The organism is Kineococcus sp. R86509 (assembly GCF_042466365.1).
Taxonomy (GTDB): Bacteria; Actinomycetota; Actinomycetes; order Actinomycetales; family Kineococcaceae; genus Kineococcus.
The window spans coordinates 1148660-1261709 of sequence record NZ_JAXHCE010000001.1 but is presented as its reverse complement, the minus strand read 5'-3'; the positions used below and the strand labels follow the sequence as shown (position 1 = coordinate 1261709).

Sequence of the window (113050 nt, the reverse complement as noted above, 5' to 3'; positions counted from 1 at the left end):
TGTAGAGCTCGACGCCCGGGATCCTGGCCAGGAGCCGGCCGCTGAGGCTCGGTCCGTGGGTGCGGGTCGCGCTCTCGATGTAGTAGGTCTTCGTCCCGTGCAGGCGGGCCTGCGGCAGGACGGAGACGGCGAGGCTGGAGCCGGTGCTGACGACGGCGGAGATGCGTCCGCGGCGGAACAGCGACGAGGCGAGGACCGCGTTGTGCAGCGCGGCCCGCAGGTCGCGGGTCGGCCCGGGTTTCACCCACAGCACGTCCTCGCCCTCCAGGAGGGACAGGGACTGCGGGGTGGGGACCGTGACCCAGCGGAAGGCGTCAGCGATGGGCAGCCGCTTGGCGAGCGACTTGAGCTGAGCCAGGTGTCCGCCGTCATTGGCTACGAGAAGTGCAGTCATGGGCGTCCTCGGGATCGCGGTCGCCCGGACGGGCGAACCTGTGACGAACCGCACCCTAGCGAGTGCTGAGCGTGACCGCTAGGAGGCGATCGTCACACTTCCGCCGTACCACGCGCACTCGAAGAGCCGATCGTCGTTGCCTGATCGTGATCGGATCCTCGAGAAGCGCAGGTCAGGTGCCCTGCCGCAACCGTTCGGCGAAGCGGCCGGTCAGATCCAGCTCGGCAGCCACATCCGCCGGCTCCAGGACTCGTAGGGGATGACCTGCGCCGTGTAGACCGGCCAGAAGAAGGCGAAGCAGGCGACGGCGAGCACCACGACCGCACCCGCCACCGCGGCGCCCCCGCGCCGCCGCCACAACGCCGCCTCGACGGCGACGCCGCGGCGCAGCACGGCGGTGCTGGGGTCGGGGCCGAGGACCAGGCCCAGCACGTGGACCACCGCCAGCACCACGAACGGGACGAAGACGACGGCGTAGAACGTGAAGATCGTCCGGTGCTGGTACTGGAACCACGGCAGGTAGGCGCCGGCGTACCCCGCGAGGATCGCCCCCGCCCGCCAGTCGCGGCGGAAGAACCAGCAGAAGAGGAGGACGAGCAGTGCGAGGAGCCCCGCCCACCAGATCACGGGGTTGCCCAGCGAGGTGATGGCCTTCGAGCAGTTGTCGACCGAGCAGCCCTCCACGCCCGACGTCTTGGCCTCGTAGAAGAAGGACGTCGGGCGTCCCTGCACGAGCCACGACCACGGGTTGGCGGAGTAGGGGTGGGGGGAGTCGAGGCCGACGTGGAAGGCGTAGGCCTGCTGGTGGTAGTGCCACAGGCTCCGCAGGGCGTCCGGGACGATCCCGCCGGCCCCCCGGGAGGGGTGCACCTCGCCCCACTGCCGGTCCCAGCCGGCGTCGCTGCGGAACCAGCCCACCCACGAGGCCAGGTAGGTGGCGACCGCGATCGGGACCATCAGGACGAACGCGCCGATCCCGTCCCGCCAGAGCGCGGCGGGCAACCAGGGCCGCACCCCCACGGCCCGCCGGGCGCCGGCGTCCCAGAAGACGGTCATGACCCCGAAGACCGCGAGCACGTAGACGCCCGACCACTTCACCCCGCAGGAGAGCCCCAGGCTCATCCCGGCGGCCAGCCGCCAGCCGCGGAAGCCGATCCGCGGGCCGAGCCCGTCCACCCCGTGCACGGCGACGGCCCGGGCGAGGCGCTCGCGCGCGTGGTCCCGGTCGATCAGCAGCAGGGCGAAGGCGACGAGCACCCACCACATGAGGAAGACGTCGAGGAGGCTGGTGCGGCTCTCGACGAAGTGCTCACCGTCCACGGCCAGCAGGACGGAGGCCGTGACCCCGAGCAGCGTGGAGCGGAACATGCGCCGTGCGATCCGGCCGATCAGCAGGATCGACAGCGTCCCGATGAGCGCCGCGGAGAAGCGCCAGCCGAAGGAGGAGTCGATGCCGAACAGCCACTCCCCGAACGCGATCATCCACTTCCCGACCGGCGGGTGGACGACGAAGTCGCCCTCGGTGCCGAAGACGTTCGGGGCGCCGTGGGTGAAGAGCTCGTCCGGCTTCGCGATGCTCGAGTCGTTGCGCAGCTCCACCCCGTGCAGCAGCAGCGAGTACGCCTGCTTCACGTAGTACGTCTCGTCGAAGACGAGCTGGTGGGGGCGGCCGAGCTGGAAGAAGCGGAGGAAGCCGCCGATCGCGGTGACCAGCAGCAGCGGCAGCCAGGCCCGACGCCAGGACTCCCCGGTGATCTCCGAGGAGGTTCCCAGCAGCCGTTCGCGGGCATCACCCGGACCCGGTGTGCGGGGCGTGGCGACGGTGTCCACCGCGCTCACGCGGGACCTGCCTGCTGCTTCGCGATCACCGATCCATCGTAGGCACGCAGGTCAGCGCCTGCGGGGACGGCACGATGGCGGCCCGACCGTGCGGCACGATGGCAGGCCGACCGTGCGGCACGATGGCAGGCCGACAGTGCGGCACGATGGTGCCGTGAGCGGGGACAGCGGTACGGGACGACTGGTGCTCGCGGGGACCCCGATCGGCAACGCCGGGGACGCGACCCGGCGGCTGGTCGACCTGCTGGAGACCGCCGACGTGATCGCCGCGGAGGACACCCGCCGGCTGCACCGCCTGGCCGGGGCGCTGGAGATCACCCCGCGCGGTCGCATCCTGAGCTACCACGAGCACAACGAGACCGAGCGGACCCCGGAGCTCGTCGACGCCGTGCGCCAGGGCTCGGTCGTCGCGCTGGTGACCGACGCCGGCATGCCCTCGGTGTCCGACCCGGGCTACCGGCTGGTGCGCGGGTGCGTGGACGCGGGACTCCCGGTGACGGTCGTCCCGGGACCGTCGGCCGTGCTGACGGCCCTCGCGGTGTCGGGTCTGCCCAGCGACCGGTTCGCCTTCGAGGGCTTCGCCCCGCGCAAGCCGGGGGAGCGGGCGCGGGTCTTCGCCGAGCTCGCCCAGGACCCGCGGACCCTGCTCTTCTTCGAGTCCCCGCACCGCACCGGGGCCACGCTCGCCGCGATGGCCGAGGCGTTCGGGGCGGACCGTCCGGCCGCGGTGTGCCGGGAACTGACCAAGACCTACGAGGAGGTCGTGCGCGGGACGCTGGCCGAACTCGCGGTCTGGGCCCAGGGCGAGGTCCGCGGTGAGGTGTGCCTGGTGGTCGCGGGTTCCACCGGCCCGCAACGGGTTCCCGAGGTGGGCGAACTGGTGGAGGAGGTGTCGGAACTCGTGCGGTCCGGGTACCGGATGAAGGACGCCGTGAAGGTCACCGCCGGTCGCCACGGAGTTTCCGGGCGTGAGTTGTACGACGCGGTCACCCTGCAGCGCCGGGCAGGGACTCCGACGACCCCGAACTGACCACGGAGAGTAGTGTCACCGCCGTTCACCCGATCGCCGCACCGGAGTGGACGACCCAGTTGACACCGGGGCCGACCGAAGCATTGAGGACACACCCGTTCTCGATACCTGGAGGCTCCCGTGACCCCCCCACGCGCCCTCGCAACTCCCCAGCCCCACGACTCCGTCCGCAACCACTCCCGTGTCGCCCGTGTCGCCCGTGTGCTCTCCGGGGTCGCCGCGGCGGCCGCCCTCGTGGTCGGCGGGGTTTCCGCCGCCGTCCCCGCGCAGGCCGTCGTGAACCCCTACATGACCTACGAGGGAACCTCGGTCAACAGCGCGAACGTCCCCGCCACCACCGTCGACATCTCGACGCTGACCGGCGTGAAGTTCGACCGCGGGACCTACTACGTCAACGACGTCGTCCAGGAGGGTTCGATCGGCGGCGTCGGGCTCGCCGGGAACTACTACACCGGTGACGGCGAGGTCGACCTCACGGGTCTCTACGGTTCGGTCAAGGTCGTCGCGAAGTTGTACAGCGGCAAGTACATGGTGCAGTCGGTCACCAAGTACCTGCGCGCCGTCCCCATCGTCACGAACACCATCCCCGCGGGTTTCCCGACGGCGGCCACCACCGGGGTGCCGGACGGCGTCGCGCTGACCCCCTCGACCGCGCTCGACGTGTGGACCCCGGGCGCGGTGCTCGACGGTCTCGACGTCCAGGGGTGCCTCTCCGTCCACGTCCCCGACGTCACCGTCCGGAACTCCCGCATCACCTGCACCGACGAGACGCTGCGCGCCGTCAGCCTCACCGACGCCCCCGGGTTCGTCATGGAGGACTCCGAGATCGTCTCCGACGGCAGCGCGCAGGTCGCGATCGGCTGGGGCGGGTACACCCTGCGCAGGGTCGAGATCCGCGGCACCCAGGACGGTCCGCGGCTCGGGGACAACGTCTCGATCAGCGACAGCTACGTCCACGACCTCGTGCGTCACGACGGCGTCCACACCGACGCCGTGCAGTCGACCTCGGGTTCCGGCATCGTGGTCAGGCACAACACGCTCGACCCGCGCCAGGCCGGGTCGGACGACTTCCTGAACTCCGCGGTCCAGCTCGGCACCGAGACCGGTCTCCAGCGCTTGGAGAACGCCCTCTTCGAGGGCAACTTCTTCAACGGCGGCTCCTACTCGGTCAACGTGTCCTGCTCGGCCAACGTCCGGAACGTGGTGTTCCAGGGCAACGCCTACGGGCACGGCAACCGCTACGGCGCGGCCATCGCGGTCCCGGGTGTGACGTTCACGCAGGACCGGTGGGTCGACACCGGCAACCTGATCAAGGTCGCCCCCGCCTGCTGATCCGGGGCCTTTTCCCGATCCGCTGGTCAAACGGCGGTTGAGGTGTCAACCTTCCTCGGTGGGTGGACACATCGGCCGGCGGTACCTCGCGGCGAGCGCTGCGCGGTACCGCCTCTGGACCGTGGAGCAGTTCGCGCGCGAGGTCCGCGGGATGACCGCCCGGACCGTCCCGGCCTCCGCCCTGACGACGTTCGGAGCCCGCTACCGCGTCACGGAAACCTCCCGTCACGTGAGGTTGTCGGTGCCGGGCCACCTGGACCCCCAGGACCGCTCGGCCCTCCGCCAGCGCGACGTCTCCTCCGTTCCCGAACAGTTCACGCTGGAATTGCCTCAGGCAACTCTTCAGGGACGTGAGGGTTGGGTCTTCCACCGTGGGCACCTGGTCGAGGACATCTGGCAGGAAGAGGGTTTCTCCGCCCGTTCCCTGAGGCCGCTGTGGCGCCAGGAGTCCACCGTTCGGCTGCCGGGAACCACCGTCTCCCTCCTGCAGCCGTGGTTGCCGAACTACTACCACTGGACGGTGCAGGTCGTCCCCCGGATCGTGCGCATCCTCGACCTCCTCGCCGAGCGGGGGGAGGAGGCCGACCGGTGGCTGATCCCCAGTGGCGCTCCGGGGTACATCAGGCAGTGGCTCGACCTCCTCGGCATCCCGGAGGAACGCCGGCTGGGCGTCGAGACCCGCGGGCAGGTCTTCGACGTCGAGCGTCTCCTCGTGGCGAGCGTGCCCGGACGCAACCGGTGGGTCCCGCCCTCGACGGTCGAGCAGGTCCGTGCCGCCGTCGCCCACGTCCCCCCCGGCGCCGGCGGTCGGCGGCTGCTGCTCCAACGGGAGGGAGAACGCCGCCGGGTCCTGCTCAACGCACCCGAGGTCGTGGACGCGCTCACCCGGCGGGGCTTCGAGGTCGTCGACCCCGGGGGGATGACCGTGGCCGAGGAGGCTTCGCTGTTCTCGGGGGCGGACCTCGTGGTCGGCGTTCACGGCGCCGGGCTGACGAACCTGGTGTTCTGCCGTCCCGGGGCGACGGTCGTGGAGTTGACCCCGCGCGGTCTTCTCTACCCGACGTTCGTCAAACTCGCGGCGGCAGCGGAGGTGGGCCACCACATGGTGGTCGGCACCGAACCTCGCCTGCCGTGGCCGTTGCGCTTCCCGGACGTCGATGCCGACCTCGTCGTGGACGTTCCCGAACTGTCGGCGGTGGTCGACCGCGTCCTGCGCGGGTCCACGCACGGGATCTCCAGCCCCTGACCCGCGGGGCGGCGTTCGGCGGTCCCCCTCCGACGCAGGAGCGCCTGTACCCGGTCTGCCGGTGACGAGCGGTCTCCGCCTGTGGTGGTGCCCGCCCCGGGCCCGTCGCGGCCGGCCTGGACGGACCTGCTGCGGGGTGCAGCCGTGCTGCCGGCCCTCGTGCACTCCGCGTCACTGCCTCCTCCCCGCCGCCCGCAGTCCTCCCCTGATGACGACGTGGGGTAACCCTTGACTGCGCAGAGTGAATCCTAGAAGGATGCCCGTGCGCGTCCCCGAGGCGGACGCGGATGCCCACGCTCTTCTCCGCCACGACCCGTCCGGATGCGCCGCGGGAACCCCGTCGTGCGCCGGTTCGTGGCCACCACCGCCGGAGGTCGACCCTTGAGCGATGCCCGACCGCCTTCCCCGACCGCCCACCCGGCCCGCATCGACGGACTGACGGTGCTGCGCGGTGTGGCCATCGGCCTCGTCGTCCTCCGCCACGCCGCCCCGGACGTCTTCGGCGGCGCCGGCATCGTCGGCGTGACGATCTTCTTCGCCCTCTCCGGCTGGCTGATCTCCGGGATCCTGCTGGGTGAGGTGGAACGCACCGGGCGCGTCGACTTCCGCCGCTTCTACCTCAACCGCGTGTTCCGCCTCTACCCCGCCCTCATCGCCTTCGTGGTGGTGCTCGCGCTGGTCGGCGTCCTCGCGAACCCGCTCGGCCAGGGGCCGACCTGGCGCTACGCGGTCCCGGTGGCGCTGACCTACGTCGCGGACCTCCCCCTGGGGGTGTGGGTGGGCAGTGCCTCCACCCACCTCTGGACGCTCTCGGTGGAGGAGCAGTTCTACCTGGTTTGGCCCCTCCTGATCGTGCTGGCCTCCCGGGGTCGTCACCTCCGCCGCACCCTGGGGATCGCGGTCCTCCTGTGCTGGCTCGCCGCGGTGCTCACCGTCGTCGTCGTCGGCGGGGACGGCCGGGGCACCGTCGCCGCCTACTCGCTGCCCACCTCCTGGTTCGTCGCGCTCGCGATCGGTGGCCTCGCCCGCGCGCTCGGCCGGGACCGGCTGACCGCACCGCTCGGAGGCCGCCTCGCGCTCGCGATCGCCGTCGTCGTGCTCGCCCTGCTCTGCGTCGGGCCCGAACTCAAGGGGAACCCCCTGACCTACCTCCTCGGTGGCCCGGTCATCGCCGTGGCCGCCGTCGTCCTCGTCCTCGCGGCACTCCGCGTCGACACCGTCCGCGTCGACACCGTCCGCGGCGTCCCCGGACGACTGCTCCTCGGCCTCGGCACGATCTCCTACGCGGTCTACCTCTGGAACTACGCGATCGTCGTCTGGGCCGAGGCGGTGTTCGCGGACCGCCCCACGCTCCTCGTGACGGTAGGCGCCACCGCGGTGAGCCTCGGCGTCGCGACCGCCAGCTGGTTCCTGGTCGAGCGGCCCGTCGTCCGGGCGCGCCGACGTCACCACGCCCGCTCGAGCGCCCGCGCCCTCGACCTGTCGCGCTCTACCTCCGGAGCTCCCAGCGCGGCACCACGACCCTGACGCCTCCCGGCCCCGCTCCACACCCCGACCAGGGAAGGTCGTCATGACCGGAACGCACGTCCCGTCCCGACGTCCCCGGCTGGAGTTCGCCTTCCTCGACGGGTTGCGCGGCCTCGCGGCGTTGTTCGTCGCCGTCCACCACACCTACCTCTTCACCGGGACGACGCAGGACCACGAGGCGTTGCCCGCGGTCTTCGAGCCCCTGCGCTACGGCCAGTACGCCGTGACCGTGTTCATCGTCCTGTCGGGTTTCGTCCTCGGACTCCCGCTCGCCCCGGACCGCCCCGCGTTGACCCGGGGGTGGGCGACGTTCCTGAAGCGCCGCGCGCGGCGGATCCTGCCGCCCTACTACGCGGCCCTCGCGTTCTTCCTGCTGCTGATCGCCCTCGTCCCGCAACTGCGCCAGGTCTCCGGAACCGCCTGGGACAGCAAGGTTCCCGTGACCGAGACGGGTGTCGTCTCGCACCTGCTCATGCTGCACAACCTCGGCGGCGACTGGAAGTGGCAGATCGACGGCCCGATGTGGTCGGTCGCGACCGAGTGGCAGCTGTACCTGGTGATGCCCCTCGTGCTCCTGCCCGTGTGGCGCAGGTTCGGGGCGGTCGCGATGGTCCTGCTGGCGGTCGCGGCGGGCTGGGGGATCCACGTCCTGTTCCCGCGCTTCGACGGCGCGCACTTCTGGTTCGTCGCGGACTTCGCCTTCGGCCTCGTCGCCGCCCGCCACGTCGCCCGGGCCCGTGCGGTTCCCCGCGCAGGGCTGCTCGCGGTGGTGGCGGTCGTCGTGGTCGCGGTCCTCTTCCTGCTCGTCCCCGGTCACGGTCTGCGCGACCTGTGGTTCACCGAGGTCGTCGTCGGTGCGGCGGTGGCCCTGGTCCTGCTGGCCCTGGCGCAGCAGTCCGTGGCCGGGACCCGGACCCCCGTGCACGCCGTCCTGCAGTGGCGCCCGCTGGTCTGGATCGGCTTCTGGTCCTACAGCCTCTACCTCCTGCACAGTCCGCTGCTCGGCCTCGGGAACCTGCTGACCCTCGACCGCCCCTGGGGGGTGGGCACCCGGTTCGCCGTGATGCTGCTGGTCGTCCTGCCGCTCGCCCTGGCCGTCAGCTACGGGTTCCACCGCCTCGTGGAACGTCGCTTCACGACCGCTCACCAGGCCCGCCTCCGTCAGGGCGCCCCGGCGGCCGCGGTGGACGTCTCGGAGACCAGGAGTTCCCTCCCGTCCTGACGGCTGCGAGAGTGGCCGGATGCCCGCACCGCACCGTGAACAGGTCTCCCGAGACGTCGCCGTCGTGGGAGGGACGCTGCTGCGGCTGACCCCGGACTGGCACGGCGAGCGCGAACCCGGCACGGTGCTCGTCCGCGACGGCCGGATCGTCGCCGTCGGCGCCCACGTGCCCGTCCCCGCGGACGTTCCCGTGCTCGACGCGACCGGCCGGTTCGTCCTGCCCGGCTTCGTCGACCCGCACACCCACCTCGGCGTCCACGCCGAGGGGGAGGGCTGGCACGGGGCCGACGTCAACGAGAAGGGTGAACCCCGCGGCGCCCGGCTGCGGTCCTGGGACGGGGTCGACCCCCGTGACCAGGGTTTCGCCGACGCCCTGAGCGCAGGGGTCACCACCGTGGCCGTCCTGCCGGGTTCCGCCAACGTGATCGGGGGACAGACCGGAGCCCTGAAGACCTGGGGGGCCACGGTCGAGCAGATGCTGCTGCGCGCGCCGATCGGGGTGAAGAGCGCGCTCGGCGAGAACCCCCGGAAGAACTCCGGAGGCCCCTCGACCCGCATGGGGATCGCGGCCGCCCTGCGCGACGCCTTCGCTGCGGCGCAACGGTTCAGCGCTCAGCGGACGCGCGCTGCCGAGAAGGGTGAACCCCTCGACCCGCCCACCGACCGGGACCGCGACGCCGAGGTCCTCGCTCGGGTCCTGGCCGGCGAACTCGTCTGGCAGCAGCACGCCCACCGCGCCGACGACATCGCGACCGCGGTCCGCCTCGCCGAGGAGTTCGGCTACCGGCTCGTCCTGAACCACGTCACCGAAGGCCACCGCGTCCTCGACCTGCTCGTCGAGAGGGGGCTGCCGGCCGTCGTCGGTCCGCTGCTCACCTCGCGCTCGAAGCCCGAACTGCGCCACCGCTCGCTGAGCGTGCCGGGGATCCTCGCCGGCGCGGGGCTGCGGATCGCGCTGACCACCGACCACCCCGTCGTCCCCATCCAGTTCCTCGCCCTCTCCGCGACCCTGGCCGTCAAGGAGGGCCTCGACCCCGGCGAGGCGCTGCGAGCCCTGACCCTCAACCCGGCCGTGATCCTGGGGATCGACGACCGCGTCGGGTCGCTGGCTCCCGGTCTCGACGGCGACGTCGCCGTCTGGTCCGGGGACCCGCTCGACGTGATGTCGCGCGCCGTGCACGTGGTCAGCGGCGGTCGCCCCGTCTACCGGTGGGACGGGGTCGGCGAGGTGCTCGAGGCGGACGGGACCTGGCGTCCGCTGTGAGGTCCGGGGCGTCCGGCACGAGTCGGCGTCCTGGTGCGTTGGGCAGGCGTGAGTGGGAACCAGTACCTGGCCGTCGTCAACGCGGGGGCGGGATCGGCGCGGACCGGCGCGGTCGACGCCGCCGTGCAGGAGCTGCGCCGCCACGGTGACGTGGAGCTGCGCCGCACGAGCTCCCTGGACGACCTGCGCGCCGCCCTGCTCGGGGCGGGCGGCCGCCGGGTCGTGCTGCTGGGCGGGGACGGCTCCCTGCACGCTGCGCTGCAACTGCTCTGGAACGCGGGAGCGACCCGCTCGGTGGGGCCGCTGGGCATCGTCCCGCTCGGCACCGGCAACGACCTGGCCCGCTCGCTGCGGTTGCCGCTGGACCCGGTCGCCGCGGCCCGCGTCGTCGCCCAGGGGAGCCCGAAGGGGCTGGAGCTCCTCGTCGACTCCCACGACCGGATCACCGTCAACACCGTCCACGCGGGCATCGGGGCGTCGGCGACGGCCAAGGCGCAGCGGCTCAAGCGCTTCCTCCGGGCCGGCGCCTACCCGGTCGGTGCGGCCTGGGCGGGGGTCAGCGCGGGCAAGGGGTTCCGGCTGCGCGTTGACGTCGACGGCACCACCGTGTCGCCGGGGGAGCGTCCCGTCCTGATGGTCGGCATCGGCATCGGCGGCACCATCGGCGGCGGCGCCCCCCTGGTTCCCGGCGCCGACCCGCACGACGGGCTGGCCGACGTCGTCGTCTCCGAGTCCACCGGCCCCCTCGCCCGCCTGGGCTTCGCCGCCGGACTGCGCAGCGGGGTCCACGTCGAGCGGCAGGACGTCGTCACCGCGACCGGGAAGGTCGTCGAGATCGACGCCGGGTCCGGGACGTTCCGGTTGAACTCCGACGGCGAGGTCACCGACCACCAGAGCTACGAACGGTTCGAGATGCACACCGACGTCTACGAGGTGGTCTGCCCCTGAACGGCGGAACCCCCGTCGCGATCACGACGGGGGTTCCGGGGAAGTTCTGGACTAGCGGCGCATGACGCCGCGGGCGATTCGGTTCCCGATGAGCTGACCAACCTGGACGATGACCACGATCGCGACGACGCTGACCACGATGATGCCGTTGTCGTAGCGCTGCGAGCCGTAGGTGATGGCGTACTCACCGAGACCGCCGCCGCCGACGAGGCTGGCCTGTGCGGACATGTCGACGATGCCGATGAAGATGAACGTGTACCCGAGCACCAACGGCCCGAGGCCCTCCGGGACGACGACCTTCAGCAGGATCGAGACCCGTCCCGCCCCGACGGCGCGTGCCGCCTCGACGACCCCCGGGTCGACGTTGACGAGGCTCTGCTCCACGATGCGTGCCACGGCGAAGGCGGCCGCGAGGGAGATCGCGAACGTGACCGCCGTGGTCCCGATCGTCGTCCCGACCACGACCCGCTGCAGCGGACTGATGGCGGCCAGGAAGATGACGAACGGGATCGGGCGCACCAGGTTCACGACGAACCCGATGATCCCGAACACCCACCGGCTGCCGAACAGGTTGCCCGGCCTGGTCGCGTAGAGAGCGATGCCCAACGCGAGCCCGAGGACGCCGGCGACGACCAGCGAGATGCCGGTCATGAACAACGTCTGCCAGATCGACTCGCGGAAGACGTCGACGCTGTCGAGGAAACCGTCGAAGAAGCCCTCCCCGGCCATCAGACCTCCTCTTCGGCGTGCACGCCGTCGGCGGCGAGCGCACGGAGCGTGCCGTCCACGTCGGGGCCGCTGAGTTCGTAGGTCAGTGAGCCGGTCCGGCGTTCGCGGATCTCCGAGACACCGCCGAAGACCAGTTCCGCGGTCGCGCCGGTGCTCCGGAACACCGAGTCGATGCGCTGCTGCAGACCGGGTTCGTCGGTGATGCGGACGCTCACGAGCCGGCCGGGGTGGTGGGTGCGCAGCCGGGCCAGGGTTTCGGCCGGGGGCCGGTCGTGGGTGGCGCTGCGCACGAAGCGCTGGGCCGCGGCGGTCTGCGGGTTCGAGAACACGTCGTAGACCTCGCCGACCTCGACGATCCGCCCCTCTTCCATGACCGCGACGCGGTCGGCGATCTGGCGCACGGCGTCCATCTCGTGGGTGATGACGATGATCGTCACCCCGAGTTCGGTGTTCACCCGCCGCAGCAGCGACAGGACCTCGGTCGTGGTCTCGGGGTCCAGCGCGCTGGTGGCCTCGTCGGCCAGCAGCAGCGGGGGGTTCGTGGCCAGCGCGCGGGCGATGCCGACGCGTTGCTTCTGCCCACCCGAGAGTTGTTCCGGGTAGGCGTGCGCCCGGTCGAGGAGACCGACGAAGTCCAGGAGTTCCGCGGTGCGGGCGTCGCGCTGCTTCGCGGGGACCTTCGCGACCCGCAGCGGGTAGGCGACGTTCCCGGCGACCGTCCGCGAGCGGAACAGGTTGAACTGCTGGAAGATCATCCCGATCTTCGACCGGGCCTTGCGCAGCTCGCCCTCCGACAGCTTCGTCAGGTCCTGCCCCCCGACCCTGACGCTGCCGGAGGTCGGCAGCTCGAGGGCGTTGACGAGGCGGACGAGCGTGGACTTGCCTGCGCCGGAGTAGCCGATGACGGCGAGGACCTCTCCCTCCTCGACGTCGAGGGAGACGTCGTCGACCGCCGCGACGGACTGGCCGTCGCGGCGGTCGAAGCGCTTGGAGACGTTCTCCAGCGTGACGAGGGCGCTCACTTGCCCTTCGCGGCCTTCGCGTCGGCCTCGACGGTGGCGAGGTCGGCCTGCAGGTCCGCGGCGCTGCGGTCGGAGACGACCGCGTTCGGGTAGTCCTTGGAGAACACCGTCTGCACGGCCGGGTCCTGGAAGAGGGCCGCCAGCTTCAGGTAGGTCTCGTTGTCCTTGTCCTTCGCCCGCGCGGCGAAGATGTTCACGTAGGGCGCGGCCGAGGGGTCGGACGGGTCGTCCTTGGCGATGACGTCGGTCTCCGGCAGCTTGGCGCTGGTCGCGTAGTTCACGTTGACGATCGCGGCGGCGACGGAACCGCTCTGCAGCGCGTTCGCGGTCTGTGAGGCGTCGATGGCGGTCACGTCGACCTTCTTGGTCTCGATGTCCTCGATCGAGGAGAAGGCGTTGCCCCCGTCCTTGAGGGTCAGCAGACCCGCCGACTGCAGCACCAGCAGACCGCGGGCCTGGTTGATGTCGTCGTTCGGGATGGCGACCTTCGCGCCCTCGGGGAGCTCCGACGGGCTCTTCGCCGTGGTCGAGTACAGCGGCAGCGGGTAGATGGCGGTGCCACCGATGGGCTGGATGTCGTCGTCGGCCGTGACGTCGTAGTTCGCCAGGTACTGGATGTGCTGGAACTGGTTCAGGTCGATCTCGCCCTGCGACAGCGCCGGGTTCGGCAGGCTGTAGTCGGAGAAGTTGACCAGGTCGACGGTCACGTTCAGCTTCGACTTCGCCAGGTCCACGTACGTCGTCCAGTAGTCCAGCGACTTGTCGGCCACGCCGATCTTCACGGTCTGGGCCGGGGCGGAACCGGCGGCGGTGGTCGTCGCGGTGTCGTCCTTGCGGGTCCCGAGGACGACGGCGACGATCACCACGACCACGACGACGACGGCGGCGACGATCCCGATGAGGAGGCCGCGGCGCTTCGGCTTGTCGGGCAGGGCGGGGGCGGGGCTGGACACGGTGGCACTCCGGTGGTCGAACGGCGGGCGCGCGGCTCGCAGCACGCCGTGATCGACGGCGTCCGTTGTTCCGCGCTTGCCGGACGGGGTCGTCCGGCCTGGTCTTCACCTGGGGCACCCCGCCGCGGGGGAGGGTTGCCGGACAGCGAGCCAGGGCTTGTCGCTGTCACTCATGACCGTGGGGGAACCGTAGGTTCCCGTCGTCGAACCCGTCAAATCGCCCCCGCGCCGGTGTTCAGCCGACCGTAGGACTGCCCGCGTCTCAGCGCAGGCGTTCGGTCACGCCGCACCGCCGTCACCGGGTCGGGCCAGGACGTGGGGGAGGACGACGGCCTGCGCGGCGACGGTGCGCCCGTCCGTCGTCGTCACCGACGGGCTGCCGTACAGGACGTAGCCCTCGGCCAGGGCCGCCGTGACCTTCTCGCAGAAGGAGCGGTCGTCGGGGCCGGTCAGCAGCCGGTACGCCAGCTTCTCGTCGCTCACGCGTCCGGACCGTTCGCGCTCAGAGCGTCGCGGGCGTCCTGCAGGCTCAGCAGGCCCAGGGCGGCGTCCGCCAGCGCGTCGCCGAGCTTCTTGTGGTTGGCCCGGGCCCAACGCTTCCCGTCGTAGTCGGTGGCCGTGCGGCGCAGTGCCTCGAGGCTCGCGCGCAGGTCACGGTCGAGGCGTTCGCGCAGTTCCCCGTCCGTGGGCGCCTCGGGGCGCAGCGCCTCGCCGTCGCCGTTGCGCAGCTGCAGGAGCGCCTCGTGGTCCAGGCCCTCCTCCCGGGCCCAGAACCGCACCGGCCGTTCGACCAGGTGGTTCCACACCGGGGCCTGCGCGGACCGGAAGAGGACCTGGACGGGGCTCTTCGCCAGTCCGGACGCGTTGAGCCAGAACTCACCGGCCTGCGGTCGGCTGAAGAGCGCGCACTCGTCCTCGGGGAGGTCGACGACGACGGCGACCCGGACGAACGTCGGGTCCTCGCTGTCCTGCTGCGGGCCGAGCAGGGCGCCGAAGACCCACGCCTCCTCGGCGCGGAAGAGGTTCAGGTCGGTGGGCAACGAGTTCGCGTGCTCGCACCCCTGGGCGACGTCGGCGAGCTTGCTGACGGCAGTGGTCCACTTCACGGCAGCATCTTCGCGGGTGTTGCGGGGCCGGCCCCACGGGGGCCTAAGCTCGCCCGGTGGATTCGACCGAACTGAGGGCCCTGCAGAAGCCGTTGAAGGACGCCTACCGCGAGGACCCGGCCCAGGCGCTGGTCCCCGCGAAGGCCGTGGCGGTGCTGGACGGGCAGTCCATCGGCGTGTCGGTCGACGGGTTCGCGGGCACCACCCGCGCCGGGCTGCACCCCGCCGCCGGGGGCGACGGGACCGAGGCGTGCTCCGCCGACATGCTCTGCGAGGCCGTCGCGGCCTGCGCCGGCGTGACCCTGCGCAGCGTGGCCACCGCCATGGGCGTGGAGCTGCGCAACGCGTCGGTGACCGCCGAAGCGCACTGGGACGCCCGCGGCACGCTCGGCGTCTCGCGCGAGGTGCCCGTCGGCATCACCGACGTCACCCTGACCTTCACGTTCACCTCCGACGCCGACGAGGCGACCGAGGCCAAGATGATCTCGCTGGCCGAGCGCTACTGCGTCATCGCCCAGACCCTGCAGACCCCGCCCAAGGTCTCCGTCCAGCGCGGCTGAGCCCCGCCGGGAGGGGGATCGTTGACTCCACGGTCCCACTCCGCGGGACCGTGGAGTCAACGATCCCCCCGGCGACGAGCGTCAGGCGCGTTCCTCCTGGAGGGCGACGGCGCGGCGCCCGCCGAGGAGGACGGCGACGAAGCCGAGGACGAAGGCGATGACCACGCCGAGGCCGGCGTAGGCCCAGTTGCTGTCCCAGTAGCCGTCCTCGCCACCGGTCGGCGGCACCCAGTGGGCCAGGTCGAGGGGGGCGAGGAGGTATCCCTGCCAGGACAGCCACGACACCGAGCTCGAGACCAGACCCCAGCCGACGAGGGTCGCGACGACCATGGTGATCACCGACAGGCCGCGCACCGAGCCGTAGCGCCCGCGGGAGTCGAGGAGTTCTGCCTCCGCGTAGTCACCGCGGCGCAGCGAGAGGTCGGCGAGGAAGATCCCCGCCCAGGCGGCGATCGGGACGCCGAGGGTGATCAGGAACCCCTGGAACGGCGTCAGGAAGTCCTGCGAGAAGAACGCGATGTAGACGGCCCCGGCGATCATCAGGCAGGCGTCGATCAGGACCGCCACGGGCCGGGGGACCCGGAGTCCGACGTTCAGCAGCGCCAGGCCGGAGGAGTAGATGTCCATGACCGCTCCGCCGACGAGGCCGAGGACGGCGACGACGACGAACGGGACGAGGAACCACGTCGGCAGGATGTCCGTGAGCGCCCCCACGGGGTCCGCCGCGATCCGGCCGCTGAGGTCCTTCGACGACCCGGCGACGAGCGCGCCGAAGACGAGGAGCACGCCCGGGCCGAGCGAGGAACCCAGCGTCGTCCAGAACACGACCCCGCCGCTGGAGGCCTCGCGCGGGAGGTAGCGGGAGTAGTCCGCCGCGGCGTTGGCCCACCCGAGACCGAAACCCGTCATCACGAGGATGAACGCCCCGACGACCGCCGCGGCGTCCCCGGCCGGGAGCGCGTTCACGGCGTCCAGGTCGATGGAGTCGGCCGCGAAGACGATGTAGAGGACCGTCAGCACCGCGGTGACGACCGTGATCCAGCGCTGCATCCGCATGATGACCCTGAACCCGAGGGTTCCGCCGAGCACGATCAGCCCGACGACGATCACGAGGGCGACGAGTTTCGTGCCCGTGCCCCCACCGGCTCCGAGGCGGTCCAGCACGGTCGCCGTCGCGAGCACGGCGACGGCCGCCAGCGACGTCTCCCAGCCCAGCGTCAGCAGCCAGGACACCAACGAGGGCAGGCGGTTCCCGTCGACCCCGAAGGCTGCGCGGGACAACGTCATCGTGGGCGCCGAACCGCGCTTCCCGGCGATCGCGACGAGGCCGACGATCACGTAGGACAGGAACACCCCGGCGATCGAGACGGCCGTGGCCTGCCAGAACGAGATCCCGAAACCCAGGACGAACGAGCCGTAGCTGACTCCCAGGACGGACACGTTGGCGGCGAACCACGGCCAGAACAGGTCGCGTGGCCTGCCGTGGCGTTCGGACTCGGCGACGGTGTTGATGCCGTTCAGTTCGACGTCGACACCGCCCACCCTCGTCTCGGGGGTGGCGGGGATCTCGCTCACGTCGACTCCTCGGGAGGATGGCGGTACCGGGCCGCGGGGTGGTCGGCGGGCAGCCTCGTGCGGCCCGGACCGAAGACCACCTCCCGCAGCGTACGGCCTGGGGCGTCGCGACCGGGTGGTGGCGCCAGCGTGCCCCGCCGGCGCAGTTCGGGGACGACCTGCTCGCAGAACTCCGCGTAGGAGCCCGGTACGACGAACGGGGTGAGGTTGAACCCGTCGATCCCCGTCTCCCGCACCAGCGCCTCCATGGCGTCGGCCACGTCGCCCGCCGTGCCGGTGAACACGAACTCCCGCATCCCGAAACGCAGGAAGTCGGCGCGCGCGTGGGCCACCGTCTCGTCCCGGTAGCGCTCCACCTGGGTCCGCCCGCCCTCGGTGCGGACGTCGGAGAAGTTCCCGCGGGGGTCCAGGGCGGCGAGGTCGACGCCGGTCATCGAGGCGTAGTAGGCGCGGGCGGCCTCCGGGTCGACCCAGGACAGGTACTCCTCGAGGCGGGAGCGGGCGTGGTCCCGGTCGCGCCCCAGCACGACCGTGAGTCCGACGAGGGTGCGCAGCGACCCCGGGCCGCGTCCGTGCCGGGCGGCCCGGGCGTGCAGGTCGAGGACCTGGCGGCGCAGCGTCCCGGCGTCGCGGCCCTGCAGGAACACCACCTCGGCGTGGGTGGCCGCGAACTCCCGACCGCGTTCGCTGGCGCCGGCCTGGAAGAGGACGGGGGTGCGCTGCGGGGAGGGCTCGACCTTGAAGTAGCCGTCGCAGTGGAAGTAGCGGCCGTGGTGGTGGACCTCGTGGACGCGACGCGCGTCGGCGTAGCGCCGCGTCGCCTTGTCGTGCAGGACGGCGGCGTCCTCCCAGCTGCCCTCGAACAACCGGTAGCTGAGGTCGAGGTGCTCGTCGGCGATGTCGTAGCGCTCGTCGTGGCGGGGCAGCGGTTCGCGTCCGTGCAGCGCGCTGACCACCCCCGCCGACGTCGTCACGACGTTCCAGCCGATGCGCCCGCGGGTGAGGTGGTCCAGCGTCGCGAACCGCCGGGCGTTCGGGTAGGGGCCCTCCAGACTCGTCGAGGACGTCACCGCGAACCCGAGCCGGCTCGTCACCGCGGCCATCGCCGGGACCAGCAGCAGGGGGTCGTTGGTCGGCATCTCGACCCCCTGCTCGAAGGTCACGGCCGGGGTGCGGCCCTCGAGCACGGGGTAGCCGGGGGAGTCGGCCAGGAACAGCAGGTCGAAACCCCCGTCCTCGAGGAGCCGGGCCAGCGACGTCCAGTGCGCGAGGTCGAGGTAGCGGTCGGTGTGCTGCTCGGGGTGGGCCCACAACCCCTGGCTGGTGAGGTTGGGGCCGTTGATCTCGAAGGCGCTCAGCAGCAGGTGGTGCGGTTCCCTCACGCGGGGACGCCCGCCGGGCTGCGCTCCAGCCAGTCGAGGAGACCCGCGCCGAGGCGGTGCCGGGTCGCCGGGCTCATGCCCTCGATCCGCAGACCGTGCCCGGCCAGGGCCGCGAGGTCGGTGTCGCTCAGCTTCCACACCTCGCGCGCCACGGCGTACTGGTGGCTGACGCCACGACCGAACCAGAGCTGGTCGTCGGCGTTGAGGGTGATCCCCACGCCCGCGGCGTGCAGGAGCGGGGCGGGGTGCGCGGCGAGCGTGGGGACGATGCCGAGCGCCACGTTGGAGACGGGGGCGACGTCGAGCACGATGCCCTCGTCGGCGAGGCGGCGCACGAAGGCCGGGTTCTCGACCGAGCGGACGCCGTGGGAGATGCGGGTGGCGCCCAGGACGTCGATCGCCTCCGCGACGCACTCCCAGCCGCCCGTCTGCCCGGCGTGCGCGACGACCGGCAGGCCCGCTGCCCGGGCCGTCGCGGCCGCCCCGGTGAAGCGCTGCAGGCCCGAGGGTTCCTCGAACCCGGCCGTCCCGAACGCGGTCACCCCGCGGCCGGCGAACTCGGCGGCGACCGCGGCGAGCTCGGCGGCGATCGGCTCGTCCTGGTCGGTGTTCAGCGTCAGGATCGAGCCGACCTCGACGCTGTGCTCCCGTCCGGCCTCGCCGAGGGCGTCGACGACGACCCGGGTCACCTCGCGCAGGCTCCCGAGCCGGGGGGCGTAGAGCTGGGGTTCGATCGCGGGTTCGAGGTAGACCACGCCCTCGGCCGCCTCCTGGGCGACGAGCGCGCGGCACAGGCCGGCCAGGTCGTCGAGGTCCGCCACCAGGGCGGGCACCCGGCCGTAGGCCTCGAAGAACGCCCAGACGTCGGACCAGCCCTCCCCGGTGGCGGCGGGACCGCCCCGCACGGGCAGCTCGAGCGGGACGCCACGGCGGCGGGCGAGGGCCAGCACGGCCTCGCGCGGGTAGGACCCGTCGAGGTGGGCGTGCACGTGCACCTTGGGCAGGGCGGTCAGGGAGCGCACCCTGCTCAACGTAGGCGCGAACGTGCCACGTGTCGCACAAGCGTTCCTTCTGAGAGCATCCATCCCGTGGATCAGCGTGGTGCAGGACGCAGCGGCGGCGAGCTCGACGTGCGCTCGTTGCGCTACCTGCTCGCCGTGTCCCGGGAGCGCAGCTTCACCGGAGCGGCTGTCTCGCTGCAGGTCTCCCAGCCCGCGCTGAGTCAGGCGATCGCGCGCACGGAGCAGCTCGTCGGGGGCCGGCTGGTGCTCCGCGACGCGCGGGGCGTGGCCCGCGAGGGGTCCGCGCTGACTCCCGCCGGGCAGGCGCTGGTCGCCGACGCGACGCGGATCACCGAACTCCTGGACCGGGCGCTGGTGCGCGCGCGGCGCATCGCGGAGGAGGGCGAACGCGAACGGCTGGCCGTCGGCATCGGCACCTCGACCCCGCGCTGGGTCTCGACCCGGCTGGTGCAGGCCTCCCAGGAGAGCCCGGACCTCGACGTCGTGCTGCGCCACGTCCCCTGGGGGCAGGAGGTCGCGAGCCTCGCCGACGGCCGGGTCGACGTGGTCTTCCTCAACGCCGGCCCGGACGAGGTGCTGGACGCGCGGGTGCGCGCGGTGCACGTCGCCGACACCCAGCGGGTGGCGGTGTTCGCGGCCGGGCACGAGCTGGCCGGCGAGACCTCGATCGACATCGCCGACCTCGACGACGAGCCCATCGTCGACGCGGGCTACGACCGGGAGGTGTGGCTCGTCGAGCCCCGCCCCTCCGGCGCGGTCCCCCGGGTCGTGGGTCCGCCCGCCCAGAACGTCGAGGAGATGCTCGCCCTCGTCGCCTCCGGACGGGCGATGGCCATCACCGCGGAGGTCGTCGCCGCCGGCCACCGCTCCGACGACATCGCCTTCGTGCCGTTGCGGGGGCTGGACCCGCTGCGCCTCGTGCTGCTGGCGCTCGCCGACGACGAACGACCGGCGGTGGCGGACCTGCTGGCCTCGTTCTAGGGGGCCATCGGTCCGCGACGGCGGTGCTCACACGGAGAAGGAGTACTCCGTGGTCGTCGTGAACTCCGCACCCGGGCGCAGCACGGAATCCCCGAGCAGCGGCTGGTTCACCGCGTCGGGCAGCAACTGCGTCTCCAGGCAGAGGGCGTCGCCCTGCCGCACGGGCCGGCCCTCGATCGTCCGCCACGCGCCGGTCAGGAAGTTCCCCGTGTAGAACTGCAGACCCGGCAGGTCGGTGCGGACCTCGAGCGAACGTCCGCTGCGCGGGCCGGAGACGGTGGCCACCGGCCGCAGGGAACCGGGGCCGTCCAGCACCATGCAGTGGTCGTAGCCGCCGGCGGTGAGGAGCTGCTCGTCCGCGTCGCGGAGGTGCTCGCCGATGCGGGTCGGGGTGGAGAAGTCGAACGGGGTGCCCTCGACGGGGGCGAGTTCACCGGTCGGGACGAGGTTCGCGTCGATCGGCAGGTAGCGCGACGCGGACAGCCGCACGACGTGGTCCTCGACGGGGCCTGCACCGTCGAGGGCGAAGTAGGCGTGGTTCGTGAGGTTCACCGGGGTGGCGGCGTCCGCGGTCGCGACGTAGTCCAGGCGCAACGTCACCGAACCGCCGTCCTCGCGCAGGGAGTAGGTGACGCAGGCGTCCAGCGCCCCCGGGAAACCCATGTCGCCGTCGTTGCTGCGCAACGACATCCGCACCCCGGCAACCCCGTCCACGGAGACCTCGGTGGCGGTCCACACGCGCTGGTCGAAACCCTCCGAACCCCCGTGCAGGGCGTTCGCGCCGTCGTTGGCGGGGACTGCGAAGGACACCCCGTCGACCCGGAAGCGTCCGCCGGCGATGCGGTTCGCGACGCGTCCGACGACGGCGCCGGGGTAGCCGTCGGCGGCCTCGTAGGCCGCGACGTCGGGCAGGGCGACGACGACGTCACCGATCCGGCCGGAGGCGTCGGGGACGCGGACCTGCTGCAGGGTCGCGCCGCGGGTCAGGACGGCGGCGCTCGCCCCGGAGGGCAGGCTCAGCTCCCACCGCTCGACGGGTTCCCCGCGTCGCGTCCGGCCGAAGGGGGTGCTGTGCAACGTCGCGGTCATGGCGCGATCCTGCCGCACGCCCCGGGGCTCAGGTCAGCCGCCAGTCGATCCCGTCGCCCCCCTCGGCCCGCAGGAGTTCGTCGACGCGGCTGAACGGAGCGGAACCGAAGAACCCCCGCGAGGCCGACAACGGGCTGGGGTGCACCCCGGTGACGACCGGCACCCCGCCCAGCAGGGGAGCGACCGTCTGCGCGTCGCGACCCCAGAGCAGGGCCACGAGCGGTCCGCCCCGCGCGGCCAGGGCGCGGACGGCCGCGTCGGTGACGGCCTGCCAGCCGAGCCTGCGGTGCGACCCGGACTCGCCCGCGCGCACCGTCAGCACCCGGTTCAGCAACAGGACCCCGGCCCGCGACCAGGAGGAGAGGTCGCCGTGCCCGGGCGCCTGCACGCCGGTGTCGGCGAGGAGCTCCTTGTGGATGTTGACCAGGCTGCGCGGCAGGGGCCGGACGTCCGGTTCGACGGCGAAGCTCAGCCCGATCGGGTGTCCGGGGGTGGGGTAGGGGTCCTGTCCGACCAGGAGCACCCGGACGCCGTCGAAGGGCTCCCGGAACGCCCGCAGCACGTTCTCGGGGGCGGGCAGCCACGGCGCGGGTTCGGCGGCCAGCGCGGTGGAGAGCCGCACCAGGTCGTCGCGGACCCCCGCCAGGGCGCGGGCCCAGCCCGGGTCGAGGTCGTCGAGGCCGAGTCCGGCCGGATCGTCGTCCGTGCGCGGGAAGCGAGGGGCGGGTGGGGGCGCTGCGGCGGGAGTCACGCACGGGACGGTACCGAGCCCGGACGCGCCCGCCGAGGTGAACGACACGGGTGTGATGCCCTCTTAGACTCCTGCCCGGCCCTCGGTTCCGGAGGCCGCGGTGAGAGGGGTCATGACGTGGAGCGGAACGACGCATCGGCGCGCAGCGAGCGAGACGTCCCGTCCCTCGAGGAGCAGCCCGGGGGGCTGCCCGACGGGCTGAGTCGCCGCGACGCCGAGATCCTGGCCTTCGAGCGGCAGTGGTGGAAGTACGCCGGCGCCAAGGAACAGGCCGTCCGCGAGCTCTTCGACCTCTCGCCCACGCGCTACTACCAGCTGCTCAACGCCCTCATCGACTCCCCGGCCGCCCTCGCCCACGACCCGATGCTGGTCAAGCGGCTGCGCCGGATGCGCACCAGCCGTCAGCGCGCCCGTTCCGCCCGCCGTCTCGGCGTGCAGCCCTGAGCGCTCGTCGCGGGCGCTCGCCCCACCTGCTCGCCCGACGCGGGGCCCACCGGACCCGTCGGGGACCGGTCGGTGTCGTCGTGCTCGTCCTGGTCTGGTTGCTGGTCGCGGCCCTCGTCGTCGGCGCTCTCGCGGTCGCGGTCCGGTCCGTAGCCGGTCCGCTGCTGGACGTCGCCGGCCGGGTGCTCTGAGCGACGCCTCTCGGGGGTCCGCCGCGGTGAGGGCGACGTGACCGTTTCGTGAAGACGAGGTTCCTCGAACCCTGTCCCACCAGCCCCTCCCCGCACTAACCTGAGCCCCGGTCGATCAGTTCGACGAACACGTCCTCTCGGGGGGCGCACGTCGGGCGTCGCCCTCGGCTCTCGTCGCCGCGGGCAGCGTGAGACCCGGCTCCGGTGCCCGCCGGCGCCGTTCTTCCGCTCGCTGCACCACCAGGAGAAGGCAATGGCTCAGGGCACCGTGAAGTGGTTCAACTCCGAGAAGGGCTTCGGCTTCATCACCGTCGACGACGGTGGGGCGGACGTGTTCGTGCACTACTCCGCGATCGTGGCCGACGGCTACCGCTCCCTCGAGGAGGGCCAGCGCGTCGAGTTCGAGGTCGGGCAGGGCCAGAAGGGTCCCCAGGCCGAGAGCGTCCGCGCCGTCTGACCCGGCGCGGCGTGACCGGCGTGTCCGGCGTGACCGTGCCCGGCCCCCGGTCCTCCCGGAGGCCGGGCACCAGCCCGCCCGCGCTCGCGCACCGTCCGAGGCCTCCGGGGGTTTGCACTCGGGGGGTGAGAGTGCCAACATTGGCGTTGGCACTCTCGAGTCGAGAGTGACAACTGCACTCGACCCGGGAGCGAAGCTCCCTGGCCGGTCCGGTGAGGTCGACAGGCGCTGGGGGACGTGACCCCGGTTCAGGTCGGCCGTCCGTCGCGGGCACCCGACCGACCGCCCACCGCCCGTCTTCTGGGAGGAACACCAGGCATGAGCAAGATCATCGCCTTCGACGAAGAGGCCCGTCGTGGTCTCGAGCGCGGGATGAACCAGCTCGCCGACGCGGTCAAGGTGACGCTCGGCCCCAAGGGCCGCAACGTCGTCCTTGAGAAGAAGTGGGGCGCCCCCACGATCACCAACGACGGTGTCAGCATCGCCAAGGAGATCGAGCTCGAGGACCCGTACGAGAAGATCGGCGCCGAGCTCGTCAAGGAAGTCGCCAAGAAGACGGACGACGTGGCCGGCGACGGCACCACGACGGCGACCGTCCTCGCCCAGGCGCTCGTCCGCGAGGGTCTGCGCAACGTGGCCGCGGGTGCGAACCCGATGGGCCTCAAGCGCGGCATCGAGAAGGCCGTCGAGGCTGTTACCGAGCAGCTCGTCGCCGCCGCCAAGGAAGTCACCACCAAGGAGCAGATCGCGGCCACGGCCGGGATCTCCGCCGGTGACGCCTCGATCGGCGAGCTCATCGCCGAGGCGCTCGACAAGGTCGGCAAGGAAGGCGTCATCACCGTCGAGGAGAGCAACACCTTCGGGCTCGAGCTCGAGCTCACCGAGGGCATGCGCTTCGACAAGGGCTACATCTCGCCCTACTTCGTCACCGACGCGGAGCGTCAGGAGACCGAGCTCGAGGACCCCTATATCCTCATCCTCAACTCCAAGATCTCCACCGTGAAGGACCTGCTCCCGCTGCTGGAGAAGGTCATGCAGTCGGGCAAGCCGCTCGTGATCGTGGCCGAGGACGTCGAGGGCGAAGCGCTCGCGACCCTGGTCGTGAACAAGATCCGCGGCACCTTCAAGTCCGTCGCCGTCAAGGCCCCGGGCTTCGGCGACCGCCGCAAGGCCATGCTCGGCGACATCGCCATCCTCACCGGTGGCCAGGTCATCTCCGAGGAGGTCGGCCTCAAGCTCGACACCGCTGACCTCGACCTGCTGGGCCGCGCCCGCAAGGTCGTCGTCACCAAGGACGAGACCACCATCGTCGAAGGTGCCGGCGACGCCGACGCCATCGCCGGTCGCGTGGGCCAGATCCGCGCCGAGATCGACCGCAGCGACTCCGACTACGACCGCGAGAAGCTCCAGGAGCGTCTCGCCAAGCTGGCCGGCGGCGTGGCCGTCATCAAGGCCGGCGCGGCGACCGAGGTCGAGCTCAAGGAACGCAAGCACCGCATCGAGGACGCCGTCCGCAACGCGAAGGCTGCCGTCGAAGAGGGCATCGTCGCCGGTGGTGGCGTCGCCCTCATCCAGGCCGGCGTGCTGGCCTTCGAGAAGCTCGAGCTCGTCGGTGACGAGGCGACCGGGGCGAACATCGTCAAGGTCGCGATCGAGGCTCCGCTGAAGCAGATCGCCATCAACGCCGGCCTCGAGGGCGGCGTCGTGGCGGAGAAGGTCCGCAACCTGCCCACCGGACACGGCCTCAACGCCGCGACCGGCGAGTACGTGGACCTGCTCGACGCGGGCATCAACGACCCGGTGAAGGTCACGCGCTCCGCGCTGCAGAACGCCGCCTCCATCGCGGCGCTCTTCCTCACCACCGAAGCCGTCATCGCCGACAAGCCGGAGAAGGCCTCTGCGGCCCCGGCCGGTGGCGACGGCGGCATGGGCGGCATGGACTTCTGAGTCCAGCCACTCCGTAGCACCTGCACCACCCGCGAGGGCGGTCTCCCGATCAGGGAGGCCGCCCTCGAGGCGTTGTGGGACCCGTCCGTCACCCGGGTCGGGCGGGATCAGACGCGGGGAAGGGTGAAGGAGCCGACGAGCTCGTTGAGCTCGACGGCGGCGCGCGAGACCTCCCCCGCGGTGGTGGCGGTGTGGGTCGCCCCCGCCGTGGTCTGGTCCGCCGCAGCGGCGATGCCGGAGATGTTCAACGCGATCTCCTGACTCCCCGAGGAGACCTCGGTGACGTTGCGGACCATCTCCGACGTCGTCGCCGACTGCTCCTCCACCGCCGCCGCGATGGTGGCCTGCAACCCGTCGATGCGGGCGATGACCTCACTGATGCCGCTGATGGCGAACGCGGCCTCGGTCGCGTCAGCCTGGGTGGCCGCCACCCGGGTGGTGATGGACTCGGTGGCCCGTGCGGTCTGCTGGGCCAGTTCCTTCACCTCTCCGGCGACGACGGCGAAGCCCTTGCCCATCTCCCCGGCGCGGGCGGCTTCGATGGTGGCGTTGAGGGCGAGGAGGTTGGTCTGCTCGGCGATGGAGGTGATGAGCTTGACGACGTCGCCGATCTCGCGGGAGGAGGCGGAGAGGCGGTCCAGGATCTCCGAGGCCTGCGACGCGCTGGACACGGCGTCGGCGGAGACCGAGGAGGCTTCAGCGGTGGAGGTGGCGATCTCGCGGATCGCGGCGGTCATCTCCTCCCCGGCGGCGGCGACGGTGGCGATGTTGGCGGAGATCTCCTCGGTGGCGGCGGAGACGACCTGGGTCTGGGTGGCGGATTCCTCGGCGCCGGAGGAGAGCTGGGTGGCGACGGTGGTGAGTTCCTCGCTGGAGGCGGCGAGGGTCGCGGCGTTGCCGGCGATGCGGCGCATCGTCTCGGTGAGCCGGTCCATGGTCACGTCGAGGGCCCCGGACAGTTGGCCGACCTCGTCCTTGGCGCTGTAGCCCACCCGCTGGTCCAGGCGGCCCTGCGCCAGGCCCCGCACGACGGTGAGGGCGCGGCCCAGGGGGCCGGCGATGGAGCGGGCCACGACGACGGCGACGACCGCGGCGAGGACGAGGGCGAGGACGCCCACGGCCACGAGGAGGACCACGGCGGTGCGGTAGCTCTGGGCTCCGCGCTGCGCGGTGGCCGTGGCGTTGTCCGTCTCCGCCTTCTGGATGCGGTCCAGGATGGTGTAGATCCCCCGCGCGAGGGGGACGCTCGCCGCGTCACGTTCGGCGATGAAGCCCGCCTGGTCGTTCGCCTTCGCCAGAGCGATGAGCTTCTCCCGTCCGGTGCGGTAGGTGGCGAGGTCGGCGGCGAAGGACTCCCGGTCGGCGACGGTCGAGACCGGGTCGGTGGCCAGGTAGACCTTCCACGCCGCGTCGAGCTGGGCGTCGTCGGCGCTGACCGCCTGCAGCGCGGCGGAGGTCGCCGACGCGTCGCTGGCCAGGGCGGAGGAGGCCAGGTCGGCGCGGGACTGGGCGAAGGCGTACTTGACCGTCCCGATGTTCTGGACTCCGGGGACGACCACGTCGGACATCGCCGTCACCGTGTCCTGCGAGGAGTGCAGGCGGGAGATGCCCAGGGCCGCCACGGCGGCCAGCAGCAGGCAGACGATGCCGAAGCCGACGAACAGCTTCGACGCGATGTTCAGATCGCGCAGCTTTCCCATGAGTGGTCCTCGTTCCCGTCGGAGCCGACGCCAGGAAGAGCCGACCGGGTGAACATCGGTCGTCGGCGGTCGCCGCTGTAGGGGAGCGGAGGAGCCGTGGGGGTCGATGACTTCCGGAGCTGCGTGCGGTCAGATGGGCAGAACCGCAGGACGCGACCCAGGAGAACCATGCGCACCCTCATCGTCACCGCCTTCACCTCCCTCGACGGCGTCGTGGAGGCCCCGGGCGGCGAGCCCGGCTACCGCAACGCCGGCTGGACGTTCCAGGACATCGCCTTCGACCCGGCGGCCTACGAGATCAAGGGTCGCGAGATGGGGGAGACCACCTCGCTGCTGCTGGGCCGCACCAGCTACGAGGCCTTCGCCCCGGTCTGGCCGACGATGGACGACTTCGCCGCCTACAACGCCATGCCGCGCTACGTCGTCTCGACGACGCTGGAGCACGACGACGCGCAGTGGCCCGCCACGATCCTGCGCTCGGTCGACGACGTCGCGGCGCTGAAGGAGACCGAGGGCGGGCCGATCGCCGTGCACGGCAGCGCCACCCTGGGGGCCTCCCTGGCCGACGCGGGCCTCGTCGACCGCTACCACCTGCTCGTCTTCCCCGTCCTGCTCGGCGCCGGGAAGCGGTGGTTCAGCACCACCGACAAGGACAGGCAGCTGCTCACCGTCCGCGAGTCGCAGACCTACCCCAACGGCATCACGAAGCTGGTCTACGACGTCGTCCGGTGACGCCCGGTGACGTGAGCAGCCGGGGTTCCATCGATTACCGTCTTCCCGTGAGCACCTCGACGACGACGTCGTCCACCACCGCCCCCGGGGTCAACTGGGCCCGCAACTACGCCTACAGCGCGGGCACCCTGCACCGCCCGACCTCCCTCGACGAACTGCGCGCCGTGGTCGCGTCGACCGGGCGCGTGCGGGCCGTGGGGACGCGGCACTGCTTCAACGACATCGCGGACTCCCCGGGCGACATGGTCACCCTGGAGGACCTCCCGACCGAGGTCGAGGTCGACTCCGTCGCGGGCAGCGCCCGGGTCAGCGCCGCCACCAGCTACGGCGTGCTCGCCCAACGGTTGCAGGACTCCGGGGTCGCGCTGGCGACGATGGCCTCGTTGCCGCACATCAGCGTCGCCGGGGGTGTCTCCACGGCGACGCACGGCTCGGGTGACGGCACGCAGAACCTCGCCGGCGCGGTCCGCGCCGTGGAGCTGGTGACCGCGGACGGCGACGTGCGACGGGTCGAACGCGGCGACGCGGAGTTCCCCGGCAGCGTCGTGGCGCTCGGCTCGCTGGGGATCGTGACCCACCTCGAGCTCGACGTGCTCCCGACCTACGCGGTCCGCCAGGACGTCTACTCGGGGCTGTCCTTCGAGGCGTTCACCGCGAACTTCGACGCGGTCACCTCCGCCGCCTACAGCGTCAGCGTCTACACGAACTGGATCGGCAGCGACACCACCCAGGTGTGGCTGAAGACCCGCGTCAGCGACAGCGCCGACGCCCCGACCGAACTCTTCGGCGCCCGCCGGGCGAGCGAACCCCTGCACCCGCTGCCCGAGGTCGACATCCGCAACGCCACCGAGCAGCTCGGGATCCCCGGCCCGTGGCACGAACGGCTGCCGCACTTCCGGTTCAGCTTCGCCCCGAGCAACGGGGAGGAACTGCAGGTCGAGTACCTCGTGGCCCGGGAGAACGCGCTAGGGGTGATCGCGGCCCTGCGCGACCTCGGCCCCTCGATCGCCCCCCTGCTGCACATGTGCGAGATCCGCACCGTCGCCGCCGACGACCTGTGGCTCTCCAGCGCCTACCAGCGCGACACCGTCGCGTTCCACTTCACCTACAAGCAGCGCCAGGCCGAGGTCATCGCGGCCGTCGCCGAGGTCGAGGCGGCCCTGGCGCCGTTCGACGTGCGCCCGCACTGGGGCAAGCTGTTCGCGGCCTCCGCAGACCGCCTCGCGAGCTTGTACCCGCGCTTCGACGACATGCGGGCCCTCGTCGCGAGCCACGACCCCGGCCGGAAGTTCGCCAACGCCTACACCGACCGCATCGGCCTGACCCACCCCTGACGCATCCCTGACCCGGAGGTACCGGTGGCGACCTACGACGACGTGCACCGCCTGGCCTCCGCCCTGCCCGAGGTGGAGGTGGGGCAGCGCTTCCGGCACCGGGCCTGGTCGGTGGCCGGGCAGGGCTTCAGCTGGGAGCGGCCGTTCACGAAGGCCGACGTCAAGCGGTTCGGCACGGACCCCGTCCCCACCGGCCCGATCCTGGCGATCGCCTGCGAGGACCTGGGGGAGAAGGACGCCGTGCTGGCGCAGGACCGGGCGGGGTTCTTCGACATCCCGCACTTCGCCGGCTACGCGGCCTACCTCGTCGCGCTCGACGCGGTGGACGACGCGGACCTGGAGGAGGCCCTGCAGGACGCCTGGGCGGCGAAGGCACCGTCCCGGCTGCTGCCGGAGGCGGATCGGTAGCGTCGCCGGGGTGACCGCGGGCCTCAGAGCGCGACGGGGTCGCGTCCGACGTCGTAGAACGCGATCTCCGCGTCGGCGAACCGGTTCTCCAGCGCGTCCAGGCCGTGGGCCAGCAGGTACTTCCGCTCCACCTCGTGGATCGGGACGGCCTGCAACCAGTAGACGTCGGTCCCCGGCTGGAGCTCGTCGGCCTCCAGCGTCCAGCGCTGCAACCGGGGGAAGTTCCCCGGGGCGGTGAACACCAGGTGCTCGGTCCGGCCGCCGAGGAGGTCGGCGACGATGCCGGGGAACACGACCCCGGGCGAGAGCGGCCAGGGTTCGCCCATCGCCGTGAACGACGACGCGACGAGCAGCCCCGTCGCCAGGCGCGGCTCCACACCTTCGAGGACGGTCACGAGCTCGACGCGGATGTCGTTGCCGTTCACCAGGTTCGGTGAACGGTGCAGCGAGATCGTCGACACCGAGGTGAACCCCGGCGACGGGCAGTCGTGCGCGGTCAGCACGTCGAGGGACTGCGTCTCCTCGCGGTTCAGGAACTCCTCGACCTGGGGTCGGCCGTCGGGGACGAGCTGGGCCCCGACGAACCGGGCCATCGCGACCTCGGCGTCGGTGGGGGGCGGGATCTCCAACGTCACGCGGCCAACCTTCCCACGGGTCTCGCCGACTCCACGGCGAGTCCGGTCTCCGGGTCCGCGAGCGCCGCGAGGCTCGGCAGGAGTTCCGGGGAGATCCAGCGCGTCCCGCCGGCGAGGGCGTCGAGGACGAACCGCGGGTGGGCGGTGAGCCGCTCGGCGAGGCGGAAACCCGCAGCCCGGGTGGTCTCGGCGAGGTCGTCGAGCTGCGGCCAGGGACGTTCGGGGTTCACGTGGTCGGGGGTCAGCGGGGACACCCCGCCCCAGTCGTCGACGCCGGCGGCGAGGAGCTGTTCGCGCTGGCCCGGGTCGGACAGGTTCGGCGGGGACTGCAGCGAGACGCCCGGCCCGAGCAGCAAGCGGGAGACGGCGATCGTGGCGAGGTACTCGCCGTGGCCGAGGTCGTCCTCCCCGCGCATCGCGGTGTCGTCCTTGGCGCGGAAGTTCTGGACGATGACCTCCTGGATCCCGTCGAACTCCGCGATGACGTCCCTGATCGCCAGGATCGAGTCGACGCGTTCGGCGAGGGTCTCGCCGATGCCGACGAGGATCCCCGTCGTGAACGGCACCCCCGCCCGGCCGGCGTCGCGCAGGACCCGCATCCGCAGGGCCGGGTCCTTGTCGGGGGAGCCGTAGTGCACCTGCCCCGGTTCGGTCCACAACCGGCTCGACGTCGTCTCGAGCATCATCCCCATCGAGGGGGCGAGCGGCTTGGCGGCGAGCAGGGTCTCGTAGGACATGACGCCGGGGTTGAGGTGCGGCAGTAGTCCCGTCTCGTCGAGGACGCGACGGGCCAGGTGCTGGACGTAGTCGAGCGTGGAGGAGAAACCCCGCTGGGTCAGCCACGCGCGGGCCGCGGGCCAGCGGTCCTCGGGGGCGTCCCCGAGGGTGAACAGCGCCTCCTTGCAGCCCATCGCCGCACCGTCGCGGGCGATCTCCAGCACGTCGTCCTCGGAGAGGAACAGCACGGGCAGCCGGCCGGGGACGGTGGCGAAGGTGCAGTAGTGGCAGCGGTCCCGGCACAACCGGGTGATGGGGACGAACACCTTGCGGGAGTAGGTGACCACCCCGGGGCGTCCGGCCCGGGCCATGGCCGCGTCGCGGACGGGCCCGGCGAGGTCGCACAGCGCCTGCAGGTTGTCACCGCGGGCGTGCAGCAGGACCTCGGCGTGTCCTGCGTCGAGCTCGCCGCGGGCGGCGAGCTCGAGGGCGTCCGTGATCTCGGCGGCCGTGGGGGCGGCGCTGACCGGCGCCGCGTGGCGGCGGCGCGGGGACGGCAGGGGGTTGCTCATGGTGCCTTTCCGGTGCTGCGGTTCAGGGCGGCGAGTTCAGGGAAGTGGGTTCAGGGCAGGGGGATCGCTGCGGAGGCGAGGACGGCGGCGGTGCGGGGGCCGACCCCCAGGGCGAGGGCCTCGGCCAGGTCGTCGACGGTGTCGACGTCGCGCCGCAGCGACGGGTAGGGCGCGGTCAGCGCGCGGGCGCCGGCCGCCCGGTGGGCCCGGGCCGAGTCCGGGCCGAAGCGGTGCGGGGGCGCGCCGTCCCGGTCGGCCAGCAGGACGCTGCCCCGCCCGTCGGCGTCGGTGACCAGGGCCGGGCCGGGGAGGGCGAGCGCCTCCGCCAGGGCGGCGGCGAGGTCCTCCGGTCGCAGGGCGGGCAGGTCGCCGAGCAGGACGGCGGTGGGGCCGCGGTCCAGGCAGGCGACACCGGCCTCGATCGCGGCCCCCAACCCGGGACGACCCGCGGAGACGGTGACCGCCCCCGTCGCGCGGGCGGCGGCGGTGACGTCGGGGTCGTCGCTGACGCAGACGACCAGGCCGACCCCGGGTGTCCCGAGGCAGGCGGCGAGGCAGTCCAGCGCCATCGCCAGCGCCAGGGACCGGCGTGCGGGACCGGGCAGGGCGAGGCGGGACTTCGCCTCACCTCCGCCCTTGACGGGGACGACGACCCGCCAACCGCTCACGTGCGTCACCGGGGGAGTCTCTCCCACGGTGCCGGGTCGCGAAACACCTACCCTCGTTCTCGTGAGCACCGCATCGACTCCTGGCGCGCGGCCCGACGCGTCGCGGCTGTCCGTCCCGGCCCGTCGGGTCGTGCGGACCGCCGTCAGCACCGAGCCCCTCGACGTCGACGAGCACGCCCGCCTCGTGGGGGACCGCGCCGCCGGGGCGGTCGTCACCTTCGCCGGCGTGGTCCGCGACCACGACCACGGTGCCCCGGTGCGCGAGCTCGAGTACGTCGGGCACCCCGGCGCCGCCGACGTGCTCGCCGCGGTGGTCGCCGAGGTCGTCGCCGACAGCCCCGTCGACGCCGTCGCGGTGAGTCACCGCCTCGGTCACCTCGCCATCGGTGACGTCGCCCTCGCCGTCGCGGTCTCCGCCGCGCACCGCGGGGAGGCGTTCGCGGTGTGCGCGCGTCTCGTCGACGAGGTCAAGGACCGGTTGCCGGTCTGGAAGCACCAGCACTTCACCGACGGGACCTCCGAGTGGGTCGCCTGTCCCTGAGGCCACCGGCGGCGGTTAGCCTCCTGCGGTGCCCGTTCCCGATGTCTCGGTCCGTGCGGCGCTCACGGGAGCCGCGCGCGACCACCACGCGCTGACCGACGCCGAGGCCGTGGTCCTGCTGGGCGCCGACGGCGAGGACCTCGAGGAACTCGCCGCGCTCGCCGACGCGGTCCGGCGCGACCGGCTGGGTGACGCGCTGACGTTCGTGGTGAACCGCAACCTCGACGGCACCCTCGTCGGCGCGGACCCCGGGCACGTGCGCGACCTGGTGCGGGAGGCCGCCGCGCTGGGGGCGACCGAGGTCTGCGTCCAGGGCGCGGTGCCCGCCGCCGCCGGGGCCGAGGGCTACCTGCGCCTCGTCGAGGTGGTCGCGTCCGCCGCGCCCGGGATCCACCTGCACGCCTTCCGGGTCCCGGAGGTCCTCGACGCCGCGGGGCGCCGGGGTTCCAGCGTTCGCGAGTTCCTGCTCGCCGCCCGCGACGCCGGGCTCGGCTCGGTGCCCGGGACGGCCGCGAAGGTCCTCGACGACGACGTGCGGACCGTGCTGAACGACGGGGTCGCGGACCTGCCGGTCGCCCGCTGGCTGGAGGTCGTCACCACCGCGCACGAGGTCGGACTGACCTCGACGAGCACGCTGGTCCACGGCGGCCCGGAGACCCCGGCCCAGCAGGTCGCCCACCTCCGGCTGCTGGCCGACACCGCCGCGCGCACCCAGGGGTTCACCGAGTTCATCGCCATGCCCTCGCCGGCCGGCCCCTCGCCGCGGGCGGTCCGGGCGTTGCACGCGGTCGCGCGGTTGCTGCTCGACGGCCGCATCGACCACGTCCAGGCCGCGTGGCCCAAGCACGGCCTGGACCTCACCAAGCAGCTGCTGCGGGGCGGCGCCGACGATCTGGGCGGGTTGCTGCTGGACGGTTCGCTGGACCCCTCGGCCGGGCAGGAACAGGGCACGACGTTGACCCGGGCGGACGCCGCAGCGCTGGCGGAGCGGCTGGGACGTCCCCTGCGGCAACGCACCACGCGCTACGGGGATCCCGTCCGTCCATGACCGACGTCCGGATCGACGCCCGGATCGACGTGGCGATCGTCGGGGCGGGGTTCGCCGGTCTCGGTGCCGCCCTGCAGTTGTCCCGCCGCGGCCGGGAGAGCTTCGTCGTCCTGGAACGGGGCGAGGAGGTGGGCGGGACCTGGCGCGACAACACCTACCCGGGGGTCGCCTGCGACGTCCCGTCGCACTTGTACTCCTACTCCTTCGCCCCGAAACCCGACTGGTCGCGCGTGTTCGCCCCCGGCGCCGAGATCCAGGAGTACCTGCGGGCCTGCGCCCGGGAGGTCGCCGACCACGTCCGGCTGCGGACCGAGGTCCTCCGGGCCCGGTGGGAGGAGGACCACTGGGTGCTCGCGACGAGCACCGGGACCGTGCGCGCCCGGGTCCTCGTGCTGGCGGCGGGCCGGCTCACCGAACCCCGGGTGCCCGCCGGTCTCGACGCCTTCGACGGGCCGGTCTTCCACACCGCGCGCTGGGACCACTCCCTCGACCTCGCGGGCGCCCGGGTCGGGGTCGTCGGGACGGGAGCCTCGGCGGTGCAGGTGGTGCCGCGCCTCGCCGCCGCCGCGGCGCACCTGACGGTGTTCCAGCGCAGCGCCCCCTACGTCGTGCCGCGCGGGGACCGGGCCTACAGCGCCGCGGAGCTCGCGGAGTTCACGGCCGACCCGCGGGTCCCGGCGGCGGTCCGGGAGGAGACGTTCACCGACATGGAGCGTGGTCTGGCCGCCCGACGGCTGGTCCCGTCCGCGCTGGAGCCGTTGCGGCGCAGGGCGCTCGACCACCTCGCGGCGCAGGTGCCGGACGCGGCGTTGCGCGCGGCGCTGACCCCCGACTACGAGGTGGGCTGCAAGCGCGTCCTGCTCTCCGACGACTTCTACCCCGCGCTGGGTCGTGACGACGTGACCCTGGCGCCCGCCCTGGTCGGCTACGAGGGGCGCAGCGCGCTCGCCGAGGACGGGTCCCGCCACGACCTCGACGTCGTCGTGCTGGCGACGGGGTTCCACGCGACCCGTCAGCCCTACGCACGCCGCGTGGTCGGGCGGGACGGGCTGACGCTGGACGAGGCGTGGGCGGAGGGGATGGTGTCGCACGCCTCGACCGTCGTGCACGGGTTCCCGAACCTGTTCGTCCTCGACGGCCCGAACGCGAGCCTGGGGCACAACTCGGCCCTGCACGTCATCGAGAGCCAGCTCGGCTACCTGCTGGGTGCCCTCGACCACCTCGGGACCCACGACCGCTCGCTGGAGGTCTCCCGGGCCGCGCAGCAGGCCTACACCGCCGACGTCGACGCGATGGCGGCGCGTTCGGTGTGGCTGCAGGGCGGGTGCTCGAGCTGGTACGTCGATCAGCGCAGCGGCCGGCTGACGCTGCTGTGGCCGGACACGGCGGGGGAGTTCCGGCGCCGCAACGGCACCTTCGACCCCGAACCCTTCCTGGGCTGAGCACTTGTCGGACGAGTTGATCGACTCGTACGATGAGTGGACCGACAGCGAAGGAGCTGAGTTCCGTGACCCTCGTCGACGAGCCCGCACCACGGGTCCAGGCGCACTACGTCCCCGACCGCATCCGCCACGTCAGGCTCTCGACGGCGACCCTGCCGCTCCCGACGCCCATCAGCGACGCCAAGGTCCTCACCGGCCGGCAGAAGCCGATGACCGAGATCGTCTTCCTCTTCGCCGAGATCAGCACCGACCAGGGTTTCTCGGGGACGGGGTTCAGCTACTCCAAGCGCGCCGGCGGGCCGGCGCAGTACGCCCACGCCCGCGAGGTCGCCGCCGACCTGCTCGGCGAGGACCCCAACGACATCGCCAAGGTCTACACGAAGCTCCTCTGGTCCGGAGCCTCCGTCGGGCGCAGCGGCGTCGCGACGCAGGCCATCGCGGCGCTGGACATCGCCCTCTACGACCTCAAGGCCAAGCGCGCCGGGCTGCCGCTGGCGAAGCTCCTCGGCGCCCACCGCGACTCCGTCCGCGCCTACAACACCTCCGGTGGGTTCCTGCACGCCCCGCTGGCGCAGGTGCAGGCCCGCGCCGACGAGTCGCTCGCGGCCGGGATCGGCGGCATCAAGATCAAGGTCGGCCAGCCCGACCAGCGCGAGGACCTGCGCCGGGTCGCCGCCGTGCGCGAGCACCTCGGGGCCGACGTCCCGCTCATGGTCGACGCCAACCAGCAGTGGGACCGGCCCGCCGCGCTGCGGATGGGACGCGCGCTGGAGGAGTTCGACCTGGTCTGGATCGAGGAACCCCTCGACGCCTACGACGCCGTCGGGCACGCCGACCTCGCCCGCGCGCTGGACACCCCGATCGCGACGGGTGAGATGCTCTCCAGCGTCGGTGAGCACATCGCCCTCATCGAGCACGGCGCCGCCGACGTCATCCAGCCCGACGCCCCCCGCATCGGCGGCATCACCCCGTTCCTGCGCCTCGCGGCGCTCGCCGACCAGGCGGGGCTGCAGCTCGCGCCGCACTTCGCGATGGAGATCCACCTGCACCTCGCGGCGACCTACCCGCGGGAGCCGTGGGTGGAGCACTTCGAGTGGCTGAACCCGCTCTTCGAGGAACGGCTCGAGACCGTCGACGGGCGCATGATCGTCCCCGACCGTCCGGGGCTGGGGTTCACCCTCACCGACCAGGCCCGGGCGTGGACGACCGACTCCGTGGAGTTCGGCGTCTCGTGACCACCCGCACCACCACCCGCACCCAGGCCCTCGTCGACGTCCTGCGCGCCCGGATCGTCGACGGCGACCTCGCCCCGGGACGGCCCGTCCCCTCCGAGAGCGAGCTCGTCGGGGAGTTCTCGGTGTCGCGCACGGTGGTGCGCGAGGCCATGTCGCGGTTGCAGGCCGCCGGCCTGGTCGAGACCCAGCAGGGACGCGGGTCGTTCGTGCTGGCCCGGCCGAGCGGGCGGACGTTCGCGCCCGAGATCGGTGGCTCCCGGGCCGACCGCGTCCAGCTGCTGGAGTTCCGCCTCGGGGTGGAGACCGAGGCGGCCGCCCTGGCTGCCACCCGGCGCAGTGAGGAGCAGCTCGCCGTCGTACGCCGCGCGGCGAGGTCGTTCGCCGCCGCCCAGGACCGGGCGGCGGACGCCGTCGGCGCGGACTTCCACTTCCACAGCGCGATCGCCGTCGCGTCCGGGAACCGGTACCTGGCCGACCTGGTGGGCACGTTGGGCGAGCCGATGATCGCGATGCCCAGCGCCCGCCTGGCCGGTGAACCGGGATCGCTGGAGCAGGTGGTGTCCGAGCACGAGGCGGTGCTGGGTGCGCTCGAACGCGGCGACGCCGAGACCGCTCGCGCGGCGATGCGGGTGCACCTGGCCGGCTCGATCGCCCGGCTCGGCCGCTGAGCTCAGCCCCCGGCGAAGGGGGGCAGGACGTCGACGGTGACGCCGTCGGCGAGGGCGTCCTCCGGGCGGGCCGAGACGGCCTCGACCAGGAAGCTGGAGGCGGCCAGCACCCGGGCCAGTTCGGGGCCGCGGAGCGCGAGGGTCTCGACGAGGGAGCCGACCGTGGCCCCGACCGGGACGAGCACCTTCTCCTCCTCCACCCCCGCGGCCGCGGCCGCACCGGCGAAGAAGCGCACCAGCACCGAGATCTCGTCCACCGACTCAGCCACCGATCGCACTCATCGGCCGGGTGGGGTGCAGGAAGGCCGGGTCGTCGATGTCGTGGCCGGGGAGCTTGCCCCACATCGCCGCCCGCCACGTCGCGGCCAGGCTCGCGTCGTCCGCACCGGAGCGCATCGCGTCGCGCAGGTCCGTCTCCGTGCTGGAGAACAGGCAGGTCCGCACCTGGCCGTCGGCGGTCAGTCGTGTCCGGTCGCAGTCCCCGCAGAACGGCCGGGTGACCGAGGCGATGATCCCGACGTCGCCCAGCAGGCCGTCGGCCCCGACGACGTCCCAGGTCTCGGCCGGTGCCGCACCCCGCGCGCTGTCCGGACGGGGCAGCAGGGTGAACTCCGCCTGCAGGGCGGCCAGGATCTCCTCAGCTGTGATCATGTCCTCGCGGCGCCAGGTGCCGTGCGGGTCGAGCGGCATCTGCTCGATGAACCGCAGTCGGTAGCCGCCCTCCAGGGCCCAGCGGAGCAGGTCGGCGGCCTCGTCGTCGTTGGTCCCGCGCAGCAGCACGGCGTTCACCTTGACGGGGGCCAGGCCGGCGGCGGCGGCCGCGCTGATGCCGGCCAGGACGTCGGCGAGGCGGTCGCGCCGGGTGATCTCGGCGAAGCGGTCGGGACGCAGGGTGTCCAGGGAGACGTTCACCCGGGTCAGTCCCGCCTCGGCCAGGGCCGCGGCCCGCCGGTGCAGACCGATGCCGTTGGTGGTCAGCGACGTGCGGACGGGCTCCCCGGTGTCGGTGCGCAGCGCGGTGGTCGCGGCCACGATCCGCTCCAGACCCTTGCGCAGCAACGGTTCCCCACCGGTGAAGCGCACCTCGTGGACGCCCAGGTCGCGCACCGCGACCTGGATCAACCGGATGGTCTCCTCGTCGTCCAGCACCCGGCTGCGTTCGAGCCACGGCAGGCCCTCGGGAGGCATGCAGTAGTGGCAGCGCAGGTTGCAGCGGTCGGTGAGGGAGACCCGGAGGTCGCGCGCCGTCCGGCCGTGCTGGTCGACCAGGGCCCCCGTCGCGAAGCGCGGGGCGTCGGCGTCCTTGCTCGGGCTGCGCCGCAGACGGGGCACACCGAGATCGACAGGGGTCACCCACCAAGGGTAAGGCGGGGTGCGCGGGCGGACCCGTTCCCGGGGGGAGGTGATCTTCCGTGTGGGACAGGTCACTACGTGTGAAGTTCCGGTGTGGCTTGCCGATCCTCTACTGACCGGTAAAGTGAACGGAAGATGAACAGGAGGTGGCACATGAACAACACTCAGACCAAGGCCACGTTGACCACGGGTGCTACGCCCACCGCGCACTGGATCGAAGTCCGCGACGCGTCGGGCCGTCGGCACCTGGAGATGCGCTGGAGCGTCCCCGGAGCGCAGATGACGCCGCTCTCGCACGCCGCCTGATCGAGGCGCACCACCGGTAGGCCCCGCGCACCGAGCGCGGGGCCTCCGCTGCGTCAGGCCGTGAACATCCGGGCGTTGGCCGACTCCACGTCGGCGTACTGCTGCGCGGCCCGCGCCAGCGCCTGCTGGATCTCCTCCAGCGTGGTCCGCACCTGGTCCTGGGTGAGACGCCACCGCTGCGTCAGGGCCTGGAAGCTCGACGCCGCACTGCCCTTCCAGCACGACTCCAGATCCAGCAGGTGCCGCATCATGCCCTCGACCTCGGTGGCGACGTTGCCCGAGGAGACGGCGACGGCGGCGCTCGCCTGCTGGACGCGTGCACTGTCGACCTCGAACCGGCTCATGGGATCCTCCTCCCCGCGGGACACGCCCGCGGACTCGTGAACGACCGGACGACCCGGCGCACGAGGAACGTAGGTCGCCACCGGGGGAGCACCGCCGCGTTGTCCACAGATCCGCGCCTGGTCCAGCAGTGGTCGCACCCTGTGCACGCACGGACGGCCCGCGCGTGACCGTCCTCGTCGACACCGCGCGCTTCCCCGGCCACGGCCGGTGGTGGGCCCACCTCGCCAGCGACACCTCCACCGAGGAGCTGCACGCGTTCGCCGCCCGCCTCGGGATCCCCCGCCGAGCCTTCGAGGGCGACCACTACGACGTCCCCGAGGAGCGCGTCGAGGAGGCCGTCGCCGCCGGCGCCACCCGGGTCAGCACCCGGGAGCTGCTGCGCCGCCTGCAGTCCGCCGGCCTGCGCACCCCGAAGCGGCGGGGCGAGAAGGTCCTCGCCAGCGGGGTGGAGGACGGGGTGCGCGTGGACGTCGTCCGCGCCGACGTCGTCCCGCTCCCGCACGGCACCCACTACCTCGTCACCGGCCCGGACCTGGTGGAGGTCGCGCAGCTCACCGGCCGCGTGCGGGGCTTCCGCCGCCGGTGGAGCCGGACGCCGACCGGGACCGTCGTGGTCCACGACGGGGTCTGCGTCGGGGAGGGCGTCCTCGCCGTCCCGGCGGAGCGTTGGTGGTCGCCGTTGGTCGCACCCGACGCCTGACGCGAGCAGGCCCCGCCCCCGGGTGTCCGGGAGCGGGGCCTCAGGCGTTCGGGATCAGTTCTCGGCGCGCGCCGTCAGCGTCGCGGTGAGCTTCTGCTCGGCGCCGTTGCGCACCACGGTCAGCTCGACGGAGCTGCCCACGGCCTTGCCGCGGATCGTCGCGGTGAGGGACTCGAAGCCGTCGACCGTCTGTCCGTCGACCGCGGTGATGACGTCACCCTTCTGCACGCCCGCGGATGCGGCGGGGGCGCCGCTGGTCACGTCGGCCACCTCCGCACCCTCGCGGGTCACGTCGCCGACGGTGACCGTGGCGGGGTTCTCGGAGAGGCTGACCCCCAGCCAGGCGTGCTGCGCCGTCCCGGACTTCACGAGCTGGTCGGCGATCATCTTGACCTCGTTGGAGGGGATGGCGAAGCCCAGGCCGATGCTGCCGGACTGCGTCGCGCTCGAGCTCGAGCTCAACGAGGCGATCGAGGAGTTGATCCCGATGACCTTGCCGGAGGAGTCCAGCAGCGCCCCGCCGGAGTTGCCCGGGTTGATCGCGGCGTCGGTCTGGATGGCGTTGGTGGCCGCGGTCTCACCGGTCGTCTGCTGCTGCTGCTGCTGACCGAAGGGGTTCTGCGACTGGCTCTCGTCCTCGGCCTGGGTGAGCACCGGGCGGTCCAGGGCCGAGACGATGCCCGTCGTCGCGCTGCCCGACAGGCCCAGCGGGTTGCCCAGCGCCATCACGGCCTGGCCGGCGACGACGTCGTCGGAGTCGGCGAACGTCGCGGCCTTGAGGTCGCTCGGCGGGTCGCTCAGCTGGATGACGGCGAGGTCGGTCGCCGTGTCGGTGCCCTTGATGGTCGCCTTGTACTCGCGGCCGTCGGAGAGGGTGACGGTGATCGTCGCCCCCGTGCCCAGACCCGACACGACGTGGTTGTTGGTGACGATGTAGCCGGAGGCGTCGTAGACGATGCCGGACCCCTCGGCCGTGCCCGCCGAACCCTCGACGGTGACGGCCACGACGCTCGGCGCGACCGCGCTCACGACGGCCTGCCAGTTCACGGTCGTCTCGCTGACGCCCTGGATCTGGGCGGAGCTGGACGAGGAGCTGGACGCGCCCGACCCGGAGGCGGAGGTGTCCTGGCCGAAGGCGCCGACCGCGGCCGCGGTCAGCAGGCTCGCGGCGACGGCACCGGCCAGCGCGGCCCCGGCCACCCCGAACCAGCCCGGGGAACGACGCGGGCCGCGCCCGCCACCGCCCCCGCCCCGGCCGTGGTCGTCACCGCCGTTGCCGTTGGGCGGGGTCGGGCCGCCGGGGGTCGTCCACGGGTCGCGCTGCCCGTACTGGTGGCCGGACTGCTCACCCTGGGAGGGCTGGCCGTAGCCGGCCTGGTTCCAGTCCCACTGCTGGGGCTGGGTGGGGGAGTTCTCCCCCCAGCCGCGGTTCTCGTCGCTGCCGCGGGCCTGGGTGGTGACGACAGTGCCGGGGAAGGCTCCGCCGGTCGCCACGCCGGACGGGGCGTGACCGTTGCCGTCGGGGGTCTGGCGTTCGTCGGAGCCGTTCATCCTGATTCACCTCTGCGAGTCGGGCGTCTGCTGGTCGTTCCGGGCGCGGGGTCCGCGCTCGCACCTCTAGTAACGGACACCGGGCTGCAGGTGAACCCGGAGTCAGCTGGAACCTAGCTGTGAATGATCGGGGACGGAGGGTCGTCCTCGACCGGTTCCTCGGACGGGACGGTGCTGGTGGGGCGGTCGGCGCGGAACCGTACCCGGAAAGTCGCCCCACCACCCTCCGTGGGCGCGACGGCCACCGTCCCGCCGTGAACCTCCACGATCGTCGAGACGATCGCCAGGCCCAACCCGGACCCGCCACCCGTCCCGCGACGCCGCGAGGAGTCGACCCGGTAGAAGCGCTCGAAGACCCGGTCCGCCTGCTCCGGGGTCAGCCCCTGCCCGTGGTCGCGCACCTCCACCACCGACTCCGGACCCGACGGGCCCATCAGCCGGCCCACGGCGACCTCGACCGGCGTCCCGGCGGGGGTGTGGTGCAGGGCGTTACCCAGCAGGTTCGTCAGGACCTGGCGCATCCCGGACTCGTCGGCCAGCACGATCGCGGAGTTCGGGCCCACGCCGTCCTCGAGCCCCACCAGACGCACCGAACGGTCCGACGTCAGCCCCCGGGCGTCGTGCACGGCGTCTGAGGCGACCACCGCGAGGTCGACGGGTTCCCGGGTCGCGCTCCGGCGCCGCTGCGCCTCGTCGAGCCGGGCCAGGCGCAGCAGGTCCTCCACGAGGTGACCGAGTCGCGTCGACTCGCCCTCGATGCGTTCCATCACGTGGGCGACGTCGTCGGGTTCGCGCACCGCGCCCTGCCGGTACAGCTCGGCGAAACCACGGATGGCGGCCAGCGGCGTGCGGAGCTCGTGGCTGGCGTCGGCGACGAAGCGTCGCATCTGCTCCTCAGAACGTTGCTGGGAGTGGAAGAGCGCCTCGATCTGGGTCAGCATGGTGTTCAAGGCCGTCGACAACCGGCCGATCTCGGTGCCGGGTGGAGCTTCCGGGACACGCTGCGACAGATCGCCGCCGGCGATGGCGGACGCCGTGCGCTCGATGTCGTCGAGGGGGCGGAAACTGCGCCGGATCGCCAGGGCGGCTGCGAAACCCCCGAGCACCAGGACTGCGACGCCAACGGCGAGGGCGGCGACGCGGAAGTCGGCCAGGGTGCGGTTGGCCCCGGACAACGGCAGCGCGACGGCGATGTTCACCCGGTCCCCCGAAGCCGAGGTCCCCGGGAAGAGCAGCACCCGCCACGGGTCACCGTCACCGTCGTCGGCGATGGTGAACGCTTTGCCGTCCATCGATCCCAGGTAGGCCGTGGTCAGGACCGGTAGGTCCGGTCGAGGGCAGTCCTGGTTCGGGGGACAGGTCTCGACCGGGTGGGAGCCGTCCGCCTCCGCCACCTGAACGTAGTAGTCGGAGAGCAGCAACTGCTGCGCGGCGGACTGGTTGAACACCGGGAACGCGCTCCTGATGGCCGCCACACCCTTGACGCGGAGTTGCTCGTCCACCTGGTTGCGCAGGTTGTTCTGCAGGAGCTGCAAGGACACCAGGCTCGTCACGGTCATCGCCATCAACAACAGCAGCACCACGATGACGAGCAGGCGCACCCGCAACGGCAGGTGCGCCTCGGCCGCTAGGACCTTGCCCCTCGCGGACCGCACCCGGTCCGCGGGCGACCTCATCCCACCGTCTGCGCGACGCGCAGGACGTACCCGACGCCCCGCTTGGTGTGGATCAGCGGTTCCAGACCCTCGGTGTCCAGCTTGCGGCGCAGGTAGGAGATGTAGCTCTCCACGATCCCCGCCTCGCCGTTGAAGTCGTAGTCCCACACGTGGTCGAGGATCTGCGCCTTGGAGAGCACCCGGTTCGGGTTGAGCATGAGGTAGCGCAGCAGCTTGAACTCGGTGGGGGAGAGCTCCACCTCGCGTCCGCCGCGGCGGACCTCGTGGGAGTCCTCCTCGAGTTCCAGGTCGTGGAAGACCAGGCGCCCCGTGTCGGCGCCCTCGGCCCCGCCGGTGCGGCGCAGCACGGCCCGGATCCGGGCCACGACCTCCTCCAGGCTGAAGGGCTTCGTCACGTAGTCGTCGCCGCCGACGGTGAGCCCCGCCACCTTGTCGGCGGTGTCGTCCCGGGCGGTGAGGAACAGCACCGGGACGGCCCGTCCCCGTTCGCGCAGCTTGCGCGTCACGGTGAAGCCGTCGACGTCGGGCAGCATGACGTCGAGCACGACGAGGTCCGGGCGGAAGTCCTCGGCCAGCTTCAGCGCCTCGGCACCGTCACCCGCCGAGGCGACCTCGAAGCCGGCGAAGCGGAGGCTGGTGGCCAGCAGCTCGCGGATGCTCGGCTCGTCGTCGACCACCAGCAGGCGGGCCTCCGGGGCGGAACTCGTAGATCTCACGGTCACGATTCTGCGCCCGAACCCTGGGAGGGACCTGGGGACTCGCCCGGAGCCTCGTGCGCGTCGGGGTGCGAAGATCTGTGGGTGCTGAGGAAGGTGACCGCGACGCGCTACGTCGCGCCGTTGCGGGAGGGCGGGAGCCTCCCCGGGCTCTGCGAGGCCGACGACCTGGGGACCTACGTCGTGAAGTTCCACGGCGCGGGGCAGGGCCGGCGGGTGCTGGTGGCGGAGGTCCTCGCCGCGCACCTCGCCGGTGCGCTCGGCCTGGCCGTCCCCGAACTCGTCGTCGCCGCCGTCGACCCGGTCATCGGGCGGGGTGAGCCCGACGAGGAGGTCCAGGACCTGCTGCTGCGCTCCCCGGGCGAGAACCTGGGGATGGACTTCCTGCCCGGTGCGCTCTCCTTCGACCCCGCGGTGGACCCCGTCGACCCCGGCTGGGCCGCGCGCGTCCTGTGGTTCGACGCCTTCGTCCTCAACGTGGACCGTTCCTGGCGCAACCCGAACTCGTTGTGGTGGGGGGCCAGGCCCTGGCTCATCGACCACGGTGCGTCCCTCTACTTCCACCACGACTGGCCGCGCGCCGCCGCGAGCACCGACCGGCCGCTGCGCCACGCCGAGGACCACCTGCTGCTGCGCGCCGCGGCTCCGGTTACCGACGTCGCCGGGCGCTGCGCCGCCGCGTTGTCCCCGGACGTCCTGCGCGCCGCCGTCGACGAGGTCCCCGACGGCTGGCTCGAGGACGAACCCGGTTTCGACTCCGTCGAGGACCTGCGCAGCGCTTACCTCGACTGGTTCACCGCCCGCCTCGCCGGCCCCACCTGGGTCTCGGAACTGGCCCGGGTCCAGGCGGAGGTGCCCCGTGGCTGAGCTGGAGGTCCCCGCGCTGGAGGTCTACGAGTACGCCGTCGTCCGCGTCGTGCCCCGCGTCGAGCGGGCCGAGTTCGTCAACGTCGGCGTCGTGCTGTGGTGCCGCGCGCTGGAACACCTGCAGGCCCGCACCGCCTTCGACGTGGACCGGGCCCGGGCGCTGGCCCCGGACCTCGACGTCGAGGCCGTCACCCGCCACCTCGGTGCGCTCGAGGCCGTCTGCGCCGGGGACCCCCGCGGCGGGGCCCCCACGACCGAGGCGAAGGGCGCCCGGTTCCGCTGGCTCGTCGCGCCCCGCTCGACCGTGCTGCAGACCTCGCCCGTGCACTGCGGCCTGACCCGCGACCCCGCCGCCGAACTCGACCGCCTCGTGACGTCCCTGGTGGCGCCGCGGGGGTGATCGGGGAGGATCGGGGCATGGCCCTCGATCCGCAGAACCCGTTCGCCGCCCCCAGCGACCTGCCGTTCGCGGTGCCACCCTTCGACCGGATCCGCGTCGAGCACTACGCCCCGGCCTTCGAGGCCGGGATGGCCGAGCACCTCGGCGAGGTCGACGCGCTGCTCGCCGCCGACCTGGGCCCGACGCAGTTCCTCGACGCGCTGGAGTCGGCCGGGCAGTTGCTGGGCCGCGTCGAGGCGGTGTTCTTCAACCTCGTCGGGACCGACGCCGACGACGCGCTGCGGGCAGTGCAGGAGGAGTTCTCGCCGCGGCTCTCCGCCCACCACGACGCCGTCCGCCTCGACCCGCGTCTCGTCGCCCGCGTGCGCGAGATGCACGAGGACACCTCCCTCGACCTCGACGGGGAGCCGCGTCGGTTGCTGGAGAAGCTGCACCGCGACGCGGCCCGCTCCGGGGCGCTGCTCGAGGAGGTCGACGCCGCCCGGTTGCGGGAGCTCAACGAGGAACTGTCCCGGCTCACCACGCGGTTCGACGTCGAACTGCTCGCCGACACCAACGCCCTCGCCGTCCACCTCACCGACGCCGACGCGCTCGACGGGCTGGCCCCGAGCGAACTGGCCCGCGCCGCGAGCGCGGCGGGGGAGCGGGGCGGCTACCTCGTGCCGCTCGTCCTCCCCACCGGTCAGCCCGTGCTGGAGTCCCTGCGCCGCAGGGAGACCCGCCGACTCGTCCACGAGGCCTCGGTGCAGCGCGGTGGCCGCGGCGGTGCGCACGACACCCGGGCGGTCCTGCTGCGCATCGCGGCGGTGCGCGCCGAACGGGCCGCCCTGCTCGGCTACCCCGACCACGCCTCCTGGGTCGTCGCGGACGAGACCGCGGGCGACGTCGAGGCCGCCGTCGGGATGCTGCGCCGCCTCGCTCCCGCCGCCGTCGTGAACGCCCGCCGGGAGGAGGCGGAACTCACCGACCTGCTGCTCGCCGACGGCGAGACGGGGCCGTTGCAGCCCTGGGACTGGGCCTACTACGCGGAACGGTTGCGGCGCGAGCGCTTCGCCGTCGACGCCGAGGCGTTGCGGCCGTGGTTCGACCTCGAACGGGTCCTCGTCGACGGGGTGTTCGCCACGGCCACGGCGCTCTACGGGCTGACCTTCACCGAACGCGCCGACGTCCCGGTGTTCTCCCCCGACGTGCGGGCCTTCGAGGTCTCCGACGAGACCGGCCCGCTGGGCCTGTACCTGTTCGACCCCTACGCGCGGCCGTCGAAGCGCGGTGGGGCGTGGATGAGTTCCTTCGTCGAGCAGTCCCGGTTGCTGGGGCAGCGCCCCGTCGTCGTGAACTGCCTCAACGTGGCGAAACCCGCCCCGGGCGACCCGGCGCTGCTGAGCGTCGACGAGGTCGAGACCCTCTTCCACGAGTTCGGGCACACCCTGCACGGGTTGCTCTCCGACGTGCACTTCCCGCGGTTCTCCGGGACCAGCGTCCCCCGCGACTTCGTGGAGTTCCCGTCCCAGGTCAACGAGTTCTGGGGTTTCGAACCCGACGTCATCGCCCGCTACGCCCGCCACGTCGAGACCGGCGAACCCCTCCCGGAGGGAGCGGTGGACGGTCTGCGGGCCGCTCGCGGCTACGGCCAGGGGTTCGGGACCACCGAGTACCTCGCCGCCTCGTTGCTGGACCAGGCCTGGCACCGCGTCGCCCCCGGCACCCTGGACGACGCGACCCCCGACGACGTCGGCGCGTTCGAGGCCCGAGCGCTGCAGGACGCCGGCGTCGCCCTCGACACCGTCCCGCCGCGCTACCGCAGCACCTACTTCCACCACGTCTTCGGCGGCGGGTACGCCGCGGCCTACTACTCCTACGTGTGGAGCGAGGTCCTCGACGCAGACACGGTGGAGTGGTTCGCGGAGAACGGCGGGCTGCGCCGGGAGAACGGCGAGCACTTCCGGGCGACCGTCCTGTCCCGCGGCGGCAGCGTCGACCCGCTGCAGGCCTACCGGGAGTTCCGCGGCCGCGACGCCGACCTCGCCCCGCTGCTGCGACGGCGGGGCCTGGAACAGGCCTGAGCGGAACCCTGAGCGGAACAGTGAGCGGCCGGGCGGGGTTCGCCTCGAGGTGAAGTCCATCGTGTACTCCGAGACCGGTCCCGCCTCCGTCCTGCGCCTGGAGGAGCGCCCCGTCCCCGAGCCCGGCGCCGGCGAGGTCCGGGTGCGTGTCGTGGTGTCCGGGGTCAACCCCACCGACTGGAAGTCCCGGCGCGGCGGCGGCGACGGCCAGCCCCTCGCCTTCGCCGAGACCACCCCGAACCAGGACGGTGCCGGGGTCGTCGACGCCGTCGGCCCGGGCGTGACCGGCTTCGCCGTGGGCGACCGGGTGTGGACGTGCATGGCCGCGCACGGCCGCCCCACGGGCACCGCGCAGGAGTTCACAGTGCTGCCCGCCGAGCGGGTGGCCCCGCTGCCCGAGGGGGTCTCCTTCGACGTGGGCGCGTCGCTGGGGGTGCCGGCCGTCACCGCCCACCGGGCCCTGACCGTGGCCGAGGACGGCCCACGACGGCTGGCTCCCGGAGCGCTCGACGGGCGGGTCGTGCTCGTCTCCGGCGGCGCCGGGGCCGTCGGGCACGCGGCGATCCAGCTCGCCCGCTGGGCCGGGGCCACGGTGATCACCACCGTCAGCGGACCCGAGAAGGCGCGACTGGCCACCGCCGCCGGCGCCCACCACGTCGTCAACTACCGCGAAGGGGATCCCGCCGCGGAGATCCGGGCGATCGCCCCCGACGGGGTCGACCTCGTCGTCGAGGTCGCCCTCGCGCCGAACTTCGAGCTGGACCAGGCCGTCGTCCGTCCGCGCGCCTCGATCGCCGGCTACGCGAACAACGGCGGCGACGACGTCCGCGTCGACATCCGCGCGAACATGGTCCTCAACACCCGGCTGCAGTTCATCCTCATGTACACGATGGGCGCGCAGGCGCTGGCCGCCGCGGCGGAGGACGTCACCGCCGCCCTGCGCGACGGCGCGCTGCCGGTGGGGGAGGAGCACGGTCTGCCCCTGCTGCGCTTCCCGCTGGCGCAGACGGCCGCCGCCCACGAGGCGGTCGAGGGCGACGCCGTCGGGAAGGTCCTCATCGACGTCGCCAGCCAGAGTTCCGGCGCCTGAGACTGAGGTCCCGAGGGAGGTGCCTCACCCGTTCCTGCGGACGGGTGAGGTGGCCCCAGCGCGGCTTCAGGTCCCCCACGGGCGTGCCGAAGGCTCCTCGAACACGCGCCGGGCAACCCCTCGGTGCTCGCTCCCAGCAGGGCGGAGACCCCTGGTGACCCTCGACAGCCGCTTCCCGGTCGACGCCCCCTCGCCGGCCCTGCCCCTCGTGATCGCCCACCGCGGGTACTCCGCCGTGGCGCCGGAGAACACCCTCGCCGCGTTCGAGGCCGCTCTGCGGTGCGGTGCCCACATGGTCGAGACCGACCTGCACCCCGCGGCCGACGGCACGGCCGTCCTCATCCACGACGACGACGTCGACGCCACCACCGGGGGTAGCGGCCGGGTGTCCGACCTCGGCGCCGCCGAGCTGGCCCGACTCGACGCCGGTTCCTGGTTCTCCACCGCCTACCGCGGCCAGCGCGTCCCCCTGCTGGCGGACCTGCTGAACCTGCTCGCCGAGCACCCCGGCGCCCAGCTGCTGCTGGAGCTGAAGGGCGTCTGGGGCCGTGCGGAGGTCGAGGGAGTGCTGCGGGACGTGCGCCGCAGCGGCGCCCTCGAGCAGGTCGTGCTGCAGAGCTTCGAGGTGGGCACGCTGACGACCGTGCAGCAGGTGGCGCCGCAGGTGCGCCGGGCGATCCTGCTCGACGACCTCGACGCCGACGCCCTCGCCCAGGGACGCGCCCTGCGCCGCGACCTCGGTGTGATCGCCTGCAACCCGTCCGTGACCTGCCTGGCCGCCCGGCCCGCCGCGGTGGCCGAACTGCACGCCGCCGGCCTCGCGGTGTGGCCGTGGACCGTGAACGAGGCGGCGCTCTGGCGGGTGCTGGTCGAGGCCGGGGTCGACGGCGTCATCACCAACCGCCCGGACGGGCTCCTGGGCTGGCTCGAGGCGCGGCAGGACGCCCGCCCCGAGCCCGCGGACCTGCTGCTCGCCGCTCTGGCCCAGCGCGGGCGAGCGGTCCCGGCCCTCGTCCCGCCCCCGGCGGCGGACCCGGTGGCCCCGGTCGCACCCGCCCCGCGTCTGGCCCCGCTCTAGCCGCGCCGCCTCAGTTCCCGGGCAGGACCCCGTCGGCGTCGGGGACGCCACCGTCGATGTCGTCAGCGTCCACGATCCGGTACGCGTACCCCTGCTCGGCCAGGAAGCGCTGCCGGTGGGCGGCGTAGTCCTGGTCCTTGGTGTCGCGGGAGACGACGGTGTAGAACCGCGCCGAGCCGTGGTCACCCTTGGGTCGCAGCACCCGGCCGAGGCGCTGGGCCTCCTCCTGGCGCGACCCGAACGAGCCCGACACCTGGATCGCGACCTTGGCCTCCGGCAGGTCGATCGAGAAGTTCGCGACCTTGCTCACGACGAGCGTCGTGATCTCGCCGTGGCGGAACGCCTCGAACAGGCGCTGACGTTCCTTGACCGTCGTCTCGCCCTTGATCACCGGTGCGTCGAGGCGCATCCCGAGGTCGTCGAGCTGGTCGATGTACTGACCGATGACCAGCGTCGGCTCGCCCTTGTGCTGCGCGACGAGCTTCTCCACCACCCGGGACTTCGACGCGGAGGTCGAGCACAACCGGTACTTCTCGTCGTCCTCGGCCGTGGCGTAGGCCAGGCGTTCGGAGTCGGGGAGGGTGACGCGCACCTCGACGCAGTCGGCGGGCGCGATGTAGCCCTGCGCCTCGATGTCCTTCCACGGGGCGTCGTAGCGCTTGGGACCGATGAGGGAGAACACGTCGCCCTCACGGCCGTCCTCGCGCACCAGCGTCGCCGTCAGCCCGAGGCGGCGACGGGCCTGCAGGTCGGCGGTCATCCGGAAGATGGGCGCCGGCAGCAGGTGGACCTCGTCGTAGAGGATGAGTCCCCAGTCGCGGGCGTCGAAGAGCTCCAGGTGCGGGTAGACACCCTTCCGCTTCGTCGTCACGACCTGGTACGTCGCGATCGTCACCGGACGGATCTCCTTGCGGGCCCCGGAGTACTCACCGATCTCGTCCTCGGTCAGCGAGGTGCGCTTGAGCAGTTCGTCGCGCCACTGCCGGGCCGAGACGGTGTTGGTCACGAGGATCAGCGTCGTCGCGCGGGCCTTGGCCATCGCGGCCGCGCCCACGAGGGTCTTGCCGGCGCCGCAGGGCAGCACGACCACCCCGGACCCGCCGTGCCAGAAGTTGTCCACCGCGTCGGCCTGGTAGGGCCGCAGGGTCCAGCCGTCCTCGGCCAGGTCGATCGCGTGCGCCTCACCGTCGACGTAGCCGGCGAGGTCCTCGGCCGGCCAGCCCAGCTTCAGCAGCACCTGCTTGAGGTTCCCGCGTTCGCTCGGGTGCACCAGGACGGTGTCCGGGGCGATGCGGGTCCCCAGCAGCGGCGAGGCCTTCTTGCTGCGCAGGATCTCCTCGAGCACCGGGGCGTCGAGGGAGCGCAGGACGAGGCCGTGCTCCTCGTCCTTCACCAGCTGCAGCCGGCCGTAGCGGGCCATCGTCTCGGCCACGTCGACCAGCAACGCGTGCGGGACGGAGTAGCGGGAGAACTCCAGCAGGGTGTCGACGACCTGTTCGGCGTCGTGGCCCGCGGCGCGGGCGTTCCACAGCCCCAACGGCGTCAACCGGTAGGTGTGGACGTGCTCGGGGGCACGTTCGAGCTCGGCGAAGGGGGCGATCGCCGCCCGGCACGCACTCGCGCGCGGGTGGTCGACCTCGAGCAGCAGGGTCTTGTCGCTCTGGACGATGAGGGGTCCGTCGGTCACCTGGTGCTCAACTCCGCAATCGGTCGGGAACTTCCGGTCAGTGGGTGGACAGGACGCTCACGGAGTTCGGGTCGAACGTGGAACTGTCGTCGAAGCCGCCGTTCGCACCGATGATCCCGAACAGCACGATGAGACCGATGATCAGCAGGACCGTCAGACCGATGTTGACCCAGGCGCAGATCTTGCCCGCGAAGAGGAAGCCCAGGCCGCGCTTGGCGCCGTTGGCCTCCATGATCTCGCGGCGTGCGCCGGGGGTGAGGGCCAGCGCCACGATGGCCGCGATCCAGCCGAGGCCGGTGAACATCAGCACGAGCCCGCCGACCGACGTCCACAGGACGGCGTGCGCCATGCCCGCGACGGGCACCTGCTGCGGGGTGCCGTAGCTGCCGTACTGGTTCGGGTACTGCTGGTTCGGGTAGGGCTGGCTCGGGTGCTGCTGCTGGCCCGGGTAGCTCGAGGGGTACGGCTGGTTCTGCCCGTAGCCCGTGGGCTGGTCGTTCTGCTGCCCGTAGGAGGAGGACTGCTGGGACCAGGGTGAGGACTGCTGACCCGACTGACCCGACTCCCCGTAGGGGCTGCTCGGCTGCCCGTAGCGCGGGAGGCTCTCCGTCGGCGGCGCGGTGGGGTGGGCCTGCGTCGGGGCGTCCGGGGCCGGCGGCGTCGACCGGTACGGATCGTGCGCGTCCTCGGCGGAGGACGGGGCGGCGCCCGCCCGGTAGGGGTCCTGCGCCGGGGGCTCCTGGTCGGGCTTCTCCCACCAGGAACGCTGTCCGTCGCCCTGACCGCTGTCGCTCATGCTGGTTCGCGCTCCCGTGAGGTGTCCTCGATCTGGTCGTCGTGCGCTACGACGCTAGCTCACCTCTCCGACACGAGCCTCCGCTCAGGCCTGCGCCTCGGCCACACCGGTGACCCGGTGCACCGAGTAGGAGCGGACCGAGCGCTGCTCGTGGTCGAACGCGGTGATCCGGCCGCCCTCCACCCCCAGGGGCTCGACGAGGTGTCGGCTCGTGGAGCCGGACGCGTCGACGTAGCCGATCCACACCGGCCGTCGCCGTCCGACCGCGTCGCGCAGCACGGCCAGCGACGTCGTCGGGTCCATCGGCGGCAGCGGCGGGGCGTCCCGGGTGCGCTCGCGGCGACGCTCCAGCTCCGCCACGTCCTCGTCGCCGGCGCGGACGGTCTGGACGGCCGCGGCGAGCAGCGCGGCGCCCGGGGCGGGCGGTTCACCCGTCACGGGGCGGGGCGAGGGGCGCGGGCCCGAGCGCATCGCCGTCGCCCGCCGCACCAGGAGTTCGCCGTCGGGGCCCTCGGCCGCCGGGGCCACCCCGACCTGACGCAGCACGGACAGGACCTCGTCCGGGTCGGCCGGGCTGGCCAGGACGGTCGGGGCCAGCATCCGCAACCCGATCGCCGCGCAGCGCTTGTCGGCGACGAGCTCCGCGAGCAGGGCCGGGTCCTCGGCGCGCACGTAGGACCCCGCACGCCCGACCCGGACCCGGCCGTGGCGGCGGGCGACGTCGCGGACCAGGTACTCCAGCGGCTGCGGGACACCCGTGGAGGACAACGCGGCGAGGAAGGCCAGGGCCTCGTCGGCCGTCTGACCGTCGTCGAGGCCGTGGCGCACCGACGTCGGGTCGAAGCGGTAGACCGTCGCGCCGCCCCGGCTCTCCACCCGGGCCAGCGACTCCAGCCGCCGGGACAGGTGGGTCTCCAGCGGACCGGGGGCCACCGCGGTCAGGTCCGCCTGCAGCAGCACCTCGCGCACGGGCGTCGGCAGGGCCGCCGCCAGCGCCGCCGCGGCCCCCTCCTCGTCGTCCACCAGGAGGGCCCGGCCCGCGGGGGAGAGGGCACCGGCCCCCAGGACCCCCAGCCAGGACGCGTCCCGGACGGTCCAGCCCACGAGGTCGTCGCGCAGCTTCGTCGCCCGCCGCGGGGACTGCCAGCGCAACCGCGCCGCCAACGTCTCCGGCGCCGCCACCTCGTCCTGCGCCAGCGCGGCGAGCTCGCTCAGCACCGCGCGCCGCACCACGAGGGCGGAGGCGCGGTCGAGGTCCGGGCCCAGCGCGTTGCGGGCGGCGTCCTTGGCGTCGCGGCTGCCGACCATCGCGGGCACCCGGGTGCTCGCCAGCCAGCAGCTGGCCAGGTGCACCCAGCGGTAGGGCAGGTCCTCCTCGACCCAGGTGTCGTAGGCCGGCGTCGGCAGCCACCGCGGCTCGACCTCGCCGTCGTCGGCGACGAGCCCGGCGACCCAGGCCGTCTCGACGACCAGCGCGGCCGTGGACTCGTCGACCTCGAGGGCGCTCGCCGTCCGTCGCAGCTCGCGCACGCCGAGACCACCGGCGCGCAGCACCGACGGACCCGCGGCACCCCACAACCGGCCCAGTTCGTCGACGAGGCGGCACGCCTCCGCGGCGGCCTCGGCGCCACCGGCGAGCACGACCTCGTGGCGTCGCGTCGTCGTGCTCAGCTCGGGCGGGCGCCGGTCGGGGGTGCGGTGCACGCGACCTCCGCGCAGCGCGAGGCCGACCTCGCGGGGGAGCACGACGGTTCCCGGGCCGGACACGGCCAGCAGCCCGCGCGAGAGCAACCAGTCCACCGGCCCCGTCGACGTCGCCGTCCGGACCTGGCGGTCGGCGCGTTCGACGGCGCCCGTCGGCGGTCCCCAGGTCAGCTTGTCCAGGACCGTCCTGACCCCCTCGGGAGCGTCGGTGAGCAACTGCTCGACCGTGCCGGGGGCGCCGAGGTGCTCCCCGAGGCGGGTGAGGGCGACCTCGGGGTCGTGGCTGACCTCGAGACCGAGGTCCTCGAGCAGTTCCGCCAGCCGCTGCGGGGAGCGACGGCCCAGGGCGTCGGCCAGCGTCGGGCCGAGCCCCGCCGGGTGCGGGCCGAGGAGTTCGCGCACGGCCGAGACGAGGTGCAGGCGGCGGTCGGGTCCCCAGAGCAGCGCGCTGCGGCGCAGGTGCGCGACGACGTCGTTGGCGCGCGCCCCCCACGCCTTCGAGACCGCGGTGACGCTCGTCGGGTCCGGCAGCACCGCGAGCACCTCGGCGACCTGCAGGGCCGGGGTGTCCAGGCGTTCCAGCGCACGCTGGGTGCTCGCCCGCGTCGTCGCCCGCGTCGCCAGGGCCGTCGAGGACGTGGGCAGGGGCGCGGCGAGGTCGGGTCGCTGCGTGAACAGGACCACCAGGTCCTCGTCCGCGCGCGAGCGCAGGTCCTCGGCGAGGGTGCGCGGAGCAGGGGCCGTAGGCATCGGGCGAAGTCTAGGCGTGGTGTCGGACCCCGGCCCTACCGTGCCGCCATGACCAGCGACTCCGCACCGACCCCGGCTCCCGGTGGCGAACGGGGCGACCTCCTGTCCGCCCTGACCAAGCACCGGTGGCTCTTCACCCAGACCCTCACCGACCTGACCGACGAGCAGGCGGCGGCCCGGACCACCGTGAGCGAGTTGTGCCTCGGGGGCCTGGTCAAGCACGTCGCGCAGACCGAGGCCCAGTGGGCGGACTTCGCCGTGCACGGGGCCGGTGGGCTGCCGTCCTTCGCGGACACCGACTTCCAGGCGCGGGCCGACTCCTTCCGGATGCTCCCCGGGGAGACCGTCGCCGGTGTGCTGGCCGACTACGCGGCCGTCGCGGCCCGCACCGACGAGCTCGTGCGGACCCTCGACCTCGACCTCGCGCACGACCTGCCGGAGGCACCCTGGTTCGAGCCGGGGCGGTGGAGCGCCCGACGCGTGTTCGTCCACGTGCTCGCCGAGGTCGCCCAGCACGCCGGCCACGCGGACCTCCTGCGCGAGGCCGTCGACGGCCGGAAGTCGATGGGCTGATCAGGCCGGGGGCTCCTGCGGGAAGCCGAAGAGGTCGAAGAGCCGGGTGTCCAGGAACGACGTGATCCGGACGATCTTCCCCTCGGCCAGCTCCAGGGCCTGCACGGCGAACGGCACGAGCTCGCCGTTCGCCCCGATCGGCTTGTAGTGGACGTAGGCGGGGGACCCGTTCATCGTCACCGGGACCAGCTTCGACCCGCGGCACTGGTGGCCGGGTCCGAGCATCCAGGCGGTGATGTCCTGCGCGCCCTCCAGCCACAGGTCGAACGGCGGCATGTTCTGCGTGACGTCGGCCGCGAGGAGCTTCACGAAGGCGTCCATGTCGTAGGCCTCGAAGGCCCGGACGTAGTCCTCCAGCAACGTGCGGTGAGTGTCGTCGAGGGGTTCGGTGCGTTCCACGTCGGGGCGTTCGGCCAGCGTCGCCCGGGCCCGCTGCAACGCGCTGTTCACCGACGCCGTCGTCGTGTCGAGCAGGTGCGCGACCTCCTCCGCCTTCCAGCGCAGGACGTCGCGCAGGATGAGGACCGAACGCTGACGCGGGGGCAGGTGCTGCAGCGCGGCGACGAAGGCGAGGCGGATCGACTCCCGGGCCACGGCGATGTCGGCCGGGTCGCCGGTTTCCGGCAGCACCCGGTCGTCGACCATCGGCTCCAGCCAGGTGTCCTCCGGCTGACTGCGCTGCAGCGACGCCTCGACCGGCTCCCACGCGGACGCCGAGAGGTCCATCGGCCGGGCGCGCCGCTTCCGGTTCTCGAGCATCGTGAGGCAGACGTTCGTGGCGATCCGGTACAGCCAGGACCGCAGACCCGACCGGCCCGCGTAGCCGTCGATGCTCTTCCACGCCCGGACCATCGTGTCCTGGACGGCGTCCTCGGCGTCGAAGGCGGAACCGAGCATCCGGTAGCAGTAGCCCCTGAGCTCGGAGCGGTGCGCGGCGAGGCGGGGTTCGAGTTCCCCGGCGGTGAGCGTCGGATGGGTGGCGGAGACGTCAACGGCGCTGTCGGAGGTCGTCACGCGCTCAGCACAGCACAGACCACCGACACCGGGGGAGGCCCCGCAGGCACCGAGGTCCGGGGAACCCGGACGCACTGGTTGGATCGGGCAACGTGTCGCCCGTCGAGATCCCGCTGCTCCTGCTGGCCGGGGTGCTGGCGGGGCTCGTCGGCAGCACGGCGGGACTCGCCTCGCTGGTCTCCTACCCGGCGCTGCTGCTGACCGGGCTGTCCCCGCTGGCCGCCAACGTCACCAACTCGATGGCCCTGCTCGGGGTCACGGCCGGCACGGCGGCCGGTTCCCGACCCGAGCTCTCCGGTCAGGGCGCCCGGCTGAAGCGGCTGCTGCCGATAGCCGCGGCGGGCGGCGCCGTGGGCTGCGTGCTGCTGCTCGCCCTCCCGCCGGACGCGTTCGAGGTGGTCGTCCCGTTCCTCGTGGGCGGAGCCTCGGTGACGATCCTGCTGCAACCGCGGATCAAGCAGTTGCAGCCCGGTCGGCTCTCCCCGAACAACCCCGCCGCCCTCGTCGCGATCTTCCTCGTCGGGATCTACGGCGGCTACTTCGGCGCCGCCGCCGGGGTGCTGATGCTCGCGCTCTCCGAGGTGCTGCACGCCCAGTCCCTCGCCCGCAACAACGCGCTGAAGAACATGCTGACCGGGGCCGCGAACACCGTCGCCGCCGTCGGTTTCGCGGTGTTCGGGCCGGTGGACTGGTGGGCGGCGCTGCTCCTCGGCGTCGGGTGCGTCGTGGGGGGCCGGGTCGGGCCGGTCATCGTGCGCCGCCTCGACCCTCGGGTGCTGCGGACCGTCATCGCCGTGGCCGGGCTGGCGTTGGCCGTGCGGTTGTTCCTCACGCGCTGACGGTCCGGGTTCGTAGGCTGCCCGGGTGGGCCACGCACGAACCACCCGGGTGCTGCTCGTCGACGACGACGGGCGGGTCCTCCTGCTGCGGACGGCGCTGCCCGGGGGAGGTCACGTCTGGACGACGCCCGGCGGCGACGTCGGCGCCGACGAGGGCCCCGCGGCGGCGGCCGTCCGGCAGCTGCGCGAACAGGCCTCCGTCGTGGACGTCGAGGTCGTCCCGCTCTCCGGCGACCTCTCCAGCGATGAGGAGGGGCAGGTCTTCGCCGGCCGGAGCCCACGCGGTGCGATCGAGGCGGGGCTCACCGACTGGGAGGTCGAGCACCACCTCGGGCACCGCTGGTGGAGCGCCGCGGACCTGCGCTACACCTCCGAGACGATCGTCCCCGCCGGTCTTCCCGGTCTCCTCGACGACGTCCTCGGCGGACGCGCGTCCTCCGGCCGCTGATCAGCGCCGTCCTGCGCGGACGGCGTCACCCGCACCGCGGGGCAGCGACGCCGACTCGACGATGCTGAGCAGACCGACGACGGCCATCCCGATCAGCGCCGCCCGGTAGGCGAAGGCGGCGTCACCGGCGGGTGCGAGGTCGGCCGCCGCCCGCACCAGCAGGGCCGCGACGGCCACCCCGATGCCCGTCGCGAGCTGAGCGCTGATCGAGGCGACGGTGTTCGCGGGGCTCATCGCCTCCGCCGGCACGTCGGCGAACTGCAGGGTGTTGTACGCCGTGAAACCCACCGATCGGGCCGCGCCGGAGACCAGGAAGACCAGCGCCACGACGATCTCCGGGGTGTCCGGACGCAGCAGCGCCGCCGCCCCGAACGAGGCGGCGAGCACGGAGGTCGCGACCACGATGAGGGGCACCAGGCGGAACCGGCGCACCAACGGGGTCGTCACGGGCTTGATCCCGAGGTTGCCCGCGAACACCGCCATCACCATCGCCCCGGCCCGCACGGGACTCCACCCGAAACCCTCCTGCAGCAGCAGCGGCAGCAGGAACGGGGCTGCGCTGACGACCCCGCGGTAGACCGAACCGGCCGAGTTCGAGGCGCGGAACGTCGGGATGCGCAGGGTGCGGAGGTCGAGCACCGGGTGCGCGGCGCGCCGGAACCAGAACACCGCGAGGGTTCCCACGAGCACCGACCCGACGAGCAGACCGGCCCCCGCGACCGTCGTCGACGCGTCGGCCACGAACTCCATCCCGAGGACCAGCGCGCTCACGGCCACCACCAGCAGCACGAGTCCGACACCGTCCAGCGGGCGCCGCCGGCGGGGGACCTGCGGCACGATCCGCCACGCGACCAGGACCAGCGCGATCCCGACGGGGACGTTCACCCAGAAGATCCACGGCCAGCCCGCGTACTCGGTGAGGATCCCGCCGAGCAGGGGGGCGATGACCGGGGCGACGAGAGCGGGCCACGTGAGGTAGGCGATCGCCCGCACGAGGTCCGACTTGGCCGTTCCGCTGAGGACCACCAGCCGTCCGATCGGGACGAGCATGCTGCCGGCGATGCCCTGCAGGACCCTGGCGGTGGTGAGGGTCGTGACGGAGTCGGAGGCCGCGCACAGCACCGACGCCAGGGTGAACACCACGATCGAGACCAGGAACACGGGCCGTGCCCCGAGCCGGTCCGCCGCCCACGAGCCGAACGGGATGAACGCCGCCACCGCGACCAGGTACGCCGTGACCGCGAGCCCCAGGTCGGCCGGGACGACGTCGAAGGCCCTCGCGATCGAGGGCGTCGCCGTGGTGAGGATCGTCGCGTCGAGGTTCTCCATGAAGTACGCCAGGGCCACGACGAGCGCGAGGGGACGTGACCAGCCGACCGACCCGTCCGCGGAGGCCGTCGCCGGGGCAGGGGTTTTCGGCACTCGGAGAGGTTACGACCCTCGGGGTGGGTTCAGTGCGTGGCGAACGCCTCGACGATCTCCTCGTGTCCCAGGCCCGCCGCCAGGCACAGCGAGAGCAGGATGCGGGCCTGCTGGGGGGAGAGCGTGTCGCTGCCGACGAGTCCGCGCTCGTCGAAGGCGTGCCGCTGCGTGACGCGGCCGGTGATCGCGCGGCTGCTCGCGACCACGACGACCCCGGCGGTGACGGCCTGCTGGATCGCGACCTCGACGGCGGGTGGGTTCATGCTCGGCGGCAGCGACGCGACGACCAGCCCGCGAGCACCGTCGGCGACGGGACGCTCCACCACCCGGGCGTCGGCGCCGGCCCAGACGGGCACGATCTCCACCCGCGGCCACACGGGGTGGGCCTGCGCGACGAAGCGCGACGACGTGGTGTGACGGCGCAGCAGCTTGCGGTAGAACCAGACCCCGCCGTAGGGGTCGACGTCACCGAGGGCGCCGTGGTCGCGGGCGCGGAAGGTGTCCAGACCCGAGTTCGACGTCTTGAGGACGTCGCGCGCCGACAGGATCCGGTCGTCCATGACGACCAGCACCCCGTGCCCGCGCGAGGACGGCGAGGCCGCGACGCGGATCGCGTTCGCGAGCCCCACCTGCGCGTCGGAACCCACCGCCGTCGGTGGGCGCTGCGCCCCGACGAGCACCACGGGGAGCTCGCTCGCCAGCGTGAGCTGCAGGACGTAGGCCGTCTCCTCCAGGGTCGCGGTGCCGTGGGTGATGACGACCCCGGCGACGTCGGGTTCCTCCCGCGCGATGGTCAGCACCGCGGTGCGCAGCTCCGCCCAGAACCCCTCGTCGGCGGCCGTGCTGGGGATCCGCCGGACCCGGCGCGGGGAGACGTCGACGTCGTCCGGGAACCGGTAGAGCGGCAGCGCCTCCTCGTCGGTGAGGACGTGCCCGAGGTCGACGTAGTCGAGGCGGTCGAGGTCGTCGTGACCACCGCTGCCGATGGTTCCACCGGTCAGCAGGACGGCCACCCTGGGCTTGTCGCTCATGCCGCGATCATGGCCCACCCCGCCGGTCAGGCGAGGGACTCCATGCCGGCGGGGAGGGGTTCGGCGTGCAGGACGTGGAGTTCCTGGGTCGCGCGGGTCAGGGCGACGTAGAGGTCGTTGGCGCCGCGGGGACGGCGCAGGACGGCCGCGGGTTCGACGAGCACGACGACGTCGAACTCCAGGCCCTTGGCCCGGTGCACGTCGAGCACCGACACCGCGGCGTCGAGGTCGTCGGGGGAGGCGGCGACCGCCCCCCGGGGCAGCACGGCGGAGATCGCCGCGCGCAGCGCGTCCGAGCCCAGAGCTCCGTCGACCTCGGCGGTGATGACGGCGACCCGCCCCTCGTCCAGGTCGGCGAAACGGGCCCGCACGACCTCGACGACGTCCGCCCCGGAGGTCAGCGGGATTGCGACGGGGTCGTGGTCGCCCTCGCGGACGGGGGTCGGCGGGTTCGCCGAGATGCCCGCGGAGCGCAGCACGTCGGCGGCGACCCGGGAGATCTTCGCGGGCGTGCGGTAGTTGACGGTGAGCTCCTCCAGCCGCCAGCGGTCGTCGACGACGGGTTTCAGGGCCTGCGCCCAGCTGCGCGCGCCGGCGGGGTTCGACGTCTGGGCGACGTCGCCGACCAGGGTCATCGAGCGCGACGGGCAGCGGCGTTCGACGAGGCGCCAGGCCATCGGGGAGAGTTCCTGCGCCTCGTCGACCACGACGTGGCCGTAGGCCCAGGTCCGGTCCAGCGCGGCCCGTTCGGCCACCGTGCCCACCGGTCCGTCGGTGGAGAAGCGGTCGGCGAGCAGTTCCGGGCTGACCAGGGGGTTGCCGACCCCGGAGGCCTCGAAGTCCTCGAGCACCTTGCGCGCGTAGGCGACCTGCTCCTCGCGGTCGGCGTCGCGGCGGGCCTGGTTCGCGGACTCCTCCAGCGGGCCGAGGAGTTCGGCGAGCTCGTCGAGCAGGGGCACGTCGGCCTCGCTCCAGGCGCTCGCGTCCTCGCGGTGCAGGGCCGCGCGGTCGGTGGCCGACAACTGCGGTGCGATGCGTTCCAGCAGGTCCGGGTTGCGGTAGAGACCGGCGAGCACCTTCTGCGGGGTCAGCGGCATCCAGCAGAGGTTGACCTCGCGCCGGACGTCGACGTGCTCGCGCAGTTCGGTGACGAGGTCGTCGCGCTCCTCGCCCAGGTCGGCGCCGCGGGCGCGGGCGAGGGAGTTGACCAGCGTGTTCAGGACCTCGCGGACGAAGGTCACCCGGGCCAGGTTGTGCGGTTTGCGACCGCGCCGGGCACGGGCGCGGGCCGAGGCGATCGCGTCGGGACGCAGCATGATCCGGGTGCCGTCGAGGTCGAAGCGCAGCGGTCGGGCGGGGATCCGCTGCCGGTCGGCGACGGCCGCGTCGAGGACCTCGGCCATCCGCAGCGAGCCCTTGACCCGGGCCGCGGCGGCGGAGTCCCCGCCCCGGGCGAGCACCCCGGGGAACAGCTCGGCCAGCGTCGCGGTCACCACGCCCGTCTCGCCCAGCGCGGGCAGGACCTGCTCCACGTAGCGCAGGAACACCGGGCTGGGGCCGAGCAGCAGGACGCCGCTGCGGGCGAGGCGGTCGCGGTGGGTGTAGAGCAGGAAGGCCGTCCGGTGCAGGGCCACGGCGGTCTTGCCGGTCCCCGGACCGCCCTGGACGACGAGGACCCCGCGCTCGGAGGCGCGGATGACCCGGTCCTGCTCGGCCTGGATGGTGGCGACGATGTCGCCCATGCGGCCGGTGCGGGGGGCGGTGACGGCGGCCAGCAGGGCCGCGTCACCCGTGGTGCGCTCACCCTCGGCCGCGATGAGCACCTCGTCGTCGACGCCCGTGACGTGGCGGCCCGCCGTGAGCAGGTGCCGGCGCCGGACGACGTCACGGGGAGCGGCCGCGGTGGCCTGGTAGAAGTCCTGCGCCGCGGGCGCCCGCCAGTCGACGAGCACCTGGTTGCCCCGGTCGTCGGCCAGGCCGAGCCGGCCGACGTAGCGGCGCGGGTCCTCGGTCCCGGGCTGCAGGTCCAGGCGCCCGAAGCAGAGCCGGTTCTCCACCGACCACAGCTGGGAGAGGCGGTCCTCGTAGAGGGTCGCGAAGGCGTCGCGCTCGAAGCGGCTCTGGTGGGTGCCGGTCGCGAGGGTGCGCCGGACGTCGGCGAGCTGCTCGGCGGTCTGGGCGCGCAGGACGTCGAGCCGGTCGTAGAGCGTCCCGACGTGAGCGTCCTCGAGGGCGACCTGTTCCCTCGTCGCCTCCTCGGCCGGGGTCGACGCGTCGGGCTCGGTGGACTGGCTCACTGGTGCGGCTCTCTCCTGTGCGCGGTGCCCTGCGTGCCGTCACAGTCGCGAGGGCTCGCAAACGGCACCGCAGAAGCCTAAAGGCGTCGGCGTGGGCACCGATGGGGGGTTCCACTCGTTGGCCTACCGTGGGGCTCGCTGCGGGAGGCTGCAGCGGAGAACGAGCCACACCGTCGTGTCCGTCCAGGGGTCCCCCGCCCGGGCACGACGCGAGGACGCACCGCCCGGTGCTCCTCTGAACGCCCGCGAGGAGACCAGTGACGACCATGCCCACGACCGAGTCCGTGTCCGACCCGGTGCAGCCGCCGCCCGCACGGGCGCGCCGCAGCACCCCGTACGCGACGCTCACCGCGGCCGTGCAGGACGCAGGCCTCATGCGCCGGCGGACGGGGCACTACTGGTGGCGCATCGCGTTCACCACGGTCGCCTTCCTCGCCGTCGTCGCGGGGGCGTTCCTGCTCCGGGACTCCTGGCTGGTGCTGCTGGTCGCGGCACCGCTCGCGCTGGTCCTCACCCAGTTCGCCTTCCTCGGCCACGACGGGGCGCACAAGCAGATCTTCGCCTCGCACCGCGGCAACGAGTGGGCGGCCCGGATCTTCGCCGCGCTGCTGACGGGTCTCAGCTACGGCTGGTGGATGGGCAAGCACACCAAGCACCACCAGGCCCCCAACGCCCGGGGGATCGACACCGACATCGAGTCCGAGGTCGTCTCCTTCCACGAGGAGGCCGCCGCCGGTCGTCGGGGCGTCCTGCGCTGGGCCACGGCCAAGCAGGGCTACTGGTTCTACCCGCTGCTGCTGCTGGCCGGGCTCAACCTGCACGTCGACTCCACGAAGTCGCTGATCAGCGGCCGCCGGGCCAAGAAGCGCTGGATCGACGCCTCCCTCATCGTCGTCCACTGGGGGGTCTACCTGGCCGCGCTCGTGCTGCTGCTCGGGCCGGCCCGCGGCGCCGCGTTCTTCGGTGTCCACATGGCCGCCTTCGGCGTCTCGATGGGCGGCGCCTTCGCGCCCAACCACGTCGGCATGCCGATCGTGGCCCGCGAGACCAAGGTCGACTTCATCCGTCGCCAGGTGCTGATGTCCCGCAACATCTCCGGCGGCTGGTTCGTCGACCTCTTCATGGGTGGTCTCAACTTCCAGGTGGAGCACCACCTGTTCCCCTCGATGCCCCGGCCCAACCTGCGCGCCGTCCAGCCGTTCGTGCGCCGCTTCTGCGCCGAGCACGGCATCGACTACACCGAGACCTCGTTGCCGCAGGCCCTCAAGGACATCGTCGCGTACCTCAACGACGTGGGCCTGGCCGCTCGCGACCCGTTCCGGTGCCCGCTCGTGTCGCAGCTGCGCGCCGGCTGAGGAGAGCACAGCACGGGGACTGGACATCAGGCCCGATCGTGCTAAGTTCTTCCTAGTCGCAGTTTCTCGACGTGCTTTTGCGCCCCGGGATTCACTCGAGGGTCCAGCACGCTTTCCAGACCAGGTCAGCCCCTCGGCGACGAGCTCCACTACGGTGGGGCGTACACCTTGAGGAGGCCATCATGGCTCAGGGAACTGTCAAGTGGTTCAACGGCGAAAAGGGCTTTGGCTTCATCGCCCCGACCGACGGTGGCCCGGACGTCTTCGTCCACTACTCCGCGATCGCCGGTAACGGCTTCCGCAACCTGGAAGAGAACGACCAGGTCGAGTACGAGGTGACCCAGGGCGCCAAGGGCCCCCAGGCCTCGAACGTCACGCGTCTCTGATCTTCAGACGCTGACGGTCTGACCGTCCACGATCCCCGTCCCAGCTTCGGCTGGGGCGGGGATCGTTGCGTTCCGGGAGCTTCAGCGCCGTTCCAGCGCCCCCCGCACGAAGGCCGCCTGCGCCGCGTGCTCGAGGTCGTCGTCCAGCACGCTGACCAGGCGGACCCCCAGCGTCACCGGCGGGTCCCACGCGTCGTCGACGACCCGGTCCAGGTCAGCGCCGGAGAGTCCGTCCAGGAAGTCGACCGTCCGTACCTGCACCGCATCGAGGTACCCCGTGAGCAGTTCGGCGCCCACCCGCACCCGACCCACCTGGTCCGCGTCGAAGCCGTACCCCGTCTCACCCGGTCCGAACGGCAGGGCGAAGCGCTCCGCCCAGCCGTCCGCCGTCCAGGTCTGCTCGTGCCCGGCGACGTCACTGACGTGGTCGTCCTGCACCCGAGCCAGGTGCCACACCAGCCACGCGATCGAGTTCGCCCCCGGATCGAGGCGGGCGCTCAGCGCGTCCTCGTCCAGGCCGTCGACCGCTGCGTGCACGAGCGGGGAGATGCGGCCGTAGCCGTCCAGCAGGATGTCCTTGGCGTCCATGCCCCCTGCCTATCCCCGCCCCGCCACCACCGCACGTCCGGACGTGACTACGCCTCCGGGCGGAAGGCGCAGAACTCGTTGCCCTCGGGGTCGGCCAGCACGTCCCACGGGCGGTCCTCGGCGCGAGACCGCACCATCGTGGCCCCGGCCGCGAGGAGGCCGGCGAGGTCCCCGACGACGTCGAGGTGCATCCGGTTCTTCACCGTCTTGGGCTCCGCGACGGGGTTCACCCAGAGGAACGGGCCCGCACCGGAGGGGTCACGCAACGGGACCGGCCACGTCGGATCCCGCGGGCCGTCACCGGACTCGTGCCGGACGTAGCCCAGGACGGCGCACCACCAGTCGGCCTGCGCCTGGTGGTCCCGGGCGTCGAGGCAGAGGTCCTTGAAACGCGCGACGGCCACGGCCGGCTCCTCCCGATCGGTACCCGGACCCTGCCACGGGGCGGGCCTGGCTTCCACCGAAAACCCGGTGCGGGCGCCGAGTGGCCCGCGCCAGGCTCGGAGCGTGCCGGACCCGATCTTCGCCCACCCCCGCCTGGCCGCCCTCTACGACGTCTTCGACCACCCCCGCCCCGACCTGGTGCCCTACGTCGCCCTCGCGGGCGAGCTCGGCGCGCACCACGTCCTGGACGTGGGGTGCGGGACGGGTGTCCTGGCCGCGCTCCTGGTCGCTGAGGGGTACGAGGTGACGGGCGCCGACCCGGCGCTCGCGAGCCTGGACGTCGCCCGGGCCCGACCGGGGACCTCGGCCGTGACGTGGCTGCCCGTGGAGGCGGCGCAGCTTCCCGCGCTCGGGTGCGACCTGGCCGTGATGACCGGCAACGTGGCCCAGGTGTTCGTCACCGACGGGGACTGGGACGCGGCGCTGCGGGGCCTCGCCCGGGCGGTGCGGCCCGGCGGCCACCTGGTCTTCGAGACCAGGCGCCCGGAGGCCGAGGACTGGCGGACCTGGTCGGGACCGCCGCAGGTGCGGACGGTCCCCGGGGAGGGGACCGTCCGCGCGGAGTTCGAGCTGCTGGCGGTCTCGCCGCCGCTGGTGACCTTCCGCACCGTGTTCACCTTCGCGGACGGCGAGCGGTTGACCTCCGGGTCGACGCTGCGCTTCCGCGGCCCGGCCGAGCTGAGTTCCTCCCTCCTCCACCACGGGTTCACCGTGGTGGAGGTGCGGGAGGCGCCGGACCGGCCGGGCCTGGAACACGTGGTCATCGCCTCCCGGTCCGCGTCGATCGGGAGGGTGCGGGCGGTCACGTCATGAGAGGGCCGTCACGGTCTCGGCCAGGGCCGGCAGGACGAGGTCGCCGTAGGCGCGCAGCGTCTGTTCCTTGGCGTCGTGCTGCAGGTACAGGGCGAACTGGTCCACCCCCAGGTCCTCCAGGTCCCGCAGCCGGGCGATCTGCTCGGCGGGGGAGCCGAGCAGGCAGAACCGGTCGACGATCTCGTCGGGCACGAAGTCGGCGTGGGTGTTGCCGACCTGGCCGTGCTGGTTGTAGTCGTAGCCCTCGCGGCCCTCGATGTAGTCCGTCAACGCCGCGGGCACGTTGCTGTCGCTGCCGTAGCGTTCGACGATGTCGGCGACGTGGTTGCCGACCATCCCGCCGAACCACCGGCACTGCTCCCGGGCGTGGTCCAGGCCGGCCCGGCTGCCGTCGGTGACGTAGGCGGGGGCGGCGACGCAGATCTTCACGGTCTCGGGGTCACGGCCCGCGGCCGCCGCCGCGTCCTTCACCGTCCTGATGGTCCAGGCGGTGATGTCGGGGTCGGCGAGCTGCAGGATGAACCCGTCGGCGACCTCCCCGGTGAGCTGCAACGCCTTGGGGCCGTAGGCGGCCACCCACACCTCGGTCTGCCGGCCGGCTCCGTGGTCGGTCGCCCACGGGAACCGCACGGTCTGGCCGCGGTGCTCGACGGGCCGGCCGTTGGCCAGTTCCCGGATCACGTGGACCGACTCGCGCAGTGTCGCCAGCGTCGTGGGTTTCCCCGACAACGTCCGCACGGCGGAGTCTCCCCGGCCGATGCCGCAGATCGTCCGCGGCCCGTACATCTCGTTCAGCGTCGCGTAGGTCGAGGCCGTCACCGACCACTCGCGGGTGGCCGGGTTGGTGACCATCGGTCCCACGACAACCTTGCGGGTGGCCTGCAGGATCGCGGAGTGGATGACGTAGGGCTCCTCCCACAGGACGTGGGAGTCGAACGTCCAGACGTGGGAGAACCCGTAGGTCTCCGCGATCCGGGACAGGTCGACCACCCGGGAGGCGGGTGGGGTGGTCTGCAGCACGACGCCGAAGTCCATCGCGTTCTCCTTTCAGCGCAGGTACTGGGACAGGCCGCGGGGGACGAACCTCCCGTGGCCCGGGCTGCCCGAGTACGTCCCGCGGTCGAGGATCACCGCACCGCGGGACAGGACGGTGCGGACGGATCCGGTCAGCTCGAAACCCTCGAAGGCCGAGTAGTCGATGTTCATGTGGTGGGTCTCGGCCGAGATCCGGGTGGTCGCGGCCGGGTCGTAGATCACGATGTCGGCGTCCGAACCGGGGGACACGGTGCCCTTGCGCGGGTACATCCCGAACATCCGGGCCGGCGTGGTGGAGCAGGTCTCGACCCAGCGCTGCAACGACAGGTGCCCGTCGACGACGCCCTGGTGGACGAGGTCCATCCGGTGCTCCACCCCGCCCATGCCGTTGGGGATCTTCGAGAAGTCCCCCCGGCCCAGTTGCTTCTGGTCCTTGAAGCAGAACGGGCAGTGGTCGGTCGAGACCACCGCGAGGTCGTCGGTGCGCAGACCTCTCCACAGGTCCGCGGCGTGCGGTTCGTGCCTGGAACGCAGGGGGGTGGAGCAGGCGTACTTGGCGCCCTCGAAACTCCCCGGTCCACCGGCTCCCAGGTGGTCCTCGAGCGTCAGGTAGAGGTACTGCGGGCACGTCTCGGCGAAGACGTTCGCACCCTTCGCGCGTTCGGTCGCGATGCGTTCCAGCGCCTGGGAGGCCGAGACGTGCACGACGTAGAGGGGGGTCCCGCCGGCGACGTCGGCGAGGGCGATGGCCCGGTTGACGGCCTCCGCCTCGAGCGCGGCGGGGCGGGTGGTGCCGTGGAACACGGGGTCGGTGTCGCCGCGGGCCAGGGCCTGCTGGACGAGGACGTCGATGGCGGTGCCGTTCTCGGCGTGCATCATGATCGTGGCGCCGTTGTCCGTGGCCCGCTGCATGGCCCGCAGGATCTGGCCGTCGTCGGAGTAGAACACCCCCGGGTAGGCCATGAAGAGCTTGAAGCTGGTGATGCCCTCGTGGGCGACGAGGGAGTCCATCGCCGTCAGCGAGTCGTCGTCCACCCCACCGAGGATCATGTGGAACCCGTAGTCGATCGCTGAGTTCCCGGCGGCCTTGGCGTGCCAGGTCTCCAGCGCGCGTTCGACGACCTCGCCGGTGCGCTGGACGACGAAGTCGACGATCGTCGTGGTGCCGCCCCAGGCTGCGGCGCGGGTTCCCGTCGCGAACGTGTCGCTCGCCTCGGTCCCGCCGAAGGGCATCTCCATGTGGGTGTGCACGTCGACCCCACCGGGCAGGACGTAGCAGCCGGTCGCGTCGATCCGGGTGTCCACCTCGAACGCGAAGGACCCGGGAGCCAGCAGGGCCACGACGGTCTCGCCCTCGATCAGCACGTCGGTGCGGACGGCGCCCGTCGAGGAGACCAGGGTTCCGTTCTCGACGAGAGTCCTCCGTCCCGTGGTCACGGCCGGACCAGGTCGCCGTAGGAGTCGGGGCGACGGTCGCGGTAGAACTGCCAGTCGGTGCGGGCCGTGCGGATGAGGTCCATGTCGAGGTCGCGGATCAGCAGTTCCGGGTTCTCGCTGCCGGCCTTCTCGCCCACGAAGTTCCCCATCGGGTCGGCGACGTAGCTGGTCCCGTAGAACGGCACCGCGTCGTCCCCGAACTCGCCGGTCTCGGTCCCGACCCGGTTCGGGACGGCGACGAAGTACCCGTTGGCGGCGGCCGCGGTGGGCTGCTCGAGTTCCCAGAGCCGGTTGGACAGCGAGGGTTTGGAGGCGTTGGGGTTGAAGACGATCTCGGCGCCGGCCAGACCCAGGGCTCGCCAGCCCTCGGGGAAGTGCCGGTCGTAGCAGATGTAGACCCCGACCTTGCCGACGGAGGTCTCGAAGACGGGGTAGCCCAGGTTGCCGGGGCGGAAGTAGAACTTCTCCCAGAACCGGTCCAGGTGCGGGATGTGGTGCTTGCGGTACTTGCCGAGGTACTTCCCGTCGGAGTCGACGACAGCCGCGGTGTTGTAGAGGACGCCGGGTTGTTCCTCCTCGTAGACGGGCAGGACCATCACGAGGCCGAGTTCCGCGGCCAGCGCCTGGAACCGCTTGACCGTGGGGCCCGGGACGGACTCGGCGTAGTCGTAGTACTTGCTGTCCTGGGTGATCCCGAAGTACGGACCGTAGAAGAGTTCCTGGAAGCACACGATCTGCGCACCGGCGTCGGCGGCCTGGCGCGCGTACTCCTCGTGCGCCTCGATCATGCTCTCCTTGTCGCCGGTCCAGGCGGCCTGGACCAGTGCGACGCGCAGCGTCGTCATGGCACCGCTCCTTCTGCTCGAGGGGGAACGTCCGGGTTCTGAGGATTCCCCTCCGGGCCGACGTGCACAAGAACGCCGGGACACGGGTTCACCTCGCTAGGGTGTGCACATGCACAGCACCGGAAACGCGGCCGAAACGGCGGCCGTGCGCTCGGTCCTGCTGGAACTGCTCGGCGACGTCGACGCGCTGGCCGAACGCTTCGTCACCCAGCTGATGGAGGTCGTGCCCTACGCCGACGGCGCCGTCGAGCGTGCCCGGCTCCTCGACGACGGGGTCAACACCTACGAACGGGTGCTGCGCCGGCTCGTGGACCTGCCCGTCCCGGACCGCCTGGTGGAGCTCTCCCGCGCGGTGGGCCGGCACCGGGCGCAGATCGACGTCCCGCTCTCGGCCGTCACCACCGGGACGCGGTTGCACTTCCGGGTCGTGTGGGAGGAACTCGCCGACCGGTTGACGTCCGAGGCGCTGGTCGCCGCGGTCACGTTGCCGGTGCAGTTGTGGCAGGCCGTCGAGGAGCACTCCAACGACGTCCAGATCGGCTACCACGAGGCGGCGACCGCCCTGGCCTACGAACGCGACCGGGACCGCCGACGCATCGTCGAGGCCTTCCTGGACTCCGACGGTGAGGACGGGGACCTGCTGGCCCGGGCGGCCGCGGTGCTGGGCGCCGGGGTCGGTGACGACGTCTTCTGCGCGTTCGTGCCCTCCCGCACGGCCGTGGCCGGGCTCGTCGGGAACTCCGCCGGTGTGCGACTGCACGAGTGGCGCGGCGGGACCGTCGTCCTGGCGACGCGGCCCCGGGGGACCTGGCCCGCCGACGAGGTCGCGGCGGGACGGGCCGCCGTCCCCGCGGTGCTGCGTTCGGTGCCCTGCGGGGTCGGTCCGCTGGCGCGTGGACTGGCTCGCCTGCCGCGGGCGGTCCGGGTGGCCCAGCAGGTCGCGGGGGCGCTGCCGGCGGGGGCGACCGGACCGGTGCGCCCTGCGGACAACGCGCTGGCCGTCGCGGCCCGCGCGCTGGGGGCGATCCGCGACGACCTGGCCGACGACGTGCTGCACGACCTGCTCGCCCTCACCCCACCCGAGCGCGACCGGCTGCTGGAGACCCTCGACACCTTCACCGCGACGGGTTCCGTCGCGGTGACGGCGGAGCGGACGTTCTGCCACCGCAACACCGTGCTGAACCGGCTCCGGCGCATCACCGAGTGCACGGGACTCGACGTGACCGTGCCCGACCAGGCGGTCGTCCTGCTGCTCGCCCTCACCGCCTGGCGGCAGCGCACGGGTGGCTGACCCGCGCGCCGGGCCGGGCGGTTCGTCGGGGGAGGGTCACGCCATCGAGGACAACCGGTCGGTGAGGAACGTGCCGATCCGCCCGATGGCGCTCTCCAGGTCCTCGACCCGGGGGAGGGTGACGATCCGGAAGTGGTCGGGTTTCGGCCAGTTGAACCCGGTACCCTGCACGACGAGGACGTGCTGGGACTCCAGCAGGTCCACGATGAGCTGGTAGTCGTCCTTCACCTCGTGGACCTCCGGGTCGAGGCGGGGGAAGCAGTAGAGCGCGCCGCGGGGTTTCACGCAGCTCACCCCGGGGATCTCGTTGAGGAGTTCCCACGTGCGGTGCGCCTGCTCGGCGAGGCGACCACCGGGCAGGACGAGGTCGTTGATCGACTGGTGCCCGGACAGCGCGGCCTGCACGACGTACTGCGCGGGGACGTTGGCGCACAGGCGCATGTTGGCCAGCAGGTCGAGTCCCTCGATGAAACCCCGTGCGTGCCGCTTGGGTCCCGACAGGTACATCCAGCCGGACCGGAAACCCGCGACCCGGTACGCCTTGGACAACCCGTTGAACGTGATGCACAGCAGGTCGGGGGCGAGCGAGGCCGTCGAGACGTGCACGGCGTCGTCGTAGAGGATCTTGTCGTAGATCTCGTCGGAGAGGACGAGCAGACCGAACTCGCGGGCCACCTGCAGCATCCCCTCGAGGACGGGTCGCCCGTACACCGCGCCGGTGGGGTTGTTCGGGTTGATGACGACGAGGGCCTTGGTGTGGGGGGTGACCTGCGCGCGCAGGTGGTCGAGGTCGGGTTCCCAGCCGGCCGACTCGTCGCAGAGGTAGTGCACCGCGCGACCGCCGGCGAGGCTGACCGCCGCCGTCCACAGCGGGTAGTCGGGGGCGGGGACGAGGACCTCGTCGCCGTCGTTGAGCAGCGCCTGCATCACCATGACGATGAGTTCGCTGACCCCGTTGCCCATGTAGACGTCACCGACGCCGACGTTCGGGACGCCCTTGAGCTGGCTGGACTGGACGACCGCGCGGCGGGCCGAGGGGATGCCCTTGCTGTCGCTGTAGCCCTGCGCGACGGGCAGGTTGGCGATCATGTCCTGGAGCAGTTCGTCGGGAGCCTCGAACCCGAACGGGGCCGGGTTGCCGATGTTCAGCTTGAGGATCCGGTGTCCGGCGTCCTCGAGCTGCTGCGCGCGGCTGAGGGCCGGCCCGCGCACGTCGTAGAGGACGTTCGCGAGTTTGTCGGACTGCTCGAAGTTCATCGTCGCGCCTGTTCTGGGTTCCGTGGACGGGTCGTTCATCGGCTCGTGACAGCTTGTCACGATCGGGTCCGCGAGCGGACGGCGAGGGCGGCGGACCCGATGACGAGGAGTCCGCCCACGGCCGTCGTCGCGGTCAGGGGTTCCCCGAGCAGCAGAGCCGCCCAGGTGATGGTCAGGACGGGTTGCACCAGTTGCACCTGGCTGACCCGGGTCATCGGGCCGATGCCCAGACCGCGGTACCAGGCGAAGAACCCGAGGAACATGCTCACCACGGCGAGGTAGCCGAAGGCGGCCCACTGCCCGGCCGTGGCGGCCGGGGGAGTGCTCACCGCGGAGACGAGGGTCAGCGCGAGCATCGCCGGTGAGGCCAGCACGAGGGCCCAGGAGATCGTCTGCCACGACCCGAGTTCCCGCGCCAGCAGCCCGCCCTCGGCGTAGCCGATCGCCGCGGCCGCGACGGCCCCCAGGAGGAGCAGGTCGGCGTGGTGCAACCCGCCTGCCCCAGCCCCCTGCACGGCCGCGAAGGCGACGGCGGCGCCCGCTCCGATCGCCGCGGTGACCCAGAAGGTCGTCGGCGGTCGCTCGCCGGTGCGCAGGACGGCCGTCACCGCGGTCGCGGCCGGCAGCACGGCGATGACCACGGCACCGTGGACGGCGGGGGTGCTCGTCAGGGCGAAGGAGGTGAGCAACGGGAACCCGGCCACCACCCCGCCCGCGACGACCGCGAGGCGCAGCCACTGCCGGGAGGTCGGGCGCGCGGCCCGGGTCACCCGCAGGGCCAGGGCGGCGAGCACCGCCGCCACGACGGCGCGCCCGGAACCGATGAACAACGGGGCCAGCCCGCCCACCGCGATGCGGGTGAGGGGGACGGTGAAGGAGAAGGCGAGCACGCCGAGGCCGCCCCAGAGCAGTCCACCGGCGGCCGGCGCAGGCGGTAACACCTGGCGCGAAACCTCGATAGCGTTACTCTGTCTGCTCATGGTCGACGATAGCACCGTCACGGTGGCCGACAGCCTGCGCGCGTGGGTGGCGACGGCCTCACCCGGATCGCGGCTGCCGTCGAACCGTGAGCTCGTCGCACGGTTCGGGGTGAGCCCCGTGACCGTCCAGAAGGCGTTCCGGCGGTTGACCACCGCCGGCCTCATCGAGACCCGGCCGGGGGTCGGCACCTTCGTCCGGGCCCGACCCGCCGTGCGGCCGGCGGACTACGGCTGGCAGACGGCGGCCCTGCGGGCTCCGCACACCCGACCGCCGGCCGTGTCGGCGCCGATGCGCTCGGCCGACCCGGACGCCATCGCCCTGCACTCCGGGTACCCGGCCCGCGACCTGCTGCCGGAACGGCTGTTGCGCAACGCCTTCGCCCGGGTGGGCCGGAGCGAGTCGGGGTGGACGCGGTCGTCGGTGGCGGGTGACCCCGACCTGCGGTCCTGGTTCGCCGGTGAGCTCGCGGCGGTCACCCCGGCCGGGACCACCCCGCCCGCGGCGCGCGACGTCGTCGTCCTGCCGGGAACCCAGAGCGGGCTCAGCTCGGTGTTCCGGGCGCTCGTGGGTTCCGGGCACCCGGTGCTGGTGGAGTCCCCGACCTACTGGGGTGCCCTGCTGGCCGCGGCCCAGGCGGGGGTGGACGTCGTCCCGGTCCGGGGTGGCCCCGACGGGCCGGACCCGGCCGACCTGGCCCGCGCCTTCACCGAGACCGGTGCTCGCGCGTTCTACGCCCAGCCCACGTTCGCGAACCCCACCGGAGCGCGGTGGAGCGCGGAACGGGCCGACCAGGTCCTCGACGTGGTGCGCGCCCACGACGCCTTCCTCGTCGAGGACGACTGGGCGCACGACTTCACCGTCGAGGGTGAGGTGTCGCCGGTCGCCGCCCGGGACGACGCGGGTCACGTCGTCTACCTGCGGTCGCTGACCAAGAGCGTGTCGCCGGCCGTGCGGGTGGGAGCGCTGGTGGCCCGCGGACCGGCCCGCGAACGCATCCTCACCGACCGCCTCGCCGAGTCGGTCTACGTCAGCGCCGTCCTGCAGGCCGTGGCCCTGGAGGTCGTGACGGCTCCCGGCTGGCGCACCCACCTGCGGACGATGCGGGGGAACCTGCGGGCTCGTCGGGACCTGATGGTCGAGGAACTGCAGCGCCGGGTCCCCTCGGCGCACCTGGCGCTGGTCCCCGCCGGTGGCCTCAACCTGTGGGCCCGCCTGCCCGAGGGCACCGACGTCCAGCGCCTGGTGCGCGAGTGCGAAGCGGAGGGCGTGGTGGTCGCGGCGGGCGACGAGTGGTTCCCCGCCGAACCGTCGGGCCCGTTCGTGCGGGTGAACTACTCCGGACCGGAACCGGAGCGGTTCGGCGAGGGTCTCGCGATCCTCGGGCGGGTGCTGGCCCGGCAGGAGGGGTGAGGATCGTCCTTGCCCTCCCCGCGTGATCAGGAGAGGGTGGCCGGGTGCGACGCCTCACCTACCACGTCGGGACGACCCTCGACGGGTTCATCGCCGGGCCCGCGGGTGAGTTCGACTTCTTCCCGGTCAGCGCGGACCACCTCGCGCAGATGGTCGCCGAGCACCCCGAGGTCCTGCCGAGCGCGGCGCGGCGGGCGATGGGGGTCGACGAGCTGCCCAACCTCCGCTTCGACACCGTCGTGATGGGCTGGGACACCTACCGTCCCGCACTGGAGGCGGGCATCGGCAGTCCCTACGCCCACCTGCGCCAGGTCGTCGCGTCCAGGACGCGCAGCCCGCAGGACCCGGCGGTGGAGGGCACCGCGGACGCGCTCGCGACCGTCCGGAGCCTGAAGGCCGAGGACGGTCTCGGGATCTGGCTGGCCGGTGGTGGACGACTCGCCGGTGCCCTGGTCGAGGAGGTCGATGACCTGGTGCTCAAGGTGTACCCCGTGGTCGCCGGTGACGGGATCCGGGTCTTCTCCGGCGGGTTCTCCGTCCGGGCCTTCGACGCGACCGGCTCGCGCACGTTCGACAGCGGGGCGGTGGTCCTGTCCTACGCCAGGCAGCGCTGACCGCGGCCGGCCTCGGTGCCGGGGTGTTCCTCGTCGTCGAGGCCGCCCATCGGATCGCCTCGCGGCGGGGGTTCCCGGCGGGCGGGGGAGGAGGCGCGCCCGACGTCGTCCTCGTCCTCGGCTGCCCCTCCCGTCGTGACGGCTCGCTGCACCCCCTGCAGCGCTGGCGTACCGAGATCGCGGTCCGGACCGCACCCGCCGCGCGTCTGGTGTTCTCCGGTTTCGCGGGGGACCACGGTCGCAGCGAGGCCGCGGTGATGGCCGAGCACGCCCGGGACGACCTCGCCGTCCCGCCCGACCGGATCGTGCTCGAGACCGCCGCCCGCACCACCTGGGAGAACGTCGAGCTCACCCTGGGGGAGCTGCAGCGGGGTGGACGGGTGGCCATCGCCTCCTCCCCGCTGCACGCGTTGCGGGCCCGCCGCTACCTCCTGCAGCAGCGGCCGGACCTGGCGCTGCGGCTGGTGCCCGCGGCGGACTACCGCTTCGGTGAACGGTGGCGATGGAAGGCGCTGACCCTCCTCTACGACGTTCTGCGCTCGGTGTCGTTCCGGCTTCCTGACACGATCACTCGTGGCGAGACATCCGATGTCCCAGGAAGGGAACCGCGCAATTCTGTCCCTTGACAGTCACGATCACCAGGTAGAGGCTTCAGACATCCGAGGTCTAGCTCGGGGCTTCGCGCGGTCTTCGCCGCGGTGACACCGACGTCATGGAGTCTTCTCATGTCCGCTCCGCACTTCCCCCTCTCTCGTCGATCGCTGCTGTCCGCCGCAGGCGGGGTGGGCGCCCTCGCCGCCCTGTCGGCCTGCGGTGGTGGGTCGCAGGGTTCCTCCGGTTCCGGGGGTGACGCCCTCAGCTGGTTCATGTGGTCCGGCTCGACCCAGGAGGTCGACGCCTGGAAGCACGTCGCCGGTCTCGTCACCGAGGCCGACCCGTCGACGAAGGTGGAGTTCCAGACCGCGGCCTGGAACGACTACTGGACGAAACTCACCTCGCAGGCCGCCAGCGGGGCATCGGCCGACCTGCTGGGCATGCAGTCCCTGCGCGCACCGCAGTTCGCCCAGCTGCTCGTCCCGCTCGACGACCAGCTCGAGACCCTGGGAATCGCCGACGACACGTTCGAGTCGAGCATCTTCGACGGGCTCAAGGTGGACGGCAAGCTCGTCGCCCTGCCCTACGACTTCGGACCCTACGTGGTCTTCTACAACAAGACCGCGTTCCAGGCCGCCGGGCTCCCGCTGCCGGCGGAGGGCTGGACCACCGACGACTTCACGACCGCCGCCAAGGCGCTGACCACGGACGGCAAGTACGGCTACTTCGCCAGCACGAGCATCGACGCGGTCATCCCGTTCGTCCTCAGCGAGTCCGGGAAGGCGGCCGTCGACGACGCCGGCGAGCTCGACGTCGACAACGACGCCTGGCGCACGACGTTGGGGTGGTACCGCGACCTCATCGTGAAGGAGAAGGTCGCCGCCCCGCTGCCGGCGGGGAACTCGTCGGCCGCCGCCACCAACCAGTTCCTGGCCGGGAACGCGATGATGAACATCGACGGCCCTTGGAGCCTCATCAACGCCAAGGCGACCGCGAAGTTCGAGGTCGGGATCGCCCCCATCCCCGCCGGAGCCAGGGGATCGAAGACGCAGACGGCCGGTTCGGGCTTCGGGGTCTCGACCGCAGCCAAGGACCCGAAGAAGGCGGCCAAGGCCGTCTCGATCCTCACGGGGACCGACGCCGAGTCCTACCTCGGGCAGCAGGGGCGGGCGTTCCCGGCCCGGACTGCGCAGCAGCAGGCCTGGTACGACGGCAACGACGTCGGTGACGCCAAGGCCGTCATGGACTACTCCATCGAGAACTCCGTCCCCTACAAGACGACCGCGACCTGGACCCAGGTGAACGACACCTACAGCCGCTACGCGGTCTCGGCGTTCAACGGGGACAGCACGGTCGACGATCTCCTCACCCGGGTCCAGGCCCAGAGCAAGGCCAAGTAGGAGGCGAACGTGACGGTTCCAGCAGTCATCGTCCCCGGCGAGGAGACGCACGGTCGGCCGAGACCACCCGGGGGGCTGAGGAAGGGGGACGGCCGGGCGGCCCTGGGGTTCCTCGCCCCAGGGGCGTTGGGGTTCCTCGCCTTCACCCTCTTCCCGGTCGTGGCCTCGCTGGCCATGAGCTTCTTCGACTGGCCGGTCCTGGGGTCACCGTCGTTCGCCGGGTTCGGGAACTACGTCGAACTCTTCACCACCGACGACACGTTCCGGACGGCGATCCTCAACACGCTGCTCTTCGTCGTGCTCTACGTCCCGGTCAACATCGTGGTCTCGATGAGCCTCGCGGTGTGGATCTCCCCCCGGATCGCCGGCCGGCGGTTCTACCGCGTCCTGTTCTTCATCCCGGCCGTGACGCCCATGGTGGGCAACGCCGTCGTCTTCGGTCTGCTGCTCACCCCCAACGGGCTGATCGACTCGACCATGAAGAGCCTGTTCGGCGTCGGTGCCCCGAACTTCCTGGGGTCCTCGTCCTGGGCGATGCCCGCGGTCGTCATGATGTCGGTCTGGCAGGGGTTCGGGTACAACCTGCTGGTGTTCTCCGCGGCCCTCGACGCGGTGCCGAGCCACCTCGTCGAGGCGGCCGAGATCGACGGGGCCGGAGCGGTGCGCCGCTTCTTCAGCGTGGTCCTCCCGCTGCTGTCGCCGAGCATCTTCTTCGCCACGGTCCTCACGCTCATCTCCAGCTTCCAGGTGTTCACCCAGTCCTACGTCCTCACCGGCGGCGGCCCGGGCAACAGCACGACGACGTTGGTGATGTACCTCTACCAGAGCGGGTTCCAGTTCTTCCGCCTCGGATTCGCGTCCGCGATCGCGTGGGTCCTCTTCGTCTTCATCATGATCGTGACCGCGATCCAGTTCATCGGGCAGAAGAAGTGGGTCCACTATGACCAGTGACACCTCGACCTCGCGCCCGTCGGTGGTCCGGACGCGCTCGCCGCGTCCGCTGAACTCCCGGCCGCGCCACCGGGGTCGTCGCATCGTCTCGCAGGTCCTGCTGACCCTGGTCGGTCTGCTGTTCCTCATGCCTCTGGTCTGGATGGTCGCGAGTTCGCTGAAGTCCGGGGGAGAGGTCTTCTCCACCCCGCCGAAGCTGCTGGGTGACCACCTGCTCTTCGGGAACTACTCCGAAGCCGCGAACTACCTGCCGTTCGGCCGGTTCATGCTCAACACCCTGTTCGTCGCGATCGCCGGAACGCTCATCACGCTGGTGACCTCGGCGATGTCGGCCTACGCCTTCGCCCGGCTCCGGTTCCGCTTCCGCGAGCAGGTCTTCCTGCTCTACCTCGGGACGCTCATGGTGCCGCAGGAGGTCGTCGTCGTTCCGATGTTCCTGATCATGAAGGAACTCGGCTGGGTGAACTCGTTCCAGGCGCTCATCCTGCCCTGGGCCTTCACCGCCTTCGGTACCTTCCTCCTGCGCCAGTTCTTCCTCACCATCCCCCTCGAGCTCGAGGAGGCGGCGAAGATCGACGGGGCGGGTCACTGGCGCATCCTGACCGCGGTCATCGTCCCCATCGCGGCACCGGCCTTCGCGGTGCTCGCGGTGTTCACCTTCATCGGCTACTGGAACAGCTTCCTCTGGCCCCTCATCATCACCAACGACACGTCCACGACGACGGTCCCCCTGGGCCTCAACCTCTTCCTCGGCCAGAACGGGCAGGAGTGGCAGCTGCTGATGGCGGCTGCGACGATCTCCATGGCGCCGACGGTGCTGCTCGTCCTCGTCCTGCAGAAGTACCTCGTACGCGGTATCGCGTTGTCCGGCCTCGGCGGCCGCTGAACCACCAACGCACTAGGAGAACCATGAAGATCATGCGCATCGGAGCACCGGGTTCGGAACGGCCCGTGGCCCTGCTCGGGGACGGCCGCCACGTGGACCTCTCCGAGGTGCTCGACCCGCGCACGGCGTGGACCGAGCATGACCTCGACCGGGCCCGCGCGGCCCTCGCGGACGCCGCCCCGACCGACGTCGCGGGGGAGCGGGTGGGCAGCCCGATCCCCCGACCGGGCGCCGTCGTCTGCATCGGGCTGAACTACCGCGACCACGCGGCCGAGACCGGTGCGCAGGTGCCCGGAGAACCCGTCGTCTTCCTCAAGGTCCCCTCGACCGTGATCGGCCCCTTCGACGAGGTCCTCGTCCCGCGGGGCAGCGTGAAGACCGACTACGAGGTGGAACTCGGGGTCGTCCTCGGCCGCCGGGTCCGCTATCTGGACTCCGCCGAGGAGGGGCTGGCCGCCGTCGCGGGCTACGTCGTGTCGCACGACGTCTCGGAACGGGAGTTCCAGCTCGAACGGGGCGGTACCTGGGACAAGGGGAAGAACTGCGAGACGTTCAACCCGCTCGGTCCGTGGTTCGTCACGGCCGACGAGGTGCCCGACCCGACGTCACTGGGCCTGCGGTGCTGGGTCGACGGTGAACTCCGCCAGGACGGCACGACGAAGGACCTGGTGTTCGGGATCGGTGAGCTCGTCCGCTACCTCAGCCGGTTCATGGTGCTCGAGGCGGGCGACGTCATCAACACCGGGACCCCGGCCGGGGTGGCCCTCGGGCGCCCGGACCCCAAGCCGTACCTGCGGGCCGGGCAGGTCGTGGAGTGCGAGATCGACGGCCTCGGCCGCATGCGGCAGACGGTGGGGGCGGCCTGATGGCCCGGTTCACGACGTTCACGACGCACGACGTCCGGTTCCCGACCTCGCGCGACCTCGACGGCTCCGACGCCATGAACCCCGACCCGGACTACTCCGCCGCCTACCTCGTCGTCGGCACCGACGACGCCGACGGGTTGCAGGGGCACGGTTTCGCGTTCACCATCGGCCGCGGCAACGACGTGCAGGTCGCGGCCATCGACGCCCTCGCCGGCCACCTCCTCGGCCGTGACGTCGACGCGGTGCTCGACGACATGGGCGCCACCTGGAAGTCCTTCGTCGACGACTCGCAGCTGCGCTGGCTGGGACCCGAGAAGGGCGTCATGCACATGGCGATCTCGGCGGTCGTCAACGCGCTCTGGGACCTGCGGGCCAAACGGGCCGGTCTGCCGTTGTGGGACCTGCTGGGGCGCATGTCCCCGGAGGAGCTCGTCGCGCTCGTCGACTTCCGCTACCTGACCGACGCGCTGACCCGCGACGACGCGCTGCAGATCCTGCGCGCCGCGGAACCGGGGCGGGCCGCCCGCCGGGAGGAGCTGCTGAGCCGTGGTTTCCCCGCCTACACGACGACGCCCGGCTGGCTCGGCTACTCCGACGAGAAGCTCGTGCGGCTCGCCCACGAGGCCGTCGCGGAGGGTTTCACCCAGATCAAGCTGAAGGTCGGCGCGAACGTCGAGGACGACGTGCGGAGGATGCGCATCGCGCGGGAGGCCGTCGGACCGGACGTGCGGATCGCCGTCGACGCCAACCAGCGCTGGGACGTCGGCCCCGCGATCGAGTGGATCGGAGCGCTCGCGCCGTTCGACCCGTGGTGGGTGGAGGAACCGACGAGCCCCGACGACGTCCTCGGCCACGCCGCGATCCGCCGGGCCGTGAGCCCCGTGAAGATCGCCACGGGTGAGCACGTGCAGAACCGGATCGTGTTCAAGCAGCTCCTCCAGGCCGGTTCCCTCGACGTGCTGCAGATCGACGCGGCCCGGGTCGCGGGGGTCAACGAGAACGTGGCGATCCTGCTGCTCGCCGCGAAGTTCGGCGTCCCGGTCTGCCCGCACGCGGGCGGCGTGGGGTTGTGCGAACTCGTGCAGCACCTGTCGATGTTCGACTTCGTCGCCGTCGCGGGCACCACGCAGGACCGGGTGATCGAGTACGTCGACCACCTGCACGAGCACTTCGTCGACCCCGTCGACGTCTCCGGCGGGTGCTACCACGCGCCGCGGAACCCGGGTTTCAGCGCAGAGATCCACCCGGGGACCCTGCAGCACTTCGCCTTCCCGGACGGCGCCGAGTGGCGCCCCGTCGCGACGGAGGTGCCGGCGTGAGCGGGATGGACGGGCTGCGGGTGCTGGTGACCGGGGGCGCCTCGGGGATCGGCGCGGCCACGGCGGCACGCTTCGAGGAGGAGGGGGCGCGGGTCGTCGTGCTCGACCGGGAACGCGCGGAGGGGTTCACCTCGGTGGTGGCCGACCTCTCCGACGACGCCTCCGTCCGAGCGGCGGTCGCGGAGGCCGTCGAGACCCTCGGCGGGCTCGACGTCCTGGTCAACAACGCGGGGATCGGAGCGACCGGGAGCGTCGCCGACAACGACGACGAGGAGTGGCACCGCGTGTTCGACGTCAACGTGCTGGGCATCGTGCGCACCACCCGGGCCGCGCTGCCGGTCCTGCGCGCCTCCGAGCACGCGGCCGTGGTGAACACGTGCTCCATCGCGGCGTGGACGGGACTGCCGCAGCGCGCCGTCTACTCCGCCACCAAGGGCGCCGTGCAGGCGCTCACCCTCGCGATGGCCGCCGACCACCTGGCCGACGGGATCCGGGTCAACTGCGTGAACCCGGGGACGGCGGACACGCCGTGGGTGCAGCGCCTGCTCGACGCCAGCGCCGACCCGGCCGCCGAACGGGCTGCGCTGCAGGCCCGGCAGCCCACCGGACGCCTGGTGAGCGCGCAGGAGGTCGCGCACGCGATCGTCCACCTCGCCGACCCGCGGTCCTCGGCCACCACCGGCGTCGCGCTGGCGGTGGACGGTGGCCTGCACACGCTCCGTCTCCCCGCCCGGAGCGTGTGACGTGCTGGACCTCGGGCGCTGGGGATTGGGCGCGGCCGCCCTCGGGAACCTCTACACGGCCGTGGACGACGCCACCGCCCGCGCGACCGTCGACGCCTGCTGGGACGCCGGGATCCGCTACGTCGACACCGCACCGCACTACGGGCTCGGGCTGTCGGAGCAGCGGGTGGGTGCCGCGTTGCGCGAGCGGCCCCGCGGTGAGTTCGTGCTGGAGACCAAGGTGGGCCGGCTGCTGAGACCGGTGCCCGCCCAGGGACGCGACGACGAGGGCGGGTTCGACGTCCCCGCGGCCTTCGAGCGGGTCTGGGACTTCTCCGCGGCGGGGGTGCGGAGGTCGGTGGAGGAGAGCCTGGCACGTCTCGGGCTGGACCGCATCGACGTCGCCCTCGTGCACGACCCCGACGATCACGTCCAGGAAGCCCGGGCCGGGGCGTTCCCGGAACTCCTGCGGATGCGCGAGGAGGGACTGATCGCCGCCGTCGGCGTCGGGATGAACCAGACGGAACTCCCGACCCGCTTCGTCGAGGAGTTCGACCTCGACGTCGTCCTCGTCGCCGGGCGCTACCACCTGCTCGACGCGAGCGCGCTGACGGAGCTGTTGCCGACCGCGGTGCGCCGGGGGACGGCCGTCGTCCTCGGCGGGGTGTTCGCCTCCGGGATCCTGGCCCACGACGATCCGCCGGCCGAGGCCACCTACGCCTACGCACCGGCGCCGGCGGAACTGCTGGAGCGGGCGCGGCGGATCGCGGTGGTCGCCCGCGAGCACGGGACGACGTTGCCGGCGGTGGCGGTGCAGGCCGCTTCCGCGCACCCGGGTGTCGCCTCGCTCGTGCTGGGGATGCGGTCCCCGGCGGAGGTCGCCCGCAACGCGGCGCTCTTCGACACTCCGGTGCCCCCGGAGGCCTGGGAGGCGTTGCAGCGCGAACACCTGCTGCCCGCGGGGATGCCGGTGCCGACGGAGGCCGGCGCATGACCTCGGTGATCGACGCCCACCACCACCTCTGGAACCCCGCGGTCCGCGCGTACCCGTGGATGGTGGACGAACTGGCGAAACCCTTCACCCTCGAGGACCTGCGGCAGGTGACGGCGTCGGTCGGGGTGGACCGCACCCTGCTCGTCCAGACCGTCTCCGACCTCGCCGAGACGCGGGAGTTCCTCGCGACCGCGGCTGCGTCGAAGGGGCTCATCGCCGGAGTCGTCGGCTGGGTGGAACCCACCGGCGACGTCGCGGGGCAGATCGCGGAACTCCGGGACGGGCCGGGGGGCGACCTCCTCGTCGGGGTCCGCCACCAGGTCGAGGACGAGGCCGACCCGGACTGGTTCGCCCGTCCCGGGGTGGTGGACGGTGCGCGGTCGGCCGCCGGCGCGGGGTTGGTGACCGACCTGCTCGTGCGCTTCGACCAGCTCCCGTCCGCGACGAGGCTCGTGGACGCGGTGCCCGACGGTCGTTTCGTCCTCGACCACGGGGCCAAACCCCCGATGGGTACCGAGGACTACGGCGTGTGGGAGACCGGGGTCCGGGAACTCGCCCGCCGCCCGCAGGTCGTCGGCAAGCTCTCCGGGCTCTTCACCCTGGACCACCAGGAACTCCTCCCCGTCGCCGTCGCCCACCTGATCGACGTCTTCGGCCCGGACCGGCTGGTCTTCGGGACCGACTGGCCGGTCAGCACCCTCGCCCAGGAGTACGCCGACGTCGTGGCCCGCACCCGGGAACTCCTGAGCGGGTTCTCGACCTCCGAACGCGACGCCGTCCTGGCCGGGAACGCCGTCTCCACCTACCAGCTGCAACCCCTCTGAGAGGAACCGCACCGTGGCCATGTTCACCGACGCCCCGCAGCGTCCCGAGCTGTACCGGAAGTTCGAACGCGAGGTCCCGCAGTGGTACCGGGACGTCAAGTTCGGGATCTTCGTCCACTGGGGTGCCTACTCGGTGCCGGCCTGGGCCGAACCCATCGGCGAGCTCGGCACGATCGACCCCCACGAGTGGATGAAGCACAACCCCTACGCCGAGTGGTACGCGAACACCATCCGCCTCGACGGCTCTCCCGCCCAGCAGCACCACGCGGAGGTGCACGGCGGGAAGCCCTACGACGAGTTCCTCGACGAGTGGTCCGCGTCGGAGTTCGACCCGGTCGACCTGGTGGCGCTCTTCCGGCGCGCGGGTGCGGGGTACCTCGTCCCGACCACCAAGCACCACGACGGCATCACGTTGTGGGACGCCCCGGGCACGGGAACCCGCAACACCGTGGCCCGCGGCCCGCGGCGGGACATCGTCGCCGAGTTCGCGGCGGCCGCCCGCGCCGCCGGGATGAAGTTCGGCACCTACTACTCCGGCGGCCTCGACTGGCACTTCACCGACCTGGCCCCGCACGACGGCGACCCGCTGCTGGAGAACCGCCCCGTGGACGCGGCGTACAACTCCTACGCCTTCGCCCACGTCGCCGACCTCATCGCGAAGTACGCCCCGGACGTCCTCTGGGGTGACATCGAGTGGCCCGACGCAGGCAAGCCCGACGGCCCGGAGAGCTTCGCCCGCATCCTCGAGCGGTACTACGCCGCCGTGCCCGAGGGTGTGGTCAACGACCGCTGGGGACTGACGCACTGGGACTTCCGGACGAGTGAGTACCAGGCCGGTCGCGACGCCGAGTCGCAGGGCGTGTGGGAGAACTGCCGCGGGATCGGGTACTCGTTCGGCTACAACCAGGTCGAGGACGCCTCGCACTACCTGGACGGGCCGGGCGCGGTGCGCCACCTGCTGGACGTCGTCTCCCGCGGCGGGAACTTCCTGCTCAACGTCGGCCCCGACGAGGCGGGCCGCATCCCGGAACTGCAGCGGCGCTGCCTCGAACAGGTCGGGGACTGGATGGAGCTGAACTCCACCGCGGTGCACGGGACGACGACGTGGGTGGAGGGTTCCGCCTCGGAGGAGCCGTGGGTCCGCTTCACCCGCAGCGGTGACGTCGTGCACGCCGTCGTCGACGCGACCGGCCCGGTGACCCTCGACGTCCCCGCCGGGTCGCTCTCGCCCGCTTCGGCCCGGCTGCCCGACGGCACTCCGGTGCCGGCGCGGGAGGAGGACGGCCGGGTCGTGCTCGAGGTCCCCGCCGCGACGGTGCCCGGTCCGGTCGTGGTGGACCTCGACCTGGCGTGACGGTCAGTCGGGCGGGAGAGGTCCCGCGCCACCGTGGTCGGCACTGACCGACCGCAACCACTGCTCGACGCCCGCGACGTGGACCTCGGCCCAGGCCCGGGCCACGTCGTGCCGGCGCGTGGCCATCGCCTGCTGGATGGCGCGGTGCTCGTCGAGGGTCCGGGTCGTGGCGGACTCCTGGGTCAGCCCGCGCCACACGCGGGCCCGGTGCAGCGGGCCGGAGAAGCTCTCGATGAGAGAGGCGAGGACGGAGTTCCCGGACCCCAGAGCGATCCGCCGGTGGAACTCCTGGTCGTTGGCGACCAGGTCCTCCACGGTGGGGTCGGGACCCAGTTCGTCGAGCAGGTCGGCGAGTGCGGTGATCTCGGCGTCGTCCATGCGGGTCGTCGCCATCGACGTCGCGGCGGGTTCGAGCAGTCGGCGGACCTCGAGGAACTCCAGCAGCGAGTCGTCGCGCTGGACGTCCACGACGAACGTCACGGCGTCCAGCATCACCCCGGGTTCGAGGCTGGAGACGTAGGTGCCGTCCCCCTGCCGGACGTCGAGGACGTTGATGAGGGCCAGCGCCCGGACGGCTTCGCGCAGCGAGTTGCGGGACAGCCCGAGGGCGGCGCTGAGTTCCGCCTCGCGAGGCAGCCGGTCACCCGGCCGGAGTTCCCCGCCGAGGATCATCTGCTTGATCTGCTCGATGGCCTCGTCGGTGAGCGCCACGTCAGCCGTTCCCGCCCTGCTGGTCCCGGAAGCTCCACACGAACGGCAGGCCGTCGTCCCCGCCGGAGTAGTCGTCGGCCGCCGACTGCAGGGGGGTCACCCGCGCCTGCCAGGCCAGGTTCGCGGGGTGGTCCCGGAGGTGTTCGCGCATCACCTGGTAGTCCTCGACGTCGAGCCAGTGGAAGACGTCGCAGCCGTCGCGCCAGATCCGCCAGTCGCGCACCCCGGCCTCGGCCAGGGCCTGCAGGAGGTCGTCGGGAACCCTGGCGTGCAACCGGTCGTAGTCCTCGACCGCGTCCTCGTGCAGGCGGGTGTGCAACGTCCTCTCCATGCCGCAACGCTACCCGCAGTCCCCCGGGAGCTCAGGGTTGGCGACGTTCGACCCGCCAGGACGCGGCGTCGTCCAGGGGGGCCGGACCGGCGTCGGCCACGAAGACCAACCGGTCGTGCAACCGGGAGGTCCGGCCCTGCCAGAACTCCACCTCCCGGGCCCGCACGAGGTAGCCACCCCAGTGCGGGGGCACCGGCACGTCGTCCGCGGAACCGGTGTCCGGCCAGCGTTCCCGCAGTTCCGCCTCGCGCGCGTGCAGCGCCGCGGCGGAGGGGACGGTCTGCGACTGCTCGCTCGTCCAGGCTCCGATGCGGGAACCGTGGGGACGGCTGACGAAGTAGGCCCCGGTCTCGGCCCGGGGGACCTCCTCGGCCACACCCCGGACGGAGACCTGACGGTGCAGGCCGTGCCAGCCGAAGAGCAGCGCGACCCGGGGGTCGTGGGCGATCCCGTGGGCCTTGCGGGAACGCTGGTTGGTGAAGAACACGAACCCCCGGCCGTCGACGGCCTTGAGCAGCACGGTGCGGGCCGAGACACCGTCGGTGTCCACCGTCGCCACGGTCATCGCGTTGGGTTCGACCACGGCGGCGGCCACGGCGGCGGAGTACCAGTCCTGGAACTGCGCGAGCGGTGTCGCGGCGAGGGTCGACTCGTCGAAGGACGTGGTGCCGTAGTCGACACGACGGGCAGCGGGGTCTTCCACGGGACCACGCTATCCCCGTGGCTCAGCCGTCCGTCAGCCGCCAGGTGGTTCCCGCGGGGAGCTCACGCTCCGCGCCGTCGGGCGTGACGAGGTGCAGCGGCTCCGGACCGACCGCGCGGGCCCGCGTCCCGTCGCTGACCAGACCGCTGCGTTCGGGGAGACCGATCACGACGCGACCGTGGCGGCGGGACCAGTGCCGGAGTTCCGCCGTGAGCGAGGGTTCGTGGTGCGGCCGCAGGACGGCCCCGGCGACGCGGTCGAACCCGTGGGTGTCGGTGACGCCGGCGTGGTTCGGGTCCAGTCCCTCCGCGATCGCGATGTCCGCGCCAAGCAGGACGGCTCCCGGGCTCCCGCCGTGGACCAGCCCGCCGCCGTCGAGGAACGTCCGCAACGGTTGCCAGAGGCCGCGCTGCCGGATCTCCCGAGCCAGGTCGAAGGTGTTGCCGCCCGGGACGGCCACCACGTCCACCCCGGTCAGGTCGCCCTCCCCGCCGTCCTCGCCGTCCTCGCCCACGCCCCAGGCCTGCACCGAGAACTCGCCCCGGGCGGCCAGCGCGGCGCGGAACCAGCGGACGCTGCCGTCGCGCTGCGCCCCAGGAGCCATCGCGAACGGCCAGAGGGCGACGCGGCGACCCGGCAGGAACACCTCGTCCCACAGCAGCGCCTCGTCGTGCTCGTCCCCGCCGCCGCCGAGGTGGACCGTCACCCCGTCACCCCGCCGTGCGTCGTGGCAGCGCTCGGTCGCTCGTCCTCGGCGTCGGTCACCGGACCGGGACGGGACGCCCGTTCGGCGGGCAGGGGTGCGTCGTCGACCTCCACCCGTCCAGGGTGCAGCACGGACGACTCGCGCGAGGTCGGGCCCCGGGTGCGGACGGGGGTGGGGCACCGCGAGCCCGCTGACGCGCGGACGACCATCGGCTACCTTGTCGCCGAAGGCTCTGGAAACGTTCGCAGGGCAGCAGGGAGGTCGTGGTGGGTCCAGGTCGTCCGCCCACGATGCGTGACGTCGCAGCGCACGCCGGGGTCAGCATCAGCACCGTCTCGCGGGTCGTCAACGCCGAGAGGTACGTCGACCCGGGCACGCGCGAGAAGGTCGAGGCGTCCGTCGCGAGCCTGGGGTTCCTGCGCAACGAGAGCGCCCGCACGCTCCGGCCAGGGCAGCGCACCGCGACGATCGCCCTCGTCGTCGAAGACCTCACGAACCCCTTCTCCGCCGACCTGGCCCACGGGGTCGAACTCGTCGCGGCCGGCGCGGGGTACGTGATGCTGCTGCTCTCGACCGGTCGCGACGCGAACGGCGACCGGGACCGGGCCCGGGAACGCGAGATCGTCGCCGAACTGCTGAGCCGCCGGGTGGACGGCGTCCTGATCGTCCCGGGGGCCGACGACGCGGACGGCCACTACGCCGCGCTCGCCGAGCGCGCCCCCGTCGTCTTCGTCGACCGCCTCCCGCGCGGGGTCCGGGGTGACGTCGTCCTGCTGGACAACTCCGGCGGCAGCCGGCGTCTCACGACGTGGTTGCTGGACCGGGGGCACCGCCGGATCGGCTACGTCGGCGGCGACCAGCGGTCCGGTCCGGGATCCCGCCGGTACGCGGGGTTCCGCGCGGCGCTCAAGGCGGCGGGGATCGGTGAGGAGCCCGAACTGCTCCGGTTCGGTCACCACAGCAGCGACGAGGCCAGGACCGCGACGAACGGGCTCCTCGCGCTGTCGCGGCCGCCCACCGCACTGTTCTGCGACAACAACCGGATGACGGTCGGGGCGCTGCTCGCCGTCCACCGGGCGCGGGCCGACGTCGTCCTCGCGGGTTTCGACACCGTGGAACTCGCCGAGGTCCTCGTGGACCGGGTCGCTCTGGTGACCTACGATCCCGTCGACGTCGGTCGCCGGGCGGCGAGGCTGCTCACCGAGCGGCTGTCCGGTGAGACGTCCGCCCCACGCCGCATCACCGTTCCGGTCGAACTCGCGGAGTTCGGCAGCTGAAGAAGGACCGTCGAGGAGGACGTCGTGCACGACCAGCGTCAGGTCACCGAAGCCCGTCTGGAACGAGCGGTCGTGCAGCGCATCGCGCCCGCCGTGCACACCCGGTCCCTGCCCGTGGAGGTGGCCGCCTGGCCCGCACCGGGCGAACCCGTCCCGATCGAGGAGGGCCTCGGCGCGACGTACGGCGAGTTCGCCGTGGGGCAGGCCTGGGGACCGCCCTGGAGCACCACCTGGTTCCGGTTGCGCGGGGAGGTCCCGGCGGACTGGGCCGGACGTGAGGTCGAGGTCGTGTTCGACCTGGGCACCGACGCCCGCAACGTGGGGTTCCAGGCGGAGGGGCTCGTCTACACGCCGGCGGGCGAACCGGTGAAGTCCATCAACCCGCTCTCGACCTGGATCCCGGTGCCGGCCGGGACGACGACGTTCGAGTTCTTCGTCGAGGCCGCGGCCAACCCCGACGTGCTCGGTGGCGGCGGGCGGGCGTTCGACCCCTCCCCGATGGGTGACGTGCTGACCGCCCCGAGGGGCCCGCTCTACGTCCTGGCCCGCGCCGACCTCTGCGTCCGCGACGTCGAGGTCGCCGAGCTGCTGAGCGACCTGGAGGTCCTCGGCGGGCTGATGCTGGAACTCCCGCTCGAGGACGCCCGGCGCTACGAACTCCTGCGGGGCATCGACCTGGCGCTCGACGCCCTCGACCCGCACGACGTGGCGGGCTCCGCCGCCCGGACGCGGGCGGTGCTCGCTCCGCTGTTCGCCGCGAAGGCCCGCGCGTCGGCGCACCGCGTCAGCGCCGTCGGCCACGCGCACATCGACTCCGCCTGGCTCTGGCCCCTGCGCGAGACGGTCCGCAAGGTCGCGCGGACGGCGGCGAACGTCACCCAGTTGATGGACGTGCACCCCTCCTTCGTCTACGCCATGAGTTCCGCCCAGCAGTTCGCCTGGATCGCCGAGCACCGCCCCGAGGTGCACGAGAAGGTGAAGCGGCGCATCGCCGAGGGACGTTTCGTGCCCGTCGGCAGCATGTGGGTCGAGTCCGACACCAACATGGTCGGGTCCGAGGCCATGGTCCGTCAGTTCCTCGAGGGCAAGGGGTACTTCGCCCGCGAGTACGGGATCGACACCGAGGAGGCGTGGCTCCCCGACTCCTTCGGCTACTCGGCCGCGCTGCCGCAGATCATGAAGCTCGCCGGGGTCCGCTGGTTCCTCACCCAGAAGATCTCCTGGAACACCGACAACAAGTTCCCGCACCACACCTTCGACTGGGAGGGCATCGACGGCACCCGGATCTTCACCCACTTCCCGCCCGTCGACACCTACAACTCCGAGCTCTCGGCGAAGGAACTCGCGCACGCCGCCCGGAACTACCAGGAGAAGGGCCGCGCCGGGTGGTCCCTCGTCCCGTTCGGCTGGGGTGACGGCGGCGGTGGCCCCACCCGCGAGATGCTCTCCCGCGCCGACCGCCTCGGGAACCTGGAGGGCTCGACGCGGGTCTCGCTGCACTCGCCGCGCGAGTTCTTCACCACGGCTGAGGCGGACTACCCCGACCGACCCGTGTGGTCGGGTGAGCTGTACCTGGAACTGCACCGCGGTACGTACACCTCGCAGGCGAAGACCAAGCAGGGCAACCGGCGCAACGAGCACCTGCTGCGCGAGGCCGAGCTCTGGGCCACCACGGCGAGCGTCCGGCACGGAGCGGAGTACCCCGCGGCGAGGTTGCAGGAGCTGTGGCGGACGGTGCTGCTGCACCAGTTCCACGACATCCTGCCCGGTTCCTCGATCGCGTGGGTGCACCGCGAGGCCGCGGCCACCCACGCCCGGGTCGGCGCGGAACTCGAAGGGCTCATCGCGACCTCGTTGGCGACGGTGGCGGGGGAGGGCACGACCGCGCTCGTCGCCAACCCCACCCCGCACCCGCGCACCGGGGTGCCCGCGCTCGGTCTCGGCGTCGCGGAACCCTCCGCCGCCGTCGTGACGTCCACCTCCGACGGTCCGGACACCGTCCTGGACAACGGGGTGCTGCGGGTGCGCGTCGACGCGGCCGGCAACGTCACCTCCGTCCTCGACCTCGCCGCCGACCGGGAGGTGCTGCTGCCGGGGACGCACGCCGGTCTGCTGCAGCTGCACCGCGACACCCCCAACAAGTGGGACGCCTGGGACGTCGACGCGCACTACCGCCACGTCGTGCGCGACCTCGTCGAGGCCGACTCCGTCGAGCTGCACGCCGACGAGGGGGAAGGGGCGAGCGTCGTCGTCACCCGGTCCACCGGTGCGAGCACTCTCGTCCAGACGGTCCGGTTGCCGCGCGGTGAGTCCCGCATCGCCTACACCCTCGACGTCGACTGGCACGAGCGCGAGGCGATGCTCAAGGCGGCCTTCGGCCTCGACGTCCACGCCGACCGCTCGGCCTCCGAGATCCAGTTCGGTCACGTGTTCCGCGCGACCCACGAGAACACCAGCTGGGACGCCGCCCGGTTCGAGATCTGCGCGCACCGCTGGCTGCACGTCGCGGAGGCCGGGTACGGCGTCGCGGTGACGAACTCCGCCACCTACGGCCACGACGTGACCCGCTCGGTCGTGGCCGACGGCCGCCCCGGCACCACGGTGCGGTTGTCGTTGCTGCGGGCGCCGCTCTCGCCCGACCCGGAGACCGACCAGGGCCGTCACGTCCTGGAGTACTCCCTCGTGGTCGGGGCGGACATCGCCGACGCCGTGCGCGAGGGGTACCGGCAGAACCTGCCGGAACGGGTCGTCACCGGCGCCGGTCCGGTCGCGCCGCTCGTGGCCGTCGACGTCCCGGGCGTGGTGGTGGAGGCCGTGAAGCTCGCCGAGGACGGGTCCGGCGACGTCGTGGTCCGGCTCTACGAGTCCCTGGGAGCCCGCGAGCGGGCCCGGCTCACCTGGGGTTTCCCGGTCGCGTCGGTGTCCGAGGTCGACCTGCTCGAACGCCCCCGGGAGGAAGGCGTGACGAGCGTGCAGGACGGCGGGGCGAGCGTCTCGCTGCGGCCCTTCCAGATCCTCACCCTCCGCCTCGCCCGGGCCTGATCAGGGCGCGTCGCGCAGGACGGCGCCGGGGGGTGGGGGAGCGCCGACCACCCACCCGGCGTCGGCCGCGGCGGCGAGCGCGGCGGTCAGGGCGGTGCGTTCCGGCCGGCCGCTCGCCCGGGCCAGCGCGGCGACGGTGTCGAACTCCGGCATCACCTGCCGGACGATCCCGCCGGCGTGGCCGACCTTCACCGCGACGCTCCCGCCCTCGACCGCCACGTCGACCCAGCCCCGCGGCAGCGCGAACCGGGTGCAGTCGCTGCGGCGCACGCCCAGCGTCGACGTGCTCGCGACCACCTCCGCCTCGAGCGCGTCGGCGCGTTCGGGCGCGGCCAGCACGGTGAGGACGTGCGCCGGGCGGCCCTTCTTCATGAGGACGGGGACGAGCCACGCGTCGTCGGCGCCGGTGGCGAGCAACCCTGCGAGGACCCCCGGCCACAACCGGGGGTCGAGGTCGTCGACGTTCGCCTCGAGCTGGACCCCGCGGCGACGCGGAACCGCCGCGGCCGTGCGCGTTCCGACGACCACCCGGGTCACGTTCGGACGCCCGGCCACGTCGCGCGTCCCCGCCCCGGTGCCCGACCCCGTGACTCGCAGCCCGGGCAGGTCCTCGTCCTCACCGAGCGCCGCGAGGAGGGCCATCCCGGTGGGGGTGGTGAGTTCGCCCTCGCCGCCGGCCAGCACCCGCCGGCCCCGGGAGAGTTCCACGACGGCCGGGACGGGGACGGGGATCGAGCCGTGCGCGGCCCGGACCCGTCCCGAGCCGAGCGCGACGGCTCCCGAGCTCACGGTGGTGATCCCGAGGTCGTGCAGCGCGGCGCAGACCCCGACGACGTCGGCGATCGAGTCGAGCGCGCCGACCTCGTGGAAGTGCACGTCGGCCGCAGGCACCCCGTGGACGTGGCCCTCGGCCCGGGCCAGTAGCGCGAACACCGCGGTGGCGTCGTCGCGCACCCGCGTCGCGAGGCCCGCGCCGGCCAGCATCGCCTCGATGCTCGACCAGCTGCGGTGCGGCGGGTCCTCGTCGCGCAGGTCCACCTCGGCCTTCGTGGCCCGCAGCCCGGCCCGGGTGACGGTCGCCGCCGAGATCGCCACGGCGTCCCCCACGACCGCGGACACGGCGCCCCGGACGGCGTCCAGGGACGCGCCCGCGTCCAGCAGGGCGCCGAGCAGCATGTCCCCGGCGATGCCGGCGGAGGCGTCGATCCACGCGTGCGTCATGCCCCGTCCTCCTGGGGTGCGGCGATCTGCGCGGCCAGGTGACCTGCGCCGTACCCGTTGTCGATGTTCACGACGCTCACGCCCGGCGCGCAGGCGTTCAGCATGGTCAGCAGCGGGGCGAGCCCGCCGAACGCCGCGCCGTAGCCGACGGAGGTCGGCAACCCGACGACCGGGGCGCTCACCAGCCCGGCGACGACGCTGGGCAGCGCGCCGTCCATCCCGGCGGCCACGACGATCACCCGGGCCCGGCGGAGCAGGTCGAGGCGCGCGAGCACGCGGTGCAGCCCGGCGACGCCGACGTCGACGACGAGTTCGCTGCGCCGGCCCAGGTAGCCCGCGGTGAGGTGCGCCTCCCGTGCGGCGGGCAGGTCGGAGGTCCCCGCGGCGAGCACGACGACGAGGCCGCCCCGCGGTTCCGGCCGCGTCGGCGGCCAGGCCAGCAACCCGGCGCTCTCGTCGTGGAACGCGTCGGGCAGGACGTCCAGGACGGCGGCGGCGTGCTCGGCGCCGGCCCGGGTGAACAACGTCGTGACGTCGGGACGCCCGGCGAGGGCGGTCGCGATGCGCCGCACCTGCTCGGGGGTCTTGCCGGCGCAGTAGACCGCCTCGGGGTAGCCGCGCCGCGCCCCCCGGTCCAGGTCGAGCTCGGCGATCCCGGTCAGCGGGTCGGAGGGCGGGTCGGGGAGCGGTTCAGCCACGCTGCAGCACCTCCAGGGTGAACGCCCCGGACTGCATCCCGGCGAGGTCGAGGGTCGCCCAGCGGAACCCCGCGCCGCGCACAGCGCTCAGCACGCCCGGGCGCAGCTCGCCGGCCGCACGCAGCAGGTCCTCGGGGTGCAGTTCGAGCCGGGCGATCTCGCCGTGGTGGCGGACCCGGACGTCCGCCAACCCCAGCGCGTGCAGCGCCGCCTCGGCGGCCTCCACCTGGGCGAGCTTCGCCGGGGTGACCTCCTGGTGGTGCGGGATGCGGGACGCGAGGCACGGCGCGGCGGGTTTGTCGGCGCAGGGCAGGGCCCAGGCCCGGGCGAGCGCGCGGACCTGCGCCTTGTCCATGCCGGCGTCGGCCAGTGGACGCAGGACCCGGTGCGCCGCAGCGGCTCTCGACCCCGGACGGTCGGGACGCCGGGCGTCGTCGGCGTTCTCGCCGTAGGCGACGGCGTCCAGCCCGTGGGCCTGCACGACGTCGTCGTCGATCCGCTGGAACAGCTCGTCCTTGCAGTGGAAGCAGCGGTCCGGCCCGTTGGCGCGGTAGGCGGGGTTGTCGCCCTCGCGGGTCGCGACCTCCAGCACCCGGACCCCGACGTGGGCCGCGACGTCGTGGGCCGCGACCCGTTCGCTCGCGGGCAGGCTCGGGGACACCCCGAGGACGGCGGTCACCCGGGACGCCCCCAGCGTGCGCGCCGCGGCCGCCAGCACGACGGAGGAGTCCACCCCGCCGGAGAACGCGACGCCGAGCCGCTCGATGCCCTCGAAGCAGCGCGCCAGCGGGCCGGGCACCCCGTCCCGGTCGGGGGGGACGGGTGACGAGCTGGGCATCGCGGTTCCTTCCGGTTCGCTCGGGCGACCGCACGCGGACGGTCCTGCACCCCATTCAAGCCACCCGGGACAGCGGGGACCACCACGGTTGCCAGGAGTTGCTACGGTCGCCCGCAACCGCGGGGCGACGGGGCGACGGGGGACCGGAGGTGGGACGTGGACGAGGTGGGCGAGCTCCCACCCGGGGCGTCCCCCGAACCTCCCGGGCCGGCCCGCGACGCCACCGTCACCATCTACGACGTCGCGGCGGCCGCCGGGGTGTCCGCCTCGACCGTCTCGCGGGCCTTGTCGAAACCCGGGCGGGTGAGCTTCCGCACCGCCGAACACGTCCGCCGGGTGGCCACCGAGCTGGGGTACCGGTCCTCGCGGACGCTGCTGCCGATGTCCGCCCGCGGGACGGGCGTGCTCGCCTTCGTGGTCGCCGACATCGCCAACCCGGTGTTCGTCGGGATGATCCGCGGGGCCGAGCGGGCCGCGGCCCGCAACGACCTCACCCTGGCGATCGTCGAGACGCAGGAGTCCGAGCACGCCGAGGCGCAGGCCCTGGCCCGGCTGGAGGCGACGGTGGACGGTTTCGTCCTGGCCTCCTCCCGGCTGAGCGACCAGGCGATCCGGGCGGTGGCGAAGCGCCGGCCGGTCGTCGTGCTGAACCGTTCCGTCGGGTCGGTCACCTCGGTGCTCAGCGACAACGTCCGGGCCGTCAAGAAGGCCGCCGAGCACCTCGTGGAGCGGGGACACTCCTCCATCGCCTACCTCGCCGGGCCCGAGAACTCCTACGCGGACGGGACCCGCTGGCGCGGTCTGCAGGAGGCGGGTCTGGAGCTGGACCTGCGGGTCGTCCGCATCGGCGCGAACCTGCCCACCCTGCGCGGGGGGGCCGAGGCCGCGCAGGTCTGGGGGAGGCGCCCGACCACCGCGGTCATCGCCTACAACGACCTCATGGCCATCGGGTTCCTCAAGGCGGTGACCGCGGGCGGGCGCCGTGTCCCGCAGGACGTCAGCGTCATCGGGTTCGACAACATCGTCGACGCGGAACTCGTCGGGCTGACGTCGATCGCGGCGCCGCTGGTGGACATCGGGTCCACCGGGGTCGCGCACGTGGCCTCCGGCACCGTCCGCCCCACCGGTGGGGTCCGCGACGGCCTCACCGGCGAACCCGTCCTGCTGCCGGCCTGGCTCGTCGTGCGCGGGTCCACCGGCCCCCACGCCGGCTCACGCCCCGCCCGGCGCCCGGCGCCCTCAGTCCGTCGGGGTCAGCGCCGCGAGGCGTGACGCGACGAGCTCCACGAGCTCGCGGTCCTCCCCGAGCCCGGGGTGCAGCAGGTCCAGGACGTCCGGGACCCCCTGCGCCGCAGCGTGCTCCGCCCGGTCCGCCGCCGGGTCGTCGACGGGGGCCCCGACGCCCCGCAGGTGCAGGACCCACGCCGCGATCGCCGTCGCGCAGCCCACCGGTGACCGGCCGGCAGCGCGTTCGGCCAGCAGGGCGGGGACGATCCGCAACGGCAGCTTGAGCGAACCACCGGCGGCGATCTGCGCGAGCAGGTGCCGCACCCCGGGGTTCGCGTAGCGCTCCAGCAACGCCGCCCGGTACGCGGTGAGCTCCTCGGCCGGGAGGTCGAGGTGGCGGCAGGCCTCGTCCCAGAACTCCTCGACCCAGCCCCGGCACTCCGGGTCGGCGACGGCGTCGGCGATGGTGCGGTGACCCCGCACGCTCGCGGCGTAGGCCAGCAGCGAGTGCGACCCGTTGAGCAGCCAGAGCTTGCGCCGTTCGTAGGGGGTCACGTCGTCGACGAAGGTCACCCCGGCGCTCTCCCAGGCCGGTCGGCCGGCGGGGAAGCGTCCGCTGACGACCCACTCCGAGAACGGCTCCGTCGGGACGGGTGCCTCGTCGGTGGTCCCGGTCAGCGCGGTCACGGTGGCGAGCACCTCCTCGGTCGTCGCGGGCGTGATCCGGTCGACCATGGAGTCGGCGAAGTCGACCTCCGCCCCGATCCACGCGTGCAGCGCGCTGTCGAGGAGTTCCGCCAGTTCCAGCACGACCGTCGCGGTCACCGCCCCGTTGTGCGCGAGGTTGTCGCAGGAGAGCACCGTGACCGGGCCTGCTCCGGCCTCCCGGCGGGCGGCGAGACCCGCGACGAGGCGCCCCGGCAGGGTGGTCACCGGGGCGGTGACGTCGGTGCGCAGGGCCTGCAGGTCGGCGACGACGTCGGAGCGGTCGACGTCGAGGTGCCCGTCGCCCGTGCGCAGGTAGGCGGCCTCGGTCGCCGTGATCGTGACGATCGCCGTCTCGCGGCGGCGCAGCAGGTCCAGGTAGGTGTCGTGGTCGGTGCTGGGGTGCACCTGCGCGAGCGACCCGATCACCTCGGCGTGGTCGCCGTCGGCCCCGCGCACGAGCAGCGTGTAGAGCCCGTCCTGGTGGGCGAGGCGGACGGCGGCGTCGGGACGACGGCCGGTGAACGCGGCGATGCCCCAGTCCGCGGCGTCGCTGGCGTGCGCGGTGTACCAGGCCTGGTGGGCGCGGTGGAAGTTCCCCAGCCCCAGGTGCACGATGCGCACCGGCGGCGCGGGTGGGGTTCCGGGCAGGTCGCGGGACAGGCGCACGGTCTGAGGGCCGGTCTGGGTGCGGGTCACAGTCGGAACGCCTTCCGGGGGTTGCGGGTCACGAGGTCGACGATCGTCTCGGCCGCCTCGTCCTCCTCGAGCCGGCCGTCGGCGACGAGGGTGGAGAGGTGGACGGCGTCGAGACGGCGCGCCATGTCGTGGCGGGCGGGGATCGAGCAGAACGCACGGGTGTCGTCGATGAACCCCGACGACTTGGAGAACCCCGCCGTCTCGGTCACCGCGGCACGGGCCCGGCCGATCGCGTCGGGGGCGTCGAGGAACCACCACGGCGCCCCGACGTGCACCGCGGGGTAGAAACCGGCCAGCGGGGCGATCTCGCGGGAGAACGTCGTCTCGTCCAGGGTGAACAGGACCAGCTGGAACCCGGGGTTCGTCCCGAAGTCCTCCAGCACCGGCCGCAGCGCGCGGGTGAACTCGACCTGGACGGGGATGTCGGCGCCGACGTCCTTGCCGAACTCCCGCGCGGTCGGGCCGTGGTGGTCGCGGCAGACCCCGGGGTGCAGGGTCATGACGAGGCCGTCCTCCGACGACATCCGGGCCATCTCCCAGAGCAGGTGCCGGCGCAGCGTCGTGGCCTCGGCCTCGGCCAGTTCGCCCTTGCGCGCCAGCGCGTAGAGGTCGGCGGCCGTGCCCGCGTCGAGCTTGTCGGTGCGGACGTCGACGTGGCTGTGGTCGGCCGACACGGCACCGTGGGCGCGGAAGTGGTCGCGCCGGTCCTGCAGCGCCGCGAGGAACCCCCGGAAGTCCCCGGTGTCGATCCCGGACACCTCGTGCAGGCGGTCGGCGTGGTCGTTCCAGTCGGGCGCACCGACCTCGAGGTAGCGGTCGGGCCGGAACGTCGGGAGCACCCGGCCGGTGAACGTCGGGTCATGCGCCAGCAGCCGGTGGTCGGCGAGGTCGTCGCACGGGTCGTCCGTCGTGGCCAGGACCTCGACGCCGAACCGCTCGAACAGGGCCCGGGGCCGGAACTGCGGGGTCGCCAGCGTCGCGGCGATGCGGTCGTGGATCTCGTCGGCGGTGTCGGCCGAGGGGCGGACGTCGACGCCGAAGAGTTCCACCAGCTGGACCTGCATCCAGTAGCGCACCGGGGTCCCGCGGTAGGCGGACCAGTTCTCGCAGAGCGACCGGAACGCCCGGCGGGACCCGTCGGCGTCCAGGGTGGTGCCCACCCCCAGGTCGCCGAGGTGGACGCCCTGGGCGTGCAGCATCCGCGTCACGTAGTGGTCGGGGGTGATGAGCAGCGACGTCGGGTCCCCGAAGGGGGTGTCGTGGGCGAGCCACGCCGCCGGCACGTGGCCGTGGGGGGAGAGGATCGGCAACCCCGAGACCTGGGCGTGCAGCCGCCGCGCGATCTCCCGGCGGACGGGGTCCGCGGGCAGCAGGCGGTCGGGGTCGAGCTGCAGCGGCGCAGCGGGCGTGGGCGACGACATGGGTCAACCTGAGCCCGGTCGCCGCGCCGCGGGCCACTAGTTGCCGGGAGTTGCCACCGCAGGGGGTCCCCCCTCGACAGCCCCGGGTGCCGAGATCCAGGCTCGGCGGGTGAACGTCACCGCGAGACCAGAGTGGGCGGACAGCTACGGCACCGATCCGGGTGATCCCACCCGCGCCGACGTCGTCGGCGGCCCGGGCGAACGCCTCGACCCCGCCGCCGTCGACGCCTTCGTCCACGACGTCGTCACCCGCACCGCCGTGGACGGGAAGCGGGTCTGCCTCGTCGTCCCCGACGCCACCCGGAGCTGTCCGCTGCCGCAGCTGCTGCGGGCCGTGCACGCGGGCCTGGCCGGTCGGGCGAGCAGTGTCGACGTCGTGATCGCCCTCGGCACCCACCAGGGCATGAGCGAGGAGCAGCTCGCCCGCCACCTCGGCCACCCGGTCGGTGACCCGGGGGCGGTCTACCCGGGGTGGAACGTCGTCAACCACGCCTCGTGGGACCCGGCGACGTTCACCACCCTCGGCACGATCCCGGCGGAGCGGCTGGCCGAACTCACCGGGGGGTTGCTGACGGGCCCGGACGTCGAGGTGGCGATCAACCGCCTCGTCGCCGAGGCCGACGTCGCGCTCGTCGTGGGGCCGGTGTTCCCGCACGAGGTCGTGGGGTTCTCCGGCGGCAACAAGTACTTCTTCCCGGGGGTGTCGGGGCAGCAGGTCATCGACGTCTCGCACTGGGTGGGGGCGCTCATCACCAGCGCCGCGATGATCGGCAGCCGCGGGGTCACCCCCGTGCGCGCCCTGATCAACGAGGCCGCGGCGATGGTCCCCGCCCAGCGCCTCGCGCTGTGCCTCGTCGTCGCGTCCGGCACCGACGTGCTGCACGCCGCGGCCTTCGGCACGCCCGAGGACGCCTGGGCCGCCTGCGCCGAGGTCTCCACGCAGACCCACGTGACCTACCTGGACCGGCCGTTCCGGCGCGTCCTCTCCATCGTCCCCGAGAAGTACGAGGACCTCTGGACCGCCGCGAAGGGTTTCTACAAGCTCGAACCCGTCGTGGCCGACGGGGGCGAACTCATCCTCTACGCGCCGCACATCACGCAGGTGTCGGTCATGCACCCGCACATCACCGAGATCGGCTACCACAACCGCGACTACTTCACGGGGCAGTGGGAGAGGTTCTCCGACCAGCCGTGGGGTGACCTCGCGCACTCCACCCACCTGCGCGGGCAGGGGACCTGGGACGCCGAGCACGGCGAACGCAACCGCGTCACCGTGACGCTGGCGACGGGCATCCCCGAGGAGGTGGCCCGGGCGGTGAACCTCGGCTACCTCGACCCGGCGGGCGTGGACGTCGCGGAGTTCCTCGCCGATCCGGAGACGTTCGTGGAACCGCACGCCGGCGAGGTCCTGTACCGCCTGCGCGACGCTCCCCTCCCGCCGCCGGCGTGAGACTCCCGACACCCACGACCAGCCAGCACAGGAGGACGTTCGCATGAGCAGCACCGTCAGGATCGGGATCGCCGGGTTCGGCACCCAGGGGTCGATGTACGCGAAGTTCGTGGCCGAGGGCCGCGTCGAGGGGATGACCCTGGGCGCGATCGCCGACGTCGACCCGGCCAGGCGCGCCGTCGCCGGCACCGACTTCTCGGACGTGCCGTTGCACGAGGACGTGATCGACATGCTCGACAGCGGTGACGTCGACGCGATCGTGACGACGGTGCCGCACTACCTGCACCCGGAGCTCGCGATCGCGGCGATGGAGCGCGGCGTCCACGTGCTCGTCGAGAAGCCCGCCGGCGTCTACGGCCGTCAGGTCGAGCAGATGAACGCCGTCGCCGCGGCCCACCCGGAACTGCAATTCGGCGTGATGTTCAACCAGCGCAACAACCCGCTCTACCGTCGGCTGAAGGAGATCGTCGAGGCCGGCGAGATCGGCCGCATCATCCGCTCGAACTGGATCATCACCACCTGGTGGCGGCCCCAGGGCTACTACGACCAGAGCGCCTGGCGCGCCACCTGGGGCGGGGAGGGCGGCGGTGTCCTGGTGAACCAGGCACCGCACCAGCTCGACCTGTGGCAGTGGATCTGCGGGGTGCCGCTGTCGGTCTTCGCGAAGGTGTCCTACGGACTGCAGCGCGACATCGCCGTCGAGGACGAGGTGACCGTGCTCGCCGACTTCGGCGGTGGTTCCACCGGGGTGTTCGTCACCGCGACGCACGACCTCGTGGGCACCGACCGGCTGGAGATCCAGGGCGACGCCGGGAAGATCGTCGTCGAGGGCAGCAAGGTCGCCACCGTCACCCGGCTGCGCGAACCCGAACGCGACCTGTCCGCCGGCCTGGGGATGGACCAGGTCCGGCAGCTGTTCCGGGGGCAGCTGGACTCCACGCAGTTCCACACCCAGGAGACCATCGAGTTCGCCTCGCAGTGGGGCGAGCAGCACGTCGGCGTCCTCGCGAACTTCGCGGCGGCCGTCCTGCACGGCGAACCGCTGCTCGCGCCCGGTGCGGACGGACTGCTCGGGGTGCGACTGGCCAACGCCGTGCACCTCTCGAGCTGGACCGGGCAGGAGGTCGGCCTCGACTTCGACGACGACCTGTTCCTGAAGCTGCTCAACGAGCGCATCACCGAGGAGGGCCTCTTCCCGGCCCGGGACACCGGCCGGTGACCCGGGCCGACGAATTCACGCAGTCGACCGACGAGAACGGCTGAGAGGGAGCACGACATGGCGAGGATCGGTGTGCAGGCGATGATGCTGCGCGAGAGCGTGGCCGAGATCGGTGCGTTCGAGACGCTGCGCCGGGTCCGTGAGATCGGGTACGGGGCGATCGAGGTCTCGCAGATCCCGATGACCGAGGACAACGTGGGCCAGCTCGAGAAGGCCCGGGACGAACTGGGGATCGAGATCGCGGCCCTGTCGGCCGGGTTGACCTCGCAACCGGGTGGGGCCAACGACGCGCTCGAGGGCGACCTCGAGAAGATCGTCGCCGACTGCCGCCGGCTGGGCAGCGACATGGTCCGGATCGGGATGCTGCCCTTCGACTGCATGACGGAGCTGGACAAGGTCCTGGACTTCTGCGACCGCGCCGAGGCCGCCGCAGGACTCCTGCAGGAGAACGGCATCCGGCTCTACTACCACAACCACCACATCGAGTTCCTGAAGTTCGACGGCCGCTACATGCTCGACGTCATCGCCGACCGGGCGCCGAACGTGGGGCTCGAACTCGACGTGCACTGGCTGCAGCGGGGCGGGGTGAACCCGGTCGCGGTCATCCAGCAGTACGCCGGCCGGGTCCGGATGGTGCACCTCAAGGACTACCGGATCGGCGAGATCCGGCCCGCGGCCTTCGAGGCCCTCGCCCAGGGCGACCGTGCGGCCTTCATGCGCGAGTTCAGCGACGTCGTGCAGTTCGCGGAGGTGGGGGAGGGGAACCTCGACTTCCCCTCGATCGTCCCGGTCGCCGTCGCGAGCGGCGCGGAGTTCCTGCTCGTCGAGCAGGACCTGCTCTACGGCCGCACGGTCTGGGAGGCGCTGCAGACCTCCCACGACAACCTCGTCGCGATGGGTTTCGCCGACCTGTTCTGAGCGTGCTCAGCCGACGTGCAGGAGCTTCACGCCGGCCAGCGCGATCCCGGCGACCAGCACCCAGGAGCTGAGCCCGAGGACGAGGGACCGCCCACCGGTGCGCACCAGGTGCGGGACGTCGATGCCGGTGCCGAGGGCGAAGAGGGCGGCGACCAGCAGGATCGACTGGATCCGCTGGGCGTCGCTCAGCACGGCGTCGGGGACGACGCCGGTCGCGCGCACGGCGACGGCCACCACGAAGGCGGCGACGAAGAACGGCAGCACGGGCGGGCGCTGCGCGGTGTCGGCCCCGACGGTCCGCCGACGCCGCAGGGCGACGAGGGCGACGAGGGGGGCCAGCAGCAGCACGCGGGAGAGCTTCACGACGACGACCGTGGCGAGGGCGCCGGGGACGCGGTCACCGGTGGCGACGGCCTGACCGACGTCGTGAACGCTGGCGCCCGCCCAGGCCCCGAACTCCTGGACGTCGAGACCGAACGGGCCCCGCAGCAACGGCAGGAAGACGATCGCGAGCGTCCCGCAGAGGGTCACGAGCGCGATCGCGGTGCTGGTGTCCTCGTCGTCGGCGTCGGTCGCGGGGCGGACGGCGGCGATGGCGGACGCGCCGCAGATGGAGAACCCCGTCGCCACCAGCAGCGACCGGGCCGGCGGGAGCCCGAGGGCGCGGCCGATGAGCTGGGTCCCGAAGAAGGTCACGACGACGACACCGAGGATGAGGGCGATCCCGCCGAGCCCGAGCGACGCGATCCCCGCCAGCGGCAGTTGCAGGCCGAGCAGCACCACCGCGATGCGCAGCAGGCGCCGGGAGGCGAACCCCGTCGCGGGCCGCCACTGCGGGCGGAACGTCCCCGTGCTGCGCAGCAGGGCCCCCAGCGCCACGGCCACCGTCGAGGCCGTCAGCGCGTGCAGGACCCCCTCGACCCCGAAGGCGATCGCGGTGGCGGCGGCGATGACGAGCAGGCCGGGCACCAGGGGGCGCACGACGGAACGGGACGGGACACGGAGCACCACCTCAGCCTCCTCCCCGGTGGGGGCGGCCGGAAGGCCCCGGGTCGCGTGTCGTCACAGGGGAGGGCTGTGACGTTGACCCTGCGCGAGACCCTGTGCCAGGGTGGCCGGGAAAGCGCATTCCAGCAACGACGACGGAGTGACGATGGACCCCGCGCGGCTCAGCCTGAACCAGATCACCGTGAACTCCCTCGGCCTGCCCGAGACCCTCGACGCCTGCGTCCACCACGACGTCGGCGCCGTGGCGCTCTGGCGCGACAAGATCGCCGCCGTCGGCCTCGACCGGGCCGTGGGACTCGTCGCCGACTCCGGGGTCCACGTCAGTTCCGTCTGCCGCGGGGGGATGTTCACCACCGGTGACCCCGCCGACGTCCGGGCCGACAACCGCGCCGCCGTGGACGAGGCGGCGGCGCTGGGCGCGGACGCCCTCGTCCTGGTCTGCGGTCCGCTGACCGACCGCGACCTCGCCGCCGCGCGGGGCCGGGTGCGCGACGGCATCGCCGACCTGCTGCCGTACGCCCGCGACCGGGGCGTCCCCCTGGCCATCGAACCGTTGCACCCCATGATGATCGCTGAACGCTCGGTCGTCGTGACGCTGCGCCAGGCCCTCGACCTCTGCGACGACCTCGGTGACGGGGTGGGGGTCGTGGTCGACGCGTACCACGTCTGGTGGGACCCGGACCTCGACGCGCAGCTCGCGCGGGCCCACGGTCGCGTCCGGGGCTACCACGTCTCGGACTGGCTGCCGCGGACCACCGACCTGCTGCTGGACCGCGGGATGATGGGGGACGGTGTGATCGACCTGCCGCGGCTGTCGGGACTGGTCGCCGCGGCCGGCTACGACGGACCCGTCGAGGTCGAGATCCTCTCGAGTCGTTGGTGGGCCGAGGACCCCGACGACGTCGTCCGCACGGCCCGCAAGCGGTTCGAGGAGTTCGTCTGAGCGTCGACGCTCAGCCGGCGGAGTCCAGCAACCGCTCGGTCGCGGGGTCGGTCTGACCCCCGAAGAACTTCACCAGGACCCGGCCGAACAGGTCCTCGTCGGAGCAGGCGGCGAAGAGGGTCAGGGAACTGCGCAGCTTCACCTCGTCGACCGGCCCGAAGACCGCGCCTGCGTCGTCGGCCGCACCGTCGAGCAGGGCCTGGCAGTTCTCCCGCAGCCTCGCCCCGAGCACCGGGTGGGTGAGGTAGGCGCGGGCCTCCTCCCGGCCCGAGAGCGCGAACTCCACCGAGGTCGGGGAACTCCCCAGCAGCAGCTGCGGGAACTCCCACCACATCCAGTGCGAGGTCTTGCGCCCGGCCCGCAGTTCCGCGAGGGCCCGGTCGTGGGTGGTGTCGGAGGCGGCGACGAAGCGTTCGAGGTCCACTCCGCCATGGTGTCCCTGCGCGACCGGGCGCGCGCGTGCGGGAGGATCGCGTCGTGAACCTGGACGACCCCGCGCTGCGCATCCCCTCCGAGCTGCTCCCCGGCGACGGCCGCTTCGGCTCCGGGCCCTCCAAGGTGCGGGCCGGGCAGGTGGCCGCCCTCGTCGCCGCCGGCCCGGGGGTCCTCGGGACCTCCCACCGCCAGGAGCCGGTGAAGTCGCTGGTGCGCCGGGTGCGCAGCGGTCTGGCGGAGCTGTTCGCGCTGCCCGACGGCTACGAGGTCGTCCTCGGCAACGGCGGCAGCACCGCGTTCTGGGACGTCGCGGCCCTGTGCCTGGTCCGGGAGCGTTCCCAGCACCTGGTGCTGGGGGAGTTCTCCTCGAAGTTCGCCGCGGCGGTCGCGGCCGCGCCCTTCCTCGCCGAGCCCGTCGTCGTGCGCGGTGAACCGGGGACCCTGCCCCGGCTGGGGGAGGTCGCCGACGGCGTCGACGTGCTCGCCTGGCCGCACAACGAGACCTCCACCGGGGTGATGGCCCCCGTTCTGCGCCCCGAGGGCCCGACCCCCGCGCAGGGTGGTCCGCTCGTCGTCGTCGACGCGACCTCCGGGGCCGGTGGCCTCGCCGTCGACGTCTCGCAGACCGACGCGTACTACTTCGCGCCGCAGAAGTCCTTCGCCTCCGACGGTGGGCTCTGGATCGCGCTGCTCTCGCCCGCCGCGCTGGACCGGGTCCACGAGACCGGTGCGTCGGGGCGCTGGACCCCCGCGTCGCTGGACCTGCGGATCGCGGTCGAGAACTCGCGCAAGGACCAGACCTACAACACCCCCGCGGTCGCGACGCTGGTGATGCTCGCCGACCAGGTCGAGTGGATGCTCGCGCAGGGCGGACTGGCGTGGGCAGCGGGACGGTCCGCGGAATCGGCGGGGATCGTCTACGACTGGGCGGGTTCCCGGGAGTGGGCGCAGCCCTTCGTGACCGAGCCGGCGGCGCGCAGCAACGTCGTCGCGACGATCGACCTGGACGCCTCGATCGACGCGAACGCCGTGCAGGAAGTGCTGCGCAGCAACGGGATCGTCGACGTCTTCCCCTACCGGAGCCTGGGGCGCAACCAGCTGCGGATCGGGATGTTCCCGGCGGTCGACCCCGAGGACGTGCGCGCCCTGACGCTGTGCGTGGACCACGTCGTGACGGTGCTGAGGACAGGCAGTCCTGCCTAGTCAGACGCCGGGTGCGTGGCTACGTTCGACGCATGGCGACCGTGAACCTGGACCTGACCCCGATCCACCAGTGCTCCGCCAGTGGCTGCACGTTCAACGCTGACGTCTCCTGCCACGCCCCGACGATCACCGTGGGCGACCACGGCGCGAACCACTGCGGGACCTTCCTCGGCATCCCGGCCAAGCACGGTTCGACGGCCGAGGGCCACGTCGGGGCGTGCCAGCTGAGCGACTGCTCGCACAACTCCGACCTCAGCTGCACCGCCGCGACCATCGAGGTGGGTACCGAGGCCTCCGGCGCGACGAAGTGCCTCACCTACGCGAGCGTCTGACGGACTCCCGCGAGTTCCGGGGCCAGCATCCGGGCCAGGGCGGGTTCCACGCCCCAGGCGCCGGTCAGCGCGTCGAACTCGTCCAGCAGCTCGGCCAGTCGTGAACCCTGCGGACGGCCGGCGCGCACCGCGCGGATCATCGCGTTGCGCGGGGTGTGCGCGGAGTCGATGAACTCGACGACCTCGACGCGGTAGCCGAGCAGCTGCAGCACGATGCTGCGCAGGGTGTCGGTGAGCACGTCGGCGAAGCGTTCGCGCAGGATCGCGTGCCGCACCAGCGGTGACGCGTGGCCGGCGATCTGACGCTGCACGTCGCGGTGGCAGCACGGCGCGGCCAGCACCAGGGGAGCCTCCCAGCGCACGGCGCGGGCCAGGGCCTCGTCGGTCGCGGTGTCGCAGGCGTGCAGGGCCATCACGACGTCGGGGGTCGCGTCGTCGAACGGGGTGGCGCCCTCGATCGACCCGATCGCGAACTCCAGTCCCGGCAGCCCCGCGTCGGCGGCCGCCTTGCGGCCCGTCGCCACGACGTCCTCGCGGACGTCGACCCCGACCGTGACGAGCGCCCGCCCGCCCGCCTGCGCCTGTCCGCTGAGCCAGCGGTGCGCGGCGAAGGTCAGGTAGGCGTTGCCGCAGCCGAGGTCCACCGCGCGCAGCACCGGGCCGGACCGCTCGACCACCGCGGGGGTGAGCGGCGCGAGCTGGCGGACGAAGGCCTCGACCTGCCGGCGCTTGTCACCGCCGGCGCCGAGGACGCGGAACAACGGGTCGTCGGGGTCGACGAGGCGCTGCTTGGCCTTGTCGTGCTGCTGCGGTCCGGCGACCTGCCGGGCCGGCGCCCGGTGCACCTGGGCGTCACCCTTCTTGGTGACCCGGACCTGGACGACCTCGTCCGCCGTCTCGACGTGCAGGTTGCCGTAGGGCTGGGAGAGGAGCTCGTCGACGGCCGCCCCCGCGTCGGCCACCGCGACGTTGCGGGTGCTCACGACGGGACCGGTGCGGGCCGTGAACTGCAGGTGCGGCCCGTTCTTCAGCTGCACCGGCCGGACCTCGACCCGCTCCGCCGCCGGCGGTTCCAGCCCCTTGCGTCGCCCCGCCGCGACGGCCCGGGCGAGCTGCTCGGTGTCGAGCAGCAGGGCGCGGACGTCGGCGAGGGCGGAGGTGAGCTCGGTGGGCACGGCTCCATTCTCGCCCCGCCGCGGTCTGGTCCCGTCACCGTGAGCGGGGATGTGAGGTCGGGTGCGGGCCGGGCGAGAGGTCAGGCCGCGGCGGCGTCGCGGGTGCCGGCGTCGATCGGGACGACCCGCAGGTGCGGGGTGTTCTTCAGCGAGTAGCTGACCCGGACCCTGGCGCGGCGCAGCAGGTAGATCCCGACGGCGATCGCGATGAGCATCGAGGGGATCGAGCCGACGAGGATCGACCACGACGGTCCGTAGCGCGTGCCCATCCAGCCGACGACGGGGCCGCCGATCACGGTGCCGCCCTGCATGAGCGACATGTACATCGCCATCACGCGACCCCGCATGCGGGGTTCGGTGCTCATCTGCACGGTCGCGTTGGCGGACGTCATGAGGGTGAGCGAGGCCAGGCCCATGAACGGCAGCACGAGCAGGTAGAGCGCGTAGGTCGGCATCAGGGCGGCCACCGAGGCGAGCACCCCGAACAGGAACGCGGCCCCGATCACCAGCCGGTAGCGGGGACGTTCGCGGCGTGCGGCGACGAGGGCGCCGGCCAGCGAGCCGACCGCCAGCACCGTCCCCGCGAGGCCGAACCCGGCGGAGTCGGTGTGGAACTTCACGCTCGTCATCAGCGCGCTGGTCAGCTGGAAGTTCAGCCCGAACGTCCCGATGACCCCGACGAGGGCGAAGATCGCCAGCAGGTCGGGACGGGCGCGGACGTAGGCCAGCCCCTCCTTCATGCCTCCCGTCCCCTTGGCGGGCCGCTCCCGCGGGACGGGGTGGGCGGGGCGCATCAGGTGCAGCATGAACATCGGGGCGATGAAGGACAGCGCGTTGAGGAGGAACACCGGACCCGTCCCGATCCAGGCGATCAGGACGCCCGCGAGGGCGGGGCCGATCAGGCGGGCGGAGTTGAACGAGGCGGAGTTCAGGCCGATCGCGTTCGGCAGGTCCTCGCGCGGGACGAGCTGGCTGACGAAGGTCTGGCGCACCGGCCCGTCGATCGCGGAGACGCAGCCGAGGAGCACGGCCAGGACGTAGACGTGCCAGAGCTCGGCCCGTCCGGACAGCACGAGGGCGGCCATGACGAGTCCGAGGAAGCCCATCGCGGCCTGCGTCAGCATCAGCGTGCGGCGCTGCGGGAAGCGGTCGGCGATGGTCCCCGCGATGGGCGCGAGCACCAGGATCGGACCGAACTGCAGGCCCGTGGTGATCCCGCCCGCGGTGCCCGACCCGTGGGTGAGGACCTGGATGACGAGCCAGTCCTGGGCGACGCGCTGCATCCAGGTGCCGGTGTTGGAGATGACGGCGCCACCGGCCCACAGCCGGTAGTCGCGGTGCCGCAGCGAGCGGAAGGTCTGGTTCACTCGCTGATCACCGTGCGCAGGATGCGGGCGGCCTCGGCGAGGGTGGCGCGTTCCGCCTCGGTCAGGCTCTCGAGCCGCCGGCTCAGCCAGGCCGCGCGCCGGGCCCGCGTCTCCTCGACCACCTCGCGGCCGCGGTCCGTGACCGAGATCAGGACCTGGCGACCGTCGTCGGGGTGGTCGGTGCGGGTGACCAGACCCTGCTCGACGAGACCGGCGATCGTGCGGGTCATCGAGGGGGGCCGCACGTGCTCGGCCTCGGCGAGTTCCCCGGGCGTGCGCGGTCCCTGGGTGAACAGGTGCGCCAGCACCGAGAACTGCGCGTCGGAGAGTTCGTCGACGCTCTTCTGCGCCCGCAACCGCCGGGCCGTCCGCAGCAGCGAGACGCGGAGGTCCACGGCGAGCTGGTCGAGGGCGGTGGGATTCGGATCGGTACGGGCGGCAGGCACGTCGTCGAGCTTAGTCGTTAGGGCGGCTAATTACCAACGGCAACCAGTTGGGTGACGGACCTGTGAGAATCGCACCGAGCTTCCACGGGGGCCTACGGCGCGTTAGAGTCGGTGACGTTGCGTAGTGGTTCGGCGGGCGTTCCTGTCCCGTGGCGCGGAGGGTGGAGCGGACGAGTGAGTGGATCCCCGGCGGCCTCGGCCACCCGCAGAGCACGACGGGCCCTGGAACGTGCCGCAGCAGCCGTCGCCGAGCAGCAGGCGCACGACGACGGCTCCGTCCACGTCGACCTCGACGAGGAGTCCGACCTGGTCGTGCGGACGACGGTCACGACCCACCTCAGCGCCGGTGCCGCCCTGCTGCGCGCCCAGCGCCGCTTCGCGGAGTCGCGCGACCTCGCCTCCCTGGCCGAGGAGCTCGTCTCCGAGGTCCACCGCTGCGGCCACCAGCGCGTCCTGCTGCTGGAGACCGTCGCCCGCTCCCGCCACCGCGAACTCGAGGTGCTGGCCGCGCGGGGGGACATCCTGCTCGTCCAGGGCCGCCGGATCACCGGCAGTGACCTCACCCGGATGTCACCGTCCGCGGTCGTCGAACTCGTCCCCGGTCACCCGCTGGCCCCACGCCTCGCGGTCTGGGGGGTCGCCGACACCACCACGCCCACGCTCGAGGTGCTCGCCGCCGCCGGCGGGGCCTCCTGGCGGGCCCTCGTCGCCACCGCCGACGCCCAGCGCGCCGACCGCGAGTCCACCAGCGCGCAGTTGCTGCTGTCCGGAGCGCTGCGCCTCGCCGGGCTCGGCTCCTGGTCGTGGGACCCCGTGACGGGTGTCCTCCGCCTCGACGACCGGTTGCGGGAGATGCTGGGGCGCAGCGCCTCCGACCCGGACCCCGACCTCGAGACCTGGCGGGCCGGCGTCCACCCCGACGACCGCGGCCCCTTCACCGGGGTCGAGGACCCCGCCGCGCACGCCGGGACCTCCGCGCCCTACCCCTTCCGCGTCCGCTCCACCGACGGCACCGAACGCACGTTCCTCGGGATGAGCGTCCCCCTGGCCACGACGAGTTCCAGCGTCGTGCAGGGCCTCGTCCTGGACGTCTCGGCCGGGGAGAAGTCGACCGGGGAACTCGTCCGGCTCGCCCAGTGCGACTCCCTCACGGGCCTGGCCAACCGCTCCGTCATGGACATCCGCCTCGCCGAGGCCCTCGAGAAGGCGACCGCCGTCGACGCCGTCGCCCTCGTCCTGCTCGACCTCGACCGCTTCAAGCTCGTCAACGACACCCTCGGCCACCAGATCGGCGACGCCCTGCTGCGCCAGGTCGCCGTGCGCCTCGAGGACGCCGCCCCGCCCGGGGCGACCCTGGCCCGCCTCGGGGGTGACGAGTTCGTCGTGATGGTCCCGGGGATCACCCGTCCCGAGGCCGCCTCGATCATGGCCCGCGACCTGCTGCGCCGACTCCGCTCGCCCATGCTGCTGCCCGGGTTGCCGGAACCCTTCGTGTGCACCTCCAGCGCCGGGATCGCCGTCGGGCACCAGGGCACCGCCGACGACCTGTTCCGCAGCGCGGACATGGCGCTCTACCGCGCCAAGGACGGCGGCCGGGACCGCGTCGCCGTCTACGACTCCGCCATGCGGGAGCAGGCACAGGCCCGCCGCGACGCCGAGCACCGCGTCCGCCGGGCCCTGCGCACCGACGGGCTGCGGGTCGTCTGGCAACCCATCGTCGACCTGCGCGACAACCGCAAGCTCGTCGCCGCCGAGGCCCTCGTCCGCCTCGAGGACCCGGTCGAGGGACTGCTGGAACCCAAGCACTTCGTCGACACCGCCGAGGACACCGGCCTCATCGTCGACGTCGACACCTGGGTCCTCGGCGAGGCGCTGCGGCAGCTGCGGGAGTGGCGTCGCGCCGACGTCGACCTCCAGGTCTCCTTCAACGTCTCCGGCAAGACCCTCGAGCACCCCGCGTTCGCGCACCGCCTCGCCCACAGCGTCGAGTCCACCGGTGCCGCCGGCACGTCCCTGCTCTGCGAGGTCACCGAGCGGACCCTCATCGACCTCTCCAGCACGACCCGGGCCAGCCTCGGGGAACTGCGCAGCATGGGCGCGCGCGTCGGCCTCGACGACTTCGGCACGGGGTACTCCTCGCTGTCCTACCTGGACCGGTTCCCGCTCAGCTTCCTCAAGATCGACATGAGCTTCGTCCGACCGCTGGGGACCTCCGACCGCGCCGAGGCCGTCGTCCGGGCGCTCATCAGCCTCGCCCACGCCCACGGCATGGTCGTCACGGCCGAAGGCGTGGAGACCGAGCTCCAGGCGACCATGTTGCAGGACATGGGGTGCGATCGCGGTCAGGGCTACCTCTTCGGGCGGCCCGTGGACGCCTCGCTGCTACCGGTGGGGATCCTCGGCGCGTAGCACCGCCCCCAGCCGGGCGACCCCCGCGGCGATCCGGTCCGGCGCGTGGGTCGTGAACGACATCCGCAGCGTCGCCCGGTCGGGCGCCCCGGCGAAGAACGAGGCCCCCGGCACGAACGCCACCCCCGCCGCCAGCGCCGCGGGCAGCAGCGCCGCCGTGTCCAGGATCCCGTCGGGGTCCGGGAGGCGGACCCAGGTGAACATCCCGCCGTCCGGGCGCGACCAGGAACTCCCGGCCGGGAGTTCCGTCGTGAGCACGGCCAGCAGGGCGTCGCGGCGCTCGCGGTAGGCGGTGACGACCCGGGCGACGTGGGCGTCGAGGTCGGCGCGGGCCAGGTAGTCCGCGGCGGCGGCCTGGTCGATGGTGGAGGTCTGCAGGTCGGCCGCCTGCTTCGCGACGACGACCGCCGGGCGCAACGCCCGGGGGATCCGGGCCCAGCCCAGGCGCAACCCCGGCGCCCCGATCTTGGAGAAGCTGCCGAGGTGCACGCACCGGTCCGCCAGCAGGGGGTCGGCGGCCAGCGCGGCCACGTGCTCACCGGAGTAGCGGAGTTCGCCGTAGGGGTCGTCCTCGACGACCCACGTCCCGTGCTCCGCGGCCAGTTCCGCGATCCGGGCCCGGCGCGGCCCCGACAGGGTCCGGCCGGTCGGGTTAGCGAAGTTGGGGACGAGGTACAGGACGCTCGGGCGGTGCTCCCGGAAGACCTCCTCCACCGACTCCGGGATCGCACCGTCCTCGTCGGAGGCGACGCCCACGACGCGGGCTCCGCCCAGCGAGAACGTCTGCAGCGCAGCGAGATAGCTCGGTTCCTCGACGGCGACGACGCTGCCGGGTTCCAGCAGGGCGGTCGTGAGCAACGTGAGGGCCTGCTGCGAACCCGTCGTGACCAGCAGGTCGTCGGGACCGGTGGGCACCCCTCGGCGGGTCAGCCGGGCGGCGACGAGTTCCCGCAGCTCCGGGTCACCCTCGGTGGCCGCGTACTGCAGGTTCCGCCGTCCCGCCGGACCGGACAGCGCACGGACGAAGGACTCCCGCAGGCCGTCGACGTCGAAGAGTTCCGCCGCGGGCAGACCGCCGGCGAAGGAGATGACGTCCTCGTCGCCGACCAGGGCCAGCAGGTCGCGGACGGGGGAGGAACGCACCCCGGCCAGTCGGGAACTGACCGGGGCGGGCGGGATCGAGCGTGTGGTCACGGGGGGCTCCTCGGCGCGGGTGACGGGACTCGTGCCGTGGCGCGACGGGTGGTGGCGTCGCGGCGCGGCGCGCACGGTGACGCGGCCGGGGTGAGGAGCGTTCGCGACCGAGCCTACCGGCGGAGCACGTGGGCGGCGTCGGCCTGCTGGACCGGGCGCATGACGATCTTGTCCAGGTCGACGTGCGGCGGGCGGGTGACGGCGAAGGCGATGACGTCGGCGACGTCGTCCGCGCTCAGCGGGGTGAGCCCGTCGTAGACCTTGTCGGCCGCCTCCTGGCTGCCGAGGCGGACCAGCGAGAACTCCGTCTCGACCATGCCCGGGGCGATCTCGGTGACGCGGACGGGGTCGCCCAGCAGTTCCTGGCGCATGGTGCGGCACAGGGCGTTCACCCCGTGCTTCACCGCCGTGTAGCCGCCGCCGCCGGGGTAGACCTCGAACCCGGCGATGGACCCCAGGACGACGACGTGGCCGTTGCCGCCGCGGCGCATCCCGTCCAGCAGGGCCTGGTGGACGCGCAGGACCCCGACGACGTTGATGTCGTACATGGCCTTCCAGCCCTCGGGGTCACCGTTCTCGACCGTGTCGGAACCGAAGGCGCCCCCGGCGGAGTGCACGACGACGTCCACGTCGCCGACCTGCGCGGCCATCGCGGCCACCGACGCCGCGTCGGTCACGTCGAGGGCGACGGCGCGGCCGCCGACCTCGGCGGCCAGTTCCTCGAGGCGGTCCACGCGACGGGCGGCGGCGATGGTCGAGAACCCGGCGGCCGCCAGCGCGCGCACGGTGGCGGCGCCGATGCCGCTGCTGGCTCCCGTCACGAGGGCGGTTCGCTGGGTGGTGGGTCCCGAGGTCTGCGGTGCAAGCGCCATGCGGGTCATCCCAGCAGATCGCGCGCGGGGGGAGGACACTGGCCCCGTGCCCTTGTTCCTCCCGCCGTCCAAGGCGAAACCGCCGCCCCCGCCGCTGCGCACCGACGACCGTCGGGCCGTGCTCGTCGGACTCGGGGTGTGGGCGGTCCTGCTCGTCGTCGCCCTCGCGGTCCCCGAGGTCCGCGGCACGGGCGAGGGCCGCTGGCTCGGCTCGTGCGTGGCGGGTCTGCTGCTCGGCGTCGTCGGCCTGGCCTTCCTGCACCGCCGCGACAAGCGGACCCCGCCCCCGTCGGCCTGACGGTCGCTCAGGGGAGGCCGGGGAGCTCCGCGCCCAGCACGGCGGCCGGTGAGTCGGTGGTCAGGAGTTCGGTGAGCGCCCCGCGCAACGGCCACGCACCCGCGACCTGCGCCAGCCCGCAGGCCGCGGCGGCCGGGTCGACCGCGATCACCTCGTCCTCCGCGGTCACCCAGAAGCGCACCGGCTGTCCGTCGCACCGCAACGAGGTCACCTGCGACCAGGTCGCCGGGACGCCCGCGGCGAGGACGCCGACCGTCGCGGGGACCGTGCGCGACTCCCCGACGGGGTGCTCCAGCCGGCCCGCGCCGCGCTCGGAGCTGAGGTCGAGCTCCAGCAGGTCCGCGACCGCGGTCGCCGCGGCGGCAGGGACCAGCAGCCGGGGCCCCAGGTCGGTGCGCTGGGCCCACGCGGGGGAGTCG

The 113050-nt window shown here is 72.8% G+C and carries 109 protein-coding genes, 1 pseudogene and 1 riboswitch (2 of these 111 cut by a window edge); of the genes and pseudogenes, 57 read left to right on the top strand and 53 right to left on the bottom strand.

Translation table 11 applies throughout. The features are described from left to right. Positions 1-394: the 5' portion of a glycosyltransferase gene (locus tag SJY07_RS05920; protein ID WP_328295174.1), read on the bottom strand. 548 nt of this gene lie to the left of the window's left edge; only the first 394 of its 942 coding nucleotides appear in the window; its start codon is at positions 392-394; its stop codon lies off the left edge, out of view. 210 nt (positions 395-604) lie between these two features. Continuing rightward, entirely contained in the window at positions 605-2233 is a 1629-nt protein-coding gene (locus tag SJY07_RS05915; RefSeq protein WP_380157685.1) for a dolichyl-phosphate-mannose--protein mannosyltransferase, read from the bottom strand. Between the two features lie 154 nt (positions 2234-2387). Here SJY07_RS05915 and rsmI point away from each other — a divergent pair, with 154 nt between their 5' ends. The 7 genes from rsmI to SJY07_RS05880 all read left to right on the top strand — a co-directional run bounded on the left by rsmI (position 2388) and on the right by SJY07_RS05880 (position 10802). Next, entirely contained in the window at positions 2388-3263 is an 876-nt protein-coding gene (gene rsmI / locus SJY07_RS05910; protein ID WP_328295176.1) for a 16S rRNA (cytidine(1402)-2'-O)-methyltransferase, read from the top strand. A 120-nt stretch (positions 3264-3383) separates the two neighbouring features. Beyond that, a complete protein-coding gene (locus SJY07_RS05905) occupies positions 3384-4595 on the top strand; it encodes a hypothetical protein (protein ID WP_380157683.1) in 1212 nt (403 codons plus the stop codon). A 58-nt stretch (positions 4596-4653) separates the two neighbouring features. After that, positions 4654-5841: a glycosyltransferase family 61 protein gene (locus tag SJY07_RS05900; RefSeq protein WP_380157681.1), complete on the top strand. Its 1188-nt coding sequence runs from the start codon at positions 4654-4656 to the stop codon at positions 5839-5841. A gap of 381 nt (positions 5842-6222) precedes the next feature. Continuing rightward, on the top strand, positions 6223-7368 hold the full coding sequence (locus SJY07_RS05895; protein WP_380157679.1) for an acyltransferase family protein: 1146 nt from the start codon (positions 6223-6225) through the stop codon (positions 7366-7368). Between the two features lie 43 nt (positions 7369-7411). Further along, the gene (locus tag SJY07_RS05890; protein ID WP_380157677.1) at positions 7412-8590 is read left to right on the top strand and encodes an acyltransferase family protein; all 1179 of its coding nucleotides are present in this window, start codon (positions 7412-7414) and stop codon (positions 8588-8590) included. A gap of 19 nt (positions 8591-8609) precedes the next feature. Then, positions 8610-9854, top strand: coding sequence for an amidohydrolase (locus tag SJY07_RS05885; RefSeq protein WP_380157675.1), 1245 nt, complete (start codon positions 8610-8612; stop codon positions 9852-9854). A 48-nt stretch (positions 9855-9902) separates the two neighbouring features. After that, positions 9903-10802, top strand: a complete 900-nt coding sequence (locus SJY07_RS05880; protein WP_380157673.1) for a diacylglycerol/lipid kinase family protein — start codon at positions 9903-9905, stop codon at positions 10800-10802. A gap of 51 nt (positions 10803-10853) precedes the next feature. Here the strand turns inward: SJY07_RS05880 and SJY07_RS05875 are convergent, their stop codons facing one another. The 5 genes from SJY07_RS05875 to SJY07_RS05855 form a co-directional block, all read right to left on the bottom strand. Next, entirely contained in the window at positions 10854-11531 is a 678-nt protein-coding gene (locus SJY07_RS05875) for a methionine ABC transporter permease (protein ID WP_380157671.1), read from the bottom strand. Further along, positions 11531-12553, bottom strand: coding sequence for a methionine ABC transporter ATP-binding protein (locus SJY07_RS05870; protein ID WP_380157669.1), 1023 nt, complete (start codon positions 12551-12553; stop codon positions 11531-11533). Before SJY07_RS05870 ends, SJY07_RS05875 begins: the two co-directional genes overlap by 1 nt. Further along, a complete protein-coding gene (locus SJY07_RS05865) occupies positions 12550-13506 on the bottom strand; it encodes a MetQ/NlpA family ABC transporter substrate-binding protein (protein ID WP_328295185.1) in 957 nt (318 codons plus the stop codon). Before SJY07_RS05865 ends, SJY07_RS05870 begins: the two co-directional genes overlap by 4 nt. Before the next feature lie 67 nt (positions 13507-13573). Beyond that, a riboswitch (SAM riboswitch) is annotated at positions 13574-13684 on the bottom strand. A 101-nt stretch (positions 13685-13785) separates the two neighbouring features. Then, positions 13786-13989: a DUF1737 domain-containing protein gene (locus SJY07_RS05860; RefSeq protein WP_380157666.1), complete on the bottom strand. Its 204-nt coding sequence runs from the start codon at positions 13987-13989 to the stop codon at positions 13786-13788. Then, positions 13986-14612, bottom strand: a complete 627-nt coding sequence (locus tag SJY07_RS05855; RefSeq protein WP_380157664.1) for a hypothetical protein — start codon at positions 14610-14612, stop codon at positions 13986-13988. Before SJY07_RS05855 ends, SJY07_RS05860 begins: the two co-directional genes overlap by 4 nt. Before the next feature lie 56 nt (positions 14613-14668). Here SJY07_RS05855 and SJY07_RS05850 point away from each other — a divergent pair, with 56 nt between their 5' ends. Further along, a complete protein-coding gene (locus tag SJY07_RS05850) occupies positions 14669-15172 on the top strand; it encodes an OsmC family protein (RefSeq protein WP_328295188.1) in 504 nt (167 codons plus the stop codon). Between the two features lie 81 nt (positions 15173-15253). On the opposite strand, the gene SJY07_RS05845 is transcribed toward SJY07_RS05850, so the two are convergent. The 3 genes from SJY07_RS05845 to add are packed head-to-tail and all read right to left on the bottom strand — an operon-like array spanning position 15254 to position 19151. Further along, positions 15254-16747: a purine-cytosine permease family protein gene (locus SJY07_RS05845; protein WP_380157661.1), complete on the bottom strand. Its 1494-nt coding sequence runs from the start codon at positions 16745-16747 to the stop codon at positions 15254-15256. Then, positions 16744-18129 carry an NtaA/DmoA family FMN-dependent monooxygenase gene (locus tag SJY07_RS05840; protein ID WP_328295190.1) on the bottom strand — a complete coding sequence of 462 codons (1386 nt, stop codon included), beginning with the start codon at positions 18127-18129 and terminating at the stop codon, positions 16744-16746. The genes SJY07_RS05845 and SJY07_RS05840 overlap by 4 nt, the downstream gene beginning before the upstream one ends. Beyond that, on the bottom strand, positions 18126-19151 hold the full coding sequence (gene add, locus SJY07_RS05835; protein WP_328295191.1) for an adenosine deaminase: 1026 nt from the start codon (positions 19149-19151) through the stop codon (positions 18126-18128). The genes SJY07_RS05840 and add overlap by 4 nt, the downstream gene beginning before the upstream one ends. 66 nt (positions 19152-19217) lie before the next feature. Between add and SJY07_RS05830 the strand changes: the two genes are divergently transcribed. After that, on the top strand, positions 19218-20132 hold the full coding sequence (locus SJY07_RS05830) for a LysR family transcriptional regulator (protein ID WP_380157658.1): 915 nt from the start codon (positions 19218-19220) through the stop codon (positions 20130-20132). A 27-nt stretch (positions 20133-20159) separates the two neighbouring features. On the opposite strand, the gene SJY07_RS05825 is transcribed toward SJY07_RS05830, so the two are convergent. Both SJY07_RS05825 and SJY07_RS05820 read right to left on the bottom strand, forming a co-directional pair. Then, the gene (locus tag SJY07_RS05825; RefSeq protein WP_380157656.1) at positions 20160-21221 is read right to left on the bottom strand and encodes an aldose epimerase family protein; all 1062 of its coding nucleotides are present in this window, start codon (positions 21219-21221) and stop codon (positions 20160-20162) included. A 28-nt stretch (positions 21222-21249) separates the two neighbouring features. Then, positions 21250-21972, bottom strand: a complete 723-nt coding sequence (locus SJY07_RS05820; RefSeq protein ID WP_380157654.1) for a uracil-DNA glycosylase — start codon at positions 21970-21972, stop codon at positions 21250-21252. A 186-nt stretch (positions 21973-22158) separates the two neighbouring features. Here SJY07_RS05820 and SJY07_RS05815 point away from each other — a divergent pair, with 186 nt between their 5' ends. The 3 genes from SJY07_RS05815 to groL all read left to right on the top strand — a co-directional run bounded on the left by SJY07_RS05815 (position 22159) and on the right by groL (position 25011). Continuing rightward, on the top strand, positions 22159-22416 hold the full coding sequence (locus tag SJY07_RS05815) for a DUF3263 domain-containing protein (RefSeq protein WP_380162188.1): 258 nt from the start codon (positions 22159-22161) through the stop codon (positions 22414-22416). Between the two features lie 444 nt (positions 22417-22860). Next, entirely contained in the window at positions 22861-23064 is a 204-nt protein-coding gene (locus SJY07_RS05810; protein WP_328295196.1) for a cold-shock protein, read from the top strand. A gap of 318 nt (positions 23065-23382) precedes the next feature. Then, positions 23383-25011 carry a chaperonin GroEL gene (gene groL, locus SJY07_RS05805; protein WP_328295197.1) on the top strand — a complete coding sequence of 543 codons (1629 nt, stop codon included), beginning with the start codon at positions 23383-23385 and terminating at the stop codon, positions 25009-25011. Positions 25012-25118: 107 nt separating this feature from the next. Here the strand turns inward: groL and SJY07_RS05800 are convergent, their stop codons facing one another. Next, positions 25119-26711, bottom strand: a complete 1593-nt coding sequence (locus SJY07_RS05800) for a methyl-accepting chemotaxis protein (protein ID WP_380157652.1) — start codon at positions 26709-26711, stop codon at positions 25119-25121. 168 nt (positions 26712-26879) lie between these two features. On the opposite strand from SJY07_RS05800, the gene SJY07_RS05795 reads away from it, so the two are divergent. From SJY07_RS05795 to SJY07_RS05785, 3 genes are read left to right on the top strand one after another with little or no spacing between them, the layout of a single operon-like run. Further along, positions 26880-27443 (top strand): dihydrofolate reductase family protein, encoded by a 564-nt coding sequence (locus SJY07_RS05795; RefSeq protein WP_380157650.1) that lies wholly within the window; start codon positions 26880-26882, stop codon positions 27441-27443. Between the two features lie 47 nt (positions 27444-27490). After that, positions 27491-28777, top strand: coding sequence for a D-arabinono-1,4-lactone oxidase (locus SJY07_RS05790; protein ID WP_380157648.1), 1287 nt, complete (start codon positions 27491-27493; stop codon positions 28775-28777). 24 nt (positions 28778-28801) lie between these two features. Further along, positions 28802-29185 (top strand): MmcQ/YjbR family DNA-binding protein, encoded by a 384-nt coding sequence (locus SJY07_RS05785; protein WP_380157646.1) that lies wholly within the window; start codon positions 28802-28804, stop codon positions 29183-29185. A gap of 23 nt (positions 29186-29208) precedes the next feature. Here the strand turns inward: SJY07_RS05785 and SJY07_RS05780 are convergent, their stop codons facing one another. The 3 genes and pseudogenes from SJY07_RS05780 to cofC all read right to left on the bottom strand — a co-directional run bounded on the left by SJY07_RS05780 (position 29209) and on the right by cofC (position 31786). Beyond that, a complete protein-coding gene (locus tag SJY07_RS05780; RefSeq protein WP_328295202.1) occupies positions 29209-29820 on the bottom strand; it encodes a suppressor of fused domain protein in 612 nt (203 codons plus the stop codon). Between the two features lie 8 nt (positions 29821-29828). Continuing rightward, positions 29829-31109: pseudogene (cofG, locus tag SJY07_RS05775) on the bottom strand (7,8-didemethyl-8-hydroxy-5-deazariboflavin synthase CofG); the annotation flags it as partial. Positions 31110-31159: 50 nt separating this feature from the next. Next, positions 31160-31786, bottom strand: coding sequence for a 2-phospho-L-lactate guanylyltransferase (gene cofC / locus SJY07_RS05770; protein WP_328295204.1), 627 nt, complete (start codon positions 31784-31786; stop codon positions 31160-31162). Positions 31787-31883: 97 nt separating this feature from the next. Here cofC and SJY07_RS05765 point away from each other — a divergent pair, with 97 nt between their 5' ends. From SJY07_RS05765 to SJY07_RS05745, 5 genes are read left to right on the top strand one after another with little or no spacing between them, the layout of a single operon-like run. Then, positions 31884-32318 (top strand): molybdenum cofactor biosynthesis protein MoaE, encoded by a 435-nt coding sequence (locus SJY07_RS05765; RefSeq protein WP_380162186.1) that lies wholly within the window; start codon positions 31884-31886, stop codon positions 32316-32318. Between the two features lie 28 nt (positions 32319-32346). Continuing rightward, entirely contained in the window at positions 32347-33366 is a 1020-nt protein-coding gene (locus tag SJY07_RS05760) for an FO synthase (RefSeq protein ID WP_380157643.1), read from the top strand. Next, on the top strand, positions 33363-34808 hold the full coding sequence (locus SJY07_RS05755; protein WP_380157641.1) for a flavin-containing monooxygenase: 1446 nt from the start codon (positions 33363-33365) through the stop codon (positions 34806-34808). The genes SJY07_RS05760 and SJY07_RS05755 overlap by 4 nt, the downstream gene beginning before the upstream one ends. Positions 34809-34840: 32 nt before the next feature. Continuing rightward, the gene (locus SJY07_RS05750; RefSeq protein ID WP_380157639.1) at positions 34841-36043 is read left to right on the top strand and encodes a mandelate racemase/muconate lactonizing enzyme family protein; all 1203 of its coding nucleotides are present in this window, start codon (positions 34841-34843) and stop codon (positions 36041-36043) included. Continuing rightward, entirely contained in the window at positions 36040-36711 is a 672-nt protein-coding gene (locus SJY07_RS05745) for a FadR/GntR family transcriptional regulator (protein WP_380157637.1), read from the top strand. Before SJY07_RS05750 ends, SJY07_RS05745 begins: the two co-directional genes overlap by 4 nt. Positions 36712-36713: 2 nt before the next feature. Here SJY07_RS05745 and SJY07_RS05740 read toward each other — a convergent pair whose 3' ends face one another. Together SJY07_RS05740 and moaA are read right to left on the bottom strand one after the other, a co-directional pair. Further along, positions 36714-36980 (bottom strand): MoaD/ThiS family protein, encoded by a 267-nt coding sequence (locus tag SJY07_RS05740; RefSeq protein ID WP_380157635.1) that lies wholly within the window; start codon positions 36978-36980, stop codon positions 36714-36716. Beyond that, entirely contained in the window at positions 36973-38064 is a 1092-nt protein-coding gene (gene moaA / locus SJY07_RS05735) for a GTP 3',8-cyclase MoaA (RefSeq protein WP_380157633.1), read from the bottom strand. Before moaA ends, SJY07_RS05740 begins: the two co-directional genes overlap by 8 nt. 153 nt (positions 38065-38217) lie before the next feature. On the opposite strand from moaA, the gene SJY07_RS05730 reads away from it, so the two are divergent. Next, positions 38218-38370, top strand: a complete 153-nt coding sequence (locus SJY07_RS05730; protein WP_328295212.1) for a hypothetical protein — start codon at positions 38218-38220, stop codon at positions 38368-38370. 53 nt (positions 38371-38423) lie between these two features. Here SJY07_RS05730 and SJY07_RS05725 read toward each other — a convergent pair whose 3' ends face one another. After that, positions 38424-38714: a WXG100 family type VII secretion target gene (locus tag SJY07_RS05725; protein ID WP_328295213.1), complete on the bottom strand. Its 291-nt coding sequence runs from the start codon at positions 38712-38714 to the stop codon at positions 38424-38426. Between the two features lie 164 nt (positions 38715-38878). Here SJY07_RS05725 and SJY07_RS05720 point away from each other — a divergent pair, with 164 nt between their 5' ends. Continuing rightward, positions 38879-39415, top strand: coding sequence for a DUF4031 domain-containing protein (locus tag SJY07_RS05720; RefSeq protein ID WP_380157630.1), 537 nt, complete (start codon positions 38879-38881; stop codon positions 39413-39415). Positions 39416-39469: 54 nt separating this feature from the next. On the opposite strand, the gene SJY07_RS05715 is transcribed toward SJY07_RS05720, so the two are convergent. The 3 genes from SJY07_RS05715 to SJY07_RS05705 all read right to left on the bottom strand — a co-directional run bounded on the left by SJY07_RS05715 (position 39470) and on the right by SJY07_RS05705 (position 43358). Further along, positions 39470-40966 (bottom strand): trypsin-like peptidase domain-containing protein, encoded by a 1497-nt coding sequence (locus SJY07_RS05715; RefSeq protein WP_328295215.1) that lies wholly within the window; start codon positions 40964-40966, stop codon positions 39470-39472. 113 nt (positions 40967-41079) lie between these two features. Beyond that, a complete protein-coding gene (locus SJY07_RS05710) occupies positions 41080-42642 on the bottom strand; it encodes a sensor histidine kinase (RefSeq protein WP_380157627.1) in 1563 nt (520 codons plus the stop codon). After that, positions 42639-43358, bottom strand: a complete 720-nt coding sequence (locus SJY07_RS05705) for a response regulator transcription factor (RefSeq protein ID WP_380157625.1) — start codon at positions 43356-43358, stop codon at positions 42639-42641. Before SJY07_RS05705 ends, SJY07_RS05710 begins: the two co-directional genes overlap by 4 nt. An 84-nt stretch (positions 43359-43442) precedes the next feature. Between SJY07_RS05705 and SJY07_RS05700 the strand changes: the two genes are divergently transcribed. From SJY07_RS05700 to SJY07_RS05680, 5 genes are all read left to right on the top strand, one after another. Beyond that, positions 43443-44225, top strand: a complete 783-nt coding sequence (locus tag SJY07_RS05700; protein ID WP_380157623.1) for a HipA family kinase — start codon at positions 43443-43445, stop codon at positions 44223-44225. After that, the gene (locus SJY07_RS05695) at positions 44218-44625 is read left to right on the top strand and encodes a DUF3037 domain-containing protein (RefSeq protein ID WP_380157622.1); all 408 of its coding nucleotides are present in this window, start codon (positions 44218-44220) and stop codon (positions 44623-44625) included. Before SJY07_RS05700 ends, SJY07_RS05695 begins: the two co-directional genes overlap by 8 nt. Positions 44626-44642: 17 nt before the next feature. Then, the gene (locus tag SJY07_RS05690) at positions 44643-46688 is read left to right on the top strand and encodes a M3 family metallopeptidase (RefSeq protein ID WP_380157621.1); all 2046 of its coding nucleotides are present in this window, start codon (positions 44643-44645) and stop codon (positions 46686-46688) included. A 49-nt stretch (positions 46689-46737) separates the two neighbouring features. Next, positions 46738-47778: an NADPH:quinone reductase gene (locus SJY07_RS05685; protein ID WP_380157619.1), complete on the top strand. Its 1041-nt coding sequence runs from the start codon at positions 46738-46740 to the stop codon at positions 47776-47778. A gap of 154 nt (positions 47779-47932) precedes the next feature. After that, the gene (locus tag SJY07_RS05680) at positions 47933-48856 is read left to right on the top strand and encodes a glycerophosphodiester phosphodiesterase (protein ID WP_380157617.1); all 924 of its coding nucleotides are present in this window, start codon (positions 47933-47935) and stop codon (positions 48854-48856) included. A gap of 10 nt (positions 48857-48866) precedes the next feature. Here SJY07_RS05680 and SJY07_RS05675 read toward each other — a convergent pair whose 3' ends face one another. The 3 genes from SJY07_RS05675 to SJY07_RS05665 all read right to left on the bottom strand — a co-directional run bounded on the left by SJY07_RS05675 (position 48867) and on the right by SJY07_RS05665 (position 53793). Continuing rightward, the gene (locus SJY07_RS05675) at positions 48867-50543 is read right to left on the bottom strand and encodes a DNA repair helicase XPB (RefSeq protein ID WP_328295223.1); all 1677 of its coding nucleotides are present in this window, start codon (positions 50541-50543) and stop codon (positions 48867-48869) included. Positions 50544-50580: 37 nt separating this feature from the next. Continuing rightward, positions 50581-51339 (bottom strand): hypothetical protein, encoded by a 759-nt coding sequence (locus tag SJY07_RS05670; RefSeq protein ID WP_380157615.1) that lies wholly within the window; start codon positions 51337-51339, stop codon positions 50581-50583. 84 nt (positions 51340-51423) lie between these two features. Continuing rightward, a complete protein-coding gene (locus SJY07_RS05665; RefSeq protein WP_380157613.1) occupies positions 51424-53793 on the bottom strand; it encodes a helicase-associated domain-containing protein in 2370 nt (789 codons plus the stop codon). A 48-nt stretch (positions 53794-53841) separates the two neighbouring features. Here SJY07_RS05665 and SJY07_RS05660 point away from each other — a divergent pair, with 48 nt between their 5' ends. Beyond that, complete coding sequence (locus SJY07_RS05660) at positions 53842-54366, top strand: DinB family protein (RefSeq protein ID WP_380157611.1); 525 nt, start codon at positions 53842-53844, stop codon at positions 54364-54366. On the opposite strand, the gene SJY07_RS05655 is transcribed toward SJY07_RS05660, so the two are convergent. Then, positions 54367-55380 (bottom strand): sigma-70 family RNA polymerase sigma factor, encoded by a 1014-nt coding sequence (locus SJY07_RS05655; RefSeq protein WP_328295227.1) that lies wholly within the window; start codon positions 55378-55380, stop codon positions 54367-54369. A 92-nt stretch (positions 55381-55472) separates the two neighbouring features. Between SJY07_RS05655 and SJY07_RS05650 the strand changes: the two genes are divergently transcribed. After that, entirely contained in the window at positions 55473-56219 is a 747-nt protein-coding gene (locus SJY07_RS05650) for a sulfite exporter TauE/SafE family protein (RefSeq protein WP_380157609.1), read from the top strand. A 25-nt stretch (positions 56220-56244) separates the two neighbouring features. Further along, positions 56245-56667: an NUDIX domain-containing protein gene (locus SJY07_RS05645; protein WP_380157607.1), complete on the top strand. Its 423-nt coding sequence runs from the start codon at positions 56245-56247 to the stop codon at positions 56665-56667. Here SJY07_RS05645 and SJY07_RS05640 read toward each other — a convergent pair whose 3' ends face one another. The 3 genes from SJY07_RS05640 to SJY07_RS05630 are packed head-to-tail and all read right to left on the bottom strand — an operon-like array spanning position 56668 to position 61417. Then, positions 56668-58089, bottom strand: coding sequence for an MFS transporter (locus SJY07_RS05640; protein ID WP_380157605.1), 1422 nt, complete (start codon positions 58087-58089; stop codon positions 56668-56670). It abuts the gene before it with no gap. A gap of 29 nt (positions 58090-58118) precedes the next feature. Then, the gene (locus tag SJY07_RS05635) at positions 58119-59120 is read right to left on the bottom strand and encodes an asparaginase (protein ID WP_380157603.1); all 1002 of its coding nucleotides are present in this window, start codon (positions 59118-59120) and stop codon (positions 58119-58121) included. Between the two features lie 26 nt (positions 59121-59146). Beyond that, positions 59147-61417: a HelD family protein gene (locus SJY07_RS05630; protein WP_380157601.1), complete on the bottom strand. Its 2271-nt coding sequence runs from the start codon at positions 61415-61417 to the stop codon at positions 59147-59149. A gap of 266 nt (positions 61418-61683) precedes the next feature. Between SJY07_RS05630 and SJY07_RS05625 the strand changes: the two genes are divergently transcribed. Further along, positions 61684-62772: an acyl-CoA desaturase gene (locus SJY07_RS05625; protein WP_328295233.1), complete on the top strand. Its 1089-nt coding sequence runs from the start codon at positions 61684-61686 to the stop codon at positions 62770-62772. A gap of 182 nt (positions 62773-62954) precedes the next feature. Beyond that, positions 62955-63158 (top strand): cold-shock protein, encoded by a 204-nt coding sequence (locus SJY07_RS05620; protein ID WP_012086670.1) that lies wholly within the window; start codon positions 62955-62957, stop codon positions 63156-63158. An 81-nt stretch (positions 63159-63239) separates the two neighbouring features. On the opposite strand, the gene SJY07_RS05615 is transcribed toward SJY07_RS05620, so the two are convergent. Together SJY07_RS05615 and SJY07_RS05610 are read right to left on the bottom strand one after the other, a co-directional pair. Next, a complete protein-coding gene (locus SJY07_RS05615) occupies positions 63240-63746 on the bottom strand; it encodes a DinB family protein (protein ID WP_328295234.1) in 507 nt (168 codons plus the stop codon). Positions 63747-63793: 47 nt separating this feature from the next. Then, the gene (locus SJY07_RS05610; protein WP_380157598.1) at positions 63794-64150 is read right to left on the bottom strand and encodes a VOC family protein; all 357 of its coding nucleotides are present in this window, start codon (positions 64148-64150) and stop codon (positions 63794-63796) included. A 103-nt stretch (positions 64151-64253) separates the two neighbouring features. Here SJY07_RS05610 and SJY07_RS05605 point away from each other — a divergent pair, with 103 nt between their 5' ends. Further along, a complete protein-coding gene (locus SJY07_RS05605; protein ID WP_380157596.1) occupies positions 64254-65003 on the top strand; it encodes a class I SAM-dependent DNA methyltransferase in 750 nt (249 codons plus the stop codon). Here SJY07_RS05605 and SJY07_RS05600 read toward each other — a convergent pair. The 3 genes from SJY07_RS05600 to SJY07_RS05590 are packed head-to-tail and all read right to left on the bottom strand — an operon-like array spanning position 64998 to position 68320. Further along, complete coding sequence (locus tag SJY07_RS05600) at positions 64998-66038, bottom strand: TIGR03842 family LLM class F420-dependent oxidoreductase (RefSeq protein WP_380157594.1); 1041 nt, start codon at positions 66036-66038, stop codon at positions 64998-65000. The two genes, SJY07_RS05605 and SJY07_RS05600, sit on opposite strands and share 6 nt — an antisense overlap. Positions 66039-66050: 12 nt before the next feature. Continuing rightward, entirely contained in the window at positions 66051-67475 is a 1425-nt protein-coding gene (gene hydA / locus SJY07_RS05595; protein ID WP_380157592.1) for a dihydropyrimidinase, read from the bottom strand. After that, positions 67472-68320 (bottom strand): nitrilase-related carbon-nitrogen hydrolase, encoded by an 849-nt coding sequence (locus SJY07_RS05590; RefSeq protein WP_380157590.1) that lies wholly within the window; start codon positions 68318-68320, stop codon positions 67472-67474. The genes hydA and SJY07_RS05590 overlap by 4 nt, the downstream gene beginning before the upstream one ends. 109 nt (positions 68321-68429) lie before the next feature. Between SJY07_RS05590 and SJY07_RS05585 the strand changes: the two genes are divergently transcribed. Further along, complete coding sequence (locus SJY07_RS05585; RefSeq protein ID WP_328295240.1) at positions 68430-69611, top strand: helix-turn-helix domain-containing protein; 1182 nt, start codon at positions 68430-68432, stop codon at positions 69609-69611. Positions 69612-69647: 36 nt separating this feature from the next. Here the strand turns inward: SJY07_RS05585 and SJY07_RS05580 are convergent, their stop codons facing one another. Further along, complete coding sequence (locus tag SJY07_RS05580) at positions 69648-70868, bottom strand: pyridoxal phosphate-dependent aminotransferase (protein ID WP_380157587.1); 1221 nt, start codon at positions 70866-70868, stop codon at positions 69648-69650. A 56-nt stretch (positions 70869-70924) separates the two neighbouring features. Then, the gene (locus tag SJY07_RS05575; RefSeq protein ID WP_380157585.1) at positions 70925-71848 is read right to left on the bottom strand and encodes a DMT family transporter; all 924 of its coding nucleotides are present in this window, start codon (positions 71846-71848) and stop codon (positions 70925-70927) included. Between SJY07_RS05575 and SJY07_RS05570 the strand changes: the two genes are divergently transcribed. The 12 genes from SJY07_RS05570 (at position 71847) to SJY07_RS05515 (ending at position 83783) form a co-directional block, all read left to right on the top strand. Then, complete coding sequence (locus SJY07_RS05570; RefSeq protein WP_380157583.1) at positions 71847-73259, top strand: PLP-dependent aminotransferase family protein; 1413 nt, start codon at positions 71847-71849, stop codon at positions 73257-73259. The two genes, SJY07_RS05575 and SJY07_RS05570, sit on opposite strands and share 2 nt — an antisense overlap. A gap of 44 nt (positions 73260-73303) precedes the next feature. Then, positions 73304-73873 carry a dihydrofolate reductase family protein gene (locus SJY07_RS05565; protein WP_380157581.1) on the top strand — a complete coding sequence of 190 codons (570 nt, stop codon included), beginning with the start codon at positions 73304-73306 and terminating at the stop codon, positions 73871-73873. Between the two features lie 23 nt (positions 73874-73896). Beyond that, entirely contained in the window at positions 73897-74499 is a 603-nt protein-coding gene (locus SJY07_RS05560; protein ID WP_380157579.1) for a YdcF family protein, read from the top strand. A gap of 99 nt (positions 74500-74598) precedes the next feature. Beyond that, positions 74599-75867: an ABC transporter substrate-binding protein gene (locus tag SJY07_RS05555; RefSeq protein ID WP_380157577.1), complete on the top strand. Its 1269-nt coding sequence runs from the start codon at positions 74599-74601 to the stop codon at positions 75865-75867. Between the two features lie 9 nt (positions 75868-75876). Next, complete coding sequence (locus SJY07_RS05550; protein ID WP_380157575.1) at positions 75877-76818, top strand: carbohydrate ABC transporter permease; 942 nt, start codon at positions 75877-75879, stop codon at positions 76816-76818. Then, the gene (locus tag SJY07_RS05545) at positions 76808-77704 is read left to right on the top strand and encodes a carbohydrate ABC transporter permease (RefSeq protein ID WP_380157573.1); all 897 of its coding nucleotides are present in this window, start codon (positions 76808-76810) and stop codon (positions 77702-77704) included. Before SJY07_RS05550 ends, SJY07_RS05545 begins: the two co-directional genes overlap by 11 nt. A 23-nt stretch (positions 77705-77727) precedes the next feature. Beyond that, positions 77728-78570 carry a fumarylacetoacetate hydrolase family protein gene (locus SJY07_RS05540; protein WP_380157572.1) on the top strand — a complete coding sequence of 281 codons (843 nt, stop codon included), beginning with the start codon at positions 77728-77730 and terminating at the stop codon, positions 78568-78570. Continuing rightward, on the top strand, positions 78570-79889 hold the full coding sequence (locus tag SJY07_RS05535; RefSeq protein ID WP_380157570.1) for an L-fuconate dehydratase: 1320 nt from the start codon (positions 78570-78572) through the stop codon (positions 79887-79889). Before SJY07_RS05540 ends, SJY07_RS05535 begins: the two co-directional genes overlap by 1 nt. Continuing rightward, positions 79886-80632 carry an SDR family NAD(P)-dependent oxidoreductase gene (locus SJY07_RS05530; RefSeq protein WP_380157568.1) on the top strand — a complete coding sequence of 249 codons (747 nt, stop codon included), beginning with the start codon at positions 79886-79888 and terminating at the stop codon, positions 80630-80632. Before SJY07_RS05535 ends, SJY07_RS05530 begins: the two co-directional genes overlap by 4 nt. A 1-nt stretch (position 80633) precedes the next feature. Continuing rightward, a complete protein-coding gene (locus SJY07_RS05525; protein ID WP_380157567.1) occupies positions 80634-81605 on the top strand; it encodes an aldo/keto reductase in 972 nt (323 codons plus the stop codon). Continuing rightward, positions 81602-82429, top strand: a complete 828-nt coding sequence (locus SJY07_RS05520; protein ID WP_380157565.1) for an amidohydrolase family protein — start codon at positions 81602-81604, stop codon at positions 82427-82429. The genes SJY07_RS05525 and SJY07_RS05520 overlap by 4 nt, the downstream gene beginning before the upstream one ends. A 13-nt stretch (positions 82430-82442) precedes the next feature. Further along, on the top strand, positions 82443-83783 hold the full coding sequence (locus SJY07_RS05515; RefSeq protein ID WP_380157563.1) for an alpha-L-fucosidase: 1341 nt from the start codon (positions 82443-82445) through the stop codon (positions 83781-83783). A 3-nt stretch (positions 83784-83786) separates the two neighbouring features. Here SJY07_RS05515 and SJY07_RS05510 read toward each other — a convergent pair whose 3' ends face one another. Genes SJY07_RS05510 through SJY07_RS05495 form a run of 4 tightly spaced genes read right to left on the bottom strand, consistent with a single transcriptional unit; the run spans position 83787 to position 86234 of the window. Beyond that, positions 83787-84494, bottom strand: coding sequence for a FadR/GntR family transcriptional regulator (locus SJY07_RS05510; RefSeq protein ID WP_380157561.1), 708 nt, complete (start codon positions 84492-84494; stop codon positions 83787-83789). Position 84495: 1 nt separating this feature from the next. Beyond that, positions 84496-84825 carry an L-rhamnose mutarotase gene (locus tag SJY07_RS05505; RefSeq protein WP_328295251.1) on the bottom strand — a complete coding sequence of 110 codons (330 nt, stop codon included), beginning with the start codon at positions 84823-84825 and terminating at the stop codon, positions 84496-84498. A 31-nt stretch (positions 84826-84856) separates the two neighbouring features. Continuing rightward, entirely contained in the window at positions 84857-85528 is a 672-nt protein-coding gene (gene pdxH / locus SJY07_RS05500) for a pyridoxamine 5'-phosphate oxidase (RefSeq protein ID WP_380157558.1), read from the bottom strand. 22 nt (positions 85529-85550) lie between these two features. Next, on the bottom strand, positions 85551-86234 hold the full coding sequence (locus SJY07_RS05495) for a Type 1 glutamine amidotransferase-like domain-containing protein (protein WP_380157556.1): 684 nt from the start codon (positions 86232-86234) through the stop codon (positions 85551-85553). A 290-nt stretch (positions 86235-86524) separates the two neighbouring features. Here SJY07_RS05495 and SJY07_RS05490 point away from each other — a divergent pair, with 290 nt between their 5' ends. Both SJY07_RS05490 and SJY07_RS05485 read left to right on the top strand, forming a co-directional pair. Continuing rightward, a complete protein-coding gene (locus SJY07_RS05490) occupies positions 86525-87511 on the top strand; it encodes a LacI family DNA-binding transcriptional regulator (RefSeq protein ID WP_328295254.1) in 987 nt (328 codons plus the stop codon). Positions 87512-87535: 24 nt separating this feature from the next. Beyond that, a complete protein-coding gene (locus tag SJY07_RS05485; RefSeq protein WP_380157553.1) occupies positions 87536-90553 on the top strand; it encodes an alpha-mannosidase in 3018 nt (1005 codons plus the stop codon). Here SJY07_RS05485 and larC read toward each other — a convergent pair whose 3' ends face one another. From larC to SJY07_RS05470, 3 genes are read right to left on the bottom strand one after another with little or no spacing between them, the layout of a single operon-like run. Continuing rightward, on the bottom strand, positions 90554-91774 hold the full coding sequence (gene larC / locus SJY07_RS05480; protein ID WP_380157551.1) for a nickel pincer cofactor biosynthesis protein LarC: 1221 nt from the start codon (positions 91772-91774) through the stop codon (positions 90554-90556). Then, positions 91771-92472 carry a nickel pincer cofactor biosynthesis protein LarB gene (gene larB, locus SJY07_RS05475; protein ID WP_380157549.1) on the bottom strand — a complete coding sequence of 234 codons (702 nt, stop codon included), beginning with the start codon at positions 92470-92472 and terminating at the stop codon, positions 91771-91773. The genes larC and larB overlap by 4 nt, the downstream gene beginning before the upstream one ends. Further along, positions 92465-93310 carry an ATP-dependent sacrificial sulfur transferase LarE gene (locus tag SJY07_RS05470; protein WP_328295258.1) on the bottom strand — a complete coding sequence of 282 codons (846 nt, stop codon included), beginning with the start codon at positions 93308-93310 and terminating at the stop codon, positions 92465-92467. Before SJY07_RS05470 ends, larB begins: the two co-directional genes overlap by 8 nt. Positions 93311-93466: 156 nt before the next feature. Here SJY07_RS05470 and SJY07_RS05465 point away from each other — a divergent pair, with 156 nt between their 5' ends. Then, the gene (locus SJY07_RS05465) at positions 93467-94582 is read left to right on the top strand and encodes a LacI family DNA-binding transcriptional regulator (RefSeq protein WP_380157546.1); all 1116 of its coding nucleotides are present in this window, start codon (positions 93467-93469) and stop codon (positions 94580-94582) included. Here SJY07_RS05465 and SJY07_RS05460 read toward each other — a convergent pair. Together SJY07_RS05460 and uxaC are read right to left on the bottom strand one after the other, a co-directional pair. Further along, complete coding sequence (locus tag SJY07_RS05460) at positions 94550-95941, bottom strand: mannitol dehydrogenase family protein (protein ID WP_380157544.1); 1392 nt, start codon at positions 95939-95941, stop codon at positions 94550-94552. The genes SJY07_RS05465 and SJY07_RS05460 overlap by 33 nt on opposite strands. Then, a complete protein-coding gene (uxaC, locus tag SJY07_RS05455; RefSeq protein WP_380157542.1) occupies positions 95938-97362 on the bottom strand; it encodes a glucuronate isomerase in 1425 nt (474 codons plus the stop codon). The genes SJY07_RS05460 and uxaC overlap by 4 nt, the downstream gene beginning before the upstream one ends. A 109-nt stretch (positions 97363-97471) precedes the next feature. Here uxaC and SJY07_RS05450 point away from each other — a divergent pair, with 109 nt between their 5' ends. Genes SJY07_RS05450 through SJY07_RS05440 form a run of 3 tightly spaced genes read left to right on the top strand, consistent with a single transcriptional unit; the run spans position 97472 to position 100949 of the window. After that, complete coding sequence (locus SJY07_RS05450; RefSeq protein ID WP_380157540.1) at positions 97472-98812, top strand: lactate racemase domain-containing protein; 1341 nt, start codon at positions 97472-97474, stop codon at positions 98810-98812. 43 nt (positions 98813-98855) lie between these two features. Next, complete coding sequence (locus SJY07_RS05445) at positions 98856-100031, top strand: Gfo/Idh/MocA family protein (protein WP_380157539.1); 1176 nt, start codon at positions 98856-98858, stop codon at positions 100029-100031. A gap of 57 nt (positions 100032-100088) precedes the next feature. Further along, positions 100089-100949 (top strand): sugar phosphate isomerase/epimerase family protein, encoded by an 861-nt coding sequence (locus SJY07_RS05440; RefSeq protein WP_380157537.1) that lies wholly within the window; start codon positions 100089-100091, stop codon positions 100947-100949. A gap of 6 nt (positions 100950-100955) precedes the next feature. Here SJY07_RS05440 and SJY07_RS05435 read toward each other — a convergent pair whose 3' ends face one another. Further along, positions 100956-101960 carry a YeiH family protein gene (locus SJY07_RS05435; RefSeq protein WP_380157535.1) on the bottom strand — a complete coding sequence of 335 codons (1005 nt, stop codon included), beginning with the start codon at positions 101958-101960 and terminating at the stop codon, positions 100956-100958. Positions 101961-102102: 142 nt separating this feature from the next. On the opposite strand from SJY07_RS05435, the gene SJY07_RS05430 reads away from it, so the two are divergent. Beyond that, on the top strand, positions 102103-102900 hold the full coding sequence (locus SJY07_RS05430) for a sugar phosphate isomerase/epimerase family protein (RefSeq protein WP_328296275.1): 798 nt from the start codon (positions 102103-102105) through the stop codon (positions 102898-102900). 10 nt (positions 102901-102910) lie between these two features. Here the strand turns inward: SJY07_RS05430 and SJY07_RS05425 are convergent, their stop codons facing one another. Beyond that, positions 102911-103324 (bottom strand): DUF1810 domain-containing protein, encoded by a 414-nt coding sequence (locus SJY07_RS05425; RefSeq protein WP_380157533.1) that lies wholly within the window; start codon positions 103322-103324, stop codon positions 102911-102913. 53 nt (positions 103325-103377) lie between these two features. Here SJY07_RS05425 and serC point away from each other — a divergent pair, with 53 nt between their 5' ends. Both serC and SJY07_RS05415 read left to right on the top strand, forming a co-directional pair. Continuing rightward, positions 103378-104538 carry a phosphoserine transaminase gene (serC, locus tag SJY07_RS05420; RefSeq protein ID WP_380157531.1) on the top strand — a complete coding sequence of 387 codons (1161 nt, stop codon included), beginning with the start codon at positions 103378-103380 and terminating at the stop codon, positions 104536-104538. A 32-nt stretch (positions 104539-104570) separates the two neighbouring features. Then, a complete protein-coding gene (locus tag SJY07_RS05415) occupies positions 104571-104870 on the top strand; it encodes a DUF1540 domain-containing protein (protein ID WP_328295268.1) in 300 nt (99 codons plus the stop codon). Here SJY07_RS05415 and SJY07_RS05410 read toward each other — a convergent pair. The 3 genes from SJY07_RS05410 to SJY07_RS05400 form a co-directional block, all read right to left on the bottom strand. After that, positions 104855-106045 (bottom strand): class I SAM-dependent methyltransferase, encoded by a 1191-nt coding sequence (locus SJY07_RS05410; protein WP_380157529.1) that lies wholly within the window; start codon positions 106043-106045, stop codon positions 104855-104857. The two genes, SJY07_RS05415 and SJY07_RS05410, sit on opposite strands and share 16 nt — an antisense overlap. A gap of 80 nt (positions 106046-106125) precedes the next feature. Further along, the gene (locus tag SJY07_RS05405; protein ID WP_328295270.1) at positions 106126-107412 is read right to left on the bottom strand and encodes an MFS transporter; all 1287 of its coding nucleotides are present in this window, start codon (positions 107410-107412) and stop codon (positions 106126-106128) included. Beyond that, on the bottom strand, positions 107409-107858 hold the full coding sequence (locus SJY07_RS05400; RefSeq protein ID WP_328295271.1) for a MarR family transcriptional regulator: 450 nt from the start codon (positions 107856-107858) through the stop codon (positions 107409-107411). Before SJY07_RS05400 ends, SJY07_RS05405 begins: the two co-directional genes overlap by 4 nt. Before the next feature lie 174 nt (positions 107859-108032). On the opposite strand from SJY07_RS05400, the gene SJY07_RS05395 reads away from it, so the two are divergent. Beyond that, entirely contained in the window at positions 108033-110267 is a 2235-nt protein-coding gene (locus SJY07_RS05395) for a putative bifunctional diguanylate cyclase/phosphodiesterase (protein WP_380157526.1), read from the top strand. Here SJY07_RS05395 and SJY07_RS05390 read toward each other — a convergent pair. Then, complete coding sequence (locus SJY07_RS05390) at positions 110241-111461, bottom strand: PLP-dependent aminotransferase family protein (RefSeq protein WP_380157524.1); 1221 nt, start codon at positions 111459-111461, stop codon at positions 110241-110243. The two genes, SJY07_RS05395 and SJY07_RS05390, sit on opposite strands and share 27 nt — an antisense overlap. Positions 111462-111574: 113 nt before the next feature. Then, entirely contained in the window at positions 111575-112333 is a 759-nt protein-coding gene (locus SJY07_RS05385; RefSeq protein ID WP_328295274.1) for an SDR family NAD(P)-dependent oxidoreductase, read from the bottom strand. Positions 112334-112379: 46 nt separating this feature from the next. Here SJY07_RS05385 and SJY07_RS05380 point away from each other — a divergent pair, with 46 nt between their 5' ends. Then, entirely contained in the window at positions 112380-112631 is a 252-nt protein-coding gene (locus SJY07_RS05380) for a DUF2530 domain-containing protein (RefSeq protein ID WP_328295275.1), read from the top strand. A gap of 7 nt (positions 112632-112638) precedes the next feature. Here the strand turns inward: SJY07_RS05380 and SJY07_RS05375 are convergent, their stop codons facing one another. Further along, positions 112639-113050, bottom strand: partial view of a sacsin N-terminal ATP-binding-like domain-containing protein gene (locus tag SJY07_RS05375; RefSeq protein WP_380162184.1) — the final stretch only. The gene runs 2585 nt beyond the window's last position; the window shows 412 of its 2997 coding nt (coding positions 2586-2997); its start codon lies off the right edge, out of view; it ends in the stop codon at positions 112639-112641.

Bases quoted from the DNA above. Each gene is read 5' to 3' on its own strand.
- groL (WP_328295197.1), top strand. From the start codon at position 23,383: ATGAGCAAGATCATCGCCTTCGACGAAGAGGCCCGTCGTGGTCTCGAG.
- SJY07_RS05615 (WP_328295234.1), bottom strand. From the start codon at position 63,746: ATGGACGCCAAGGACATCCTGCTGGACGGCTACGGCCGCATCTCCCCG.
- SJY07_RS05430 (WP_328296275.1), top strand. From the start codon at position 102,103: ATGGACCCCGCGCGGCTCAGCCTGAACCAGATCACCGTGAACTCCCTC.
- SJY07_RS05490 (WP_328295254.1), top strand. From the start codon at position 86,525: ATGCGTGACGTCGCAGCGCACGCCGGGGTCAGCATCAGCACCGTCTCG.
- SJY07_RS05505 (WP_328295251.1), bottom strand. From the start codon at position 84,825: ATGGAGAGGACGTTGCACACCCGCCTGCACGAGGACGCGGTCGAGGAC.
- SJY07_RS05690 (WP_380157621.1), top strand. From the start codon at position 44,643: ATGGCCCTCGATCCGCAGAACCCGTTCGCCGCCCCCAGCGACCTGCCG.
- SJY07_RS05890 (WP_380157677.1), top strand. From the start codon at position 7,412: ATGACCGGAACGCACGTCCCGTCCCGACGTCCCCGGCTGGAGTTCGCC.
- SJY07_RS05600 (WP_380157594.1), bottom strand. From the start codon at position 66,038: ATGGACTTCGGCGTCGTGCTGCAGACCACCCCACCCGCCTCCCGGGTG.
- SJY07_RS05585 (WP_328295240.1), top strand. From the start codon at position 68,430: ATGCACAGCACCGGAAACGCGGCCGAAACGGCGGCCGTGCGCTCGGTC.
- SJY07_RS05385 (WP_328295274.1), bottom strand. From the start codon at position 112,333: ATGGCGCTTGCACCGCAGACCTCGGGACCCACCACCCAGCGAACCGCC.
- SJY07_RS05730 (WP_328295212.1), top strand. From the start codon at position 38,218: ATGAACAACACTCAGACCAAGGCCACGTTGACCACGGGTGCTACGCCC.
- SJY07_RS05570 (WP_380157583.1), top strand. From the start codon at position 71,847: ATGGTCGACGATAGCACCGTCACGGTGGCCGACAGCCTGCGCGCGTGG.
- SJY07_RS05440 (WP_380157537.1), top strand. From the start codon at position 100,089: ATGGCGAGGATCGGTGTGCAGGCGATGATGCTGCGCGAGAGCGTGGCC.
- SJY07_RS05670 (WP_380157615.1), bottom strand. From the start codon at position 51,339: ATGAGCGACAGCGGTCAGGGCGACGGACAGCGTTCCTGGTGGGAGAAG.
- SJY07_RS05715 (WP_328295215.1), bottom strand. From the start codon at position 40,966: ATGAACGGCTCCGACGAACGCCAGACCCCCGACGGCAACGGTCACGCC.
- SJY07_RS05825 (WP_380157656.1), bottom strand. From the start codon at position 21,221: ATGACCGCGACGTTGCACAGCACCCCCTTCGGCCGGACGCGACGCGGG.
- SJY07_RS05575 (WP_380157585.1), bottom strand. From the start codon at position 71,848: ATGAGCAGACAGAGTAACGCTATCGAGGTTTCGCGCCAGGTGTTACCG.
- SJY07_RS05540 (WP_380157572.1), top strand. From the start codon at position 77,728: ATGAAGATCATGCGCATCGGAGCACCGGGTTCGGAACGGCCCGTGGCC.
- SJY07_RS05445 (WP_380157539.1), top strand. From the start codon at position 98,856: ATGAGCAGCACCGTCAGGATCGGGATCGCCGGGTTCGGCACCCAGGGG.
- SJY07_RS05725 (WP_328295213.1), bottom strand. From the start codon at position 38,714: ATGAGCCGGTTCGAGGTCGACAGTGCACGCGTCCAGCAGGCGAGCGCC.
- SJY07_RS05875 (WP_380157671.1), bottom strand. From the start codon at position 11,531: ATGGCCGGGGAGGGCTTCTTCGACGGTTTCCTCGACAGCGTCGACGTC.
- SJY07_RS05415 (WP_328295268.1), top strand. From the start codon at position 104,571: ATGGCGACCGTGAACCTGGACCTGACCCCGATCCACCAGTGCTCCGCC.
- SJY07_RS05625 (WP_328295233.1), top strand. From the start codon at position 61,684: ATGCCCACGACCGAGTCCGTGTCCGACCCGGTGCAGCCGCCGCCCGCA.
- SJY07_RS05470 (WP_328295258.1), bottom strand. From the start codon at position 93,310: ATGCCCAGCTCGTCACCCGTCCCCCCCGACCGGGACGGGGTGCCCGGC.
- SJY07_RS05520 (WP_380157565.1), top strand. From the start codon at position 81,602: ATGACCTCGGTGATCGACGCCCACCACCACCTCTGGAACCCCGCGGTC.
- SJY07_RS05795 (WP_380157650.1), top strand. From the start codon at position 26,880: ATGCGCACCCTCATCGTCACCGCCTTCACCTCCCTCGACGGCGTCGTG.
- SJY07_RS05710 (WP_380157627.1), bottom strand. From the start codon at position 42,642: ATGAGGTCGCCCGCGGACCGGGTGCGGTCCGCGAGGGGCAAGGTCCTA.
- SJY07_RS05750 (WP_380157639.1), top strand. From the start codon at position 34,841: ATGAGTGGACCGACAGCGAAGGAGCTGAGTTCCGTGACCCTCGTCGAC.
- SJY07_RS05590 (WP_380157590.1), bottom strand. From the start codon at position 68,320: ATGACGACGCTGCGCGTCGCACTGGTCCAGGCCGCCTGGACCGGCGAC.
- SJY07_RS05810 (WP_328295196.1), top strand. From the start codon at position 22,861: ATGGCTCAGGGCACCGTGAAGTGGTTCAACTCCGAGAAGGGCTTCGGC.
- SJY07_RS05555 (WP_380157577.1), top strand. From the start codon at position 74,599: ATGTCCGCTCCGCACTTCCCCCTCTCTCGTCGATCGCTGCTGTCCGCC.
- SJY07_RS05635 (WP_380157603.1), bottom strand. From the start codon at position 59,120: ATGAGCGACAAGCCCAGGGTGGCCGTCCTGCTGACCGGTGGAACCATC.
- larC (WP_380157551.1), bottom strand. From the start codon at position 91,774: ATGACGCACGCGTGGATCGACGCCTCCGCCGGCATCGCCGGGGACATG.
- SJY07_RS05660 (WP_380157611.1), top strand. From the start codon at position 53,842: ATGACCAGCGACTCCGCACCGACCCCGGCTCCCGGTGGCGAACGGGGC.
- SJY07_RS05620 (WP_012086670.1), top strand. From the start codon at position 62,955: ATGGCTCAGGGAACTGTCAAGTGGTTCAACGGCGAAAAGGGCTTTGGC.
- uxaC (WP_380157542.1), bottom strand. From the start codon at position 97,362: ATGTCGTCGCCCACGCCCGCTGCGCCGCTGCAGCTCGACCCCGACCGC.
- SJY07_RS05580 (WP_380157587.1), bottom strand. From the start codon at position 70,868: ATGAACTTCGAGCAGTCCGACAAACTCGCGAACGTCCTCTACGACGTG.
- SJY07_RS05755 (WP_380157641.1), top strand. From the start codon at position 33,363: ATGACCGACGTCCGGATCGACGCCCGGATCGACGTGGCGATCGTCGGG.
- SJY07_RS05665 (WP_380157613.1), bottom strand. From the start codon at position 53,793: ATGCCTACGGCCCCTGCTCCGCGCACCCTCGCCGAGGACCTGCGCTCG.
- SJY07_RS05545 (WP_380157573.1), top strand. From the start codon at position 76,808: ATGACCAGTGACACCTCGACCTCGCGCCCGTCGGTGGTCCGGACGCGC.
- SJY07_RS05800 (WP_380157652.1), bottom strand. From the start codon at position 26,711: ATGGGAAAGCTGCGCGATCTGAACATCGCGTCGAAGCTGTTCGTCGGC.
- SJY07_RS05885 (WP_380157675.1), top strand. From the start codon at position 8,610: ATGCCCGCACCGCACCGTGAACAGGTCTCCCGAGACGTCGCCGTCGTG.
- SJY07_RS05535 (WP_380157570.1), top strand. From the start codon at position 78,570: ATGGCCCGGTTCACGACGTTCACGACGCACGACGTCCGGTTCCCGACC.